The organism is Mycoplasma sp. 125 (assembly GCF_051549845.1).
Lineage (GTDB): Bacteria > Bacillota_I > Bacilli_A > Mycoplasmatales > Metamycoplasmataceae > Metamycoplasma.
In genome coordinates this window covers 634387-749729 of the sequence record NZ_CP196079.1, presented here as the reverse complement: position 1 = coordinate 749729, position 115343 = coordinate 634387, and the positions used below count along the sequence as shown (strand labels likewise).

General features: G+C 27.3%; 79 protein-coding genes (2 of these 79 only partly in view). 24 read left to right on the top strand and 55 right to left on the bottom strand.

The window, feature by feature from the left end:
• From ACSH4Z_RS03050 to uvrB, 3 genes are all read right to left on the bottom strand, one after another.
• Positions 1 to 1516 carry the 5' portion of a ribonuclease J gene (locus tag ACSH4Z_RS03050; protein ID WP_438340519.1) on the bottom strand. The gene continues 140 nt to the left of window position 1, outside the view, so the window shows 1516 of its 1656 coding nt (coding positions 1-1516); its start codon is at positions 1514 to 1516; its stop codon lies beyond the left edge, outside the window.
• A 112-nt stretch (positions 1517 to 1628) separates the two neighbouring features.
• Entirely contained in the window at positions 1629 to 2951 is a 1323-nt protein-coding gene (locus ACSH4Z_RS03045; protein WP_438340518.1) for an MnuA family membrane nuclease, read from the bottom strand.
• A gap of 134 nt (positions 2952 to 3085) precedes the next feature.
• Positions 3086 to 5062: an excinuclease ABC subunit UvrB gene (gene uvrB, locus ACSH4Z_RS03040; protein WP_438340517.1), complete on the bottom strand. Its 1977-nt coding sequence runs from the start codon at positions 5060 to 5062 to the stop codon at positions 3086 to 3088.
• Between the two features lie 78 nt (positions 5063 to 5140).
• Between uvrB and ACSH4Z_RS03035 the strand changes: the two genes are divergently transcribed.
• Positions 5141 to 5986, top strand: coding sequence for a leucine-rich repeat protein (locus tag ACSH4Z_RS03035; protein WP_438340516.1), 846 nt, complete (start codon positions 5141 to 5143; stop codon positions 5984 to 5986).
• Between the two features lie 485 nt (positions 5987 to 6471).
• Here the strand turns inward: ACSH4Z_RS03035 and ACSH4Z_RS03030 are convergent, their stop codons facing one another.
• Complete coding sequence (locus ACSH4Z_RS03030; protein ID WP_438340515.1) at positions 6472 to 8061, bottom strand: MATE family efflux transporter; 1590 nt, start codon at positions 8059 to 8061, stop codon at positions 6472 to 6474.
• A 90-nt stretch (positions 8062 to 8151) separates the two neighbouring features.
• On the opposite strand from ACSH4Z_RS03030, the gene ftsY reads away from it, so the two are divergent.
• The 4 genes from ftsY to ACSH4Z_RS03010 all read left to right on the top strand — a co-directional run bounded on the left by ftsY (position 8152) and on the right by ACSH4Z_RS03010 (position 10804).
• Positions 8152 to 9207 carry a signal recognition particle-docking protein FtsY gene (gene ftsY / locus ACSH4Z_RS03025; RefSeq protein ID WP_438340514.1) on the top strand — a complete coding sequence of 352 codons (1056 nt, stop codon included), beginning with the start codon at positions 8152 to 8154 and terminating at the stop codon, positions 9205 to 9207.
• Complete coding sequence (locus ACSH4Z_RS03020; protein WP_438340513.1) at positions 9207 to 9425, top strand: sigma factor-like helix-turn-helix DNA-binding protein; 219 nt, start codon at positions 9207 to 9209, stop codon at positions 9423 to 9425. Before ftsY ends, ACSH4Z_RS03020 begins: the two co-directional genes overlap by 1 nt.
• A gap of 91 nt (positions 9426 to 9516) precedes the next feature.
• The gene (gene pyrH / locus ACSH4Z_RS03015; RefSeq protein ID WP_438340512.1) at positions 9517 to 10245 is read left to right on the top strand and encodes a UMP kinase; all 729 of its coding nucleotides are present in this window, start codon (positions 9517 to 9519) and stop codon (positions 10243 to 10245) included.
• 7 nt (positions 10246 to 10252) lie between these two features.
• Positions 10253 to 10804, top strand: a complete 552-nt coding sequence (locus tag ACSH4Z_RS03010; protein ID WP_438340511.1) for a ribosome-recycling factor — start codon at positions 10253 to 10255, stop codon at positions 10802 to 10804.
• A 375-nt stretch (positions 10805 to 11179) separates the two neighbouring features.
• On the opposite strand, the gene ACSH4Z_RS03005 is transcribed toward ACSH4Z_RS03010, so the two are convergent.
• From ACSH4Z_RS03005 to dcm, 3 genes are all read right to left on the bottom strand, one after another.
• Positions 11180 to 11416 carry a transposase gene (locus ACSH4Z_RS03005; RefSeq protein WP_438340510.1) on the bottom strand — a complete coding sequence of 79 codons (237 nt, stop codon included), beginning with the start codon at positions 11414 to 11416 and terminating at the stop codon, positions 11180 to 11182.
• Between the two features lie 138 nt (positions 11417 to 11554).
• Complete coding sequence (locus tag ACSH4Z_RS03000) at positions 11555 to 14434, bottom strand: DUF262 domain-containing protein (protein ID WP_438340509.1); 2880 nt, start codon at positions 14432 to 14434, stop codon at positions 11555 to 11557.
• Positions 14427 to 15659 (bottom strand): DNA (cytosine-5-)-methyltransferase, encoded by a 1233-nt coding sequence (gene dcm / locus ACSH4Z_RS02995; protein WP_438340508.1) that lies wholly within the window; start codon positions 15657 to 15659, stop codon positions 14427 to 14429. The genes ACSH4Z_RS03000 and dcm overlap by 8 nt, the downstream gene beginning before the upstream one ends.
• Positions 15660 to 16212: 553 nt before the next feature.
• On the opposite strand from dcm, the gene ACSH4Z_RS02990 reads away from it, so the two are divergent.
• Both ACSH4Z_RS02990 and ACSH4Z_RS02985 read left to right on the top strand, forming a co-directional pair.
• Positions 16213 to 17181: a phosphatidate cytidylyltransferase gene (locus tag ACSH4Z_RS02990; RefSeq protein WP_438340507.1), complete on the top strand. Its 969-nt coding sequence runs from the start codon at positions 16213 to 16215 to the stop codon at positions 17179 to 17181.
• 17 nt (positions 17182 to 17198) lie between these two features.
• Positions 17199 to 21533 carry a PolC-type DNA polymerase III gene (locus ACSH4Z_RS02985; RefSeq protein WP_438340506.1) on the top strand — a complete coding sequence of 1445 codons (4335 nt, stop codon included), beginning with the start codon at positions 17199 to 17201 and terminating at the stop codon, positions 21531 to 21533.
• 64 nt (positions 21534 to 21597) lie between these two features.
• Here the strand turns inward: ACSH4Z_RS02985 and rnc are convergent, their stop codons facing one another.
• The 6 genes from rnc to ACSH4Z_RS02955 all read right to left on the bottom strand — a co-directional run bounded on the left by rnc (position 21598) and on the right by ACSH4Z_RS02955 (position 27140).
• The gene (rnc, locus tag ACSH4Z_RS02980; RefSeq protein WP_438340505.1) at positions 21598 to 22308 is read right to left on the bottom strand and encodes a ribonuclease III; all 711 of its coding nucleotides are present in this window, start codon (positions 22306 to 22308) and stop codon (positions 21598 to 21600) included.
• On the bottom strand, positions 22298 to 23317 hold the full coding sequence (gene plsX, locus ACSH4Z_RS02975; protein WP_438340504.1) for a phosphate acyltransferase PlsX: 1020 nt from the start codon (positions 23315 to 23317) through the stop codon (positions 22298 to 22300). Before plsX ends, rnc begins: the two co-directional genes overlap by 11 nt.
• Positions 23318 to 23327: 10 nt before the next feature.
• Positions 23328 to 24974, bottom strand: a complete 1647-nt coding sequence (locus ACSH4Z_RS02970) for a DAK2 domain-containing protein (protein ID WP_438340503.1) — start codon at positions 24972 to 24974, stop codon at positions 23328 to 23330.
• On the bottom strand, positions 24961 to 25266 hold the full coding sequence (locus ACSH4Z_RS02965; RefSeq protein ID WP_438340502.1) for a hypothetical protein: 306 nt from the start codon (positions 25264 to 25266) through the stop codon (positions 24961 to 24963). The genes ACSH4Z_RS02970 and ACSH4Z_RS02965 overlap by 14 nt, the downstream gene beginning before the upstream one ends.
• A gap of 14 nt (positions 25267 to 25280) precedes the next feature.
• Positions 25281 to 26537: a serine hydroxymethyltransferase gene (glyA, locus tag ACSH4Z_RS02960; protein WP_438340501.1), complete on the bottom strand. Its 1257-nt coding sequence runs from the start codon at positions 26535 to 26537 to the stop codon at positions 25281 to 25283.
• 81 nt (positions 26538 to 26618) lie between these two features.
• Complete coding sequence (locus ACSH4Z_RS02955; RefSeq protein ID WP_438340500.1) at positions 26619 to 27140, bottom strand: hypothetical protein; 522 nt, start codon at positions 27138 to 27140, stop codon at positions 26619 to 26621.
• A gap of 382 nt (positions 27141 to 27522) precedes the next feature.
• Between ACSH4Z_RS02955 and ACSH4Z_RS02950 the strand changes: the two genes are divergently transcribed.
• Positions 27523 to 30450 (top strand): AAA family ATPase, encoded by a 2928-nt coding sequence (locus tag ACSH4Z_RS02950; protein ID WP_438340499.1) that lies wholly within the window; start codon positions 27523 to 27525, stop codon positions 30448 to 30450.
• 202 nt (positions 30451 to 30652) lie between these two features.
• On the opposite strand, the gene ACSH4Z_RS02945 is transcribed toward ACSH4Z_RS02950, so the two are convergent.
• Positions 30653 to 32290, bottom strand: a complete 1638-nt coding sequence (locus tag ACSH4Z_RS02945; RefSeq protein ID WP_438340498.1) for a hypothetical protein — start codon at positions 32288 to 32290, stop codon at positions 30653 to 30655.
• Between the two features lie 422 nt (positions 32291 to 32712).
• Between ACSH4Z_RS02945 and ACSH4Z_RS02940 the strand changes: the two genes are divergently transcribed.
• Entirely contained in the window at positions 32713 to 33009 is a 297-nt protein-coding gene (locus ACSH4Z_RS02940) for a hypothetical protein (protein WP_438340497.1), read from the top strand.
• Positions 33010 to 33042: 33 nt separating this feature from the next.
• Here the strand turns inward: ACSH4Z_RS02940 and rlmD are convergent, their stop codons facing one another.
• Both rlmD and mnmE read right to left on the bottom strand, forming a co-directional pair.
• Positions 33043 to 34410, bottom strand: coding sequence for a 23S rRNA (uracil(1939)-C(5))-methyltransferase RlmD (rlmD, locus tag ACSH4Z_RS02935; protein WP_438340496.1), 1368 nt, complete (start codon positions 34408 to 34410; stop codon positions 33043 to 33045).
• A 13-nt stretch (positions 34411 to 34423) separates the two neighbouring features.
• Positions 34424 to 35770 carry a tRNA uridine-5-carboxymethylaminomethyl(34) synthesis GTPase MnmE gene (gene mnmE / locus ACSH4Z_RS02930; protein ID WP_438340495.1) on the bottom strand — a complete coding sequence of 449 codons (1347 nt, stop codon included), beginning with the start codon at positions 35768 to 35770 and terminating at the stop codon, positions 34424 to 34426.
• A gap of 282 nt (positions 35771 to 36052) precedes the next feature.
• On the opposite strand from mnmE, the gene ACSH4Z_RS02925 reads away from it, so the two are divergent.
• Entirely contained in the window at positions 36053 to 36742 is a 690-nt protein-coding gene (locus ACSH4Z_RS02925; RefSeq protein WP_438340494.1) for a TIGR01906 family membrane protein, read from the top strand.
• 42 nt (positions 36743 to 36784) lie between these two features.
• On the opposite strand, the gene ACSH4Z_RS02920 is transcribed toward ACSH4Z_RS02925, so the two are convergent.
• The 14 genes from ACSH4Z_RS02920 to ACSH4Z_RS02855 all read right to left on the bottom strand — a co-directional run bounded on the left by ACSH4Z_RS02920 (position 36785) and on the right by ACSH4Z_RS02855 (position 55665).
• Positions 36785 to 38695, bottom strand: a complete 1911-nt coding sequence (locus tag ACSH4Z_RS02920) for a M13 family metallopeptidase (RefSeq protein WP_438340493.1) — start codon at positions 38693 to 38695, stop codon at positions 36785 to 36787.
• 22 nt (positions 38696 to 38717) lie between these two features.
• Positions 38718 to 40256, bottom strand: coding sequence for an MHO_4530 family protein (locus tag ACSH4Z_RS02915; protein ID WP_438340492.1), 1539 nt, complete (start codon positions 40254 to 40256; stop codon positions 38718 to 38720).
• 14 nt (positions 40257 to 40270) lie between these two features.
• On the bottom strand, positions 40271 to 42484 hold the full coding sequence (locus ACSH4Z_RS02910) for an ATP-dependent helicase (RefSeq protein ID WP_438340491.1): 2214 nt from the start codon (positions 42482 to 42484) through the stop codon (positions 40271 to 40273).
• Positions 42485 to 42573: 89 nt separating this feature from the next.
• The gene (locus ACSH4Z_RS02905; protein ID WP_438340490.1) at positions 42574 to 43233 is read right to left on the bottom strand and encodes an RDD family protein; all 660 of its coding nucleotides are present in this window, start codon (positions 43231 to 43233) and stop codon (positions 42574 to 42576) included.
• On the bottom strand, positions 43224 to 44228 hold the full coding sequence (locus ACSH4Z_RS02900) for a hypothetical protein (protein WP_438340489.1): 1005 nt from the start codon (positions 44226 to 44228) through the stop codon (positions 43224 to 43226). Before ACSH4Z_RS02900 ends, ACSH4Z_RS02905 begins: the two co-directional genes overlap by 10 nt.
• A gap of 11 nt (positions 44229 to 44239) precedes the next feature.
• A complete protein-coding gene (gene asnS, locus ACSH4Z_RS02895) occupies positions 44240 to 45583 on the bottom strand; it encodes an asparagine--tRNA ligase (protein WP_438340488.1) in 1344 nt (447 codons plus the stop codon).
• Positions 45584 to 45728: 145 nt separating this feature from the next.
• Positions 45729 to 47483 (bottom strand): hypothetical protein, encoded by a 1755-nt coding sequence (locus ACSH4Z_RS02890; RefSeq protein WP_438340487.1) that lies wholly within the window; start codon positions 47481 to 47483, stop codon positions 45729 to 45731.
• Between the two features lies 1 nt (position 47484).
• Positions 47485 to 48348 carry an ABC transporter permease gene (locus ACSH4Z_RS02885; RefSeq protein WP_438340486.1) on the bottom strand — a complete coding sequence of 288 codons (864 nt, stop codon included), beginning with the start codon at positions 48346 to 48348 and terminating at the stop codon, positions 47485 to 47487.
• Entirely contained in the window at positions 48341 to 49204 is an 864-nt protein-coding gene (locus ACSH4Z_RS02880; protein WP_438340485.1) for an ABC transporter permease, read from the bottom strand. The genes ACSH4Z_RS02885 and ACSH4Z_RS02880 overlap by 8 nt, the downstream gene beginning before the upstream one ends.
• Positions 49194 to 50576, bottom strand: coding sequence for an ABC transporter ATP-binding protein (locus tag ACSH4Z_RS02875; protein ID WP_438340484.1), 1383 nt, complete (start codon positions 50574 to 50576; stop codon positions 49194 to 49196). Before ACSH4Z_RS02875 ends, ACSH4Z_RS02880 begins: the two co-directional genes overlap by 11 nt.
• 17 nt (positions 50577 to 50593) lie before the next feature.
• Positions 50594 to 52237, bottom strand: a complete 1644-nt coding sequence (locus tag ACSH4Z_RS02870; protein ID WP_438340483.1) for a hypothetical protein — start codon at positions 52235 to 52237, stop codon at positions 50594 to 50596.
• A 1-nt stretch (position 52238) separates the two neighbouring features.
• A complete protein-coding gene (era, locus tag ACSH4Z_RS02865) occupies positions 52239 to 53126 on the bottom strand; it encodes a GTPase Era (protein ID WP_438340482.1) in 888 nt (295 codons plus the stop codon).
• Between the two features lie 24 nt (positions 53127 to 53150).
• The gene (gene ybeY / locus ACSH4Z_RS02860; protein WP_438340481.1) at positions 53151 to 53603 is read right to left on the bottom strand and encodes an rRNA maturation RNase YbeY; all 453 of its coding nucleotides are present in this window, start codon (positions 53601 to 53603) and stop codon (positions 53151 to 53153) included.
• Positions 53604 to 53649: 46 nt separating this feature from the next.
• A complete protein-coding gene (locus tag ACSH4Z_RS02855; protein ID WP_438340480.1) occupies positions 53650 to 55665 on the bottom strand; it encodes an Mbov_0121 family peptidase domain-containing ABC transporter in 2016 nt (671 codons plus the stop codon).
• 112 nt (positions 55666 to 55777) lie between these two features.
• Between ACSH4Z_RS02855 and ACSH4Z_RS02850 the strand changes: the two genes are divergently transcribed.
• From ACSH4Z_RS02850 to ACSH4Z_RS02840, 3 genes are read left to right on the top strand one after another with little or no spacing between them, the layout of a single operon-like run.
• Complete coding sequence (locus tag ACSH4Z_RS02850) at positions 55778 to 56455, top strand: hypothetical protein (protein WP_438340479.1); 678 nt, start codon at positions 55778 to 55780, stop codon at positions 56453 to 56455.
• A 2-nt stretch (positions 56456 to 56457) separates the two neighbouring features.
• The gene (gene gltX, locus ACSH4Z_RS02845; RefSeq protein ID WP_438340478.1) at positions 56458 to 57849 is read left to right on the top strand and encodes a glutamate--tRNA ligase; all 1392 of its coding nucleotides are present in this window, start codon (positions 56458 to 56460) and stop codon (positions 57847 to 57849) included.
• The gene (locus ACSH4Z_RS02840) at positions 57840 to 58238 is read left to right on the top strand and encodes a hypothetical protein (protein WP_438340477.1); all 399 of its coding nucleotides are present in this window, start codon (positions 57840 to 57842) and stop codon (positions 58236 to 58238) included. The genes gltX and ACSH4Z_RS02840 overlap by 10 nt, the downstream gene beginning before the upstream one ends.
• Before the next feature lie 223 nt (positions 58239 to 58461).
• On the opposite strand, the gene ACSH4Z_RS02835 is transcribed toward ACSH4Z_RS02840, so the two are convergent.
• On the bottom strand, positions 58462 to 60201 hold the full coding sequence (locus tag ACSH4Z_RS02835; protein ID WP_438340476.1) for an MIP family Ig-specific serine endopeptidase: 1740 nt from the start codon (positions 60199 to 60201) through the stop codon (positions 58462 to 58464).
• A gap of 213 nt (positions 60202 to 60414) precedes the next feature.
• On the opposite strand from ACSH4Z_RS02835, the gene ACSH4Z_RS02830 reads away from it, so the two are divergent.
• Positions 60415 to 60930 (top strand): hypothetical protein, encoded by a 516-nt coding sequence (locus ACSH4Z_RS02830; protein WP_438340475.1) that lies wholly within the window; start codon positions 60415 to 60417, stop codon positions 60928 to 60930.
• Positions 60931 to 61023: 93 nt separating this feature from the next.
• Here ACSH4Z_RS02830 and ACSH4Z_RS02825 read toward each other — a convergent pair whose 3' ends face one another.
• From ACSH4Z_RS02825 to ACSH4Z_RS02815, 3 genes are read right to left on the bottom strand one after another with little or no spacing between them, the layout of a single operon-like run.
• Entirely contained in the window at positions 61024 to 61809 is a 786-nt protein-coding gene (locus ACSH4Z_RS02825) for a hypothetical protein (RefSeq protein WP_438340474.1), read from the bottom strand.
• On the bottom strand, positions 61796 to 63613 hold the full coding sequence (locus tag ACSH4Z_RS02820) for an MAG3240 family lipoprotein (RefSeq protein WP_438340473.1): 1818 nt from the start codon (positions 63611 to 63613) through the stop codon (positions 61796 to 61798). Before ACSH4Z_RS02820 ends, ACSH4Z_RS02825 begins: the two co-directional genes overlap by 14 nt.
• 1 nt (position 63614) lies before the next feature.
• The gene (locus ACSH4Z_RS02815) at positions 63615 to 64205 is read right to left on the bottom strand and encodes a hypothetical protein (protein ID WP_438340472.1); all 591 of its coding nucleotides are present in this window, start codon (positions 64203 to 64205) and stop codon (positions 63615 to 63617) included.
• Between the two features lie 393 nt (positions 64206 to 64598).
• On the opposite strand from ACSH4Z_RS02815, the gene ACSH4Z_RS02810 reads away from it, so the two are divergent.
• From ACSH4Z_RS02810 to lon, 5 genes are all read left to right on the top strand, one after another.
• Entirely contained in the window at positions 64599 to 66164 is a 1566-nt protein-coding gene (locus tag ACSH4Z_RS02810; protein ID WP_438340471.1) for a M28 family metallopeptidase, read from the top strand.
• A 130-nt stretch (positions 66165 to 66294) separates the two neighbouring features.
• Positions 66295 to 66972, top strand: a complete 678-nt coding sequence (gene plsY, locus ACSH4Z_RS02805; protein WP_438340470.1) for a glycerol-3-phosphate 1-O-acyltransferase PlsY — start codon at positions 66295 to 66297, stop codon at positions 66970 to 66972.
• Between the two features lie 67 nt (positions 66973 to 67039).
• The gene (hrcA, locus tag ACSH4Z_RS02800) at positions 67040 to 68032 is read left to right on the top strand and encodes a heat-inducible transcriptional repressor HrcA (protein ID WP_438340469.1); all 993 of its coding nucleotides are present in this window, start codon (positions 67040 to 67042) and stop codon (positions 68030 to 68032) included.
• Entirely contained in the window at positions 68032 to 68850 is an 819-nt protein-coding gene (locus ACSH4Z_RS02795) for a nucleotide exchange factor GrpE (RefSeq protein ID WP_438340468.1), read from the top strand. The genes hrcA and ACSH4Z_RS02795 overlap by 1 nt, the downstream gene beginning before the upstream one ends.
• Positions 68851 to 68914: 64 nt before the next feature.
• The gene (gene lon / locus ACSH4Z_RS02790; protein WP_438340467.1) at positions 68915 to 71425 is read left to right on the top strand and encodes an endopeptidase La; all 2511 of its coding nucleotides are present in this window, start codon (positions 68915 to 68917) and stop codon (positions 71423 to 71425) included.
• Between the two features lie 38 nt (positions 71426 to 71463).
• Here lon and gap read toward each other — a convergent pair whose 3' ends face one another.
• A complete protein-coding gene (gene gap / locus ACSH4Z_RS02785; protein WP_438340466.1) occupies positions 71464 to 72465 on the bottom strand; it encodes a type I glyceraldehyde-3-phosphate dehydrogenase in 1002 nt (333 codons plus the stop codon).
• 478 nt (positions 72466 to 72943) lie between these two features.
• Between gap and ACSH4Z_RS02780 the strand changes: the two genes are divergently transcribed.
• From ACSH4Z_RS02780 to ACSH4Z_RS02765, 4 genes are all read left to right on the top strand, one after another.
• Positions 72944 to 73168 carry a hypothetical protein gene (locus tag ACSH4Z_RS02780; protein ID WP_438340465.1) on the top strand — a complete coding sequence of 75 codons (225 nt, stop codon included), beginning with the start codon at positions 72944 to 72946 and terminating at the stop codon, positions 73166 to 73168.
• Between the two features lie 17 nt (positions 73169 to 73185).
• On the top strand, positions 73186 to 74055 hold the full coding sequence (locus tag ACSH4Z_RS02775; RefSeq protein WP_438340464.1) for a hypothetical protein: 870 nt from the start codon (positions 73186 to 73188) through the stop codon (positions 74053 to 74055).
• 282 nt (positions 74056 to 74337) lie between these two features.
• Positions 74338 to 82086 carry a hypothetical protein gene (locus ACSH4Z_RS02770; RefSeq protein ID WP_438340463.1) on the top strand — a complete coding sequence of 2583 codons (7749 nt, stop codon included), beginning with the start codon at positions 74338 to 74340 and terminating at the stop codon, positions 82084 to 82086.
• Complete coding sequence (locus ACSH4Z_RS02765; RefSeq protein WP_438340462.1) at positions 82086 to 88724, top strand: hypothetical protein; 6639 nt, start codon at positions 82086 to 82088, stop codon at positions 88722 to 88724. Before ACSH4Z_RS02770 ends, ACSH4Z_RS02765 begins: the two co-directional genes overlap by 1 nt.
• A 409-nt stretch (positions 88725 to 89133) precedes the next feature.
• Here ACSH4Z_RS02765 and ACSH4Z_RS02760 read toward each other — a convergent pair whose 3' ends face one another.
• The 16 genes from ACSH4Z_RS02760 to ACSH4Z_RS02685 all read right to left on the bottom strand — a co-directional run bounded on the left by ACSH4Z_RS02760 (position 89134) and on the right by ACSH4Z_RS02685 (position 109583).
• Complete coding sequence (locus ACSH4Z_RS02760; RefSeq protein ID WP_438340461.1) at positions 89134 to 89709, bottom strand: UPF0236 family transposase-like protein; 576 nt, start codon at positions 89707 to 89709, stop codon at positions 89134 to 89136.
• A 28-nt stretch (positions 89710 to 89737) separates the two neighbouring features.
• Positions 89738 to 94879: an Mbov_0399 family ICE element protein gene (locus ACSH4Z_RS02755; RefSeq protein ID WP_438340460.1), complete on the bottom strand. Its 5142-nt coding sequence runs from the start codon at positions 94877 to 94879 to the stop codon at positions 89738 to 89740.
• A gap of 15 nt (positions 94880 to 94894) precedes the next feature.
• Positions 94895 to 95563 carry an Mbov_0398 family ICE element protein gene (locus tag ACSH4Z_RS02750; RefSeq protein ID WP_438340459.1) on the bottom strand — a complete coding sequence of 223 codons (669 nt, stop codon included), beginning with the start codon at positions 95561 to 95563 and terminating at the stop codon, positions 94895 to 94897.
• Positions 95564 to 98386, bottom strand: a complete 2823-nt coding sequence (locus ACSH4Z_RS02745) for an Mbov_0397 family ICE element conjugal transfer ATPase (protein WP_438340458.1) — start codon at positions 98384 to 98386, stop codon at positions 95564 to 95566.
• A 21-nt stretch (positions 98387 to 98407) separates the two neighbouring features.
• Entirely contained in the window at positions 98408 to 100045 is a 1638-nt protein-coding gene (locus ACSH4Z_RS02740; RefSeq protein WP_438340457.1) for an Mbov_0396 family ICE element transmembrane protein, read from the bottom strand.
• A gap of 42 nt (positions 100046 to 100087) precedes the next feature.
• Complete coding sequence (locus ACSH4Z_RS02735) at positions 100088 to 100426, bottom strand: Mbov_0395 family pilin-like conjugal transfer protein (protein ID WP_438340456.1); 339 nt, start codon at positions 100424 to 100426, stop codon at positions 100088 to 100090.
• 177 nt (positions 100427 to 100603) lie between these two features.
• Positions 100604 to 101209 (bottom strand): Mbov_0392 family ICE element protein, encoded by a 606-nt coding sequence (locus ACSH4Z_RS02730; protein ID WP_438340455.1) that lies wholly within the window; start codon positions 101207 to 101209, stop codon positions 100604 to 100606.
• Positions 101210 to 101324: 115 nt separating this feature from the next.
• Complete coding sequence (locus ACSH4Z_RS02725) at positions 101325 to 102776, bottom strand: hypothetical protein (protein ID WP_438340454.1); 1452 nt, start codon at positions 102774 to 102776, stop codon at positions 101325 to 101327.
• Positions 102777 to 102849: 73 nt separating this feature from the next.
• Positions 102850 to 103059 (bottom strand): hypothetical protein, encoded by a 210-nt coding sequence (locus ACSH4Z_RS02720; RefSeq protein ID WP_438340453.1) that lies wholly within the window; start codon positions 103057 to 103059, stop codon positions 102850 to 102852.
• A 15-nt stretch (positions 103060 to 103074) separates the two neighbouring features.
• A complete protein-coding gene (locus tag ACSH4Z_RS02715) occupies positions 103075 to 103350 on the bottom strand; it encodes a hypothetical protein (RefSeq protein WP_438340452.1) in 276 nt (91 codons plus the stop codon).
• Between the two features lie 30 nt (positions 103351 to 103380).
• Positions 103381 to 103857: a single-stranded DNA-binding protein gene (locus ACSH4Z_RS02710; protein ID WP_438340451.1), complete on the bottom strand. Its 477-nt coding sequence runs from the start codon at positions 103855 to 103857 to the stop codon at positions 103381 to 103383.
• Positions 103858 to 103891: 34 nt separating this feature from the next.
• The gene (locus tag ACSH4Z_RS02705) at positions 103892 to 104545 is read right to left on the bottom strand and encodes a hypothetical protein (RefSeq protein ID WP_438340450.1); all 654 of its coding nucleotides are present in this window, start codon (positions 104543 to 104545) and stop codon (positions 103892 to 103894) included.
• Between the two features lie 23 nt (positions 104546 to 104568).
• Entirely contained in the window at positions 104569 to 106755 is a 2187-nt protein-coding gene (locus tag ACSH4Z_RS02700) for a type IV secretory system conjugative DNA transfer family protein (protein ID WP_438340449.1), read from the bottom strand.
• Positions 106756 to 106759: 4 nt separating this feature from the next.
• A complete protein-coding gene (gene mobL, locus ACSH4Z_RS02695) occupies positions 106760 to 108058 on the bottom strand; it encodes a relaxase MobL (protein ID WP_438340448.1) in 1299 nt (432 codons plus the stop codon).
• Between the two features lie 11 nt (positions 108059 to 108069).
• Positions 108070 to 108588: a hypothetical protein gene (locus ACSH4Z_RS02690; RefSeq protein WP_438340447.1), complete on the bottom strand. Its 519-nt coding sequence runs from the start codon at positions 108586 to 108588 to the stop codon at positions 108070 to 108072.
• A 272-nt stretch (positions 108589 to 108860) separates the two neighbouring features.
• On the bottom strand, positions 108861 to 109583 hold the full coding sequence (locus ACSH4Z_RS02685; protein ID WP_438340446.1) for a hypothetical protein: 723 nt from the start codon (positions 109581 to 109583) through the stop codon (positions 108861 to 108863).
• Between the two features lie 413 nt (positions 109584 to 109996).
• Between ACSH4Z_RS02685 and ACSH4Z_RS02680 the strand changes: the two genes are divergently transcribed.
• Positions 109997 to 112063: a hypothetical protein gene (locus tag ACSH4Z_RS02680; RefSeq protein ID WP_438340445.1), complete on the top strand. Its 2067-nt coding sequence runs from the start codon at positions 109997 to 109999 to the stop codon at positions 112061 to 112063.
• A 129-nt stretch (positions 112064 to 112192) separates the two neighbouring features.
• Here ACSH4Z_RS02680 and ACSH4Z_RS02675 read toward each other — a convergent pair whose 3' ends face one another.
• The 4 genes in view from ACSH4Z_RS02675 to infB are tightly spaced (at most 10 nt apart) and all read right to left on the bottom strand, a layout consistent with a single transcriptional unit that may run on beyond the window.
• Complete coding sequence (locus ACSH4Z_RS02675; protein ID WP_438340444.1) at positions 112193 to 112624, bottom strand: 23S rRNA (pseudouridine(1915)-N(3))-methyltransferase RlmH; 432 nt, start codon at positions 112622 to 112624, stop codon at positions 112193 to 112195.
• A gap of 9 nt (positions 112625 to 112633) precedes the next feature.
• On the bottom strand, positions 112634 to 114457 hold the full coding sequence (gene mnmG, locus ACSH4Z_RS02670; RefSeq protein ID WP_438340443.1) for a tRNA uridine-5-carboxymethylaminomethyl(34) synthesis enzyme MnmG: 1824 nt from the start codon (positions 114455 to 114457) through the stop codon (positions 112634 to 112636).
• A gap of 10 nt (positions 114458 to 114467) precedes the next feature.
• Entirely contained in the window at positions 114468 to 114797 is a 330-nt protein-coding gene (gene rbfA, locus ACSH4Z_RS02665) for a 30S ribosome-binding factor RbfA (protein WP_438340442.1), read from the bottom strand.
• Between the two features lies 1 nt (position 114798).
• Positions 114799 to 115343, bottom strand: the 3' portion of a protein-coding gene (gene infB, locus ACSH4Z_RS02660) for a translation initiation factor IF-2 (RefSeq protein WP_438340441.1). The gene runs 1261 nt beyond the window's last position; only the last 545 of its 1806 coding nucleotides appear in the window; its start codon lies beyond the right edge, outside the window; the stop codon is at positions 114799 to 114801.

Below are 115343 nucleotides of genomic sequence, written 5' to 3'. Positions count from 1 at the left end.
AAACCATGTCATTAACAATTAAGGTAATAGTTTCTTTATTGTCTTTAGTGATTATACCATAAGAAGAAATATGAAGTTGGCCAATTGGTTGTTTGGTTTTATAATCAACTAAAGTGCTTATTGCAATAACTCCGTCTCTCGAAAGATTTTCGCGTTCATTAATTACTTCCTGAGAAATATCGCCAACGCCAAAACCGTCGATAATTGTATCCCCAACAGATTTAATAGAATGTTTTTGGGATATAAGCTCATTGTTTAAAAATTCTGCCACTTTACCATTTTGCAAAATTATACAATTGCCAAAATTCATTCCTGCATCACGCGCTACATGAGATGCAACCACTAAATAACGATAAAGTCCTTGTATAGGAATAAAATATTTTGGTTTTAATGTTTTGATTATATTGTATATATCTTCTTTAGCAGGATTACATGAATAATACTGATCTGAGCTTAATTCAATTAAATTTGGTGTGTTTCTTGCTATTTCATCTAATGTCAATGCGTAATTAACTTCAAGGCCATTTACAGGAGGCGCAATTATTATTACTGCATCATCAGATCTAAGTTTTAAATAAACGTCATTATTTGATGCGATTCTAATAAATCTTAAATATAACCTTTCAATAGCACCAGTAACAAGAATTACTGCATTCTTTGTTTCATTAGCAACACGATAATCAATGAATTCTGGTAATTGAAGATCTGGATTAATTTTTGATACTAAATTAATAAATTGCGAATAATTTCTTCCATATGTAACAACAGGACGATTATATCTTTTGGCTAGAACTAAAACTTCGTGTGCTGTTATCATATCTTCATCATACAAACCAACTATTATTCTCTTGTTATTAGGGGTTTCCTTGAATTTATATTCAATTTTTTTTGAAATTCAAAGTTTATCTATACTTCTTCCAGGGTAATTCGAATGCCCGGAATCTAAGATTAATAACTGCAATTTCTTTCCATTATTGATAATTTGTCTAATTTTAGGAACATCAGTTTTTCCATAAGGACCCAAGTCTCCATCAACAAAATTTGCCATAAAGAGAATATTTCCATCCTTATATTCAAAGTTAAAACCTATTTGTCCAATCAATCCACCAGCTAGATCAAAAGGAGTAACAACTACATCATTAAATTCAATAGGCATGCTAATTGTTTTTACATCATAACTATGATTATTGATATTGTATTTTGAAATTCTATCCATAATAACAATACGATTAAATGGACTTGTATAAATTTTTAGGTTGGGAATTCTCATTAATAATCAAGGAATAGCAGAAAATGATTCATTTTTAACGTCGGTTATAAACACTCCAACAATATCTTTCTCTCTTTTCACAAGGTAATCATAATTGCAAATTAAAGTATCAATCCCGTTATGCGAATTTATTGGCACCTTAGTTCCTGAATTAATAATAAAAAGTTTTTCATTAATCTCCAAAACATAAGAGTTTTTACCATTTTCATCCAATCCACCTAGTGCAAAAAAATTTATTTTGTTCATATTCCCCCATATCAAAATTATTCATTGAAATCTTATAAGAATTTAATTAAAATAATTTTAGCAACTTTTTTTATTTCTATAAGAAATTAAAAAAAATAAAGCGGTCTACGCTTTATTTAATTAGGAACTCAGCCCACACATAAGTATGATCCGAAAGCACAGAACCATTTCGGATTTTTTCATTTTGACCAATTTCAATTCCCAATTTTGTTAATTCTTCAACAAGTTTGCTATCCTCTTTTGTTTTATAAATATCAAAGATGCCAGATTCTTCAAGTTTATAATCGGTTTTATAAAAAAGTTTATCATATGGTTCTGAGAATCTTTTGGTTGTACCAAGTGATGTGCTGAATTTTTCAGTGTCACCAAACACAGACTTATATTTTTCTTTGAGTGTGCTAAAAACAAATGATTGTTTTCCGTGTTTTATATTAGTGTCTCCGCCAAAGAAAATATTGCTTTGAGGTCCGTCTATTGAATCAAAATAATCTAATACATTAACTAGTTGTTGGCCCTCTCTATATTCGAATGTTCCAACCCCTTTTTTTGTTTTTTCACCGATTGCCCTATTTGATTTAGAAACCCCTGGAGCGTCAAAATGATCGAATACAAAAGTTAGTTTAACATCTGGTTTTAATTTATATTTAAATTTTATACCATAGGGAGGTCTTGCATATTGGGCCTTTTCACTAGAATTAATAGTGAATTCTTGTGTATAACTATAACCAATTTCGCCATTTGAGAATGCTTCTGGTTCCATTTCCTTTGTGTTATATATAACTGCTACATGCTCTGCAACATTAGGTCCAAATTTATCGCCTTTCAATTTTTTTGAAGCTATGTATGCATACATATTTGAACTTGATAATTTATTCATTTCATCAACAATATTTTTGACACCATCGGCATTATCAACCTCAGTTAGGCCCAAAACATCAAAATTTTCTTGTTTTGCTAGATAAGCAATTCTTTTGGTTTTCTTTTCTTGTTTTGTTAAATCACCTGTGAAATTTAAAATATTTCAATGCCCATATTTAACTTTATTGTCGCCACTTGGATCGGGTTGCAAAGGTTCTTTGTCCTTCTTTTCATCATCTTTATTATGCTCAGTTTCACCAGGATTCTTTGGTAGTGGAGTAGATGAAGAATCACTTGATCCATTATTTTGTTCTTTATTATCGTCGCCCTTATCTTGGCCAGAATCCTTTGTATCCTTATTTCCTTCTTCTTTTTTTTCTTTTTCAGGATTTTGTTTTAAGTCCTGGTCATTATTTCCATTATCTTTTTCTTGGCTTTCCTTTTCTTCTGGCTTTTTGCTATGATCAACATCATTATTATTTTTATTACCGCAACTTGCAGCAATCAATGGCAACAACACAAGTGGTGATGCACATAGTGATAATAATATTTTCATCTTTTTGCTTTTATTTTTCATAATATAAATTTTACTACTTTATAAAAAATATCATCTAGGAGATATATAGTTTAGGTTTGCCCTCTTTTAAATTTGCAATATTTACTATAAAATTTTAAAAAAATAAAATTATAAATTTTTGTTTTTAATTTAAGCTATTTTTTATCAAAATCATAACCTAATTCAAATAACAAATCCTTTATTTCCTGAGCTTTTGCAAAATCTCATTTCTTTGAAGCTAGCTGCATCTCTCTAATTAATTCATTAATGTATGACTTTTTAGCCTTTAATTTATAATCATTACCAAATTTAGAATTCAAAATAAGATCAACATTAATTTTGGGAATCGGTTTAATAACCGTTTTTGGAATAATATTGTGTTCTTTGTTAAACTTTATTTGAATTTCTCTCTTTTTTAAATTATCATCTATAGTTTCTTTCATTGCTTCAGAAACTTTATCAGCAAAGAAAACTACTTTTCCATGGTCGTTTCTTGCGGCTCTGCCAACAATTTGAATAAGTGAAGATGTATCTCTTGAAAATCCGTTTAAATCGGCATCCAAAACAATAATTAAACTAACTTCAGGTAAATCAATGCCCTCTTTCAATAAATTAATTCCTATTACAACGTCGAACTTTCCCATGCGAAGTCCCGCTAGAATAGCATTTCTTTCAAAAATTTCTAATTCATGATGAATGTAAGCTGATTTAAATTTTTTTTCTTTTAAAAAATCCGAAAATTCTTCTGCGCTTTCTTTTGTCAAGGTTAATATTAATGTTCTTTCGTTTCTTTGAATCTGTGATTTTAGTAAATCATATATTTTGGCTTGTTGATTCTCTTTAAGCATAATCTCAATTTCTGGATCCAACAGCCCAGTTGGCCTAATAATCTGTGTAATAACCTCACCATTAGCATATTCAATTTCTCTTTTTTTGCTTGGTGTTGCAGACATATAAATGCGAGGAAAATCATACTCAAAAAATTCTTCATATTTTAATGGCCTATTATCAAGAGCAGATGGTAAACGGTAACCATATTCAACAAGAGTATCTTTTCTCGATTTATCACCGAGATACATTCCTTCCAATTGCGGTAATAATAAGTGACTTTCATCGATGTAAATCACAGCATCCTTTGGCAAATAATCAAACATTGTATAAGGTTTTTGACCTGGCAGTCTACGATCAAGATATCTTGAATAATTTTCCATGCCTTTTGTATAACCAAAATCTTCAATAGAAGCAATGTCAGCATTAATACGCTCATTTAGCCTTTCATACTCAAGGAGTTTGTTATTCGATTTGAAAAAATCTAGCTGGCTAGATAATTCATCTTTGATCTCTGCAGATATCATTTGAATTCAATCTTTATTCATGATATAAGTGGTACATGGAAAAATGGTAGTACTGCTAATAATTTCGATAACATCCTTAGTTATAGAATTAATTATTTTAATACTCTCAATTATATTATTCTCATTAACTTCTATTCTTATTTGGCCATTATGCTTATAACCAGGGCATATTGTTAAGACAGAACCATATGCAGAAAATTCACCAAAATCAATATCAGGATAGATCTTTTTATTTTGATAGCCCATTTGTACTAATGAATATTTTATTTCCTTGATGCTTATGCCCATTCCGACATAAATATTTAATAAATATTTCTTGTACTCATGTGGATTAAAAGCGCCATAAATTGCTGCAACAGATGCGACAACAATAGTGTCCCTTCTATTGAGTAATGAATTAAAAGCTGAAATTCTCATTGATTCAATTTCCTTATTAATTGTAGATGACTTTTCAATAAACAAATTATCTTTAGGCAAATAAGATTCAGGACGATAATAATCAAAATATGAAACAAAGTATTCAACTTTATTTTCGGGAAATAGTTCTTTAAGTTCGTTATATAATTGGCTAGCTAAAGTTTTATTATGACTAATCACTAAAGCGGGTCTATTGCTATTTTGAATAACATTGGCCAAGGTGAATGTTTTACCTGACCCCGTAACGCCTAATAAAACTTGATGTTTTTTGCCCTCTTTTAACCCCTGAATTAATTTATCAATTGCTTGGGGTTGGTCGCCAGATGGCTTATAGTCAGAAACAAGTTTAAAATTCTTCATAATTTAAATTATATACTAAGCATATTTATCTATCAGAAACATCCCTTCTATATAAAATTATGATACAATTAGTTAATTATGAAGATAGCAAAAAAAATATTATTAACATTAACAAGTATTTCTGTTCCTTGCATCTCTACTGCCCTAGTTGTTTCGTGTTCGAGAGGCGAATCATTGAATGATTTTGCGAAAGCCTTCGTTTTAGGAACGGCTGGTAGAGAAAACTACAAAAAAGATACTAAAACACTAGATTTAAGCAAAACTAATCTAAAGGTTATTCCAGCTGGAGCCTTCTCAGGAAATTCATTACATGGTTTGTTTTTAAACACTAATGAACAATCGCATGCAGCTCCTGAATTTCTTGCTGCACCAGGAATCTTTGATATTAAAAAAAATGAGATTAATATAGAAAAAATTATCCTTCCTAGCAGTTTAGAAATTATTGAAAAAGGCGCTTTTGCCAATTTAGGATTAAAAGAAATTCAATTTGATATTTCTTCAAATAACCTAACAAAAATTGAAGATGAAGCTTTTGCAAACAACAGATTAACTAAAGTAGAACTACCATCATCAATTGCAGAAATAAATGAAAAAGCATTCTATAACAATCAAATAACTTCAATCAATATCGAAGCCGCGGCAAGACTAAAAAAACTAAGTTTTGGTGTTCTCGCTAAAAATAAATTAACTCAAATAAATTTAAAGAACATTAACACTATTGAAGACTCGGCATTGGCGCTAAATGAATTTACAATGCTTAACTTACCAAAAAATGTTACTCGTGTTTCAGAAAAAATGTTTTTCTTCTTTGGAAAAAATAGTGATGCTCATAGCGTAGAATTAACCATTGAAAATGATACTGTTAAAAAACAACTAACTAACGCGCTTAAAGAAAACAATGATCTTCACTATTCAATCAAATAATTTTTGATCAGCTAATGGCTGATTTTTTATTTATTTTTTGTTTTTTGGATTAAAAACTATTTAATTATTCCGATTTTAAGCTAAAACCTATTATCTAAAATTAATTAGGCATAACTTTATTAAATATTTGATTTATTTAATCATAAGCATTAAAATTTTAATCTTAAAGATTGTTTTATTAAACGATATGATTTCGTAATTAAATATTAAGAAAAAATATAAAAATATCCTTGCTTTATTTGCCTATTAATTCTTAAAAATTATTCATTAATCTTTATTATCTATTTCATAACAAAGAAGGTGGCTTATATTATGCTGCTCCTCAAAAAGGTGAAAAAATATCCACAAAAAATAACATTTGCACATTATATATTTTTAAAAAAATAGTGCATCGCCATTATATTAACGCTTATTTTATACTATGAACATAACATAATAATTCTTTTTTTAAAAAATCAATAATTTAATTTTAGATATTTGCTGCTTTAAAGTTTTTTTGCAAATTTCTTCCAAGCTTCTGTATTTCAGCGTAACAAATATAATAAAGTCCTAAATAGTGGATCAATTATTGCAATAGAACTTAAACTTATTAAAAATATTTCTTGACTTATATTATTGCTTCCAAAAAGAATTAGAATATATACAAAACTAGTTTGTAATCCAATCATTGTGAATATAGAAATTAAATTAGACATTCAAACATCATTGGCTCCCCACAAAGATCTTAATGTTGTTAATGGCCCTACATCCATCAATGATTTAATTGCAAAAACGCTCATTAAAATGTAACAATATTGGTTTATTAATTTTGTCTCTATTGAATATATTTTAAACAAGGGGTAAGTTAAAATAATTCCCAAAATGCCGAATAATAGCTGAACTATAAAACCAGTTTTATAAGCTAAATTACCAATTTTTTTAGCCTTATCAAGTTTATTTTTTCCGATTTGTGTTGCCACAACAGATGAGGTAACATAACTTAATGCTAGCAAATAAGCAGCGAATAAATCATAGATATTATTCAGAGCCCTTCAAAGACCAATAAACCTATCATTTAATTTAGCGTCCGGAATAGCCTTGGATAATAAATATTGCGAAACAAATCAAATCCCTGTTTCTAGTGAGATCGGGAAACCAATTTTAAGAATTTCCTTAATATATTTATTATTCCATGTTTCTTTAAACTTAATTTTATGGTTCTTGACAACATATTTTTTCACTAAGATACTAGATATCACAATATTAATTAATGAACCTATGATAATTTCAAGTGAGGCTAGGAATGCATTTTTTATTACAAATAGAATCATAAAAATTCAAATTGTTCTAACAATTGTTCCAACAATTACGCCAATTATAGCAAGTTTATTTTTCTTTATTGCTTGCAATGAAGAATTCATTATAAAGGCAATGGAAGTTATAAAAATATCAATAGTACCAATTCTTAAAAATTTTATAGCAAAACTATGTTCATTTTTAACTTCTACTTCAACATTAGTTGGAATATAATTGATCCCATCAGCAAATCCACCAACAAATATTTTATGATTTAAATCAAGTTGATAAACCTGCTCTAATTTTAAGTTAGATTTCTTTAAATTACTTATAAAATTGTTATAGTCAACTTCCTTTTTTCAACCAATAATAAAAGTATTTTTAGCGCCTGAAAGTGATAAAAGTTTAGGAGCACTAAAAAATACAATTAAATATATTACGCCATTCAAAATTAGTGATAAATAAAAAGCTGATCAAAGAAGTTTTGCAATTTCTTTTTGCTTTCCTTGACCATAAAGATTGGATGCTACAACTAAAACACCAAGTTGGAATAATAATGGTAAGAAAGTTATTATTTTATATACAACAAATATCTTTGCAAAAGTATAAAAATAATAGCCATTGTAAGACCCATCAGCATGATAAACACGATTATAAAAGCTGACAGCTAATGATCCCGCAATGGTAACTGTGGCGAAAAATAATGTCTGAATAAAAATGGGAAAAGATAACCTTAAAAGATATTTGAAGTTATATTTTTGTTTAAAATACTTGTCGTTTTCAATTGCTTTAATATTCATAGTTTATCTATTAATTTTACTAAAAACATAATTATAATTTTTATAATAAAATATATAGATAAAATCATATCAAAACATATAGGAGAAATTATGGGTTTCTGGTCAAAACTAAAAGATAAACTTTTTGGAACAAAAGAGGAAAGAATTGCAAAAAAACAAGCTAAAATAGAAAGTAAGGAAAAGAAAAATCTTGCAAAAGAATTAAACAAAAAAAATAAATTAGAAAATTACATAGCAGGTTTATCTAAATCAAATTCCTCATTCATTGAAAGCATTAAACAAATACAAAATAGGCATAATAAAATTGATGATAATTTCTTTGATGAACTCGAAGAATTACTTATTATGTCAGACATTTCAATAAAATTAGTTCAAATAATAATTAACGAATGTAAAAAAGAAGTTAAGAACGAAAATATTCAAGACCCTAAATTGATTAATGAAATTATTGCAGACAAATTATTTACTTTCTACGCCTCTAATTCAATTATTGATACAAGTCTTAATGTTCAAGACAACCGAATTAATGTAATTTTGGTTGTCGGTGTTAATGGCTCTGGTAAAACTACTTCAATATCTAAAATCGCTCACAAATTAATTCAAGAACAAAAAAAAGTTTTAATTGCTGCTGCGGATACATTTAGAGCTGCAGCCGTTGAACAGTTGGAGATATGGGCTAATAAAGTTGGCGCAGATATAGTAAAACCGCTTAACAATGAAACAGATCCTGCGGCAGTTGTTTATCGCGCAATTGATAAAGTTAAAAACGATAATTATGATGTTCTGATAATTGATACTGCAGGAAGATTGCAAAACAAAATTAACCTTATGAATGAATTAGCTAAAATTAATAAAGTACTGCAATCCAAAATACCAGGCGCTCCTCATGAAAGTTTATTAGTTTTAGATGCTACAACTGGCCAAAACGGTATTTCACAAGCAAAAGCTTTTGGCGAAGCGACAAATCTAACTGGAATTATTTTGACAAAAATGGACGGAACCTCAAAGGGAGGGATTGTATTAACAATTAAAGATGAAATTAATCTAGCCGTAAAATTCATAGGCTTAGGGGAAGGGATAGATGATTTAGCCGAATTTGATCTTGATTCATATATTTATGGTTTAATGAAAGGTATAAATGAATAATGGAAGATATTGAAGAAAGAGAAAAAATTATTAAATTGTTTGATAAATATGGGCAATTATTACCACAATCACAAAAGCAAGCCCTATATCTCCATTTAATTGAAGATTTATCTTTTGCTGAAATTGCTGATGAGTTAGCAATGTCAAGACCGGGCGCATTTGATGCTGTTAAAAAAGCAAGGCAAAAACTTATATTGCTTGATAAGAAACTGGGTTAAAAGTACTTATTTTGTTGAGTTAAAATAGTTATATTAATTTTAAAAAATATATAATTTTAAAAATAGTAAAACTTTTTAGAGGAGTTATTTAATGTCTTATAAATATAAAAGGGTTTTAATAAAACTTTCAGGAGAAGGATTAGCAAATAAAGAAAAACATTTAGCTATTGACTATGAGCTAGTTGAAAAATTTGCTAAACAACTTAAAGTTATTATTGCCAATAATGTCGAGGTTGCAATTGTTGTTGGCGGCGGTAATTTTTGAAGAGGAACAAGCGCTGCGAAAAATGGTATTCAAAGAGTTAGAGCTGATTACATTGGTATGCTAGCAACGACTATGAATGCACTTGCCTTACAATCGGGTTTCGAACATAACGGATTACAAACTAGAGTATTATCTTCATTAACACTAGATCCCAAGGTTTGCGAGGTTTATATAAATGAAAAGGCTAAAAAATACCTAAAAAGTGGCGAGGTAGTAATTTTTGCTGGCGGAACTGGTAGACCTTTTTTTACAACAGACACCGCTTCAACATTATATGCTTCCGAAATAGAAGCTGATGCAATATTAATGGGTAAAAACAATATTGATGGCGTGTATGATAGTGACCCTAAATTCAATAAAAATGCAATTAAATTCAATACATTAACTTATGATGAATTACTTGAAAAAGACCTTAAGGTTATTGATCAAACCGCTGCATCAATGGCAAAAGAAAATAATATTGATATAATAGTTTTTGATATCAATGAAAATGAAGCATTATTAAGAGCTATTGAAAATAAGATACCAAATACAATCATTGCTAATAAAAAATAGAGGAATTATGGAGTTAAGTTTTTATATAGAAGATTTAAAAAAGAATATTAAAAAAACAATCGACAATTTTGAAGTGCAATCATTAAAAGTTGCTGTCGGAAAAGCAAACCCCGCTTTGATTAATAAAATTAAAATTAATTACTATGAATCGTGAATGAATTTAGATGAATTAGCTTCAATAAGTTCAAATGGACCATTAGAATTATTAGTTAAACCTTATGATATGGCAATTCTAAAAATAGTTGAAAAAACTCTTATAGACCAAAAACTAAATATTACTATTATTAATATGGGACATCAATTAAGATTAATTTATCCGCAAATGACAACAGAAAAACGTATGGAAATGACTAAGTTATTAAATCAAATCGCTGAACAAGCAAAGGTGGGGATAAGACAAATCCGCCAGGATATTAATAAACACATCAAAGCAGATAAAGAACTGTCAGAAGATCTACAAAAGAATTATTTGGACCAAATCCAAAAAGAGATAGACAAATCAATTGAAAACATAAATTCACTAACTAAAATAAAAGAAAAAGATTTAATGACAATTTAATAAAATCAAAATAGTTCATCGGAATTACTGAGAATAAAAAAATAAGTAAATTTATAAGAAGTATACTTGTGCAAAAAGGCAAAACTATAATAAAAGATTAATGCATCTCATTAAAACTAAAAAAGTTTTGTGTAAATCTATTAGACCTTTCTTAAGAAATTTTATTAGGAAGGGTCTTTTAATTATAAAAAATAAAGAAAGAATAATTAAACCTAAATTATTAATAAATTCACAAACGGTTTTTAACAAACTGTCTCTTTTAATAAAAAACCGTTGTGCAAATTCTAAAGGTAGTGTAAAAAAGTGTGTAAGTTAATCTCTAGCTTACTTTTTAGTAAGTGATTTGAGATTAGCAATTACACAAATGTAAATTTATTATACAAAAACAGGGCCTCAGTTAGGAACAACTTTATTTCATTTTTCTAACTGATTTTGGATTGCAAAATAAACTATCTTTTTTAAATAGTCATCAGTAGGAAATGAAGTTTTGTTTCTTGATATTTTTCTAATATTTCTATTTAAATTTTCGATGATAATTGTTATATAAATTAGCTTTCTAATTTCGGATAGAAAATTAAAGAAAGCAATTAGTTCATCGATGTTTTTTGTCAACTTTTAAGCACATAGTGATACTTATAATCTCATTTTTCTTTGAAAATATCTAGGAATCTAGATACTTCATCTTAGGGACTATAGATATTTTTGTTTTGTTTACAATTAATGTTTTATATAGTGTATTTTCTATTAATATTACTTTAATTTATTTGCTTTATCGCTAAACATAATATAAATATAAGCTTCAATAATTTGATTTGTACGTTCATCAATAGATTTTTTTCGATTTTTAAAATCCTCAAGACATTTAATAGGTTCTCCAACTATTGGGCTAAAAGATATTTTAGTAAAATTGCCTTCTTTATCAGGTAGCAAGGACATTATTGGTGTGTTTAATGCAAAATTTGTTTTTGATACCATATTATATTTACTTGGATCTTTAACCATTTCATTACTTAATCTTGAGTTATCCGGCTTAAACATTAAATCACCATTACCAATCTTGTAAACTAGTGTCATATAGTCTGTATTAAAATCAATATTCATATTTTTTAAATCTTTGCGATCTTCTGGTGAAGGTTTTTGCGGCAATATGTGTTCATAACTTAAATTTAAATAGCTTAAATCATTTTGACGTTCATCTTCACTTCTAAACTTTTCATATCAAAATGGCTGTTCGCGCATATTTTTGAAACCACTAAATACACGTGCAATAATTAATTTATACAGTTTATTTGACACTGGTTTAAATGATGAATTCTCATCAGTTATTTCATAATTAAATTTATTATTAAGATGTTCGCGCAATAATTTAATATTTTTATCGTCTTCATCATTTAACGATAGCATCTTAATAAGTTCTTTATAAATTAGATTAACAAATTCAACATCTACGGGTTTATTATCTTTGAATAACAATTTATTTGTTTTATTAATTATTGATGTACCTAGAGATTGTCCTTTAAAATCAAGTTCCCATAATGTGTCAAACTTTTCGATTTTGTATAGTACTTTAGACAAAATAATAAGATTTTCTTCATTTAAATCAACATTTGGAAAAAAGTTTAATTTGCTTAGGATTGATATGATTAAAGGAACATAAATAGATTTAGAACCACCCGATGTTATATTATTGATTTGCAAATTAATAAAATTAATATATTTAATTTTTTTAATAAAGTCATCAACAAAATTTTTAAACTCTACACATTCATGTTTAAACACGGTTAAATTAGATTTTATAATATTTTCTATTTTTTCAACGCACCCAGTAAATGCATATTCGTAATATACAAACTCTTTTCATAATTCATAAATTATGTTTCGCGCATTTGAATTATGAGAGGTGAAAATTTTAAATTTTTCAAATGTTCTAGTTGTAATATCGTAGTAGTTTGAATTTATTTCTTCTATTTTATCTGCTTCACCTTCCTTAACAAGTCAAGCATCAATAAATGTCACTATTTTTTTAATGTCTTCATCATTATCTAATTTATTTGATTTTCTAAAATAAATATTAACTGTCTTATTAAACTCATTAATATTTACGCGGTTTGTTGTGTGCTGAAAAATTAAATTTCTTAATAAGTCTAAAACTCCAAGACGCTTGCTATATTGATTTATATTTTGAAATATTTTAGTTAGGTCTCCTCTATTGTACTCTTGTATAGAAACAATATTAATTTTTACATTATCCAAAAAGTATTTACATATTGATTTGATGTTATCCTTTGTTATTTCTTTATCGAAATTGCGCACTATTTTATTGTAATTTTCATAAAATCTTGTTGAACGGTCGACTTCTTTAACGTTAAAAAATAGATTGTATAGTTGAGTGTAGTGTTCAGGACATTGAGACTTAAAATCTTCTAGCATTTTCTTAATAATTTCAATGTTGTTATGCCCGTTATCAGACAATAAAACTTTCTTAGCTTCTTCCTGATTGAGAGACATAGCTTTTCTCAATAACATTAAATAAATTAGTAATAGCGAAACTATTCTTTGTTGTCCATCAATAATATTGTATTTATAATTAATACTCATTAAAATTATAGTATTCAAAAATGTTGTCTGATCATGTCCTTGACGTGCGTTTTTGGAATCAATTAAAATATTTTGAAAAAGTCCATTAATGATATATTCATCTCATGAGTATGATCTTTGAAATATAGGTATTTGGTATCTTAATGCTATTTGCGATTGAATAATGTCTTTAAAAGACAATATTTCCGAAAGTTCCTTAATGGTTGTTGTTGCATCGTCCAGTTTATCTAAAAATGGATTACTATATTCACTGTTAAGGTTTGGTATCTTAAAATCAACTAAATCATTTATCTCTTGAAGCTCCCACATAATATTTGCAACATTTGTAATATTTGCTATTTTATCAATGATGTTTCTAAACATTTCTAATACTTGATTGCTTTCTTGTGAACCGTCTTCACCCACAATATTAGATACGAACTTATCAAAATCAGCCCCTTTAGGTTCAATGTCTCAACATTTAATAAAATAGCGGCTTAAATAATTTTTATCAACTCTTAGCAAAACGTTAAACCAATATTTAGTTACTTGTAAATCCTCATTTTTTTTGTAATCTGCATCACTATCGGACTGATAGTTCTCAAAAGATTCTAAAGGTTTAATTATATATTCTTCTAAAAGTGAACCAAGATTTTCTCTTATGAATTGATATATTAATCAAGAATTATCTTTACTAGTTTTGCTATTTAAAAATGTAATAAATTGATCGCTCACGTAATAATCATCACTCTTTTTGGAAACTATTCTTGTACTATAAAGAACATCAATAATTTGTCTATATACTGAATGAGCGTATAAATTATCTTTAGATCTATAGAATAAAATGCCTTGTCTTTCCTTACCTAAAAAAGCTTGGTATTTTTTGTTGTTTCTATTAAAAATATATATTTTTTTATTTGTATCATTGATATTTGGAATTCAATTACCAACAGAATTATCAATATATGTTGTAATACTTGTGTCAATTTTTCAATTTATATATCCATTATTACTAAAAAATTTTTTTCACTCTTTCTTACTTATTTTACTCATTTAAATCTCCATTTATTTTTTCTATTTCTTCAACAGCGTTAAACACTGACGTAATTGCTTCAACAACAATAGAGTTTCCTGCTTGTTTAAGTAATGACTCTTTTGTTAATATTCCTTCATCATAAAAAAGTTTTATTTTGTCATAATCTTCTTTTCCAAAGCCCATTAACATAAATGCTTCACGTGGACTTATAAACCTATATTGAAGTTTTGCTTTATTATTGTTTTTGCACTTAATAATTCCAGTGCATGGTATCCTATCTTGTTTAGTAGTCAATGTATTAATGATGTAGTTTTTAGAATCATTAATTATTTTTTGTGTATTAACCATTCTTAGTCGAGAAGGTGTGTTATTAATCAACATATCGATATTTTCTTTTGTGTTGCTTCTAAAATCAAAGATATTCTTAAAACGTTCTTTTCGTTGTTCGAGACTTAATTTTTTTGCTTGATTTATTTTGTTAATAAAATCACGAAACTCAAAATCATTACTAAATGAAGTATATATGTTTTTTAACACACTTAATGCAAACACACGTTCTCTTTTTTGTATCGAACCTGCATCTAAACTATTAATTACTGTTGTGAATGTTTTATAACCCAATTCATCAAGAAACGCAACTCATTTTTGATACTCAGGCATAAATTTTTGAGACAATAAATTCTTAACATTTTCCATTATTAAGTACTTTGGTTTATGATAGGAATTGGACAAAATTCGATAGATTTGCCAAACAAGTGATGAAGTAGATTCATCATTGTTGATTCCTTTTGCTCTACCCATATTTGCAACCGAAAGTCCTTGACAAGGAAAGGAATAAGTAACTAAATCAATATTGTGTTTTTTTAATATATTTGGATCTAACTTACGAATATCTACTTGATTATTACTTAATAGTATTGATGCAACAAGATATTTTTTGAATTTAAGGCTTTTAGATTTAATCTTTGCAGGTGTTTTTGAGTTAAGAGATAAACAAAACTGCTTCAAAAATTCGTTCACTTGTAACTCAGTGGTTAAATTATTATTTGCCAATATTTTTAGATAATTATCATGTAAATTATGATGCATTGTGGCATATGATATGTTGGCACGCGCATCTCAATCAGCGGTGGCCGCTATCTTAAACACATCCTTATTTCTTAATTTGTTTATGTTTGTAATTGCTTTATTTTGTGCTCCTATACCTGAAAAAGTTTCCAAAACGTTTATTGTTTTACTCATCAAAAATACAAAAAAAATTCTTAAATTTCTTTAAGAATGTCAAGGCTTGCTATTAATAATAGGAGAATACTTTAAAAATGGAAACTTCTTAACTATAATATATATATATATATATATTATCTACACAAAATAATTTATTGATAGTTTTTTGTCGCATAGAAAAATTATATCATATAAAAATTCAAATAATCATCCGGTGTAGCGATATATTTTTTAAAGAAGGGGGTTTAATAATTAACATATAATTATTGAAATTTTTATTGATAAGCTACATTGGAATAAAATTATGATATTTACAAAATAATTTATAAAAAATTATCTTTCTTAAAAAGTATAATCCAAATTCTTAAAGTATTTAAAGATAAAGTCTATTTAAATTTTGCTATAGATTTTTTGTATTTCATCTCTCGGACTAAAAAGGTGTGTTTTAATTTTGTAATTAAATATATTTGTAACTTTAGTATCCTCTATTACAAAATCTGCTATAAAAAAATATAAATATAAAACTTTTTTTACATCATTAATAAACTGTTAGTGTCTATAATTATTAAATATGAAAAATATTAAGCTAAGAATAAAGTCAGCAATGATTTTAGCATTAATTTTATTGCCTTTTTTATTTATAACATATTTTGGAAAAATACCAGGAAAAGTTATTGGCTTCTCCTTCTTTGCTATCATTTCTGCATGAGCAACTTATGAGGTTCTTTCTCATAACATTTTAAAAAGATGGGAAAATATTCTTATAGCTATTTTAACAGTATTAGTTTGGGCTTTTCCGTTGGATTGGTTCTCAGCGCAACCAGAACATAGTAATTTTATAGGTCTTGCAAAAACAACTGGTTCAAATATATTGATAGTAACAAAACAAATAAAAAAATCAATTTTTTTTGGATATGATAGTCTATCTAAATTTAGAGCATTACAGCTATTGCTAATAATTCTCTTTATAACTTGCATATTCCTAGTAAATCTTTTCATTACTAAAACCATAAAAAGAGACTTTATTTTTTCTTATTTTATTGCTATTTTTTCAACATGATTTATTCCACTTGCTTTTAAAAGCTTGTTTATATATAACGCTGCAAATTTATATTTTGTCTTCGCCATTATTATAATACCAGTTATCACTGATACGATGGCCTATGTCGGGGGTTCTTTATTTGGAAAAAAATTAATTAAGCGAGGGATGGCTCCTAAAATAAGTCCAAAGAAGTCATGAGAGGGCGCTTTTGTAGGTTTTATATTTGGATCGATTTTTGTATTTATAACAATGTATTTAGGCCATATAACACAAAACAAAACATTTTCTATTTTTACTAATTGAAAACAATTAATAGCTGGCATATTCCTTTTACCATTTATATCTATTCTAGGCGATCTTGTTTTTTCGCTAATCAAAAGATTATATAGAATAAAGGATTTTTCAAATTTAATACCAGGGCATGGTGGTTTTATGGATCGTTTTGATTCAACTTCATTTGTTGTAATCATGACTTCAATAATATTATTTATTAATTAGATTTGGAGGTAATTCATATGATGGATGAATATTTTAAACAACTATGTAAAGAGGTAAAATTTGAGCCATCTAATGAATTTGATGGTGCTAAACTTTTATTAGTACATCCCGCTATTAAAGAGGGATTTGAAAACTGAGTTTTTGATGTACAATTTGATCAACATATTAACATCAATGAATATAAGAAATTTCATAAAGCTGTCGAGTCTCGATTTCCAAAATGCCGCATTAATTTAATTATTCAAAATGTTATTTTAGATAAAAAAAACATTGCTGACTATCTAAAATATGTTATTGATAAAAGTTTTCCTTCATTGAATGACATTTCTGGTTTTATAAATTCGGCTCATATAGAAGTGACTGACAATGAAATAAATTTTCTTATTCCATTAAAAACTGCATATGAAAAATTCAAACAAAATAATAACCTAATTGTTCAAGGACTAGAAAAAATAGGATTTGAATTTCTTAAACCTATTTATAAATTAGCTGATAATTCAAATAATAGCAAGAAAAAAACCATAAACAATTTAATAAACTCCTACTCAATTCAACAAAAAGAGGAATTAAGTTTTTCGCAAAAAAATCCAGATAAAAATATAGCAAATAGTAACGGTCAAAAATATTACACAAAACCTAAGGCTAAATTAGTTGAAATGGATATTGCTACCGCCTTAACAACATTTGAAGAACTAAGAGTTATTGTAAAGGGGGAAATTTATTTTTTAGAATGGAAATCGTTAAAAAATAACAAACGCCTTTTAACATTAAAAATTTCAGATTATAACGAAGCTATTTCTGTCAATTTTATTCAAAACGAATCAGAAGAAAAACCTTCTATCAATGAAGGTGATACTATTTATGTAACGGGTATGCTAACTGATGACAAATTTACACAAGCTAAGGTTATAATGGCATACGGTGCGCAAGCGTTTACCAAAACAGAGCCAATAACTTCATTAGCCGAAGATAATGAGGTTGAAAAAAGAATAGATTTAGCCACAAGAACACACATGAGTGTTCAAGACGGAATTTCTTCCCCAAATGAATATATAAAAGCTGCCATAAAATATGGCCATGAATTTATCGCAATTACGGATTTAGATAATGTGCAAAGTTTCCCATCTTTCTATAATGCCTTAAAAAAAGAAAAAAGAATTAAACCTATATACGGAGCAACACTATCTACAATTTCAAAGAAAAATTTAATTTTTAAAGGATATGAAAAATTTAAGGATTTTGATTTAAAAGAAGCTGAGTACGTTGTTTTTGACCTCGAAACTACAGGGCTATCATGCCGCTTTGACGATATTATTGAGTTTGGAGCTACAATAATTAAAAATGGCATAATAGTAGAAAAAATTCAGTTTTTTATCAAAACAAAAAAGACACTAAGCCAAAAAATCAAAGAACTAACCAAAATAAATGAACAACTTTTAGAAGGGGGGCTATCCCCTGAAGAGGGAATTAAAAAAATCCATTCTATTTTAAACGGGCGCATTGGTGTAGCGCACAATGCTGCGTTTGATATAAATATGTGTATGGAAAAATTTAGACAATTAGGTCTTGATACAAGCAATCTAATTTGTGTTGACTCTTTGTGGGTTTCATATTTTTTAGATAAAAGTGAAGCAAGGCATAAAATGAATTATGTATGTAAGAGACATAATGTTATTTATACATTTAGCGACGCTCATAGGGCTGATTATGATGCTCATGCTTTGGCTCAAGTCTGATTAAAAATGATCACAAGATTAGCCATTGAAAAAAACATCTTTAGTGCATCCGAGCTGTTAAATGTTGATGCTACACAATGATCAAACAGAATAATGTCTTCCGAAATAAGAGTATTAGCAAAAAACCAAAGAGGCCTTAAAGAGTTATTCAATATTCTATCTTCATCACTAACAAAAAATTATAATGACGGTCCAAAGTTTTACATTGAGGATAAAATAAAATACAATAATATTTTGTTTGGTTCAGGGACACATCGCTCAAAATTATGGGACAAAATAATCCTGGGTACAAATGAATCAATAGAAAAAGAAATCGTTAACTTTGATTATATTGAATTGCCACCGATTTCATCTTTTGTGTATTTAGTAGAGGGTGAGGAACTTATCTCATGAGAAAATCTTAAATTCGCATATCATGACTTAATCGAAAAATGCAAAAAGCTTAACAAAATGTGTGTTGCAACATCTGATTCAAGATATGTTTATGATTTTCAAAAAACTATTCATGCCATTTACATTAACGCTCCTTCGCTTGGTGGTGGGGTGCATTGATTAAAAAGAAAAACACAACCAAAGTTGCAATATCTAACAACTAGACAAATGTTAGATGAATTCGCTTTTTTAGGTGATGAAAAATTAATTAAAGATATTGTTATTTATAATCCCAAAAAAATTGCTAATCAAATTGAGAACATACAAGTTATTAAAGATAAATTGTATGTTCCGACCTTTGATGATTCACCAACTAAATTGCGTAATTTAGTATATGAAAATCTTTATAAAAAATATGGAAAAAGTCCTGATCCAATAATCATTGAAAGAATAGAAAAAGAGTTAAACCCTATTATTAAGTATGGTTACTCAGTAATTTATTGAATTAGCCATAAATTAGTTAAACGTTCAAATGAAGATGGTTATCAAGTGGGTAGTCGTGGCTCAGTAGGTTCCTCGATAGTAGCTAACCTATCAGAAATATCAGAAGTAAATCCACTTGAACCACATTATTTATGTTTGGAATGCAAATATTTTGAATGAAATAATGATCCCAATATATATTCAGGGTGGGATCTCCCTAATAAGAATTGTCCAAATTGCAATAAAAAACTCTCAAAAGATGGGCATAATATACCTTTCGAAACCTTTTTAGGTTTTGAAGCTAACAAAGTTCCGGACATTGATTTAAATTTCAGTGGTGATTATCAACCAAAAATTCACAATTTAGTTAAGGAATTATTTGGTGAAAATCATTCATTCAGGGCCGGAACTATATCTAAAATTGCCTTAAAAACCGCATATGGTTTTTGCCGAAAATATATGGAAGAAGTGCGATTAAGTGAAACGCCGTGATCAAGAACTTTTCTTGATTTCTTAGCAAATAAATCGGCCGGGGTTAAAAGAACAACAGGGCAACACCCGGGAGGAATTATTATTATTCCCAAGGAATTTGATGTTGAGGACTTTACACCTGTTAATTATCCCGCAAATGATGTTAATAGTTCATGAAAAACTACACACCTTAATTTTGAATCCATTCATGATAATGTTTTAAAACTTGATTTACTAGGTCACGATGATCCAACAACAATAAAAATGCTTGAAGATTTAACAAAAACAAATGCCAAAGACATACCAAAATCTGATCCAGAAGTTATGAAGTTATTCTATACAACTGAATCGCTAAAAATCGATCCAAAAATGATTGATGGTGAAACTACAGGTGCTTATGGTTTGCCAGAGTTTGGAACGGGTTTTGTTAGAAACATGTTAAGAGAAGCGCAACCACGCACATTTAATGATTTAATCTTATTAAGTGGTCTAAGTCACGGAACTAATGTGTGGGCCGGAAATGCTGAAGAGTTAGTCAAAAAAGGGTTTAAATTAAAAGATTGTGTATGTTGTCGTGATGATATTATGCAAGAATTAATAAGAAAAAATATCGAACCATTAAAAGCCTTTGAAATAATGGAAAAAGTCCGTAAGGGTAAGGGCTTATCCGCAGAGCAAGAGGAACTATTAATAAAAAATAATGTTCCAGACTGATACATTAATTCACTAAAAAAAATTGAATATATGTTTCCTAAGGCTCATGCAACGGCTTATGTTATTATGGCCTGAAGAATTGCTTGGTATAAACTTTATTATCCTCTACAATTTTACGCTTCATATTTTTCAATAAGACCAGATGCAATTGATATTGAAACAATGTCAAAAGGGTATACTAGCGTTGATATAAAACTAATGAATTTAAAAAAGAGAAAGAACGATATAAGTAATGCGCTTTCAACAAAAGAGTCAGCATTAATTACCACATTTGAAATAACAAAGGAAATGTATGCTCGAGGGTTTAAAATTCAAAACGTTTCTTTATCAATATCTCATTCCAAAGATTGAATTGTTGATGAAAAAACCAAATCCTTAATACCGCCATTTATTGTTGTTGATGGACTAGGTGATACCGTTGCAGAACAAATAGTTAATGCTCGAAATCAGCAAGAATTTTTATCTATCGAAGATCTTTGCCAGAGAGGAAAAGTAAATTCTAAGATTTGTTCCGAACTAAAAAAACTAGGTATATTAGATAATTTAAATGATACAAATCAAGTTGAATTATTTTAACAAAATAACCTTAATTATAATTAAAAAACGTCTTGTATGTATTCAACATAAAAGACGTTTTTATTTATTTTCTTCTTAATTTTTTCAGCGCATTAATTGCAGCATTAGTTTCGGCTTCTTTTTTAGATTTACCATAACCCTCGCCATATCTTTGAGATTCATGCAATACAATAGAACCGAATTCATTGTTAGGAAGCATTTCGGTAACATACTCAATTCTAGAATGACTAAATTGTTGTAATAATTCTTGCAACTCGCTTTTAGGATGCACATGGGTTTTGTTACATTGCAAATTAAATGATTCTCATAATGTTAGGTCAGTAATTTTCTTTACCCCCTCAATACCATAAACCAAATATATAGCACCTATAAATGCTTCATAAAGATTAGATTTTGTTTTGATATTAGTTCCATTAGAAAATGCAGAATTACCATATCTTAATCATTTAAATAATGAGTACTTTTCAACAATTTTAGCAAGGTTATTTTTATCTACTATACTACTTCTTAATTTACTTGCTAAACCTGCCTCATATTGCGGAAATTTATTGGCAATTCAACTTGTTACAACAAATTGTAATACACCATCTCCAATGAATTCGAGATATTCATTATGAGGTCTTGTCTTATGTTCATTCGTAAAAGATTTATGTGTAAATGCAGTTATTAAAATAAACAAATGTTCATCACTTAATTCTTTTGTTTTTACTCCCAATTGTTTTAAAAAGGGCAAGACATTATCTAGGATTTTTAAATCACTACCATTAAATTTCATTATTTTCAATATCCCCCAATTGCTTTGAAAGGTTCTTTATAAAATCTTCCTTTTCTAGCAAAAGCTTAATTTGGTTTAATGCGTTTTCAAATGCTAATTCATCAGAACCACCGTGAGCTTTAACAACAATTTTTTCTAAACCAATTATATATGCGCCGCCAATATTTCGGTAGTCAAATTTTTCTTTAAATTTTTTCAAATCATTTTTTAAAAAAAGACCCGCTATCTTTGTTTTTATATTTTTATAAATTATTTTCTTGAGAAGTTTCCCAAAATTAATAAATGAAGATTCAAGAGTTTTTAGAAATATATTTCCTTGTTGTCCTTCAGCTAAAATAATATCAACCTTTCCGGCAATAGCGTCGTTAGGCTCAATAAATCCATAAAAATTAATTTTCTTATTTTCCTTTAATAGCATGTAAGCGTTTTTGATATTTTGGCTACCCTTATATTCTTCAGTGCCAACATTTAACAATCCAATACTTGGGTTAAATTTTTTAAAAATTAATTCAAAATATTTACTAGCTACAATAGCTCAGTTGTTAATATATTGAGCTGGTGTATCAATATTTGCGCCGGCATCTAATAACAGGGAAAAATGGTCAGACATTGTAGGCAATATGGGCATAAAAGCAGGTCTAAAAACGTTTGGTAATCTTTTTGTTTTTAGGGTTGCTAATGAAATAAAAGAACCGCTATCACCGCTGCTCAAGATTGCATCAAAATCATTCTCATTTAAATAATTAAAAGCATCCAACATTGATGATGGCTTTTTTAAAACGTCTCTTATCGAAGAATTGATGGTTGCTAAATTGGGCGAATCAATAATTATAAAATCTTCTTTTTTTATTAAATAAGTATTGTTTTTAATTTCTTTTTCAATAAGTTTTTTATCGCCAACTAAGGCAATTTGATAATCCTTATTTTTACTCATAAAGGCTAATGCGCCTTGGATTGCTTCTTTATAGCCATTATCATTATTCATTACATCGAAAACTATTTTTTTCATTTCAATTCTCCTATTCCGCTGAAATTAAATAAGGATAAATACTTTGACCACCATTGTGTATTTCGATATCTACATCAAAATTTATTTCAATATAATTTTGTAATTCATCTATATCTGACTCAGTAACATCTTGGCCATAAAAAATGTTAACTAATTGCGTTTCGGGAGTAATTAATTCATGAAGCAATTTTATTGCTGCACCATTAAATGTTGGATCTGTATCTTTCAGTTTTCCTTCTTTTATAGCCATAAAATCACCGGCTTTAACCTTAATACCGTTGAGTTTAGTAGTTTTAATTGAAGGAGAAACCTCACCATAATGAATATTTAAAAGAGCATCATTCATTAGTTGTTGATTATCAGAAACACTATTTTCCTCACTATAGTTAAATAAAATGCTTAGTGTTTGGGCTTGCGATTTTGTTGGAATTACTATAATTTCTTTATCTTGCACGATAGTTGAGGCTTGTTGGGCTGAGAGGATAATATTTTTATTATTTGGAAGAATAAAAATAGTTTCAGCTCTTACGGCGTTAATAGCGGATACAATGTCATTTATTGATGGGTTGTTAGTTTGCCCGCCTTCAACAATATACGAGACACCATTTTCTTTCAAAAGATCAATAATGCCAGTTCCAGAATTGCATGAGATTACAGCGGTCTTTTTTATTGGACCGCAATCATGTTGATTATCGTCACAACATTGATCATTACTATTATTATCATTTTTATTTCTTTTACTATCATTAGCCTGTAAGGTCATATTTTCAATCTTAATTTTTATAAATTGTCCCAAGCTGTTGGCAATATTTAAAACATCACCAGGTCTAGTGACATGAATATGAACCTTTAAAAATGAATCATCCTGCACAAGAACCATTGAACTACCATGTTTCTCTAATTTCGAAATTAATAAATCCTTTTTGAATTTTTTCTTATTTTTTAATTCGACAATAAACTCGGTGCAATAACCAAACTCACCATCAAAAACTTCATTATCAGATATAAATTTATTTACCTCAGTTTGTTTTTCTAAAAGCGTAATAGGTTGACCTTGAAAGTATAAATGCATTCCCTCAAGAATAGCATACAAACCTTCACCTCCTGAATCAGTAACCTCAACTTCTTTTAAAACTGGTAATAGATCAGGTGTATGATCGCAACTTATTCTGGCAAGTTCCACGGCAACACGTGAAACGTCAGTAATATCACTATCAATAAGAATTTTTTCTTTTAACCCTTCTGATGTTTGTCTGATAACAGTTAATATTGTCCCCTCAACAGGTTTTAAAACAGCTTTGTAAGCGTATTTATAAGCTTCCTCAAACCCTTTTACCAAATCATAAGAATTTATCTCTTTTTTATCCTTGAAAGCAACTGCGAAACCTTTAAAAATTTGGCTTAAAATTACCCCAGAGTTACCTCTGGCGGAAAATAATAATGATTGACCTATTTGACTGGAAATATCAGAAATATTGCTAAATTCATCTGCCTTAATATTTTCAACTGCAATAATTGTTGATGTCATATTCGACCCTGTATCACCATCAGGCACAGGGAAAACATTCAATGCATTAATAAGATTTTGCTTGTTGCTTAAATTATAAGCACCAGACAAAATAGCGCCCAGCCATTGTTTTCCGTTAATTTTTTTCATTACTTATTCCTTTTATAAAAACACAAAGTTTTGATAATTTTATATTTTCGCTTTTTAGTTTGTAGGTTAAGATTTGGTATATTTCTTCCACTAGGTTTTTTGCATTTAAGTTTATCAAAATTATTAATCCAATAGTTACAGAAATTCCGTTTTTTTGTTTCGGCATCTTTTCCACAACTATTCCAGTATTAGCAAAATTAACCATATTTGTTTCATCCAAAGCCTTAAAATCAACTACACCAGCAATTGAACCAATTCAGTTCTTAATATCTGTTTCTAATTTTTCTAACATTGAAACCTCTAACATTAATTTTTGATGTAACTTCTTTTTATTGGAAACATATTAGTTAGTTTAGCTACTTCTTTTTTAATAACTGTTTTTAAGTTCTCATTATTTGGATCTCTTAACAACTTATCCATTAGGTTAGCTAAAATGATAAATTCATCTTCGCCAAAACCACGAGAAGTCATGGCGGCCGATCCTAATCTAATGCCGCTAGATACTAATGGTGTTTCTGTATCGTTCGGTATTGAATTCTTATTAACGGTGATATTGCATTCTTGTAATACTCTTGATGCTTCTTTGCCAGTTAAACCATATGTACTTTTAACATCAATCATAAAAAGATGATTTGCTGTTAAACCAGAAATAACTTTCGCCCCTTTATTCATAAAAGTTTGACAAAAAACTTTTGAATTAATCAATAACTGTTTTTGATAATCAATAAATTCAGGTTGAAGCGCTTCATAAAAAGAAACAGCCTTACCAGCAATTTGATGAAACAAGGCTCCCCCTTGGCAACCAGGAAAAACTGCCTTATCAATCTTTTTAGCCAATTCTTCATCATTTGTTAGAATAATTGCACCTCTTGTCCCTCTTAGTGTTTTATGAGTTGTTGTCATAATCACATCGGCATAACCTACTGGTGATGGATGTAATTTTGCTATCACTAACCCCGAGATATGCGATATGTCTGCAAATAAATATGCACCTACTTCATCTGCAATATCTCGAAATCTATCAAATTCTACAATTTGCGAATAGGCTGAGTATCCGCATATAATCATCTTAGGTTTAACCTTTTTAGCTATTTTTAAGACTTCATCAAAGTCTATTACTCCATTTTCGTCAACCGAATAAGTATATGATTCATAAAAAATTCCGCTAAAAGAGATTTTGTAACCATGAGTCAAATGACCTCCTGAATCAAGAGAAAGACCTAATACTCTATCGCCCGGTTTTAACAAGGCCATATAAACAGCGGCGTTAGCAACTGATCCTGAATATGGTTGAACATTTGCAAATTTAGTACCAAAGAGTTTTTTTGCCCTTTCCTGTGCTAATGTTTCAATTTGGTCAATAAATTCGCAACCTCCATAGTATCTTTTATTAGGGTATCCTTCACCATATTTATTTGTCAAACACGATCCAACAGCATTTAGTACTTGCTCAGAAACGTAATTTTCTGAGGCAATTAATTCAATATGGTCAGTTTGTCTCTTTGCTTCATTATTGATTATTTCTGCAACTTCTTTATCAATTAGCGAAATTTTTTTATACATATAATCTCCTTGGAAAGTAAATATTTTATTTTGGCTTAATTTAAAACTAATTTAGATATAAAATAAAAAACTAAACTTAATTTAGTCTAGTAATGTTCTTTTTGCTCTTTCTTCTTGTTCAAACTGTAATTTTTGTTTTTCTTTTTTCTTTTTTTCAATATGTTTAAACACAAGCAATATTGGTAACGATAAAAATGCAAGACCAACAGCTGGCATGACTCTGTAAGGCCACTCTTCAACGCCTGATGAAACTAAGAACGAAGCCATAGCAATTGCGAATGGAACTAAAAAAACAAATGAACTACTGCTATAAACCTTAAATTTAAAAACTATTAAAGAAACAACTGCAGTTTGAATAATAACAATACCAATAGCAATAGGCAAGAGCATAGACCATCTTTCCATTTTTTTTGTTATTTCAAATGCCCATCCATCTCGGCCGAGCAAAATAAATAAAATAAATGAAGGAATTGCTACTAGGAATAAACCAGTTAAAGCTATCTTTCAAGAGCTAGATAATGCTTTTCTTTGCTTTTGAACCTCAAGTGTTCTATAGTTATTAATGTTAATTTTTTTATTTTTTCATTTTTTATTATTGGACATATTGGTACCTCAATACTAATAAAGCTTTATTTTTATTAATTTTATCAAAATTAAAAAAATATTTAACTATAAGGCTTTTTACAATAAACTTACACTTCTTTTAAAAAGTTATTTTATATGTTTTAATGATTAATTTTTATTCTTATTTTTACTCTTAAAACTTTAACAAAAATTACTAACAAACTTGTATTGTAAAATGAATAATCGTGCTTAAAATAAAATGAAAACAATTTATTAATTCATTATAAGTTTATTATCAAAAATGGCTTTTATAACAACAACATTGAAAAAAATGTTTTTTGCTAAGCCTTTTTAAAAATAGTTATTATAATAATTAATATTATTATTTTTAAGTCTTCATTGAAAAACGGAAAGGAAAATAATGAAATTAATTCAAGTTGAATCACATGGTTTTAAATCCTTTGCTGATAAGGTTACATTAAAATTCGACGGCGGTGTTGTTGCAATTATTGGACCAAATGGCTCAGGTAAATCAAACATTAATGATGCTATCAGATGAGTTTTAGGTGAAACTAGTTCAAAAGTTTTACGTGGTGATAATATGGAGGACGTAATTTTTGCGGGCTCAAAAACAGAAAAGGAAATGAATCGCGCAGAAGTCATACTTACTTTTGATAATCGTGATCGTGCCGCTAATATTCCCCATGATTTTTTTACAATTTCTCGTGTCTTAAATAGAGGAAAAGGTGCCAATGAGTACTATATAAATGGCGAAGTAGCAAGACAAAAGGACATTAAAGAAATTGCTATGCAAAGTGGCATTTCAAAATCATCATTAGCAATTATAGGGCAAGGAACTATTTCTGATATCGCTGAGGCAACACCAGAAAGAAGAAGAGAAATTTTTGAGGAAGCATCTGGAACATCGATGTATCGCTCAAAAAAACAAGAAGCATTGCGCAAATTAGAAAGAACGCAAGAAGCCTTAGATCAAATAGCAATTGTTGTACAGGAATTAGAAAAACAAATAAAACCATTACAAAAACAGGCTGAGAAAGCAAAGAAATATAAAATAATGAGCGAACAACTTAAAGAAGTTGAAGTCTCATTGTTAGTTCACGATTTTATGGCTCATTCAGAAAAGTTAGATGAACTAAACGCTAATTCAATGATTTATAGTCAAAAAAAAGAGGATCTTGAAATAAAAATCAAACTTTACAATGATATAACAAAGCAAAAAAACGATCTTATGATCGAACTCGATGCTGCGATTATTAATCTAACTTCTCGCATTGATGAAATAAGTAGAGAAATTAATGATTTAGAAATAAGATCTGCTAGGGAATCAAAACAACGTGAAATGCTTATTAGTGGAAGTATTGAAGCAAACGTAGAGCAAAAAAGAGAAGCCCTAAAAGACGAATTAAGTAGCCTAAATACAAAAATTTCACTTTCTAAAAATTTTATTAAACAACAAAAAGAAAAAATCAACACCATTAATCAATCTATCTTAAATATTTCAGCTCAAAAAAATGACCTTAAAAGAGAACTGGATAACGACAAAGAAAAGCTACAAAAAATAAATTCAAAATTAGATTATATTCATGAAGTAAAGCAAAGCAAAAGCAATTTACAAAAAGGGACAAAAAATATTGTTGAAAACTCACATTTATTTAAAGGATATAAGGCTCTAGTTTCAGAAATTATAAGCGTTGATGCTAAATTTGGCCTTGCTATTGAAACAATTCTAGCAGGAGCCTTACAACATATAGTTGTTGATAATTCTGAAACAGCTGTTAAGGCTATTGAATTCCTAAAAGAAAATAATGGTGGTAGAGCAACTTTCATTCCATTAGCGTCCATAAATCCTAAATACGTTTCAGAACACCATATTGTTGTAGCCCAAACTCAAAAAGGATTTTTAGGTATTGCATCAGAGTTGGTTTATACTGAACGTGAGTTTGATATTTTAAGAAAATTTTTATTAGGTAATATCTTGATTGCAGATAATATTGAAAATGCTAATAGATTATCACAGCTACTTGAAAAACGCTATATGGTTGTCACTCTCGAAGGAGACATAATTAGAGTTGGTGGTGTTTTAAGTGGAGGGCAAAAAAGCGACAACATATCAGCATTTGGCCTTGATGAGCAAATAAAAAAGATTGAATCACTGAAACCAGAACTGTTAAAAATAATTTCTGAACGACAAACAAAATTAAATGATCTAGAACAAGAAATTCAAAAATTACTTAGTTTATTCTCAAACTTAAGCCTTAATCTATCAAAACAAGAACTTATACAAAACGATGATTTGGCAAAATTTGATGAATTAAGAATTCAATATGAAAATATATCAAAAGAAAAAATAAAAGAGTTAGAGACTGTTAACATTGCATATGAAATTCAAAAACTAGTACTTGAAAGAAGCCATCTTTTAACAAACAAAACTTCTCAAAATGAATTATTACAAGTTGCTAAAAAAGAGTTTGCAGAAGCAAACGCAAAACAAAGCGCGGCTAATAATGATTTAAATAAACTCATTAGTGAAAATGCTATCCAAATAGCAGAAAAAGCAAAATCAGAAGCAGCTATTAATTATGCAAAACAAAGACTTTCAGAACAATATAATATGCTTTTTGAGACAGCAAAAGAGTTTTATATAGCAGATTTAGATTTCGAAATAGCAAGAAAAATTGTTTCTGATTTAAAAAATGATATAAAAGATCTTGGCCATGTAAGTTTAGACTCAATCGAACAACTCAAAGAAACAGAGGATAGATACGATGAAGTCAAAAAGCAAGAAAAAGATATTGTTGAAGCAAAAACAACAATTGAAGAAGTTATTAGCGAAATGGATAAGATAATAATTGAAAGAATAACCAACACCGTTGATCTTGCGAATAAGGAAATAAAGTTTGTTTTCTCAAAAATGTTCGGTGGTGGAATGGCAGAAATTAGATACACAGATCCAGAGAATCTTCTAGATAGTGGAATTGATGTTGTGGCACAGCCACCTGGCAAATCTATCAAAAATTTAAAACTTTTTTCTGGCGGTGAGAAAGCACTTATTGCAATTTCTCTATTGTTCTCGCTATTAAAAGCAAAGCCATTGCCATTATGTATATTAGATGAAGTAGAAGCTGCACTTGATGAAGCAAATGTAATCCGTTTTGCAGAATTCTTACAAAATCTTAAAGAAAAAACACAATTTATCGTTATCACCCATCGTCAAGGCACAATGGAAAGGGTGGATAAACTTTATGGTGCAACAATGCAAAAAAGAGGTGTTACAACTTTCTTTAGCGTAAACTTAGCTGAAGCATCAAGATTAATTGAAAAGAATTAAATTAAAGCAATTAAAAAGATGCAATATAGATTTGTTATGTACAAAAATAGCAAGATAAAAAAGTAGACATTCCTCCTATGAGGTGTCTACTTTTTTTAGGCACTATAAATAATTAAAATAAATTTAGATTTGTGTAATTTCTATTCTCAAATCTCTTACTCAAAAAGTAAGCAAGAGATAAATTTACACAAAATTTACTACACTACCGGTTTGCTTTAAGTGCTGGCGTTGATTCTTTAAAATGAAGGTGATCTGAATTTTTTCTTCAACGGAATGTATATTTAATCAAAAATTCATCTGTTTCTTTATTATCAAAAACCAATCTAGTCAAAAGATATATTTTCTCAGATTTTTCCTCTTTTTTATAATGATGTGTCTGTGCTTTATATTCTAAAACGTAATTTTGATTTTTGTCTCATCTTGTTTCTTTTTCACCTGCGTTAAAAATGTTTGTAAAAATTTTATCCATATATTGTGCATAAAATGCATTTTCTGTTTTCTTTTTAGTTTCAGGATTTTTTAACATTGCAATAACTTCGGCTTGAGTATGCAAGGCAGGGTCTAATTTTTCTTTATCTATTTTTATTAAATTTGAACCTCTATTTAATTCTGCGATAAGCGTTCACAATTGTGTTAGTGCAATATTGTAATTGTGCATTTTATGAATTTTTGGGTTTCTTAATAAAGTGTAATATTCATCATTTTTATTTTTTAATCAAGTTTTATAGGTAATTTTTTCACTTAATTCTCGAATTGCATCTTTACGATATTGAATTAATTTATTAAAATCTCCGTGGGTAATTTTTTTGCGCTTTATTTCTTCTTGGGTAATAAATTTATTTTGGTTAAATAATACAAACTTATCTCCAAATTCTTTTAAATCTACAAACCCACCCAACAAAGGTTGTAGCATATTGAAATATCTATCAACGTCTGCTTTGTCTTGCAATAGTTGTTTAATAGTTCTCATTGCAGGATCAGCTGCTTTGTAATATTCACTTATGCTGTTTTTAAAAGTTTCAACACTAAGATTGTTAGAAGTAAATAATGTTTCATCATAAACAAAAGATCTTGTTATACCATTTCATTTATTTTTAATATGTTCTTCAAAGGTATTTAAAATTTCTTCTTGTTGTTCTTTTTCAAATAAAGATAATGTTATACTGTTATTATTACCATTTAAAGAGGCTTGTGTGTTATTTTTTAAATCGGAAACAATGATTTTGGATAATTGTTTTAAATATTCTTGTTGTTTTTGCTTTTGTTTTTTACCATCGATAATGATGTCTTTATTAAAAATAATCTTATCAGTATTTAATGGATTTTTATTTTCTTCTTCTAATAAAAAAGAAAATCTAATTCCTTTTCCCTCTTTTGAGGGGTCGTATTTTTGATATAGATATTGATTATAATAATTATTAACTATCTTTTGAATTTGTTCATTTGAAGGCTCATTATAATCAAAAATAATATCTGGAGCAATGTTTTTGAAAGCATTCTCGTCTAACTTTATAGATGGTTTATGAGGTTTTTTATCATCTGTTGAAGGATTCGTTTGTTTTTGTGAATTTTGTTTTCCTATTTGTCTATTAAAATCCTCTTCTGTAATCGATTTATCGATAGAAGGTTTATTCAATTCTTCTTTATCAAAACCTAACAGTTCAATTGATGAAGGTGTTTGGGGTGTCTTTTTTGGTTTTTGAGAATCTTGCGGATTAACTGGATTTGATGGGTTATTTGGTTTATTTGGTTCTTTTTTTGTAGCACAAGATATTGTCATAATAGGAACTAATAATGCAGATGAAGTTCCTAAAAGAAAAAGTTTAGATTTTTTTGTCATCTTATTACTCCTTAATATAAAAAATATTTATTGTAATATTATATATATATATATATATGTTGCATTTTTATGCAATTTTGATACGTAAGACATAACAAATAAAAACAATTCATTTTTTAAAAAGATTTTAAAGTCAATAATCAATTATTAAAAATATATTCTTATCTATATTTTTGTAACAAAAACCAATATTTATTGAAGCTATTTCTATGATTTACTTTGCGTTAATATTTTTTTAAAAATTAATAAAAATAAAAAAGACTTGAATTCAATAAAACTTTCAAGTCTTTTGTTTCATCAGGTTTTTTAATTTTCTTATTAATTTTTAAATTTAATAAGAAGTAACTACTTTTTTAAGGGTATATTTTTAAGGGTAATGGTGGTATAATTAAATATATATTTTTTACATTATAGAGGTATATATGTACGGTCTTGTTTTTTATCTAAAAAAAGAATTATTAATTAGAGAATATGGAGTCGGCGAGGAAAATTATAAACAAGCATATGAAGAAATAAGGGATATTTTAAGACACTATGGTTTTCACTGATTGTCAAACAGCTTTTATTTCTCGCGTTCAATAAATAATTTATTACAAATTACAAAAGCCTTACAACATATAAAAACTATTCCTTGATTTAAAAAATCACTAGTTTCGCTTCATGTTTTTAAAATGGAAGACTTATCAAACTTTACTGAATATATAATTGATGAAAAGTAAGTTTTTGACTTACTTTTTTAAATTTAAATTTTATTAAGATTTCTTTTCTAGTAAAACTAGAGTTTCAATATGTTGAGTTTGTGGAAACATATCGTAAGGCTGTACCTCTATTAATTCATATCCGAAACTTGTTATATTCTGTAGATCACGAACTAATGTTTTAGGCTCACAACTTAAATATATTATTTTCTTAATATCAGAATCCTTAATTGATTTAATAGTTTCTGAATCTAAACCTTCTCGAGGCGGATCAAAAATCACTAGATCAATTTTTTCTTTATTTAAAATAAGCCACTTATTTGCATCATCATTTATTACTTCGATATTAGAAATTTTATTTTCCTTAATATTTTCCATAGCCATTAATGATGATTTTTTGTTTATCTCAACCGAATAAACCTTATGACATTTATGCGCAATAAAGCAAGCGATTGTGCCAACTCCACCAAAAGCATCCAAAACATTCAATTCATTACTAGGTATTCAATCACTTATCTTTTTATATATATTATTCATAACCGTTTCGTTTATTTGATAAAAAGTATCATTAACAACATTAAACACTAATTTTCCAAGTTCATATTTTATGCCATTATGATTTAGCAAATTAATCCACTTATTAGAAGTTGTATTAAAGAAAGTTACTTTATAGCTTAGATTGTCCTTTAATAAGGCTTCAAATAATTTTATATTTTCAGGACTTAAATCTTCCTTAATATGAAGAATTATTTCAATACAACAAAATGAGCTTTTTGGCGATCTTAAAGTAATTTTAAATGGTTTAACCTGAAATATAAGATTTTTAAAATCTTTTTCAAAATCTGTTTTTGGACTAATTAGCACTTTTTTATAAAATTCCCTAATTGCAACAACCGCAAGTTCCATTTCTGTTTGCTCAACTAGATCATGGCTATATTTTTTAAAAAAACCTATTTTTGGACCTTTTTCATCATATTTTATTTGCAACGAAATTTTATTGCGGTAAAACCATTGGCAATTTGATTCAAGTATAGGTAAAACTTTTGTGTAATTTAAATTTCTTTCAAATAAATTCTTAATAATATATTGCTTAAATTTTAACTGGTTTTCATAATTAATCCCAGCTAGTGGAGTAGAACCTGTTTCATACAATAAAACTCTTGAAGGTTCCATTTTTTCTCTCAATAATGAACAAGTTCTATATTTTTTTACTTTTGCAAAACAACATTTTTTAGAGCAATATGTTATTTCGATATCGACTTCTTCATCAGGCAGTAAATTATAAACAAATATAGGAATTTTAAAATCTCTTATTATCCCTAAACCTTCATATGAAAGACCTAAATAAAAGGGTTTTGATTCATTTTTAACCCATTTTAATATTTGTCCTTCTTTTAGTTCGACTTTTCTACTATAACCCATTTTTCACCTTTTTTTACTTTCCTAAACAAAATTTATTAAACATATTATCCAATAGAGATTCGTTATCATGCTCTTTGTTTAAAATTTCTCTAAGTAGTGACCATGCTTTATTAATATCAAGTATTACAATCTCAGGGCCGAAACCTTTATTCATACTTAAAATCGCATTATTTAATTCAATATAGCACTGCTTTAACAAACCTAATCTTCTAGTATTATAAATTAATTCCTTGTCATTATAATCAAGATTTAAATAGTTTTTTACCAAACTATTCTTTAACTCTCAAATATTTTTATTTTTTGCTGATGTTAATATATAATCAGATGAAACTTTATCATTTAATAAATCACTTTTATTCAATACTGGAATATATATTTTTCCTTTTGACATTTCTTTTATTAATTCATCTTCTTTGTTTTCTTTTTGACCTGGGTTAAATAAATGGACAATAATTTTTGCTTCTTTAATTGCATTTAATGAACGATCTATTCCGATTGATTCTATTTTATCTTGAGTTTTTCTAATTCCTGCAGTATCTATTATTTTAAAAGGAATTCCATTTATTTCATAATCGCCTTCAATAATATCTCTTGTTGTTCCTTCGATATCTGTAACAATTGCTTTTTCTTTATTTAATAATAAATTTAAAATTGAAGATTTTCCGGTATTAGGTCTTCCGACGATAGCCACTTTTATTCCATTATATACATCAGTTGCAAATTCTGATTTTTTTATTATTATTTCAATATATTGTTTTAAATTTGTTATTAACTTTAAAAGTTTTGTTTTATCCATTTGCTCAATATCATTATATTCTGAGTAGTCAATGTTTATTTCTATAATTGAAATAATATTAATTAGTTGCTCTTCTAATTTATTAATTAATTCATTATCTTTATCTTCAAATTGATTAATAGCAATTTCTGCTTGTATATTAGTTTTTGCATGTATAAGAGAATTTATAGCTTCTGCTTTTTCAAGACTAATTTTGCCATTTATGAATGCTCGTCTTGTAAACTCACCGCGAGTTGCTAATCTTGCTCCATTTGAGATTATTAAATTTAAAATTTTATTCGTAACAATTATTCCACCATGAGCATTTATTTCGATTGTATCTTCTCCTACATAATTTTTATTACCGATAAAAAAACTAACTAATACTTCATCTATTTTTTTGTTAGTCATTGGATCTATTATAAATCCATAAGTTATTGTTTTATCTTTCCCGATTTTTCCTGTATAAATTTTTTTAATTATACTTATTGCCTCAGGTCCTGATATTCTTATAATTGATATCGCTTGATTAATATTGCCAGAAGAAATAGCTGCTATAGTATCATTGTAATAATTAATATTCATAGAATTTTAATTATATTAAAATTATTAGAAAATAATTTAAAATAAAAAAGAAAAATATATGTTTATTCTTTTGTTTAATTAATAATAAAGATAATAAATGTCGATAAGTCGAAAAAAATAAAAAAACCTTAATTTTAAAAGAAAAAAAGTTTTTTTAGTGTCAATTGTTTTGTTTTTTATTTGCTATTTAATAACATTTCTATTCTTTGTTACTTTATTGCTAAAAACAGAATTATTTTTTTAAAAAGCATTTTGTTAATTAATGCTATACTAATATAAGCAATGTGGAAAAAATGTAAATATTTTTTGTATGTTTTTTTGATAATAAGTATTATGCTATTTATCTTAAGTTTTTCGATTATGTTGCCAATAATTATTAAACCTTTTTACTATTATCATTTATCTAATCTGGATTACAAAAATATCAAATTTAATAATGGTGAACTAAATTATGATCAACTTAAATTAGCATATAACGAACTTTTTGATTATTTAGTTTTATTTAAGAAATTTGGAACTGGGAAATTAGATTATTCATCTTTAGGGATGGCGCATTTCGCAGATGTGAAAAGACTGATTTTAATAGATTTTATTATTTTGGGTTTTTCTTTATTTACAATTCTTTTAGTTTTTTTAATATCAAAATTTACAAAAATAAGAATAAAAATTATTAAATCTTGTTTTATTGCTTCGACAATTTTACTAGGGGTGCTGATTATTGTTATAGGGTTGGTAATTAGTAATTATGATGTTGCTTTCCGTAAGTTTCATGAATTATTTTTTGCTGGTAAAACAAATTGAATATTTGAACCTTCAAAAGATGAAATTATTAAAATTTTACCTTCTACTTTTTTTAAGAACAGTGCTATTTTTATAGCATCAGTAATTATTTTTTGAATTTCTCTTTTTATTTTTTTACAATTAATTTTATTTTTAAAACGAAAGAGAAAACAATCTGTTTTGTTACATTAAAAAAACCTCCTTCTTTTTTAAAATACAAGAAGGGGGGGTTAATTATCAAATTTTTACTCTTTTTTTCGGGCTTAGGAACATTTGGTCAGACTCTGATATTTTAAAAGTCTTATAAAAATCGTCAGAGTTTTGTACCTGAATGTTTGTTCTCAATATAGCAGGAGCATGAACATCAGAAGCTAATAGTAATTTTTGAAGTTCAGGTCTTTGTTTAGATCTTCAGGTGATAGCATAGTTTATGTAAAAATGTTTTGGGTTGTAATCTTTTTCGCTTTTTGCTGCTTCAAGGGCACATGATAACCCACCTGCATCTGCGATGTTTTCGGATACTGTTAGTTTTCCGTCACATTTACCAACTTCTGTTTTTTTATTATCAAATAATTTAACCATTTTTTCAGCTCTTTTGTTAAATTCTTTTTTATCATCTTCGGTTCACCAATTTACCATATTACCCACTTCATCAAAGTTAGCCCCATTATTATCAAAGGCATGTGATATTTCATGAGCTATAACTGCCCCTATACCACCGTAGTTTGAAGAAGAGGATTGTTTTGAACTATAAAATGGAGATTGTAAAATGCCTGCTGGGAAAACTATTTTATTACTTGAAGGGTTATAATAAGCATTAATTATAGCCGGAGACATTGACCAAAGATTAATATCTTTCTTTTTACCATATTCAGCAAATTTTGCTTTTTGAACAGCCATTGTGAAATTAAGGGCATTTGTTATTAGATCATCATAGCCATTATACTTTTGAACAATAAATTCCTTATAAAAATCTTCAATAATTTCTGGGTATCCTACATAAACGCCGATTTTAGAAAGTTTTAATATAGCTTTGTCTTTTGTTTGTTTTGATAGTCAGGTGTTTTCTTTTAGGCGGTCCTCGTATATTTTGACCATTTTATGAATCATTTGCTCGACATTCTTTTTGTTTTGAGGACCAAAATATGTTTCACCGTAATATTTACCAAAAGGCATAGAAAAAACGTTATCAACAACAAATTTTACGGCTATTTTTTTCTTGCTAAAAGGTTTTCTTTGACCACTTAAAGCTCTTGAAAATTCCCCGGAAATTACTAAGCTTTCATAATCTAATAAGCGAGATAATTCAATTAATGATGAAATGTATAGAAAAGCTTTATAAAGTTCAAAATTTTCTTTTGTTAATAATTTCGAATAATTGTCAACTAAATCTTTCGAAACGCAAATAACTTCACTAATGCTATCATTGATTAATGAATTCAAAATATTAGATAAATTTATTTCTTTTATTTTTTTATTGAAATCATCAACTTTTCTAGGGTGATAAATGTTAGTTATAATTGCTCATTCTTGTGCTGAAAGAATATATTTTGATGCCTCGTTATCTCATAGGAGAGCTTTGTTAACTAAATCATTTGCTCATTTTTCATCATTATTTACTTTTAACAGCATTTTTTTAACCATATTAACTCAAATTCTATAAAATGAGTTCTTTTTTTCTTCATCATTATAATAACTTTTTTCTGGAAGGATAACAGAAGGGGTCGAAACAAAAAGGGTTTGTTTTTCGTGGTTTTTAAAATCTGTGTGTATAAAAAAAGGAATAGGAACTTCAAAATTTCTTAAGCATAAGCTAGTGTAGTTATTTTCAATATCATTTCATGATTGATATGACTCTATTTCTTTTAGTATTGGAATAATAGGCTTTATTGAGTGTTTTTTTCTATCGTTTCAATTATTAACTAAATTATAAAATTTAACCATTTCTAGAAGAATTTTATTTTCAGTTATTTCAGATGAGTCGATTGATCATTTTGTTATAAGTTTAGTTTTTAATCTTGTTAAACTTTCATCTAATCTTTCAAACGTGCCGACTGAGGTTTTGTTATCAGCAATTTTATGCTTATTTAATCATTCTCCATTAATTGCCTCAAAAAAATTTTCTTTAATCTTAGCTTTATTCATAATTTACCTTTCAAATTTAATGTTATTTTTTTCTTTCGCTTGAGTAAAACATTTTAATTTTTTTGTTAAATAAAACTTTTTTATAGTTTTTGAAATCTAAATTCTCAAAAACAATTGAGATTTTTAAATGCTCTGCCTTTTTGAGTATAAGACCAATATATAACATTGTTTCTGGGTTATTAAGCATTTTGGTAAGCGACTTATCAAATCATATAATTCCCACTCATTTACCAATTAGTGAAATAATATCATTATTGATTTCGGTTAATTTTATTCCTATAGCCGCCTTTGGATAGTTTTCTTTAATTTGTTCTATTTTTTTCTTAACTCTTAACATACTTTTTTTTGAATTAATTGAAACTAATTGGACAAAGGAACGATCAATTTTAATAGAATTTTCAATACTTTTATTATCAATATAATTAAAAATAAAATCTTGTATATTTAAAACTTTTCCATGAATATCTTGTGATTTGATGTTTTCATATATTTGCATAAAAAAATTTTTATAAATGTCTAAGGAAGCTATGATATTCTCATCTTTTATATTTAAAATTTCAAATTTTCTTTTAATTAATAATAAATTGAGTTTAGTATTTTCATCGCCAAAATTATTTATAGACACAGTTTTAAAATCAATATTATTACTTTGTTTTATTTCATCAAGTGTATATTCATATTTTTCTTTAAAAATTTTAAAATCTTTGTTATCTTCTATGTTATTCGGAATTCAATAATCAACCATAGGTGTAAGTGTTTTGACAAAGTCAAAGACCGTTTCATAATACAATTGATTTTTGTTGGTTAAAAGCTCATTGTTAAATGAAAAAAAGGTAGAGTAAAGATTTTTGTAAAGAGTAGCAGTGTTTGCAAAGATTTTAGTTGCATAGTAAGAATGGCCGCTTTGAAATCTATCAGAGGGAAAGACGAAAAAAATCTTATTTCAATCAAGAAAAACCTTGACGCCTTTTATTTGATTATAAACGCAACTATCTTGGAAAAGTTTTATAAAGTTATTAATACTATTAATATTTTTTATATTTAAAATAAAACCACATGCTATATATTTGCTGCTTGGCGAAAAAAGGTAAGAAATGTTGGTGTTTAAAGCTTCGAAAACTTCATTTTTAATAGTATCGTTTCTGTTTCAATTAACTGTCATAAAAGCTTTTTGATCATTTATAAAATTTATTTCAAAACTAACCTTTGTTTTGAATGTTGAATGTTTGTTATGTGTTGTTTCAAAACTAATAATCGTATTCTCTTTATTTTTTAAAGCACTTAAAAAAAGAAGTTTATATTTTTTTTCTAAAATCTCACATAAGTCATCTAATTTCCTTCATTTATTATTTAGAAGGTTTAATTTTTTTATAAATGTGGGTTCATTTGAAATGTTAGGAATACCATTCAGATGTTTAATTCTATTTTGTTTCAAATCAATTTCTAAACAGAGGAAACCACTTTCGTTTTTAATATTGTTTTGTGTTCTTATTAAAAATAAAATAAATCAAAAAGAAAAAATGAATATTATGGAAGAGAATGCAATAATTCAGATTAGCAAATTAAATTAACTCCTTAGTCATTAAGGTCACCATCTCATTTTTTAATTGAGTGATGCGATTTTTCAAATTGTTTTGTGGTTTTTTGTTGTGGAAAGGTTACAGTAATTATTGAGTCAACCATATCAATAATTTCACCGCGTCCATAGATTTTATGCATTATATAATCTCCGACAACTAAATGGCTATTGTTTTGGTGATTTTCTTCAGCAATAGAAAAATCATTTGCAAGTGTTACAGAACCATTTTGTTCTTTTATACCTGCCTCTGATAAAAACCTGCTACGTTTAGTAAAACCAGATCTATTAATTGCAAATGAAAGGAAAAGCTTTTTCTTAGCTCTTGTAATTGCAACGTATGCAAGCCGTCTTTCTTCTTCAAGACCTTCAATATTTTCTTCATGTGTATTTGAATTAGTTAAAAATGTAAAATCTTTACTTGGTGAAATAGAAATTGCTCTTTTTAGAGGGAATAAACCTTCAGCAAGCCCACAAATAAAAACATAATCAAATTCTAATCCCTTAGCATTGTGCACTGTCATCAATGAAACAAAACTTGTTGCATCGTTTTCGACGTCTCTATCTGTTATTAGTGTAATTTCTTGTAGATATTCATCTATAGTACCGTGGGAATTGTTTTTTTCCCATAACTCAATAGCATTTATTAAACTTTGAAAATTTTCTTGTTTTGATTCATAATCTTCTTCGGAAATTTTAAATGTATCAAAATAGTTTATTTTTTTATACATAAACTCTTTGAGCGTGCTGCTTATTGAATTAGTTTTTAAGGCTGCTCTTGCTCACCGAATATCATTAATTAGTGAAGCTAATTTTTGAAGTGTAGTTGTTGAAATACTTAAAGTTTCTTGCAGTTCATCAATATGCGCTTCAATTGCATTGAATAATGTTGTACCTTTATTTCTTGCAAATTCAATTAACTTATCAACGGTTACCTCTCCAATTTTTCTTGAAGGTTTATTTATGATACGTAGAAGCATAATTTCACTACCATCATGAATAACTCTTAAGTATGCTAAAGCATCTTTAATTTCTTCACGTTGATAAAATTTGATTGAGCCAAAAAGCTTGTATATTGTACTTTCTCTAATCAAAGCTTCTTCAATTGCTCTTGAGTAGCTATTGGTTCTAAATAAAATAGCAATATTTTTTAATTGCACTCTCGAACGTTTTAATTCTGAAATTTTTCGTGCTATTCACCGGGCTTCAGCTTCTTCGCTATGACCACAGTAAAATTCAACATCTTCTCCTTCTTCATTTTCTGTGTATAAGTTTTTTTCTAGTCTTAATTTATTTTTAATGATTAATTTATTTGCGTGATAAAGAATTTTTTTAGTTGATCGATAATTTTCTTCAAGTTTAATTGTGATAGCATCTGGATAATCCTTGTGAAAATTAATAATTATATTGATATCAGCATTTCTTCAACTATAGATTGTTTGGTCGGGATCTCCTACAATTGTTAATTTATTTGTTGAACAAAGTTTTTGTAGTATTTTGTATTGAATAATGCTTGTGTCTTGAAATTCATCAATTAATAAATAGTCATATCGTTTAGCCCATTTGTTGGCTATATGCTCATATTTTGGATCATAAAAAAGTTTGTAAACAAAAACTAGTAAGTCATCAAAATCAAGCGCTTTTGATCGTTGCAATCTTTCTTGATAATGCTTGTAAATCAATTCCTTTGTTTCGATAGCTTTTCTTTCTTGTAGAGATAAAGATGTATCAATATTTTCGTTTTCAATATTTAAAAATTCAAATAATGAATTCTTTTTGTTTTGAATGAATGAAATGATTGAACTATAACTGAATTCATTATTAGATATTTCCAATTCATTATAGACTGATTTAAGGATTGCTTTTTGGTCTATTTCGTCAATAATTTGGAAATCGTTCTCATAACCTAGCAAATGAATTTCATATCTTAATATTTTTGCACAAATAGCATGGAAAGTACTTATGACAGGAAGTTGTTCAGGATTATTAACCATTGTGATAACGCGCTGTTTCATTTCATTTGCTGCTTTGTTTGAAAAAGTTAGAGCTAAAACGCGTGAAGGTTTTATTCCCAATTCATCAATTAAATAAGATATTTTATATGTTAAAACTCTTGTTTTTCCTGAACCAGCACCAGCAATTATACGAAGTGGTCCGTCATTGTATTCTACTGCTTCTCGTTGTTGTTTATTTAGTTTTTCTAGTTCTATCATCTTCACCCCTTATAATTAAATATACTTTATAATTATAACCTAATTAAACCTATTAATATTTAGTAATAAAAAATAGCCTTAATTTTTGGCTATTTTGTGATATTGATTTTAGGAAGTTCACGTTTTTTTGGTTTAATTTTAAACGTTAAATTTTCATCTTCAATAATATCTTCATATCTATTTTTTCAAACGGTTTTTGTTCGCGATAATTTATCATTTCAACTTAGTCTTGTTGATGAAATACCAGAAATAATTAGCAGTATTTGAAGATTTATAGAAATCGTAGCTAGTGCTGTTGGTAATATAACAACAAGCTTTTCAACATTATTTAATTTTCCACCGCGAGCAGCTTTTAAAAATGCATCAGTAGACATTAACATGAAACTCATAAAAACAAAAATTCATAAGAATGCAAATAGTCTTTGCCGATCAAAAATAAATTTGGAAGTTCTTCTTTTTTCTTCATCGGAAAGAATTTTGATTTTACATATTAACATTCCAATTGTTTGGCCTTTTAGTATTGTTGGAATAACAATGTATTCAAATATACATAAAAAAATCATCAATAATAACCAAAGGCGAAAGTATATTTCTTTTAGTGTGGTACTTTGTGTGCGAAATTCAGCTTTTTTGTAATTGAATATTATAAAAGAAGTTGCTACAATTAAAACTATGAAAATAAGAAGATCAATTAATGTAGCTAATAATCTTATTCAAAAATTAGCCTTAACATTTTGCTTTATGGTCATATAAATTTTTTAATAATGTGGTCTCATTTTTTACTAAAACCAGACGTTAAATCATAAAGTTTTTGAATATTAAATTCTTTAAAAAAATGATTTGCTTGGAGTTGCTCTACTCAAAAAGGTCTTAGTATTGAAATTTCTTGAATAAGAGAGTTTTTAATGCTAATTAGTGTTTTTTCATCTAATGGATTCTTATTATGTTTTAATGAGCCGACAATTGCAGCAATATAATAGCAATAATTTAGACATTTAGCCAATTCAAGAGCATTTTTAGTTTCAATATCTATTGTATTAAAGGAATTGAATATATTATTTCAATTGCGAGTCAAGGATTTAGGGTTAAAAATTAATGGATTATCATTATTATTAATGATTCATGTGTCTTCAAAAAAAGCATATGTTTTTGAATAAAGAAGGCTTTGAAAAACAGGATTGGGTGAATATTCTAGATTGAGATCCTTTGTTTTAGGTAAGAAAAAAACTTTCTTTAAAATATTTGTCTTAACAATTGAATTGAACATAAAAGGGCTAGTTAATATAAAAGGTAGTTTATTGGTTTCTAAATTGACTAAACCTAACATTGATAAGTGGGCTGACTTGAATAATAATTTGTTTATTACTTGGTTATATCCGGGAACTTGTATGAAATCTGCTTTTTTGGGCGAAGATTTAATAAAATTATCAAATCTTTGAATAAACTCATTTTTTAAATTGGCATATGAGTAAAGAATGAACGTATAAGGGGTTTCAATAAGATCTAAAGCTTGTTTTATTACAACATCGAAATGTTGATGACCCGAATTAAAGATAATTTTTAACCTTTCGCCTAGTTTTGATTGTAGTTTATCAATTTCTATATAATCCTTTTCTTTTGGTCTATCAAAGGTCAAAATGATATTAAAATTTTGTGATTTTTGTTTATAGATATTGTAAAAAATTTCATTTAGAGGTATTTTTACGTTGTAAATAGGAATAATTATAGTTAGATTTTTTTTCATTAATATCCTTGTTACATTTTAATTTGTCCAGCAACTCTTGGGAAGGGGATGACATCCTTAATGTTAGCAATACCTGTCACATACATCACTAGTCTTTCAAAACCAATCCCAAAACCACTTGATGGTGCATATCCAAATCTACGCAAGTCTATGTATCATTGCAAGGGTTCTTGTGAAATTTTTAAGTCATGCATTCTTTGAACAAGTTTGCTATATCTTGATTCTCTTTGACTACCGCCAATTAATTCCCCTATCCCTGGAACTAATAAATCAAAAGCTGCAACAGTTTTGTTGTCATCATTTTGGTACATATAAAAAGCTTTAATATCTTTTGGATAATTTGTAACAGCGACTGGCCCATTTACAATTTTTTCAGAAAGGAATTTTTCATGTTCTGAAGCTAGATCCATACCAAAAAAAATGTTTTTTTCTTCAAATTGGTCGCTAAAAGGTTTAAGTTTTTCAACCACATCTTTATAATCAATAACCGTTAGTTTGTTATCAAGAAATCTATTTAATGTTTCCAGTAGATCAGGATTGTAAGATTGCAATACCTTCATTTCATCTAAATGTTTGCTTATGGTGTTTTTAATGACAGTTTTTAATAAATCATCTGCAAGGTTAATAATATCCTTTAATTCATAAAAAGCAACCTCAGGTTCAATCATTCAAAACTCAGCTAAATGGCGTGATGTGTGCGAATTTTCGGCTCGAAATGTAGGCCCAAAGGTATAGACCTTCTTAAAACTAGCCGCATATGCTTCAGCATGAAGTTGCCCCGTAACTCCTAGGAATGCTTTTTGCTTGAAAAAGTACTCTTTTGTTTCATCATCAACCAACAAAGTTTCGCCAGCTCCTTCACCATCATTTGAAGTGATAATTGGTGATGCCATGTAAAGAAATTCGTGTTCTTGAAAATATTTGTGGATTTCAAAAGAAAGAGTATTTCTTATTAACATTATACTTTTAAATAAGCTTGTTCTATTTCTTAAGTGAGGAATTTCTCTTAAAAAATCAAGTGAAGTTTCTTTTTTTTGTATAGGAAAATCGTTGTCAACTTGATTGATAACAATTAATGTTTCTAAAATAAGTTCAAGCGGTTGTTGGGCATCTGGTGTGAGGTGAATAATTCCTCTAGCAATTAATGAGGTTCCTAGTGAAATTTGCGCGACATTGAGTTTTTGAATCATTTCCCCTTTAACTACTATTTGTAATGTTGCAACAGTACTCCCATCATTAACAGTTAAGAATCTAATTTTTTCATTTCCTCTATTAGAAACTAATCAACCTTTAACCTCAAACTTTTCATTTTCTCTTATTGTTTCAATGTTTTGTAATAACTTTTTAATTGTCATAACATTGCTCCTAACCAATTCTTTTAATCTAATTTATAATTTATAATTATACTTAAATTTTGTTACTATTTAATTTTTGATAACATTATTAAATGTTTAAATGTTTTTATTCTTAAATTTAAAAGAAAAAATAGGATTAACCTATTTATGATTTTGTTGCTTCGAAATAGTAGGCTGCAATCTTTGTTCGCAGGTTGTTTTCGATAATTGGATATGTGAATAAATGATAATTCTCATTTGTCGAGGGTTGCTTGAAAATAGATTTGGCAATTTCATCATTTCCAAAATACCATTCATCTAAAAATTTATATGTTAAAAGATCTGTTGGTGTATATGAAATATATTCAAAGTTTATTAGTTCACCTAAGTCGCTTTTAGTAAAAACTTCTTCAAAACTATCTGAAAAAATATCTGTTCCCTTATCAGAATTATTTCTTATAATTCGTAAAAATTCAATATTATCCTCAGTAATTTCACTTCTAAAACTTCTTAAGAATTTTTTTCAATTTTCTAGATTGTTTCAATCAATGCTTTTTAATTTTTGTGATTTTGAAAGAAGTTTGATAATTTCTTGTCTGCTATCACTGTTGAAAATTAACGTTAAAGTATCGATGGAGCTATTTAGGTCTTCATTGGTCAGGAATTTTTTTAATGTTTCAAAGAAACGCTTTTCTAGTAATTTCAATCTTTTTTCAATGCTCTCGGCCGATCTGATAATAACGTTGTTGTTATTATATATCAAAGAGCTAATGCTATCTAAAAATTTGGAAGTGTCTTCATCACTTAGTTTATGGGATATAATTCAACCATCAACAAGGTAATAATTGTTTTTAGGGCGCACAAATCTAATTGTTCCTTCTTCAACTGAAGCAAAATTATCTTCTGAATAATAAGCGTCTAAGGCATCGCCATTATAAATAACTGATGAATCTGAGCGTCCTTGTTTTGGTTCAATAAGGTAGTTAAGCAATTCTAATCCATCGCCACTTAGGTGATTATATGCTGTGTTTTTAATATCATAACCAGAAGAATTTTTGACAAATTCTACGAAAGAATCAATTGCTAGCTTGTAATTATTCTCGTTAAAGTCAAAGAGTTTTCCTTCTCCATTGAAGGTGAATAATTGTTTTCAATTTTTGTTGTCTCGTGATTTATAATTAATGGCCCCAATCATTAAGTTATCAACAAATGCATTAGTTCAACCAATATGTTGATATTTATTTTCCTTTAGGGTATCAAAAATTTGATTTCAATCGAGTTGCATTGATTTGTTTTCTAATTCTTGAATTGAGGAATTGTTTAGTGTTAAATTAGGTCTACTATTTTTATTAACATTATATGCAACTCCTTTGTCTTGCGCATAATACGGTATAAAGAAGTCATAAAAATGTTCTCATTGGGCGCTAGTATTACTTTTTCAAAGTTTTTTATTTTTGTCTAAAATAAAACCTTTTGAATCTAATTCTCGTTTAGGCAGGTTTACTAGCTTATTGTATATTAGATTATCAAAGTTTTCAAGGTGTTTTCTAACATTTTCTGTGTAAAAAAACTTTCTAACATTTCAGTCATTGGCATCACTTTTTCCGTATAATCTAGCAAAATCAACTTTTCTGACTTTTTTTTCTATAATGAGTTGTGCTGTTTGAAAATCACTTCCAACACCAGCGATCGCTTTGTCTTGGGTTAATGCTTGGGTAAATTCGTTGATTTCCTTGAATTCTTTATAGTTGTAGTCTTTTTTTAGTTTTTCTTTTATAGAAGGCGCTAAATAAGATTCGTAATTATAAATACTTGGCCGGTACTTATTTGAAAGTTTAATTGAGATTGCAAAAATAAAAATTATGGTTATAACAAAAAAGGAAAGTATAAATATTAAGACCTTAAAAATTCTTTTGTTCAATTTATAAGACCTCCTTATAAAAATCCTTTTGTGCTTGTTTTTTACTTAAAACTAGGGATTTTTTAGCTAATTTATTTTGTGTTCCTTTAAAAATAATATATAGTGTATTTATAAATATTACTATTAGAAGCGATATTGCACCAATAGCCAGCGATCATGCCTGAAATTGACCTTCATACAATTGTGTTCCTAACGTTTCCGTATTAGAAACAATTCTTGTAATAATAAAATCATCAAATGACAAAGTCATAGTCATAACAAATGTAAAGATTATAGATCCTAGCATATAAATAAAATATGTTTTAAATCATGTTCTGAATTTTGAATATCCCAAATCCTGACTTGCTTCAAAAATATTTTTGGAAAATTTATCACTTTTAGGTAGCATTATTAAAATTCCATATGGAAGACACATAACAGTATGTCCAATAATAGATCTAAAAAAACCTTCACTCGTTGCTTTTAGGGTTCCAAAAAATAAGAAGTTTAGAACAATAGCAAGTGTCAATCCTGTAATAACGTCAGGATTTATCATAGGCACATTTGAGGTTGCTTGCACAAAAGATCTTGCCCCTTTATTCTTGTGTCTTCATAGAGCAAAAACAGTTAGTAAGGAGATACTAATAACAAGGACAGAAGTTGCGATCCCAAGAAGAAATGAGTTAACAAATGCTAGACTATGTGATTTAGAAAACAGTTCCTTGTATGCATCAAAAGAAGTTCTATTTCAAGTTGTTACTGAAAAAATTCCTTTATCTGAAGGAGAATTAAAACTGTAAATCGTTCCAAAAATTATTGGTATATAAAGAAAAGCAAGAATCACAAAAACATATGAATATTTTAAAAAGTTTTTAAATTTAGTCATAATTTCCTCCTTGTCTTTTTTTTCTAATTAAGAATGGTATTCCATAAATGATTGCATATATTGATAATAGAACTGCAAGAGTGATAATAACTAATGTTGAAGAATTTGCTAAATCAAACGGGTTGGCTGTGTTGGCAAACTGGTTTATTAGGTTACCAATTAGTTGTTTTTGACTGCCATTTGGTAGGAGTTTGTCTGAAATAATAATAGAGGTTGCAGATATCATTAAAACAATTCCGAAACCACTTAATATTGCTTTGGATGTGTAAGGAATTATAACTTTAAAAACTGTTTTAAATTTTGAATACCCTAAATCCTCCGAGGCTTCCAAAATGTTATTTGGCATATCTTTAATAACCTGGTACAATGGTAGAACCATGAATGGTAGATAAAGATAAACCATACCAAAAACAATAAAGAAATTGTTATTTAGCTGATTTTCATCAAAAATTGCCGAGAATAAACCTCTAACTGCTAAAGCTTTTGATATTGTAAAAATAGCTAAGGGACTAAGAATTAGAGTTAAACCCAATATTTTAATAATCTTATATTTAGATCTTGAAACAATATATGCATACGGGAAACCGATTATTAGCGATACAGCTGCAGCAAATAATCCAGTCAGCAGAGACCTTCCTATTATTACCCATGTTGAAGGTTTTAGAGCAATTTCTCAATTTTCTAGTTTTGTTTGTCCTTCTAACGGTTTAAATGCATAAATGCATACAAACACCATAGGTAGGATAATAAATAAAACCGCAAAAACAACATATGGAACTATAAATGTAAATTGCAATTTTGACATCGGTGAAGAAAGTTTTTTGATTTTTTTTACTTTTCTTGTACTAGACTTCATTTGTTTGACCTAATTCATTTTCTAATAATTCAAGTTTTTTATCTTTCTTCATTAGGTGGATAGCATCAATATCCCAATCTAAAAATACCTCTTTGCCGACAGCGTATTTTGAAGAAGTTTCTACATAAATAATTTTATCCTTACATTGAACCTCATAATTATAGTAGCTGCCTCCATAGGTTGATTTTATAATTTCTCCCGTTAGCTTAGCTTTTGATTTTACTCTTGTTATAATAATATCTTCTGGTCTTATTAGGGCATCCAAACTTTCCCCGGGCTCAAATTCGTCATGAATAGTGTCAAAAGTCCTTGACATAAATTTTACCTTGTTTGCTTTTATGAAAGTAGCGTTAAAAAAGTTTGAATCTCCAATAAAGTTTGCTACTCATTTATTAACTGGAAAATCATAAAGTTCCTTCGGAGTGGTAAATTGTTCTACTTTTCCATCACGAATAACAGCAATTCTATCGCTCAGTTGCAGTGCTTCATTTTGGTCATGAGTTACAAAAATAAAAGTAAGTTTCAGCTTTTGTTGAATGTCCCTTAAAAGAGTTTGCATTTTTTCTCTTATTTTAGCATCAAGAGCACTTAATGGTTCGTCTAATAAGAGAATTTCGGGTTCAATAACTAGTGATCTTGCGAGTGCTACTCTTTGTTTCATACCACCTGATAAAAAGTTAACGTTTTTCTTTTCGTTGCCGCTTAAGCCAACTAGATCCATAATTTGTTTAACTTCTTTGTCCATTTCTTCATTAGTAATTTTTCTAGTTAGGTATCTTTTTTCAAATGCCTCAGTTTTTAAGTCAACATAGTTTTCTCAATATGAATATTTAAAATCCATATCATCAATTCATTGCTGGTATTTTTGTTTCTTTCTTTTTGAAAGCGATGAATTATTATTTAATTCTCTTTCATATAATTCGAATTCTTTGTCGAGATTTTTCATTTTTTGATCGGCAAATTTTCTTCATTTTCTTCTTTGCAGTGTTAATTTATTATGAAATGATTTTGGAAGATTTTCTTTGTTAATTCTCTTAAGTCTTAGACCATATTTAATATTGTTTTCAACATTTAAGTGCGGAAATAGGGCATAGTCTTGGAATATAGTAGAAACATCCCTTTTATGTGGAGAAAGATCCTTAATATCCTTGCCATGAAGTTTAACTTCTCCACGAGTAACCCATTCAAAACCACCAATAATTCTTAAAATAGTAGTTTTGCCAGATCCAGAAGGTCCTAAAAGAGTAATAAATTCACCTTTTTCGATACTAAGATTGACATTGTCTAAAACTAGTTTGTCTTCAAACTCTTTAACAACATCAACAAGTTCAATGATTGCTGAGTTTGTCTTTTTAACTTTCTTTTTTTCCATAATTATTCCTTTCACCATTATGATTTGGTTATTTGATAATAGTAATCAATCATTTTTGTTCTCAATTCAGGATTGAGCGGCTGATATGGTCTAAAATTTATGTCTTTGTTTTCTTTTATATCAAAAATAGAAATTGCTTTTTGATCTTGATTTTTATTGCTATCAATGAAATAAGTTTCTAATAAAAAGAACTTTATAGTCTTAAAACTAGGTGTGTAATTTATTACATCAAAGTTTGCAACATTTTGTAAATTTTCGTTTGAAAAGGCATTTCTAAAAAATCTATAGTATTTTTTATAAAATGATAAATCAATGTCTTTTAATGATTTGGCAATTTTATTTTTATCTTTTTTGTTAAAAAGATTTTTTTCTATTTCTTCTTCTGAAATCCCACTATTTTTAATTTCTTTATAAACATTATTTATGTATTTATTATATATTTGTTGGTAGCTTAAACTAACATCCCCAAAAACAAGGTTTTTTAGTGTTTCTAGAAGAGCGTCTGATTCTTTATCATCTGTGTCTTGTGAAATGATTCATGCATCAATATTTTTATATGTATTTTTAGGCCGAACAAACGATATATTATTACTTTGATTTAAATTTGCAAAGTTATCCTTTCCATAATAAGCATCAAGTGCATCGCCATTATACATTATTGCAACATCAGCTTTTCCACGTGCTGGCTCAATTATGCCCGATACAATTTCCTGTCCATCAGTTATAAGTTTATTTCTTTTTGTGTCTTTTATATTGTTGCCAGTTGAAACATTGACAAATTTTGCAAAGTGATCAATAATATTTTTGTAGTTCTCTTTGTTTAAATCCTTTCATTTTCCGAATGAGTTTTTTTGGCTTCCATTGTCAATTAGATTTTTATAAAATTGACCAATCATGGCATTGTCAAGAAATCAATCAGTTCAGTAAAATTTTGGATTTTTATATTTTTTTGATAATGAATTTATTAGATCAAATCAATTTTTTCCGTCTTTAATATCACTAAAATCAGCATTTTCCTTAATATTATTTCTTGTAGATTTTGAAATTTCTGAATTTTCAGGATTATAGGCTATACCTTTGTCAAGAGTAAAATAAGGAATTAAAAATTCATAAAAATGGTCCATACCTTCTTTATTATCTGCTTCAAAGCCAATAACTTCCTTATCTTTATAATAAAGAAAAGGTTTAAAGTTTAACTTGTCAATTTTATTATTTGGATTAATTCTCTTTATTTCCTGTATTATTCAACTATCAAAAAAATCAAATTGTTTTTTTACGTCATTAGTATAAAGATTTAATATGATCTCTTTTTTATTTTTTGCATCATAATTAACATCAAAAACTTTTTTAAAATTAATCTTTTTTAATTTGTTTTCAACGATAAGTTGAGCTATTTGATAATCAGAATTTACCCCTGCTACAGCTTTTTTATTTTTTATTGCTCTTGTAAATTCATCAAGATTCTTAAATGTATGATATGAATAGTTTTTTTTGATCTTGTTAATAGTATTTTTATTAAGGTATGATTCATAGTTATAAATACTTATTTTATAAGGGTTGCTTATTTTTAAAAAAAGTATAATAATAAAAACTACAAAAATAATGCTGATTAAAATAAAGAGGAGTGAAAGCTTTAATTTATGAGTTATTTGAATTTTCATTTTAATATCCAGCTTTCTTAATTTTTTCCTCTTTATCCACTCAATCCTCATCAACTTTAACTCTTAAAAACAAATTAATAGGATGTTTTAAAACACTGGCGATTTTTTCTCTTGAGGACATTGAAATTGTTTTTATTTTTTGTGCCCCTTTACCAATTACAATACCTTTTTGTGATTCGCTTTTTACATAAATAGTAGCTGAAATTGTATACGGAATTGTTTTGCTATCATTTTCTTTAAATTCATCAATTAGCACAGCGATTGAATGCGGCACTTCATGATATAAATTTTTAATTGCATATTCTCTAATAATTTCTTTAGCTATAAATCTAAGAGAGACATCGCTTAATTGGTCTTCCTCAAAAGGCAAATCATCTTCATAAGAATATTTTTTAATTTCATCAATTAAATCAATATAGGATTGTTTATAATCTTTGCCAATACCCAAAACGGTATTAATTCCTAAACTTTTTAATTCATGAGCTTTTTCATCTAATTTTATTTTGTTATCAATTAAATCAATTTTAGTTATTATTGCTATTATTTCGCTATCTGTTGTTTCCTTAATTTTGTTAATAATAAATTTATCGCCTTTTCCTATTTCTTCATTAGCTGGCGTTAAAAATAAGACAATATCAACAGCCTTCATTGTTTCATAACTTTTTTGATTTAGTTTTTCCGATAATAAGAATTCTGCCTTGTGGACTCCAGGGGTATCAATAAAAATTATTTGGACTTCATCATCATTGTATATACCTTTAATATTATCTCTTGTTGTTTGGGCAACATTGGAAACTATTGCTAACTCAAAATCTAAAATGTTATTTATTAGCGTACTTTTTCCTACATTTGGTCTTCCTACTAAACCAACATAACAAATTTTTTTCATTTATAAACCTCATAAAAATTTTTATTAATATCTAGTGATGTTTAAACGTTTCATAATGTTTTCTACATGTGTATTCATAACTAAAGTTTCTGCTTCTGTTTGGTGGTCAAAACCAAAAAGGTGTGCAACTCCATGGGCAAAAATATAGCAATATTCTCTTTTTAAACTATGATTAAATTTTTTTGCTTGTTTTTTTATTTTTCATGGCGAAATAATTATTTGACCAAGCTCTAAATTTTCAAGAAAATCTAACTCATTAGCTGCTTCTAGTGGGAAGCTTAAAATATCAGTTGTATAGTTTTTGTTTCTATGCAAATTATTAAGTTTTTTCATTTTGAATCTATTAACAAAAAGAAGGTCAACAGACAAATCTTTTGTACTATTAAACTCTACCTTTGCTTCATTGAGTATATTGCAAAAATCTTTCTCAAATTTAAACGTGCTAAAACTGTTATTTTTAATGGTTAATTTATTCATAAAAATAATTATAAATTAACACAAAAAAAATGAAAAAAATTGAATTTTATTTTTTTAGAAAAATAGTTGGGGAATTTTTTAGTAAAAATCTTTTATTATGGCTTGTTTCAATAATAATAGAATTTTCTTGTTTTTTACATATTAATCTAGATATAAGTTCAAACATTTGCTGTGATAAAAATTCAAAACTTTCATCAAGCAAAACCAATTGATATTTTTTTATTAATAGAGGCAATAATTTTATAATTTGTTTTTGTCCCATAGAAAACTTATTTGAGTTTAAAAGTAGATTAGAAAATATATTTATATTTAGCGAATTTATAACACTGATGAAATCTGTATCTTTTAATATTTTTTCTTTTTCCTTATTATTAACATCTGAAAATAAATATGTATATAAATCTATGTTTGGCATATTAAATTCATTGCCTGAAAAATAAATTTTTTCCTTAAATCAAGACTTATTTATCTCTTTGATTTCAATATTATTAAAAATAATTGACCCTTTGTAATTTAAATAAAAACCACTTAATAATTTAAACAAAGTACTTTTTCCGGAACCGTTTGGGCCTTGCAATTTCGCACCTTTATCAATAATAAAATTCAAATCATTTATTATATTGTGACGTTCAAATCCAAAGCAAAGCCCTTTGAATTTAATTGTTTTTAAATCTATTATATTATTAATAGAATTTCTTAATCTTGATTGTGGAATATTGATTATAAAATTTAATCTAGTTGAACCGTTCTTAAAAATTTTTCATCCTATAAAAAATTCTTGAAGATTATTGCTTGGTTCAGAAATAATTGTTTGTATTTGCAAAATAAAAAATAATTGGCCTAGGTTAGATGTTTTTTGTAATAAAAAAAAGCAATAAATTATTATTGTGGTTATCAAATTTAAAAACCTTAAAATTAAATTTTTTATTGAACTTAATTTATTAATATTAAGATCAACATTTCTATAACTTTTTATATTGCTTAAAAAACTTTGTTTTTCAAAATTTTCTCACAGCATTAGTCCATAAGAATCTTCATTTTTTACTATAAACGAAAGTTTATTTATTTCTTCAACGCTTTTTTGTGTTAGCTTTTTTGATAAATGGCTAATTTTATTGTTTATAAAATAGCTAATCAAGGTCTTAATTATATTAACAAGTATTACTATTAATATGAATTTTATTTTTATAAAAAATAATAAAGGTATAACTAAGATAATAGAAAATAAAAAGGAAGAGATAAAAGAAATCATAAACGATAAAAAACCGGCTATTGATTCAATTGATAGATATCTTAAGAGAATTTCATTCTTGCTAATTTTTAAAATTTGTTTGTATTCCGCTCCTTCAACGCTATTTATAAATTGTTCTTTTATTGTTGTTGATATTAAATTTTTTAATTTTGTTAATAAAAAATTATTTAATAAGGAAACAACAAGCAAAACCATTGAAATTCAAAAGAAAAACATTATTGTTTTTTGTCCTTCTGATATTTTTATTTGTTGAATACTTGCAAATATATTTTTATTAATAAATGAAAGTAAAAAATTTAAAAAGATAGTAATGAAACTAAATAGGACGCCAATGACTAATGACTTTAAATTAAGTTTAAATTTAAAAGAAAAAAACTTTTCATAAATATTTTTTTGATTACATTCTTGCTGTTTTTTAACTATTATAATTAGGCCAGTAAATTGTTTTTTAAATTGCTTAATCTCTATTTTTCTTTTTCCTTTTGTTGAATCTAAAGTAAATACAAAATTATCACTTATGTTTTCAATAATTACATAATGTAGAAAATTGTCTATCTTTGAAATAGCAATTAATGGAAAAGAAGTTTTGAGTTTTAATATTTCTTCTCATTCAATTTTAAATGCTTCTGTATGGAGGCCAATTTTACTAGCCAACAAACAAAGGTTGGTAATATTAATCCCATCCTCAGAATAGGTTGATTCATATTTTAAAAAATTTATATCAACTCATTTTTTTCAATAAAATTTGTGTAATGATTGTAATACATAAAGTCCACAATCTTTAATATCTTCTTGGAACCGAATTTTCATATATTCAATTGTTTCATTATTTAATTTTAACTATGTCTAAATAAAGAAAAAAAAGAGAAATTCTAATTACTTAACAACATTAAAATTTTAAATTTTAGTAAAATTAATAATTATGAAAAAATCTAAAATTAAAAGAAAAATGTTAATTTTTTCTTTATTAGGATCATTGGGCGCGATCTTAGCTCCCTCTGTTTTATCAGCGGCTTGCACGTTTGATTTACCGGTTATATCAATTGTTGATGATCCAAATTTTGTTAGCATAAATGAAAAAGGAGAAAAAATAATTAAAAAACGTAGTGCTAGTTCATTTTACGAATTAAATTCAAAACGTTTATTCAATCCAATTAGCCAGTTTGATGATAAATATAGGCTATTCACAAATGATAGGAAATTAAATAATACACATGATACATCTCATGTTTATAAGATTAAACCTGATTTTCAGTTTTTAAAATTTGCTAATTTATCCGGTCAATATGATTATCGCCTTTTTTCATTTAGATATGATGAATTAGTCGCAAACATTCCTGGCGCTGCTATTCCCAAATATTCTCAATATAAACATAACCCTAAGGCAGTTTTTATTATGTTATATTGAATTAGAAAAAATGTTGAAGCAGCACCTAATTTTATTAATGATGTTATTAGTCCATCAAAATCTCGATTTCCAGAATCTCGCCCTGAAATTGAAGAAGCACCATGAGCTTTTGTTAGAAATACTTCACCTTCGTTAAAAGGTTTTTGACAAGATGTTACTGAACCATTAGTTTTACTTTTTGAAGAGGAATAATTATGAAAACAATAAGAACAAGATACGCCCCAAGTCCAACAGGTTATTTACATATTGGCGGTGCTAGAACCGCTCTATTTAATTATTTATTTGCAAAACATTTTAATGGAACTTTTATTTTTAGATTAGAAGATACTGATGTTGCCAGAAATGTCGAGGGTGGGGAAGAGAGTCAGCTTGAAAACCTTGCTTGACTGGGTATAATACCAGATGAAAGCCCGCTAAAACCTAATAAAAAATACGGCAACTATCGACAATCTGAAAAATTAGCAATTTATAGAGACATTGCTAATAAGTTAATTGCCAAAGGTTTCGCGTATAAGGCATATGATAATTCACAGGAATTAGAGCAACAGCATAAAGAACAAGAGGAAGCTAAAATTGCTTCATTTAGATATGACCCTAATTGATTGAAAATTTCTGATGAAGAAAAGAAACGCAGGGATGAGAATAATGAATATTCAATAAGGCTAAGATTGAAAAAAAATACTATTTATGGATGAAACGATTTAGTTAGGGGTTGAATAGAAGTTAATAGCGATGATATTGGTGATTTTGTTATTATCAAGAGCGATGGTTATCCGACATACAACTTTGCCGTTGTCGTCGATGATCACCAAATGGAAATTAGCCATGTTCTAAGAGGCGAAGAACATATAACAAATACGCCTAAGCAATTAGCAATATATGAGTCTTTAAATTGAACTCCTCCTGTATTCGGACATTTAACCATTATTACTAATATGGAAGGTAAAAAACTTTCAAAAAGAGATAAAACTTTGAAGCAATTTATTGAAGATTACAAGAATGAGGGATATAACAGCCATGCAATTTTTAACTTTTTATCTTTATTAGGTTGAACTTCAAAAGATAGCCAAGAAATAATGAGTCATGAGGAATTAATTGAAAAATTTGATCCAGAAAGGTTATCTAAATCACCTTCTAAATTTGATATAGTTAAGATGGATTGATTTTCAAAACAATATATGAAAAAAGTGGAAAACCAAGAAATTATAAAATTAATTAATTCACCATTTTCTGACGAATGAAACAATTTATTTGTTGAAACTTACAAGCAATCAGCGTCAACAATCAATGAGATCAAAAATAATTTAAAAATATATACCAAGCCAAAAGATAATACTACATTGGTGATATCCAATATAGATGTTGTAAAAACATTTAGTAAATTATTGCATCAAAATGATTTTGATATTCAAAACATTCAAATGTGTATTGAACACACAAAGCAGGAATTAAATGTAAAAGGTAAGGATTTATTTATGCCTATTAGAATTGCTGCAACATATGAGGAGCATGGACCAGAATTAGCTAAGGCTATCTATCTTTTTGGCAAAGACATTGTATTTGAAAGACTAAAAAAATGAAGCTAAAATATATTTTAATTTCAGAACAAGAAGGCGAAATATTAAGCAAAGTGGAGACTGATTTTGTCGATTTTAAAGAAAGTAATAGCACTGAATTTACACATATTGAATTTACTGATGAAAAAGTTATGGACTGTATTTTAGATATTAAAAATGATGAAGTAAGAATCTCATATGCCGGTCAATATTTAGAAATGAAGCAGAATGAATTTGTGCCCAATAAACTTATTGTTTCATTTGATCCAAAGAATAAGACAAACAACATTCAGCAAATTCATATTGATATATATTTAATTGAAACAAAAATATCTAATAAAGAAATATCATTTATGTATGATATTTTACAATCAAAAAAAATTCTTGTAAGAAACACTGTTAAACTAGTCTTTGAATAAACAAAAAATCTAATCGATAATTCCGATTAGATTTTTATTTTTTTATACTTAAAGTGGGAAACACAGGAATAAATTAAATGTGATTCCTAATAATTAGGGTTAATTTTAGAAATTCTACAATACCTTAAGAATGTGAAAATTAAAAACCTTGATTTTGAAGATAGTTTTAAAAAGTTTATAAGAGGGATTTTGTATTTTTTGATAATCCTTGTGTAAAAAGAAACTATACACCGTTTTCAAATAAAACTGTTTTATTAAAGCCTTTAAAGAAATCATCTTGTTTAGATAAAATTTTAAGATTTTGTCTGAAAGATTTTTCTTGGTTTGGATATAACTCTTTATTACTTCCATCTATTAAATTATGTTTTGGTCCATAGAATAAATCATTGGAATTTTGAACTAAGAAAGTAAAGGCGCCTCATTTTGTTGTATCTTTAATGTTGGGGGTTAGTGCTGAAAGAGATGAATATATTCCAACAGGCATTCCAAATTCATTTACAGCAAGAGAACCACTTGCCCCATAATATAAACTGCTATTTAGAACTTGTGCCTGCACACCGATGCCATATGATATGGTTTTTTCAGATAATAGATTTTCGACTGGCGCACTACTTAAGAAGCTTTTATTTGTGAAAGTGTAATCTTCGATTTTTATGTTCTTAGGATAGTTTTTTCAGAAGTATTGATTATTTCCACTATCATTATCAGAAGGGAAACCTGCTATATATATTCTTTTTGCATTTGGACTTAAAATTTCATTTTCGCTATCAAGGTTTTTATATTGTTCCTTGTGAAGATAGGCTGAGTAGTAGTCATATGTAATATAGGGAACTTTTGATTTATCATGGTTAGGATATTGCTTTGATGAAAATAATGTTACATCATTATTAATACTGTTGATGCCTTTATTAATATGTTCTAGTAATTTCTTTAAATCTTGATTTGTTTCGGCTTGTTTTTTAAGTTCGTTGAATTTAATTTTTATAGCAAATACAGCAAAGTCTTTTCCAATTCTTTGAGTTTTATTGATATTAGGTTGATAGTTTGGATGCTTCTTTAATATTTCTTCATTTGTTTTCTTATCAAAGAAGTCCGTTGCGACAAAAACAGTTTTTGGATTTGAAAAAATTTGATCTCCAACAAGTTTTACATCTCTTACATCTTTTTTATATTTTTGATCATTTGAATTTATAAAATAGCTAACAATATTTTCATTGCCTTCGTGTTTTCCTGACTCGATAGGTTCTAAATTAGCATCACCCAAAGGTATGCCAATACCAAATGAAACAACTCTAGCATCTTTTTGCTCTTCGCTAGTAAAATATTCCGGAAACGTTTCTTTTAATTTATTGTCTAATGCATTGTATGCATATTGATATACATGAGCATTTGTTGCTATATATAACATTAGTTCTTCAGAATTTTCAACTCCATTTTTTCAAGCATAATCAAGTATTCAACCAGTTCCAGTTGATAAGAAAGGAATTTCATCTTTATCTCTTTTTCCATCATCAAGACTTTGTGTAATGGTATTAAATGAAATAGCAAAAGATCTGTCTAATATTTTTCTATATGCTTCAGTTTGTTTTATCCCTAACTCCGGTTTATTAATTGCTGGTTTTGGTTTTTGCAATCCTGGGAAGTTTGGCGGTATTATAGGGAATTGAGGCAATTGCGGGGTGCTATTGTCTTTTTTACTATGCGGATTTAATGGATTTTCCGGCGAAGATTGCTCTTTAGAAATTTCGGGTTGCTTAGGTGTTGGCAACGGTAACGGAATTGGCTCTTGGTTTTCTGATTTTTTGTTTGAATTTATAGAATCAGTATTTGTATTATCATTATTTTCTTTTTTGTTATCATCTTCAGACTTCGATTCATGGTTTGGTTGTTTAGTTTCGATACATGAAGTGGTTAACAGTGCTAATGTAGGAATTCAACTAAGTAATAATAATTTCTTTTTCATATTGCTCCTATTTTTACTTATTATTTTTTACAATAATTTTATATTATTTTTTCTAATAAAATAATTTAGGTTTCCTTAATTTGGCCAATCTTGTTTTTTACACAATAATTAATAAAAATATTTTAGTATTTAAAAAATATTTAAATAAAAACATAAGTATGCTCTTTTTTAAAAAAATAAAACATAATTTTTTGTTGTATTAAAATATGTGTTATGAAATCAATAATAAGAAAATCTTTATTTAATAAAAAATTAAGTTTTTTATCGATCGGGTTATGCATAGCAATTAGTCCTGTTTTGATATCATGTGCTAATTCTAATAAAATAGATGATAGTCAGCGACAAAAACCTATGTTACTTAATGCTTCGCAACTATCAAGCATTAGAAATGAATTTGTTTTTAGGTTATCTGATGAAGCACAAAAAGAATATAATGCCGAGCAAGATAATGCAATGGCGAGATTTATTCAAGTAATAGAAAAGCTTAATAAAAAATACAATAATAAGAAACATGATGATGGTGATAAGATTGCTAATGATGTTGAATTTAAAAAGTATTTTTTTCTTCATAAACCCGATATAACAAAAGTTAGCAAATCTCATCGGATTGATATTAGATTTAAGGTTGATACTATTACGAGACAGATCGATTTATTTTATGATGTAATTTGTTTTGATTTACGTGTTAACGAGGAAGTTAATGCAAAAATCCCAATGGAAATTGATTAAGTTTTTTCTCTTAAGTTTTTTATTTATTTTAATAGCTTGCAGTCAATTGGACTACAAGCTATATTTAATATTTTTTTAGACCTATAGTAAAAGTTAAAAGAATTCTTGTTGGTTGTTTTCTTCAAGATTAGAAATTATTAAATCAATATTAACGTCAAGATTTACATGGTTGATATTGTCATAAATGAAAATTTTTGCCTTGTGATATTCATTTAGGAAGTTTTTAAGTTCTTGTTTCTTTATCATGGTTGATATTTGCGCTAGTTTTTCTTTTAAGGCAATCATTAAATTTTTAATTGGTATTTTTTTAGCTGCGTAGATGTTATCAGCAAAATCCTTGTTATAGATATATTGTTTAAAATCATCATCTAGTTTGCTAGTATATTGGTCTTTTGTCAGTTTTTTTAGGTTATCATTATCAAATTTGAATTGTTCTAAATAAAAATTAAGATTTGATAGAGATTTAATAGCTGAATTAAAAAGATTGTAAAAATCATCAAGCAGTCTTGAAAAATCATTGAGTAATTCAGGTTTTTTGTTATGTCAAAAAGAATTGTAATATTTTGTTAGCCCATCCTTATTTTGACTTATACTTTGCTCTTCAATTAATTCTTTTAGTTTATCCTTGACTATATCATAGTTTTCAAAAAAGGTATAGTAAGCATAATTAAAAGTCCGCATTGTTTTTTTTATTTCTAAAGCGGTTTTTGTTATTTTTTTATCAAATTGCATTTCTAAGGGATTGAGATCTTCATTTGCCTTAAAACCTTGTACATTTTTTGACGATTTTATTTCGATGCCGCTTGTTGTGTTGCATGAGATAGTTAGTAACCCGATTGAAGGAATTAATAGGGAAGCTAAAATATTATATTTTTTCATTATAGTGTCCTTTAGAAACAATTGTAAAAACTGGTGTTTCGTTACTAAACTCAAATAAATTTTTTACTTTTATATCTATATAGTAAAAAGGTTTCTCGCCCTTGTTTTTGTAAAGAAAATCTTTTTCTGAGTTAAATTTGTAAAAATAAAATTTTAAAGTAGTTTCATCTCCAACGGTTTCATTTTTGGCTAATTCTATCTTTTTGATTCCGCTATTAAGATTTGAATTTTGAATTTCGAGAGCATATGCAAGAAGGTAATTGTTTAAATAAGCAGTTAAGAGTTTTAATTGATCCTGTGTATTGCTATTCGGATTAACAATGTGTTTTTTTCAATTTATTAAGGCATAATTTATTAGCGAATTAAATAAGGGGTTATTAACAAAATCATCTAGTTTTATGCCGTTGAAGGTTGGTTTTTTTTCTTTTCTATATATTGCATAGTCGCTACTTTCTAATTTATCAACAGCTGCCAGCTTAGTTGATATAGCCTTTAAAAAGTGTCCATGGTCGTCAAAGTTTGAACTTAATAGTACGTAGTCTTTTGTTGTTTTATCTTTTTTAAAAACCCTAATAATCATTTTGATTAATTGGCTAGTTTCATAGTAATTTGTAAATTGAATATCTATTACTTTATATTTTTCATCAATATTTTTATATATGTCTGGAATATCGAATTCTAGGTAATCTTTAAAATTAGAAAATAAATATACCAAACCTCTTGAGTTTCAATAATCGATGCTATTATAGCCTTTGATAAATGAATTTATATCCTTTCCTAGGTTTATGTTTTCATTTTGTTTTATGATTAAAAATGGATTTTTTACATAATCATTAAATAAAGGTAGTGTTTCGCTAAGACCATTATTGCCAACACCGAACTTTTGTTCAGTGGCATAATTTCTAAAACCATTAATATAAAAGGTTTTATTTTTAATTGCATTATTTACAATGCTTTTATCATCAAAATCAATAATGTCTTCAATTTGAAAACTAATAAAACTTTGGTTTGAAAAATCATTTTCCTGAACTCTTGCCTTTGTTCAATCTATGTTAATTTTTTTAATATTAAGGTCAAATTTATTTAAATATAAAATAAGAAAATTAATAAATGTATTTCTAAAAATTTCATTTTCAGGCCTTAATCAAGAACTAGCTTGAATGAATTCATTGTTAAAAATATTACGCGTAATAAAGGCTTCACCTGCTTTATTTAAAAGGGAATTTTTATTCATTAATCCACTGTTTGTTTTTATATCGTTAACAAGACGAAATATTACTGTTTGAAAATCAAAAAAATATGGATCATAAACGCGATAATAATCTGTATCTTTGTTTTTGTTAGCAAGGAAATAAAATCAAAGGTTAGAATATCCTCCTGCTTTTCTTATTTCCTTAAAGTCATATTGAGTAAATAAGTCATCAAAATTTTTAAAAGTAGAGTTATTTGTCCGTTCTATTTTGTAATTATCATATTTGGTTCTTATTTGTTTTCACGATTTTTGCAATTTGAATTCTGGTTTAAATTTGAGAGTGGGGTTAAATTCTAATTCATTGTTATTTGTAACCTTTTTAACTTGACCCAAATATTTTAAATAAGTTTTGCTAGATTGGTTTTGATTAATAAAAATGGGTTCAAAATTGTGCAGTGATGCTAGTTGTTGAGCGTTTAGTTTTGATAAGTATTTAGTGTTAATTTTTGATTCATCAATTAGAATTTTTTGTTGTCTTGCGCATGATATAGAAATAATTGGAAGCGCTAAACTTCCAATTATTCCAGCAAGTATTAATTTACTTGTTTTCATATTATTTATCAATAGGTAGTGTTAAATCTACAAAACCATGCCCTTCAGTTTGCTTTCCATCCAAACATTTAATTTTAAAGAAGTAAAAAATATTTCTTTTTTCGCTATTATAACCGAAGTAGCATTTTACATTATGGTTTCCAGCAAAATATTCTAAATTAGGAATATAAACTTTTATGTATTCATTAAAATCTGCATTGCGTAAGTCTTCAGGTGTAAAAAAGAATTTATCTTTATCATCTGAATCTTGATTTTTAGAGAATCATTTTATAATTTTTTCTCATAAACCATTAATATATTCATCTCTTGCAATATCGTCAGTAAGGCTGCTATACTCATCCCTAGCTTTGTCAGTCATAGTGAAGTTAGCGTTAGCAATTGTATCATTTACTTTAGCTCGCAATTCTTCCCCAATTAAAGAACCATCGCGATTAATAGAAGCATCAATGCTATTGTTTTGTTGAACACCGCTATCTTTTTCTTGTTTATTTGTAGTTTGACTACAACTAGTTAGCAAAATAGCTCCTGTAATAACAGGCGTTGCAGATAAAAAAAGTTTCAATATAGTCTTCTTCTTTTTAAATGTTTTCATAATCTAATACCTCTTTTAACATAATTATAAACTTTTTAGAAAAGATATATAAAAAAATAAAACACTGAAATTTTGGAAAATATGCATTATTTATTAAAGCACAACTAGATTATATTTGTCAAACTGTTAATATTTTTATTATGTAAATCTTATATTGGAAAACGAATATTGCTTAATTTAATTAAGAAGTTTGCATCATGTTTTTTTAAAAGATATCTTAATTTTAATTGAAAAATCGTTATTATTAATATATTTATTATAAATATTTTTTTGTTTAATCTGGTCGATTTTTGTGTATAAAAAAATAATATAGTTTAAAATATATTTATATTTTACAAATTGCTGAATGTTATTTTGTACAAATATAAAACAAATTAAGAAAGGAAATAGTTTATGAAACGTTCAATTAAGGGACTAATTGACATGGGGGGGGCGCTAACTGGCATTGCACTACCAATAATGGCAATCTCATGTTCAAATCCAAATAATCCAAAATCCACTGATGAAGTAGGGCTAAGAAATACATTTACAAATTTCTTGACTACTGTTCATGGTAGAAAAGCAGGAGATGATAATAACTTTAAAAAAGCATCATTAGCAACGACAACTCTTAAGTACAACCCTAAAAAACTTTTGAATGATGGAATAAAGTTAGAAAAAGATAAAAGATTAACAACAGAAATAGTTGAAAAGAATTTACTATACAAATTTGGCGAAAAAGTAGATCAAAAAGTTAATAATTATGGTAGCTATTATGCATATAAATATTTAGTTAAAGAAATCGCAGATATGGGTTATACTAATTACACTCCAAATGGAATCACATATCCTAAATATGAACATAAAAGAACTGTGCAATATGATGAAACCAAAGATAAAGCAATAGTTGATTCAATGAAGCAAAATTTAAAGAATGATGGCTTCTTTACACAAGGTTTTTTATTTGCATTTAGTGGTGGAGGATACAATAATGTGGGTAATAATATTGTGGTAACAATTAACCCAAGTGCTAAATTAACTGATAATGGTAAAAGAAAAATTAAAGATTTTTACATTGTTTCTCACTACGACTCAATGAATAATGTAGGACCAAAAGGTGTTTCATGAGGTGCAACTGATAATGCTACCGGTGTTACTGTTAATTTAAATTTATTAAAGTATTTCTCAGATCCTAAAAATAGAGATAATCTAAGTGTTAGATTACATTTAATTTTTGTTGATGGTGAAGAGCTTGGAAAACTAGGTTCAGAAGCATTCGTAAAACAATTCTTAACTGGCAAAAAAAATGAATTACGTGATAATTCTTTAGGAATGATTAATATGGATACAGTTGCAGGCGGTGATTATATGTATATTCACTCTCCTAATACTGTTGATGATTTGAATGACGTTGGCAAGGTTAAAAAGGATGAATGAAATTTATCTCCATTACTACGTAACCACATCAACATGCTTTCAAAAGAAAGAGCTAACAAAATAAAGGATGCTGATCAAGAATTAAAAATTCATCCGCAATTTGTTAAAACCGAATATAAAGAAGGTGAAACTGGAGACTGATCAGACCATGCTCCATTCTATCAAATCGCTAAATTACCAGTGGCTTATGTTGAATCAACAAACTTTGCAATTAAGGCAAAATCAGGTTTATATGATGGCTATGCTCAAACTATTAATCCTAAGGCTTGGGTATTAAAAGACGGTAAAACAATAGAAAAATTAAAAGAAAGAAAATTAGAAAATGGCCAAATTGTTCATGATTGACCTGATGGATTAAAGAAAGAAGATTTTGCGATCCTTGGAGATATTTGACACAGTGATTTAGATACTCTAAAATGGGTTAATGATAACATTGGTCCAAAATTTTATAAACAACTAGATACTGTATTTCAAACTTTAAAGGCAACAGTAACATCATTACATAAAATTGATGGCGATAACTTTAGTTACATTAAGCTATAAGCTAAAAATCCTTGTTTTCAAAAAACATTACCTAATTACTAAGCAGGTAATGTTTTTTGTTTAATTTTTTTGATGTATACTTGTCTTAATTTTGAATAATGATTTACTAAAATAATGTATTATTTTATTTATGTTCAATTGAAAATACGTGTGAGTTAATTTAATAATTTTAATACTAGGTTACTTAATTGGCTCGATTAATATTAGCATAATTATTTCAAAAAGAAAAAATCGTGATATTAGAAATTTTGGTTCAAAAAATGCAGGTGCGACAAATGCTTTAAGAGTCTTTGGTTTTAAATTTGCATTACTTGTTTTTTGCTTTGATATTTTTAAGTCCTTTATTCCCACAATCATTGTTTTTGCTATCAAAAAAGGAGTAAATAGTAATTTTATAATTCCTTTATTTGCAGGTTTGGGAGCATTAATTGGACATATTTTTCCTTGTTACTTTAATTTTAAAGGTGGCAAAGGTGTTGCTTCATTTTTTGGAATGATTTTGGCATTTGATTTTCCAACATTTTTATTGCTTGTATTGGTTTATATAACCTTAGTTTTAATCATAAGATATATTTCAATTTCATCCGTGGTTATATCAATTATTTTTGCTTTTTATTCATTTATTCCTTATTTTTATACATCTTGAATTCTTTCGTTTATAAACCATAATATTCCACTATGATCACATAGTTACATTTTAGTTTTTGCTTCTATATTAATTTTGTTGAAACACATTCCAAATTACATTAGATTATCAAATAAAGAAGAAAAGAAACTTAACTTATTTAGTAGTAAAATTAGCAATTAACTTTATAAAGTGCTAAAATAGTGCTAAAATATATATTATTAAATTTTAAGGAGGTGTTTTTTGTTTTATGGAATTAAAGGCACGCCACATAGAAATTTTTAAGATGATTGTTGAAAAATTTTTTGAGACAGGAGAACCTGTTGGATCTAAAAAATTAGTTGAATCAAAACACTTGACTTCTTCATCTGCAACTATTAGAAATATTATGTCTGATCTTGAAAAGATTGGTTTTCTAGAAAAACCGCATGTATCTGGTGGGAGAATACCTTCAACTAAAGGCCTTGAATACTATACGAAATATATTGCATATAATCCAAAGAAGTTTTTTAATAAAAGTTTGAGTGATATTCTTGTAAAGAAAAGATTGAGTGTAGATTCTACATTAGATGAAGCTGCTAATTTGATTAGTAAAATGGCACATTTTACTGTTGTTGCAACCTCCAATAATAAAGATGAAAAATTAAAAAGTATTCAATTGACACCTCTTGATACGTCTTCAGCAGTTATTGTTATTGTTACCAGTAGTGGTAATGTGCAAAATAAAATTTTTGATTTTAGCGATGATATTGCTTTAAATGATTTGAGAATTGCCGTGCGACTATTTAAAGAAAGACTAATTGATACGCCTTTAATTGAATTGGCTGAAAGAGCTAAGGCTTTGTTACCTTTATTTAAAGAAAGAATAGGCAATTATGAAAAAATATTAGAAAAGTTTGTAAAAACTATTTTCGTTTTTGAAGAAAAGATTCAAAATAAAACCTATAACAAAAACGCAATGATTTTATCAAAAGATATATCTCGTGAAGAATTGGTTGACTTATTAGATCTCATCGAAAAACATTCGGTATGATCAATGATTGAAAATAATTTGGATGAAGACAATAAAATTAAGCTTGATTTTTCAAGAGAAAATTTAAATATTATTAGTAAAAAAATTGACTTTGAGAACGATAAAAATATTAAGGAAATCTCAATTATGGGTCCTAAAAATATTGATATTGATGAATCATTAGAAACGTTAGACATATTGGCAAAAATAGTGCAAAAAGGAGATAAATAATGTGAGATTTTAAAAAATACGAAAAAGTAAATTTTGAGCTATGTGAGAAAGAAAATCACAAAGAAAAAATAACACACTTTTCATACGTTTGAGATTATGATGATGTTGATCCTATTATTAATGAAATATTAAACAAAGGTAAGAGTGAAGCTGACGATTTACTTAGTTATAGGATTAAGAAAAAAAGTTATGTTCTTAAATTGGTTTCAGTCGTTGGCCTAGATGATTGAACAAAAAAATTAATTGAAAAAAATATCATTCTTACAAATGAACTTTCAGAAAAAAAAGATAGAATTAAATCTTTGGAGGAAACTATCGAAAAAATTAACAACGAAAAAGAGGAGTTAAGAGTTAAATCAATAATCGAAGCTAATAAATTTAAGGATGAGGTTATTGCAATTCAAAAGAAGGCCCAAGACTTAATTAGTGATCATAAACAAAAAAATAATGATCATCAAGAAAAACAAATTGCTGAAGCAAAGAAATATGCGCTTCAATCTTTTATGGAAAATATAATTCAACCTATAAATAATTTTGAAAAAGCAATTCTTGCTGCTAAAAAAATTGATAATGATACATTGAAAAATTTTATTGTCGGATTTCATATGTTATATAATCAGGTTGAAAATATTCTGTTTGATTTTGGATTGAATAAAATTATTCCAAATGTTGGTGATAAGTTTGATTCTAATATTCATCAAGTTTATGAATTGGTTGCATCAGATTTAGAAAAAGATACAATTTTAGAAGTAAAAAATATTGGTTATAAACTAAATGATAGAACTATTAAACCGGCATTAGTTATTGTTTCAAAATAATTCGCTATTTTTTCCTAAATTAGCAAATAAAAATAATAACGTAAATAGAATTTAATAAAATGAAATGAGGAAAAAAATGCAATTACCTTTTATACCAGTTAAGAAGCAGATAATACTGCCACAATCAATGGATGAAATAAGAGTGGGAAAGAAAAATTCGGTTCTTGCCTTACAAAGTGCATTGGATAGTAAGGAATCTAATAATAAGATATTAATAACTTTTATTAAGGAACAATATATAAATGCCGAAGTAATTACCTCTTCGTCAATGCTAGAAGATTATGGCATTGTAGCTCTTATCAAAGAATCATCGGAAAATAAAGGTGTTTATAAAATAAGCCTTGATGCAGATAAAATTGTTAAAATTAATGAAATTCATTCGTCTGATACCAACCCGGAAGCACCGCTAATATATGCTTCATTTGAATACAAAAACGAAAAAGGGCAAAAGGTCGATATTGAAAAAATAAAAAATTCTATTGAATACTTAAATAATTTTGTTTTAAAACTTGAACCGCAAACAGATAAAAATTTTTCGTCAATTTCTAAACAGGTATTTAACTTTGAAAAAGTCAAAGATTTTGCAATGCAAATGAATTCACTGGTTAAATATAACAAGGAAGAAAAAATCGATGAATTGATATGAAAAAATTTTGCAATTATTAGAGAAGCCTTTACTCGAGATGAACTATTAGGTTTTTTGTCTTTAGATATTTACGATCTTATTAAAAATATCGCCGATAGATTAGCTTGAAAAAAAGAGTCAACAAATATTGACATAGAAATAACTAAGAAATTAAATGAAGAAATGGAAAGCTCACAAAGAGATTTTCTTCTTCGTGAAAAGATGAAGCAGTTAAGACAAATGCTTAATGATGAATCACAAAATAATGCCGAAAATATGGAAAAAGACCCAGAAACTAGCCGCAAGTTTCCTAAATATGTAATCGAAGCATTGAAGACTGAACAAGCTCGCTTGGCTGCCATGATGGCTTCGAGCCCAGAGGCAAATATCTCTAAAACATACATTGATTTAATTTTGGCATTACCATGAAGAAAAGTAAGTAAAGAATTAATTGATATAAATCATGTTAGAGAAGTTTTAAATAAACACCATTTTGGACTTGAAAAACCAAAAAAGAGAATTTTAGAATTTATTTCAGTTCTTACTCACAAACAAAATCAAAAAGAAACTGGTGATTATTTGCCTATTAAAAATGATTCTGACCATTTTATTGATACAAAATTATTCGTTCATAAAACTGGTGATACCTTGAATAATCCAGTTAATAATATCCCTATTTTAACCTTGATCGGTCCTCCAGGAACAGGGAAAACCACATTAGCAAAATCCATTGCAGAAGCTTTAAAAAGAAAATTTATCAAGGTATCGCTTGGTGGTGTAAAAGATGAAAGCGAAATTAGAGGGCATAGAAAAACCTATGTTGGGGCAATGCCTGGGAAAATTATCTCCGCTATTAAAAAGGCAGGTGTTTCTAACCCAGTTATTCTTCTTGATGAAATAGATAAAATGTCTTCTGATTTTAGAGGCGACCCAACTAGTGCTATGTTGGAGGTTCTTGACCCTGAACAAAATGCTAATTTTCAAGATCATTATCTTGACCTTGAATATGATTTATCAAAGGTTTTATTCATAGCTACTGCCAACTATTTTGATTCGATCCCACCTGCATTAGTTGATCGTGTTGAATTACTAGAATTGTCAACATATACCACTGCCGAAAAATTAGAAATAGCTAAAGCACACTTAATGCCCAAAGTTTTAGAACAGAATTCGCTTAAGGAATCGCAAATCCAAATTGATGATGAGATTATAAAATTTATAATTCTTTCATATACAAGAGAAAGTGGTGTCCGTGAGCTTAAACGTTTATTAGATAATATAGCTCGTAAAATAGTTGTGAAAATATTAGATAATGAAATTAAGGATGAATTTAGAGTTTCTAAAGATGTTGTTGTTGATTTCTTGGGCCCAATTAGATTCGAAGATGATGAAAACGAAAATAGAGATCAAATCGGTGTTGTTAATGGCCTTGCATACACAAGCTTTGGTGGTTCTACACTAGCCATTGAGGTTACTACATTTCCGGGCAAAGACGGGATAAAATTAACCGGTCATTTAAAGGAAGTTATGAAGGAATCTGCACAAATTGCCTTAGGTTATGTGAGAGCAAATGCTGAAAAATTCGGAATTAATTTTGATTTTGATAATAAGGCAATTCACATCCACGTACCAGCGGGCGCTATTCCAAAAGATGGACCATCAGCCGGTGTTACATTTACTACTTCTATAATTAGTGCGCTAACTAGAAAACCAGTTCCCGCAAATATTGGTATGACTGGCGAGATAACGTTGAGAGGTAAAGTATTACCAATTGGTGGACTGAAAGAGAAATCATTAGCTGCATGTCAATTTGGAATTAAAAAAATATTTATTCCATATGACAATATTAAAAATTTAGTTGATGTACCAGAGGAAGTTAAAAAAGAAGTTACTTTTGTACCTGTGAAGTATTATGAAGAAATATTTGATGATATCTTTAAGACAAAATAATTAGAAAAAAACCTGCTTTAAAGCAGGTTTTTTATTGTTTATTTTATGTTAACTAGATACTTTAATGTTCTTATATATTGATTAACAAACGACGATTCGTTATCATATCATGCATAAACTTTGTATAATTTTTTGCCATCAACTTCTAATGCTTGAGTTAATTGAGCATCAAATATTGAACCAGCGGTTGAACCAATAATATCACTAGAAACAATAGGATCTTCAGTATAGAAAAAAGATTCTGAACTTGCATTTTTCATTGCCTTATTAATTTCCTCGACAGTTGTATCTCTTTTAAGCTCAACAGTAACATCAATAATTGACCCTGTAATAGTTGGAACTCTTAAAGCAATACCATTCATTTTACCCTTTAGCGATGGGATAACCTTACCTATCGATTTAGCCGCACCTGTTGTGGTTGGAATCATATTTGAGGAAGCAGCTCTCGCTCTTCTTAAATCTGAATGAGGTGCATCTTGTAATCTTTGGTCCGCAGTGAATGAGTGTACAGTGGTCATGAAGCCTTTTTCAATACCGAATTCATTTTCTAAAACATTTAGAACAGGTGCTAGACAGTTTGTTGTACATGATGCTCCAGAAACAACAACATCGTCTTTTGTTAAAATATTTTCATTAACTGAATAAACTATAGTTTTTACATCCGCACTTTTTGAAGGGGCCGTAATTAAAACTTTTTTTGCTCCAGCATTAATATGCAGTTGGGCTAGTTCAGTTGTTAAGAATCTACCTGTACCTTCAACAACCACATCGACTGCCAATTGTTTTCAAGGGAGTTGAGCCGGATCTTTTTCACTAAATATTGGAAACTCTTTACCCTCCACAATTATTGATTTTTCAGTGTTTGAAACACTAAATGGAAACACGCCATGAGCTGTATCGTATTTTAATAAGTGTGCTAATGTTTTTGCATCAGTTAGGTCGTTGATTCCAACAATTTCAACATCTGCATCATTTCATATTTTTCTAAAGATTAAACGGCCTATTCTACCAAAGCCGTTAATTGCTATTTTTGCCTTCATTTTATTTATACTCCATAAATAATAAAATAATTAATTTAATATTAATAATTATAATTCTAAAATAACTTAAAAAAACAAAATATTAGGGATTTTATAATATAGATAATTCCTTAAATTGTGTTATATTCTTAAATATTAAAATTTAACAAAATTAGCAATTTTGTCTTAAAAATTATAAATTCTATATTTTAAAAGAAAAAAATATTTTGTTTTTTGTTATTAAGTATTTTATTATTACAAATAATTATTTTTCAACTTAAATTAAGCTCTAAAAAAAAAAAAAAAAAACATTTTTTAACCCAAAAATGAATTATTTTTTTAAAAAAAGCGCTTAAAATAAGCAAAAAATGCGAACTTAAATAAGTATTTATTTAAAAAATATGTTTTTTAGTTTAAACTATTAAATGAATTTACAAAAATTTTATTGTATTCAATAACAGTTAAATTTTCAATTTAAATAATGGAGGAGGGCAAAATTATGGACAATGTAAAGCCTGTTCATTTAGCAAGCGAAAAAGCCATAAATCGAAAAATAAAGGTATCAATAATCATTGGAACAATTTTTATTCTTTTATTTCTTGCTTTGTTAAGTGTAGCAATAGCATATTTAGCAGATTACTTGGTTTACATGAATACAGATAGTGATGGGCTATTATGAACCGTAGCACAACGCAGTAAAGGTTTATTTAACTTGTTTGGTTAAATAATAAAGGAGGAAACATGAATGAAAGAAATTTAGATTTAGAAAAGAAGCATAGAAAAGTAAAAAAAGGTGTTATTGTAACTTCTTTATTAACTGCAATACCGGCTATTACCTTAGCTGCTATTGTTCCTTTTCTTCATAATACTGAATATAAGTCAATAGATACAAAAGCTCATGATGACTTGGTTCAAGAGCAAAAGAAGGCTAGAATATTTTTAAATAAGTATGATGAAATGCTTTCGGAGCAATCAAAAAATAAATTACAAACAGCAATTAACTATGCAAATCAATTAATCGCAAATAAAATTAGCAATCAAACAGCTGATGCTGTCTCGGCCATTAGAAATATGCTTGATCAAAGAAATATTTTAAAAAGAATGGTAAGCAGTTTAATGCTTGTTGATTCAAACAGTACAAAAGTAGCGCGTGATGCTATAGAACAACTAGGCAATTTAGTTAAGTCACCAGATTTAAAAAATGAGTTTAATAAACAACTAGACATCTATAATGCTAGTCAGCAAACTTATGATGATAAACAAAAATTTGCTGATGAGGTTGAAAAAATAATTGCTAAGCAAGACAAGATAGCATTTGATCTAGAATTAAAAATGAATGTTTTTGTCCTAAAGAATATTCAAAAAACAGATAGACTTAATATCAGTATTAAGAATGTTAAGGTTCTAAAATTAATTGATTTTATCAACGGCAAACTTGAACAAAATGTTTTATCTAGGGATAGTGTTGTTGATGTCTTGGATACATTGTTTACAACACAAAGTAATGATTTATTTAAAGATGAATCAATTAATAATGAAGCTGAAATTCAAAAAATTTATTCACAAATTGTTGAGGCAAAAAATCAAGTTGCAACAATGGATTTAGACTAGACAATAAAACAAATCATTTATGATGAACTAGATGCTATTAAGAAGTTTGTAATAGAAAATAAAGGAAATCTATCATTTGAAGTTATAGGACTGCAAGATTCAAAAAAAATAACGGCTTCACAAGTTATAAGTGACTATATATCAACAATAATCAACAAAACATCAGACTATTTTGGCAGTGATGAAACTACCTTAAACAAGGTAAAAGACTTAATTGCACAAGCAGATAAAATTAAACAACAGGTTGATAGCAAGTTTATTGGTGCTATTGATTTTGCTATTATGCAAGCAAATAATAAGGTTAAAGATACAGACCCTTCAACCAACAAATTAAAAACTCCAGCATATAAAATTCATTCCGATTTATATAGGGCGTTAAATGAAATAGCTATTGCGAATAAATTACTTAATGATGCGAAGGAAGAAATTAATAAAATTCAAGATGCAAATTTTAAGCAAGCACTTATTGACAAAATTGAAAATCAAGAATTCAAAAGTAGTGCCGGTTTCTTTGAATATGTTTCAACTATAAATCAGATATTAAGTGATATTGACACTAATAATACCCTTAAAAATTTCTATAAAGAACAATTCAACATATTATCTAAACAGTTGAAATTTACATCCGGAAAAAATAGATACAACAAAACTTTTGTAAATGATGATTCTACGCTTTTAAATGTGCAACAAGCACTTTTGGCTATTAATGAAATTGACTTTGAGAATACTTCTCTTGCCGATTTAAGTAGTAAATTTGAGGAATATAGCGAATATGAAAGAATTGCCAACAAGAAGGAAATTGAAACTATTATTGAAGGAATCGAAGGCGAAGTTTCAAAAATCGTTAATATAAATAAATATTATCCAACCATTAAAAAGACATGAGAGGAATTAAAGTCTAAATTATTAAGTTTAGCTGCCATAAATTCAACAGCAACTCGTAAAGAAATGTCTGTTTTTGAAGATGAAAAAGCCATTTTACCTAATGGTCAAAAAGCGATAGCGGGTGGTTTAATCAAGGAAGCTCTTGATTTCTTTGATGTTTCTAAACTTTCACATCAATCAAGCCCAATTTTTGAAGATAATAATAAATTATTAGATGATATAAAAAATGAATGAAAGGATAATCCTGATTCTCCTGTTGCAAAGGATCTTGCTTTTAAAACGGCCCGCATTTCTGCCGATATTAAGCTAGTGATGGAAGATGATAAGCTAACATTAGAACAAAAAGAAGCAGAAATTGCTAAATTAAAGAAGTTACAAGATGAATATGCGAAGAAGGTTGTAAGTGCAAAAAAATTGGAAAATACCAAAGATGAAACTGCCCAAATTTTAGCAATTGTGAAAAATAAGGAAAAGGTTAAAACTTATCTTGGTAAGGAATTAAATGAAATTCAAAAACTTAAAAGATTATCTGATGAAGCACTAAAAAATCCGACAGAATATGATTTGGATGATATTCAAACCAAATTATCAATAGCATTAAAAGATTTTGAAAATAAGCGTTCAATTTTAGAATCATCAACACAATCCTCAATTATTGCACAGTTAATTGATGACACATTTTCATCTCGTCGCGAAGAAGGCAAAACAACTCCTGTTGAAGCTAAATTTTTAGCTAAATTAGCTGATTTGCAAGCCGAGGTAGATGCTATTAAAAACGAAAAGAATTTATCGGAAAAAGAAAAGAGCGATAAACGTCAACTTTTAGCTAATAAGTTTGATGTTTTGCGTGAATCAATTGAAGTTGCGGCAACATTTGAGCTAGCTATTAAACAACTTGAAATTGAAAATAAAGAATCTAAGAAAGTTTATCAATCTTTAAAAGTCGATTCAACTAATGATAACTTGTTTAAAACTATAGAGGCTAGAGATCAAATTAGAACCATTGTTGCTAAACTTGGGGTTTTAAATACGGAAACTGATGGATTAATTGAAAAATATCACAATATTGTTGATAAGGAATTATACAATCCAGAAATACATAATAAGACATGATTAGCGAAACAAAATATAGATATCGCTGGTCGCACGCAAAAGATTAAATTAGAAGTTGCTAAGGATAAATTAATTAAAGAAAAAATATTATTAGCAAATAATAAACTTGCAGACACAGAATTATTTAATAATTTAAAAATTAATAATGATCCATTTGCATTAATAAATGGTGATATTGAAATATTTGAAAAAGCTAGTCAAGATGGGCTTAATAACATTGATAAGGTTCAAAAAAGTATTGATGAAATGAGTGCAAGCATTACATCTATTCAAGATGAACTTAAAGTATTGTATAGTGATTTGATTAAAGAATCAGATGAAGAAAAAGTTAAAGATATTAGAAGCAAAATTGAATCAAAAAATTTCCAAATTGAAGGTATTTCGCAACGCATTACCTTTGCTTATCAAAATATTATTAACGATACAAATCGAACGGTTGCAAAAATTGCTTCACAACATGATTTACACGAAAAAACTAAATCATCAGCAATTGAATTATCAAAAGTTGATAAAAACAAATATTTGGAACTATATACAGCTTTTACACAAGTTATCAATGTTAATAGAGGTTCGCTAAATGATACATTAGCAGAAATTAATGATAAGATTATTGCCTTAAATGAGATAAATGCAAAAATAGAAATTTCTAAAGAAGTTAAAGATGCTATTGTTCGCCTGCAAGCCGTAAGAGATAATCAATATAAAAATGAAGCAAATGATAAGTCACAAAGATATATTTTTGAAAAAATAGATAAAGAAATTGAAGAGGAAATTATTCAATTTAGTACCTATATTTCTAATTATCGAACCACCAAAGCAGATCTATCCAATCAAAAACAAAGAATTGAATATTTAATTAATCAACATACTGTTAAGAAACAAGAAATTCATAGTCAATTTGAAGATGCTAAGGCTCGTTTAGAAAGACAAATCAATAAGTTCCTAAATGATGAACAAACTGAAAAATTTTCAGTTTTGGTTTCAAATCCTAGCCTAAATAGTGGTTCAGAAATTCAAAAGTTAAAATTGAAATTTGATGAATTAGTTAATAAAACAAAACCTATCCCATCAGATCAAACAAGTAAATCTAATTATGATAAAGCCAAATTTGATGACTTAAAAGCATTATCTTCGAAAGTAGATATTAGTTTTAGAAAAGATGAATTTAAACATACTAAATCATTGGTAGATAGCAAACTAGATAATTTAAAAAATAAGATGAATGAATCGCCAACTATAACTCTACAAAATAACATAACTATTGAGAATTTTATTTCAAATATTAATGAAACTATTCTTCATGCTGATAATGAGGTAACACCGAGAGTTAATGCTATCGATGTGAATGATGTCTTATCTGAAACTCGTAGAATTGAAACCTTAGGAAACTTGATTGATGAACAATTAGCTGTTTCAAAAAGATTATTAGAACTAAAAAATAATAGAAGCACTGATGCATACAATCGTTTAGTAAGTGCTCTTGTTAAGTCAATCCCTGGACAAAGTGCCTCGACAGCACTAATTGAGGATAAAATAACAGAATTGCGGAATGCTTTTGTTGAGTCCGTACCTTTTGAACAATTAAAACAAAATCAAAAGGAAAGATTTGATGCATTTAAAAAGGAAGTAGAAAGCAAGGTTAATACACAAATTCACGATGCTAAAGTAAAAGAATCATTAGTTGGGACTGATGGTTTAATTTCGGAATATGTTAAAGAACTTGAAGCAATTACATACGTAGATGATAAGGCTAAATATATTGGAGAAGTTAATGAAGTTAATAAAAAACTGCAAATTGTAAGAACTAATTTTAAAGCAATTTTATCATTAGCTGAATCCGTAAAAGAAAATGAAGATAAGGTAGCAAAATTAACGGTAGCAGATGGTCCAATTAAGGACGTATTTGATAACCTAAAAGAACAGTTTAAGAAGCAAATTGATGATGCCAAAGCTTCATATAATGATCCTACAAAATATTCAATTTTAAGCCAAAAGAAAGCCGATATATCTTCATTGGTTGTAAGACTAGAAAAGGTTATTGAATTAAATAATAATATTAAAACCTTAAAAACAGAATCAACTCAAATGGCCTATAGAGAAGGTAGAAATACTAATGGTGCTGCGGCTGCTAAGGAAAAGCTAACTAGATATGTAGGAAAATTAGAATCATATGCAAAAGATGCAAAGGTAAATAGTGATTTAAACCAAATGCAAATTTTGGATGAAATAGTTACTAAATTCAAGAGATTAATTACAAAACAAAAAGACATTTTATCAAAATATGATTCACTTGGTGAATGAAATTTTGACAGTCAAAAATATGGCTATGATATTGATCAAAAGAATCTAGGTCAAATTGTAATTGAATCAATTCCAGAAATACCACAAGATACATTTGCTCCAATAACTATAACTTCAAAAATTGATAATGCAACCAAAGTACTTGAAAGCCAACACCTTGCCTATCAATCACTTTACAATACAAGAAAATCTGCATATGAAGAAATTAAAAAGGCTTTTGATAATGAAAATAATATGCTAACAACTTCTGATAAGTATAAAAATCAAGATCAGAAAATATTTGATGAACTTAAAAAAGATAGGACGCAAAGATTTAAAGAAAGATTATTAACCATTTCCCAAATAATGAATGCCACTGATATTAATGCAATTGATAATATAAAATCAGAGGTTTTATCATCACACTCTTTATTTGATAAATATGCTGATTTAGCTGTTGTTGTTGCACAAGCTAAAAAACAAGTAGAAACTGGAAGAAATGCCACAAATAAATCTGATGCTTTAAATAAGGCAATTCAAGTATTGGAAAATGAGTTTAATATTGTGGAAAAAACATCAGCTACGCAATCAAAGGATAATTTTTACTTTGGCGTTTTAATTGCATTAGAAATTGAGGCAAAGCACAAATTAATTGAAAGTAATGCTAAAAAGATAGATATTTTAATTTCTTATTCTGATAAATTGAGTAAATTGAATAGCACAAGTGAAATTAGTGAGGAAGCTAAAAAACCGCTAAAGAAAATTCTAGATGATTTGTTAGTTGAATTAGGTAACCGGGACGCTATTGATGTACGTGGTTTAGAAGCATTAAAAGAAACATATTTAGATGTTGGAAAAAATAGCTTTGAAATTAGTTTAAAAAATAGTATCGAACTAAAAAAAGCTATCACCGCTGCTGAAGCATTTATTCCTACAAACGGTGATAATGATTATAAAACTAAGGAATCGCAAGCGATGCGTAATTTATATCAAGCATTGCAACAAGCTGTTGATGAAGCTAAAAGTAATATAAAAGTTGAACATCATAATGAAGAAAATAAATTAGCTTCTATATTTAAACTTACTAATCAAACGGAAAGTGTAATTCAAAAACTTAAAGATCAAAAACGTGAAGAATTACGAGAATTAAAGGCACAAATAGATGAAGCAAATAATTTTATAACATCATCATATTCTAATGCGGGTAGCGATAAAACAAAAACTCCTTTACAAGATACATTTACAAATGATGCTGTTTCATTATCGGTCGATACTACTTTAGATACACTAGACAATATTAAAGGTGCTAATGAAAAATTATTAAAGGCCAAAAAAGCTCTTGAAGATCAAATTAAGGCAATTGTTAAATATGAAAAAAATCATCTAACTCTTGTTAAAGATAGATTAGATTTATATGTTAAATTATTTAAGTCACAACAAGTTTCGATAGATAATTCAAATAATAAGCAATTAACCCAAGAGCAATCAAAAAAACTTAGTGTTCTATTTAATCTTGATAAACTAATTGATAGCTTTGAACGTAATGTTCAAAAAGCCGGCCAAATTCTAAGCAAGGATACTTCAAACTATAAACTAATTTCACAAGAATTAAGAAATACAACTAATACCCTCGAAAATGATTATCAAACAATTAAGACTTTAACCAAAAGTGCATCCGAACAATTAAAAACGCAAATTAACTCATTTAATGAGGAAATGAAGCAAAATAGTTCAAGTACGAATAATGTTTTTGGAATTGTTAAATTATTAGATGAAAAATTAAATACCTCAAGTAGTGATAATATTAATGGCATTAATGAAATAAAACAAAATATTCAAAAAGTCGAAGAAGCAAATAGCGCACTTCCTGCTAACTTTAATGATCTTGCAGTTCAACAATTGAACATTAATTTTAATAATGATATTAATAGTTCGAATAATGCAACAATAAAAGATGATTTTAAAAAATACTATGAGGCTATTGAAAAATTAATCAAGGCATTAGAAGCTATTGATACATTGATTTATGGTTCAAGTGATTTAAATACAGCCAAGCGTTCACAAGGTAATTTAATTAACTTTTACACAGAAGTGGTATCAAAATCAGATTTTCAAAATATGTTAAGTTTAATTGCTGGAGATCATTTTAAACAGAATAATTCATCAAATACTGTATTTGCCAATATTATTAATTTATACAATACTATTCATAATTCCGCTAAGACACAAATGCAAATTACTGATACTGCTTTAACCAATAAAAATGCCTCTATATCCTCAAAACAAGAAGCATTAAAAGGTATTTTTGCTAATTTGAATAATTTAAATACGTGAATAAATGATCAAGGAAATAATATTTTCTTATTTGATTATATCAATCGCAATGGTGAAGAAAAAATTAGAGAAGTAGAACCTAAATCTACAACATTATATGAAGATTTTATTGAACAAATTAATAAAATCAGTAATCATTCTAGTGCCATGGAACTTGATATAACACAAAATAATGGCCTATTAGATTTATTTGATAAATTTGGAATTTTAAAAAATATCGGCAATTTACCTTACAATACAACTAACGTTAGAGTATATATTACCAGAGCCGCCGCATCAAACCCATGGGCTCCTGAATTCTTGCAAACCGACACTTCAACAAAAAAGACAAAAATCAATTTAAAAGTTGTATATAAAAAACCAACATCACATTCAACGCAGAACTTCTTTAATGATGTAGCAGATAGAACGCTTACATATAATGATGTTTGAATTACATTTAAGACACTATCTTTATTTAGAGTTACTAAAAACGATTTGGGAAGTGAATCTAATACAAAAGAACAAAACAAACAATTTATTAATAGCCATAAAATATTCGAGGCCAAAAAAGCTGGATGAAATAATAGAAATATGAATGTTAACTTAATGAATGCTATTGCAGAGGGAGCAAATAAGCACTTGATTAATCACGATATTAAGTATATTCGTGAGGATGTCACTTTTACTGGTAAACAATGAGATGATTCATTATTTAACAAAGTACAAAAACCAGAAAATCTAGATTTATATAAACTTTCATTAGAAGATGCTATGAAACAAGAATATGCAAATTTCGATCTTTCGAATTCGCATCCTAACTTAAAATATAAAGTACGACTTAAAGAAGAAGGATTATTATTTGATAAAAACGGCGCCGGAAGGAAATATAAACATGCTAAGTTGCCAAACGGGAAAATGTTTTCGTATTGAACACAAACAGGTGCTGACCTTGATTTTACATCCAATTATTTTAGAAATTGGATACCATTTGGTTATACAATACCGGTTGTCTTCGAAGAAAACAATCGACAAGATTTTGGGGTATTGCATATTTGATATGAACTAAAAATTGATAATAATATAAATCAGAATAATGCGTCATTTAAATTTACTGTTTCAGGAAAAGCAGAGTGACATTTCTTTCCTCCGAAAGATGAAGCTGAGAACAATCAAATTAATATGAATCAGTTGGTTATGGAAAACCCTGATAATATCAATATTAAAGCCTATGTTTTTGCTGAAATGTTTGCAGCAAAATGAACTGATAAAACTAAACAAGCAAATAATTCTAATAATAAAGGATATCCAGTTTATAGCAATAATAATCCTAACGGTAGACGTGGTGGTACTGAATGAAATGAGCCACAAATTATTAAAGCATATGATCATTTTGATTTCATGGTAAGGATTCATGAGGATAAAGAAGGGGATAAATAATGAATAGAAGAACAAAAAAAAGAACAACCGCCGTTGTTATGGCTACAATTGCCACTGCATCGACATTAGCTGCGGTATTTTTAACCAAGCATCATAATGATTTTGTGGCCTCAGAAACCAATAATAGATTATTGAAAGAATTTGAAAAAAGTAATTCACTTTTTGAAAAAGTTGTCAAAAAACTTTCTCCAAGTCCAAAACAAATTAAGGAACTTGACAAATTAATTGATGCGGTAAAATTAACATTATCTAACCCCAACTCAACTGCTGTTGAAAAATTTATTTCCCTAGATGACATAAAAAATGTGCAAAAAGATTACATCATTAAGTATGTTAAGAGACTAATAAGTAATAATGAAATCAATAAATATAGTATAAAAGAAATTGAGGAATTATTAAAGGATCAGGCATCAAGAATTAGAGAAATAGACATTAAAAATCAATTTGATTCTATTGATCTTACTGATTTAAAAATCGGTCTTTCTTCTTTTGCAAAATTAAACAAAGAACAACAATTTAATTGAATTAATAGATACAGTGAAACATTAACAATTAAAATTGAATTACAAAGAAGTTTAATCGAAAAATATCTTTTAATACCAAGCAATAGCTTTGATGAAAATATTGTTGAATTAAAAAAGATGCTTCCTACAAAAGCATTACGTGGTGATATTGAACAGGTTATTAATCAAATTGAAAATGACTTGTTATTTAATGATTTTAGAATTAATGATATAGCTATTAATAAACAATTAGTTGAAAATAAAATAATGGATACAAGAAGTACAACTAAGCATGGAGAATTCAATGATTTTTATCAAAAAACAATTAAAGATATTGAAAAAAGTATTGATGCAAACATTTTATTTATAACTTCTGAAATTCTTAAAAAATCTATTAATAGACAAACTGACAAAGATTTATCTGAGCAGTTAGAGCTATTAAGTAACAAAATACTGTTAACTAATTCTGTTTTGCAAAATAAAAATGTTTTTGATCAAATGATTACATTTGTTATAAAAAATAAAATGATTTTGCAAGAAGAATTAAATGAAATACTTAATTATCAAGTAACCAAAAATTATATTAACTTGGTTGAATATTACAACAATATAGTTGCAATCAAAATTGATAGTTCATTAACCATAGCTGATTTGCGATTAGCAAAAGCTAATTTTGATATTTATGAAAAAGCCTTAAATGATCAACAATTATCATCGGAACAAATTATTAATGAATTTAAGCTTTTTGTTGAATATGTAAAAAATGTAAATATCAATAATCTAGCCAATCATTTTGGAGCAATTCTGAATGAAAAGGACTATAAGGTTTTAGTTAATACAAATAACTTTGAAAAAAATAATAAACAAGAAATTATTAATAAAGTTATTGATTTCATGAATCGAATTAATCATATTCAATATTTGGATAGTTACATCACAAATATTATTAATGAATATTCACAAGTACATAAAAACAATCCTAGATTATTAAATGAACAAGAATTAAATATTGTTTTAAATCAATTAGCAGAGGTAGATAATGCTAATATTAATGATGTCCAAGATAAAATATCAGATATTAACGATTCGGTTTCTACATTAGTTGAAACTAGATTAGAACTTGCAAATATCGCCAAAGAAATTGATGATACTATTATTAATATCAACGGATTTAATAGTAAGAATAAAGAAAAATATTTAAGCAAAGATGTATTGCAAAAAGCAACAGATTTAAAAAATCAGATATTAAGCGAAAATATTATTGCTAATTTAACAACACAACAAATTATTGAAAAAAAATATAGTATAAGAGAACAACTAAGAACCCTACAAAAGGCTCAGTTAGATTATTTACAAAAAGCGACATCACTTGAAATTGCAAGATTAAAGGATTATGATTTATTAAGTATTACACAGTTAACTAGTGATAAACTGAATCAAGTAAAATCGCAAAAAGTTGACATTACCTTACTTGCTAAAATATTTGATAAATTAAACATTGAATCTAAAAAAATTACATCAATTAATTACAATCCAATAATTTCAAAAGATATCCTTAATCAAATTCAAAAATATAAATTAATTGCTATCCTCGAAACGACGTATCTGCAAAATAATGCCGCTCAATCACGTATGGACGTTGAAGATTATACATTATTAACATTTAACCCAACTAATGAGCACCCACATATTTATACTGATTATGAACAAACACAACTAGATAAATTAAGCAAAACTAAACAGGATCTTACTGATCGAGCTACAGAAATTAATAATTTATTAAAAGAACTATCAAACGGTAATAGTGTCGATACACAAAAAATAAACTCATTTAGTAATACTAAATCAGTTGAAGATGTTATTGAAATAACAAGTAATATTCAAGAAAGTGCCAAAATAATCAGAAAAGTTAATTCCACTCTCAATGATCTTGATAAGCTTATTGATGAAATTAATGGTGATGATGATATTAAACATCAATTTGTGCAGGATTTTGCAGAAATCGAACAAATTAAAGCAGATATTAAAAAAGCGCTATCTGCTACACCAGTTGATTTTGCTTTGGTTAATAGATTAAGCCAGGAAGCTGATAAAAAACTTGTAAACCTAAGAGACAAGTGAAAAGATAGTAGTCTTGAATCGCAAATTAAAAGTATTGAAAAATTAATTAATAAAAATTATCCACACCAGGATGCATCGGAGCCTGTTTCCGAGGGAGAATCATCGCTACGTTATGCCTATAATGAACTGTTAAATCAGTCGCGTCAACAAGGTTTAACAAAATCGGAAAAAGATGAGATTCTAGATAAGGCTAATAAAATTAAGGCAATGATTCCTTATGTAAAGGATATTGAAAATAATATTGCAAGATATGAAAAAATATCAGATGAATATAATGCCCATATTGATAAACGATCACGTGTTCCTCAAACAATCGCTTCCGCAGAAGGAACCAAAAATGAAATTGATTTGGTAATTAGACAAATTGCTAACATTAATAATTTACCTGATGTTGCAAAAGTAGCTGATTCGGCAAGACTATCAAAATCTATTAATGATGACCTCGATCTCGCTTTTCATAAAGATCAAATTCGTGCACGAAACGAAGCTATTCAAGCCAAAACATATCCGATATCTGCTAATTTAAAACCAATTGAAACAAAAATAAATGATGCTATTAAACAATTGGATGCATATGCTAAAAGCAAGGAAACTACAACATCAGATGTCACTGCACTTGATGCTGTAAAAGTCTTAACAGGACAATCTGAACTTGTTGATATTACTAAACGTGCTATTTTAGAAGCTGATAAAATCAAAAATTCACCTTCATTAGTGGAAACAGAATCAGCTAAGGATGCAAATGCTTTATTAGATGAAATTGAAAAAAATTTACCTGATCATTCTGACACAATTGAATTAATCGGAAAGAAAAAGAAAGCTATTGAGGATGCTATTGTTATTGCACAATCAAAACACGAATTACGTAAGATTGTAATTAATGATTTAGTTAATGTTTTAAGTGAAGATCAACAAAAGTATAGAATCCTTGAAGTTGTTAAGAATAAAGTTAATGCTGCTAAGGAAATATATGAAAAAATTCTTTCTGTCAATTCTTCATCAGGGGGTGAAGCTTATACTCCCGAAAGTCTTGCGTTGAAAGTTGAAGAACTAAATGAATTAGTTAAGAAACTTGCTATCGAACGTGATGATCTCATTAATAAATATAAGGAAGAAAAAGCAAGAATTGAACTCGAGGTTATTCAGTATGATAAAAAGTCATATCATAATCTAGCTAAGCCCGATGCCTTAACAACCTTTGATAATTATGAAAAAGCCCGTCAAAAATATGTAATGGATATTAATGATCCTATTAACTCAACCATTGAATCAATTAGAGAAAATGAAAGAATGATGGCTGCGGGTTATCATAAGGATATAGTTTTAATCACTCTGGAAAAATATAAAAATTTTGTAAAAACAAATGTCGACGCCCTTCATTCTTCATCGGAAAAGAATTTTATTAAAACTTATTCTGATAGATTTTTAGCAAGAATAAATAATCAAATATCAATTGATATCGATTTTCCTATAGCTCAAAATTTAATTGTCAATATTAATGAGATGCTAAAATTCCATGTGTTGCAAATTGGCGTAGCGACAGAATTAGATTTATACCAAAAGGATTTAGATTCAGATGTCAAAACACGCGCCATTGCTGAACTTAAGGCATTATTAAGCGATGAACACGCACCATTAGAAACATTAAAAATTAAGCAACAAAATGAATATGTTCTTAAGGAATTGACTCGTATTAAAGAAGAAGCTGGTCTGAGAGCAAGAAACAAACAAAAGGCAATTGGTTTATTGCAACACTTTGAAAACTTCCGTGCCCTTCCTGGATTGAATAATGGCCAAAATCAAAATCGTGTTTTAGTTAATGAAATTGCTAAGCAAATTTTTGGCACTAAAATAATTGAACTGGGAGATCTAGCTGATAATAGCCTAGCAACAAATTCTAAGGAAGCTATTGATCAAATACTATCATCAAACTTGCAATCAACGACTAAGGCTCAACTTTTACAAGTTAAAAATCGAATTGAAACTATTGAAAAAATCAAGGAATATTATGACATACTCGCTTTAATTATTGGTTCTGCCGAAACAATAATTAGCGCTGCAGGTTCTGCAATTAATGATACTGTTAATTCATATATAACGCAAGATTTAAATCCTTTATTATCACAAGCGAGAGATTTATTTAAAACAGTAAGTACAGATAATACAAAAACATCAGATGAATTGGCTGAAATAAATAAACAAAAATTTGTTGATTTAATTAAAAAAATTCAAGTATCAAAAGAACGTATTTTAGATGTTATCGAAGTCACAGAAAAGATTATCGGTAAGATTAAAGATATTAATAGTGATCTTACATTTTATGATCTTGAATCAATCAGTGGAACAAGAAATAATGACAAAATTGACAGTTGATTGAACTCATTATTAGCCGAAGCTGCTAACAATCTATCTGAAACAACGGATTTACAAAAGTCTCAAAGAATTCAAAAGGTTAAATCAAAAAGTGAAGAGACATTAAAATTAGTTCAATTGTTAAAACAAGTATCTCAAACAGTGGGAATATGAAGACTTGAACGCCAAGGTTCATCAAATTACGATGCAACGCAATTTGATGAAAATAAATTAATCCAATTTATGTGAAATGCCTTGCCTAATATTGGACAAAATCCTGAAAAAGAACAGATTACTAAATATATTAATGAATTAACTACTAAGGTTAATGAACAAACGAAAATACGTCAAACTCGTAAAGACTTATTTGATGCTATTAATAACATTAAGGGTTCTGCAGTATATCAAAACGCTAAACAATATCTGCCCCTAATAACATCATTAAATAATCAAATAGATGATATTATCGATGCATCAACTAATAAAGAGGAAACAAATAGCGTAGAAAAGTTAAATGAAAATCTAAATAAGGTTAATAACCTAAAAGCATTTTTATCTAAGTTAGTCGAACTCGCCTCAAAAGCAACGGAAATTGAACAGTTTGTTAGTGCTTTCGTTCCTTTGGATGTTACTGTGAATACAAATAAGGCTGAGTTAGAAAATGAATTAGCTACTGTTAAAACATTATATGAAGCCAATATTTCATCAGCAGACCAAACTGAGGAAGCATCAAATAAAATTGATAAGAAAATCAAGAAACTTGAACTTCTTAAAGCACGTTTAGAAGTTTATCAACAGCTAGCAAGTGTTAAGTTAAAAATTAAAAATGATACTGTTATTATAGCGAACGAAAAAGCAGTAATTAATAAAAAAATTACAGAATTTGAAAATGAATTAAAACAAGTCCAATTAGATGAAAATACTGATCCTAATACATTTGCAAACTTAGCACAAAAGTGATTGAATGGAACTGGTAATGATTCAATTGAATATGTTTTTGCCAACGCTAAAACATTAGCATACAAATACCAAGACGCCCAAAATATTCTTTCTTATAAACAAACAGGATTAAATGAATTACTTGATTCTGAGGCTGTTAAGGAAGCTTATAATCAGTTGCAGACATTAATTACGGAATCAAAGCAGTTAAACTCTAATACTAATAATGATGAATTAGCTAAATTAGCTCAGATAAAGAAGATTCAAGATAAAATTGATGGTATTGTTAATGAAAAAGTTAACTCAGCAAGATCTCTTCGTACTAAAACTAGCGAGCTTCATACTAAATTATCAAAACCAGGCCAAAATGATGTGCTATTACCAACATTTGAAGCAAATGCTGTTAATTCATTAAACATTAATAATGTGAAAACCAAAGATAATACTTATTCTGAGGCAGTAGAAGCAATTAATAAAACTAATACCGCTTTGAGAAAAGCACTTGATGAATATAAGAAGCAAATTGTTGCTACTTTTGATACCCAACAAACACTTTTAAATACCGAGTTTCAGAAGCTTGTTGATTTCAATGCAAATATAATTAATGATACATTATGGACACAAGGCGCTAAAGATAAACTAATAAATCTAGTTCTTGTAAATTTAAAGGTGCATATTAGCGCCAGCTATAATTATTTTACTATATTTTCAATTAGTTTTTAAAAAATTAAAATTTTGACATTAACATTTTTTTCTTTTACGTGTGAAATTAAATGCGTGTGAATCGCGAGCGCGCACACATACTTTAAAGTACAGGGGGAGAGGCGCACAAAAAACCTTAAACAGGTGTGCTTTTCTTCCCCTTGCATTAATAAATATATTAATGCACTGTTATTTTTTATAGAAAAAAATTGTTTAAAAAAATATATTTTTTATTAATTTTTGTTAAAAATTATTTACAAACAACTATTTTTTAAGTAATTATTATATATATTTGCATATATATAATTTTCAAACACTATAAACTGGATAACAAAAAGGACTAAAAAATAAATATTAAATTATGGTGCATTTATAACCAATTTTAAAGTTATTTAAATTATTCAAAATTTTTAGTAAACATACATCAAAACTATATATTGTTTCATACGTTTTTAATTGGCTTTTTTATTAAATGTGATATAAAAGCTTCTGCATTGTTATTAATAAAAAAGTCAATATTTTTATCATCAATTTCTGTTAGCCCATAAAAATTATTATTTATATATTTGCACAAAGAAAATAACAAGTTGGAACGATTTAAACCTAAATATTTTTTGATTATACTCTTATTGCTATAAATAAAATTAATTAGTTCATCATATTTTTTATTGTGCATAAAATTATTAAAAATAAGTTTTAAATCTAGATTTTCTTTAGACTTTAATTGTTCTAAACCATACTTTAATTCAGCAGAATTATTAAAAATTGCATTAATTTTTTGAAATAGATGAAATCTACATAATATGTATTTAGCCTTTATTTTCTTTGCTAAATTTGAAATTCATTTTGCTCCATCACCAAGCAGAATTAGCTTGCAATTTTTATCATAATATTTTTTAATAACTATATTTATTTGCTCGATTAAATATGCAAAACTTATCTGTTTTTTGGTTGTTGAAAAGATAAAAAAATGATTCTTATTTATTATTATAAAATATAAAAACAAGGGTTAAACCTTGTTTTTTTATGTTAAATTATTTTATTTTTTTCTTGCCATATCTTACATAAATTGCTCAACCAGCAAATACTAACAACCCAATAAGAACCAATGATAACGGAATAATTCAAGCTAATCAAATTTTTTTAAATCTAAGCGAAGGAACCTTAAGTTTATCGAGGGGTTTAAGAGTATTTTCACCACTTTTTTTAATTAAAATCTCACCCTTTTCATTAATAATAATTTCATCCTTTGGATTTAAAATGATATTATCACTTGGATTATTTTTATTTCCATTTCTTGGTCTTAAAATGATATCTTTATCAGGCTTGTTTGTACCATTATCTTTTGGTACAACTATAATTTCCTTATCAGGTCCAATAAGGATTTTATCTTTTGGATTTAATATTGTTTCATCATCCTTATTTTTGGGGTCGCTATTTTTTGGTTTTTTAATAATGTCTTTATCAGGACTGATAATAATTTTATCTTTTGGTCCAATAATTTCTTCACCCGCCAAATTTTTTCCATAAATTTTAAAACCTGTTTTACTATTTTGCGCAATTTCTGATTTATTGCCTTTTTTTGCAATAAGTAAAATTTCTATATCATTTATTGTTGAAATAGTATTTCCATCTTTAACTTTTTCATTATAAATAAAACTTTTTAGTATTCACTCATTCTTGCTATCTTCATAATCATAAATTTGATTTTTAAGTCCGCCGTTTATATACACATTCATACTAATAATATAATCTTCTTTATTTTTTAAATTTAAAGCTTTAACTTGTTCATTATTATTAATATGATTATTAATTACTTCTTTAATTTTTGCAATTTTTTGGACTTCGCTTAGTTTTTTGTTGCGATAAATAGCTAAATCACTTATTTTAATTTTGCTTAATGGAAAAGGTTTATTGGCACTTGGATGTATGTTTTTTATTTGTATATTAAACGAACCATCTAAATCAAGATTATTAGCATTAATTATTAAATTTAGTGGTCTTTTATAAAATAAGATTTCCAATATGGCTTCACTCAATTGTGGTTCAACTAAAAAGTCGCCAAGTTCGATACTATAATTAGTACTTTTTAAATTTGTTCTAATTTGATTATTTAAATTAGCGATTATTTCCGCTTTTATTTTATCTAATATTTTTTTCTTATCATAATAAGAATTAATGTTATCTACATCAACATTAATTGTAAAGTTAGTTCATCTATACTCATTTAGATTATATAGCGCTTTTTTAATAGCTTTAAAGGCTTTTTTATTAGTTATTCGATAATTTTGCCCCACTACTTCGACGTTAAGCAATTTTTGGGCATTTTTAGCCCTAAATGCACTAAAAATTTTATCAGGGGCAATATTATTAATAACATAATCTTTAGCATATTGCAAATTATTTATAAATGATAATTGACTTTTTACATAATCTATAATTTCTTCTCTAATTACATCTGGTTTTGAAGCATTTAGTTTTAAATCAGCAATATTCAATTTACTTATATCAAAAGGTTTATCAGCACTCTTATTTATATTCTTAACAATCAAGGTTGACTCTCCCTTTGCTATCGCTAAGTATTTGGCGCTTGGTCTTATTTTGACAACTAATTCATTTCGACTAAATAACAATTTTAATTGGTCATTTTCAATACCACTAATAAATAATCTTTGGTCTTCTCTATTATTGGTATAGTAAAAAATTTCCTTTGTGCTAGCCCTAAATGTTTTATTAATTTGTTCAATTATTTTTTTCTTAAATTCTTCTAATAATTTGTTTTCTTTTTCAGGTGTCAAATTATCAACATCATAATCAATCTCCATTTTCTTAAATTTAATATCATCAAAGTTAAATTTTGAAAGATTAATAACTGGAAATAAAATTTTTGTATAAGAATGATATGGCAATCTTGGTCTTACAATAACTTTATAAGGAAAATATGTGCTACTTTCATCATATGTTTTATTATGAGCTAAATCCCTTGCAAGTTCTTTGAGATTTTCTATTTCATAATGAGTTCCTAGTACTAATTTTGCATTATATTTTGCAATTTGTTGCTTAATCATTTCTGTAATTTTTTCTTCAATAACGGCTTCTTTTTCTTCATTATATAAATAAATTTTTTGCGCATTAAAACCAGCAAAAATTTCAAACTCGTCATTATAACCAAATTTAAATGTTCCCACAAATTCAGGGTTATTTATGTAATATTTATTTTTATATTTATCTTTTAATTTAACACTTATTTTTAAAGTTCCATTATTATAAAATAATAATGGAGTGCCTAGTTCTAAATAGCTATATTGTTTTGGATTATTAACAATATTTTTAAAGCCATTTGTTTTTATTTCGTTATCTACTTTTTGTATAAATTCTGTTCCACTATGTGATTCTGCTGCTAAGATTTTAAGTTTAATCGTGTTTCAATCTAAAACGATTAAATCCTTATTATTAATTCCATTATCTTTTTGTATTTGGCCTTGACTATTATCTTGTGAGTTTTTAGAAGAATCCTTAAATTTAAATTCATAATTTCAAATTTGATTATTTAAATTAAATCTACTATCAGCAACCGACTTAAATAAGCGTAATTTTATACCTTGTGTTGCTTCATCAAATTCATAATTAATCAAGCCAACATAATTAGAAAGCTCAAAATTGCCTAACTCCTTAATTATATTTTGTATATTTGACTTATATTTTTCTTTAAATGCTTTTTTTAGTTCTTCAAAATTAGCATACTTATAATCTCAAATTGAAAAATCAAATCTAGGTTTTATATCAATTGTTGGCTCTTGATTTGTAGCTAAAAAAGTTATATAAGTTTTTCAATATTCAACAATTTCTTCATAACTTAAAGTTTTAGCACTATCTTTATCAACCTTGTGATTTTTAGTTATATAGTTTAAGAAAAATAAACCCTGCGTTGTATTTCATAATTTATTTACAAAAGTTAAGTCCCCTTTTATTTCACTAAACAATTTATTATTGACACTTTCGTCATCTCTACCATCTATTAAAATTAGTTTATACGAGCTAACTTGTTGCTTTGCTGCAGAAGTAAATAGATATAATCCAGGCGTAGAAAAATAAGAAAATCCAGAAGTTTTAGTATCCAAAAAATTTGGTATTCATTTCTTTTGCGAATCATCCAATTTATAAACGATATATTGAGTAGTTTCTCCCAATAATTCTTTAATAGCTCCCTTGGAAACAACCGAAGCTTCGGCAATTGTTCCTTTATCATATGAAGCAATCACACCATTTGTTGTATGTAACAAATTTTGTGTTAATGGTGGTAGCATTGTATTTTGATAATAATTTCACATCTTATCTTTTGGATAATCTGCTTCATTTATCTGATATTTTTGTTTAAAATCTTTATATAAATAATTATCAAAATAATCTTTGGTTATATTAAAACCAAGTTTTGAAAAATCAATTCATACCAACTCTTTTTTTGTACCAGTTTTTTTATCTATCAGGGGATCATATTTTGGATTTGGAATATAATTGCCGTTTTTATCTAATTTTTTATTTCCATCTTTATCTTCAAGATATTGCGTAATACGATCTTTTTGGCTTCTTATCTTGTCTGGATTTCAAGCATATCATTTATAATCCTGACTTTGTGCTTTCGAATCAATAATAATTTTATAAATATAAGTATTTTTTGGCTCCTTATCAATATTTATATTATTAAAAACTTTGACCTTGATAATATACTCATTCTTTTTTAATTCTTCTTTTTCTTTAGCGCCACCTTCATTAATGTCAATGGTTGAATTATCATTGGCATTAGCTCTTTGGTCATAGAGTGTATATTTGAATTTTTGTTCTAAAACATCAATCTTAATGTTATTAATTTCTAGTGCTTCATTTTCCTTTTTAAGAGCATTAAAACTAACATCAACTGGGGCATGATAAATTCAGGTTCCTAGATTAATTGTTTTTTTATCTTTTGATATGCCTTTTTTACCATCGTTAACTAATACACCTTGATCTGTAATTAAACCTGAGGGATTATTTGGACTTTGTGCACTAAAACTAACATACTTACTTGGAATTATTTCTAATCTTTTTGGCAACTCTAGCAATTGTGCTTTGTCTGAATTATTTCAACTAATCTCAATGTTTTTATATAAATATTGCTCTTGCTTTGTAGTGTTGTTTTCAATCAAAATATTAAAAGCCTTAGAATTATTTTTTGATATTTCTCAACGAATAGAAAACCCGTCATATAAGTTTGGATTAAATGTCTTACTAAATCACTCATTTAATATTTCTTGGTTTGTTTTAAAATTTTGCAACTTTTGCGATGGTATAGCATTTATTGCTTCTGCATTATAATCTTTTTTTAAAATTAATTTATTATCACTAGTTTTTTTGACTTTTAAAAGCATCCATAAATTTTTGTTTAAAATAATTGTATGCTTTATCATTACTATCTTCATAATCATAAACAATAGTAGCAGTAATAGTACCTTTTTAGCAATTCAATACATTTCCTTTGATTTTATGTTTTCATTAATTCTTTTGTAATATATTTCATCAATTGTTTCAGAAACGCTAAAACCACTAATTCTTATTTCTTTTATATAAAATTTTTTCACATCGTGAAACTGTTTATTTAGTGTATATCTCAGATATGCATCTATCCAATCATGAAATCAACGCTCATTATTATATAAATTTGTTAGATGCCCAATTGCCCTAAATTTATCAGGATTTTTTTTAAAATTTCTATTAGTTATTTTATGGTCTTCGTGATGGCCACGTGAAACAATTTCTTGTTCAATTCAATCACTGTCATATACTAATTTTGCTTTTATTGCGTTTCATAGCTCCTCAGGGCTGGTGTTGTTTTGATTTGCTATTTGCTTTACTATATCAAAAAAATTAGAATGTTCTCTATCTGGCAAAAAAGGCACATCGTTTATAACGATATTGCCTTTTGTTTTTGTCTCTATTTTTGACAATTCTAATGGCACTTCTTCGAAATCGATGGTACTTAATTTGGCTAATATTTTCATCTTTTGAAATTCTTTTCAATTAATCAAAGAATTAGATTCCTTATTTTTAATTACATCTTTAATAGCTTGAATTCCTCAACCTACAAATCCTATTCCTAGTAAAGCACTAAAAGTTATTAAGAATTTATGTCTTTTTTTCATTCTTTCTCCTTTAAATTATTGTTTAGATTTGAAAAATATATCTTCAATATATTCTTCGTTATTCTCTTCAATTTTTTCTTGGCTTTCCTTTAATTTCAAAACATTTGCATCAATTTTGGCACTAAAATCATTTTTAATTAGGGCAAATAATTTTGGTTCTAACTCAATTTCTTCAGTTGTAAGGCTTTTGTATATATCTCTATCTTGTGCTAATAAGACTTTTCCAAGCAACACATTTAAAAGTAAATTGACTTTATATTCAATAATGTTAAGTTTACTTTCTTGGATTAATGCACGTTTTTCTAACTTATTATAAAAAGGGCTAAGCGAGGCAAAGATCGCTTTGGAAAATGCATACCTTATTTCATTTCTAAAATTTTTTATTGATTTAATTGCTTCTGATTCTAAAATGCCCTTACGCACTAAATTATTAATTTCTTTTTTGTTTAGCTTTCCCGAATATCTAAATCATTTTCTCATTTTTTTAAAATTTAAAATATCTTCTAAATTTGTAAATCGAAAATAACCCCTTACTTCTCCATTTTTATTAGTTTTTGGTCTGCCCCCTTTTTTATTGCGTAAATCCGTGCTTAAATAGTCATAATCAATTAAATTATTTCAATCATTATCTGCATTTTTATAAAAATCTATTAATTTTGCTACTTGTTCTTTATTTTTTGGCATCTACTCTTCACTCCATCTTTTACCATCTCCTTTTTTAAATATTTGCATTGCTTCAAAATCATTGTAGTAAGTTTCCAAAATAAATCTTGTTGCATTATCAACATTAAAAATCAATTCCCCAATTCCGGCTGTGGCTAAAAACATTTTTTCGTTTTTAGTTAAACCACCCCGCAAACGATACATCTCATCTACTAAGTCAATATCTTTTTGGTTAAGTTTAAAAATCCCTGTATAAGCAAGGTTATCAAATAGCGCTTGCGATAAACCACTTACATTTAAGTTTTGTCTAAAATCACTTAAATTTTGTGTTGTTAAAATTAATGAACCGTTGTATTTTCTTATAGTTTTTACAGTATCAAATAAAAATCTCAGTGAGGCCATATTTTGTGGGTCAATAAATTTATGAGCTTCATCAACGACTAAAACAATCTTTTTTATTTTTGTCTTTATTAAAGAAATAATTGTTAGTAATTCGATTCTGAAACAAAAACTCAAAATTAAATAAAGTGCTGCTTGCGTTGAGCTTGTTTGGTTCTTAACATCTAAGTTATAAGTATCAAGAATATTTAAGTCATTATTTAAATTAATGTTAGTGTGGCCATTATATAATGATTCATATAAACCATTATTCATAAAGTCATATAAAATTAGTAATTTAAGTTCATTAAGTTTATCTCTTAGCAAACTTTCTTCCAAGATATTAGCAAATTTAAAACCTTCAATAAATTCACAAAATTCAGTCATTGTTGGATAATCACTATTTTTTAGTTTTGATAAATCATTTTGTGTTTCATAAAAGCCTCTTTGTTTATAAAACGCGCTTAATACAATAGTTAACACTCGCAAATGTTGTTCGCCTAAATCACGATATAATAACGTAAAGAATTCTTTGATCTTTTTAATATTTTGATTAATAATAATCGTATTTTTTAATTCTAGTGCTACATCATCAACAAACATCATATCTAGTTGTAAAGGATTAATTTTTGTTTTATCCCCACGACCTAGTTCAATAATGTTTCCATTTAATTTATGAGCTAAATCGCCATATTCCCGCTGCGGGTCAAAAACAATTACTTCGTTATTATTCATAACTTGGTTCCAAATAAATTTTTCTGTTAGTGCTGATTTGCCTACCCCTGATAGTCCTAATAACGCCATTGAAAAAACTGGTTCTATCTTTTGTTTTTTAAAAATATCAAAGATAACAGGGCTACCGGAATTGATATTAAATCCTAATAAAAAGTCATTTTTATCATTTAAATCATTATTAATCCACATTCAGCCAGGAGCAATATTGCTTGAAATAATTTCTAAGTTGTTTTTTAGATAATCATTTCTAATAAAAATTAGTTGAAGCGTAAGCTTCTTTTGAATAAATAAATTTGGATTAATATTAGCACTTGTGGCATTAAAGTTTTGTTTATTAATTTGTTGTTGCTCTTTTAAATCACCCAAATCATTGGCCTTATTAATTAATGTTATTGACATATTAAAGACATTCATATGTTGGACATTTATTTGCTCGATTAAATTATTAATAACTTCTAGTGTTGCATTCTTTTTAGATTGTTTAAATTTAGATTTTTCACTTGATGAGTTTGCTTCAATAATTAATGAAGTTTTATCTAATAATTTTTGTTTTTGAGTTTCATTAAGGGGGTCTAAATTCATCACAAACGTCGCTTGGCTATCAGCCATTAGTTTAGTTCAGCCTTCACTTAATACTAAACTATTAAACTCATTAAAGCTTTGGAATGATAAATAGTAGTCATCTATCTTTACATAACTTTTTTTAAACTCAATTTGTTTTGGCTTTAACAAATTAGCTAAATTATTTTGTGTTGGTGCTAATAAATTATCACTATTGTTTTGTTTTTTAAATAACAAAAACTTTATCGTATCTTTAAATTGCTTTCATTTTGATAATTTTTTAGTTCGAATTTCATTATCATTAATTTTATGTAACATTTTGTTTTTTTCGTTTTTATCTAAAAAGCTAATGTAATCTGCTTCATCAATATTTTTTCCAGTTGAAATTGTTAATAAGTTTAATAATTCAAAATTTTTAAGTAAGGAAATTTTTAACTTTGTATTATAAAACATATTTATAATATCTTTTTGTCTATCTACTAATGTTTTTTTATCATTAGCATAAATAACCAAATAATAATAATCTGTATTTTTTACGTTGTTTAAATCTAAAAAATCATTTAGATTATGACTATAATATCCCTTAATTGTTTTATTATTTTCAATGCTTTTAGAATTTAGTATATTTTGCTTTATTAATTCAATATTTTTATCTAACAACATTGGTTCTGTTTTTTTAATAAAAGTAATTTTAAAATCAATATTATTTAAAATATGTGTTATTTGACTAAAATATGTTTCCCTATCTTCAATATCATCAGTAAAAATATCATAGCCCCTTATTTTAAAAGCTGATATATAAGTGCTTACTAATGAACCCTTAACTCTTACAATATCTTCACTTTCTAATGCTTCATAAGGAATTAAATAGCTAGTATCAGCATTCTTAGTATCTGACTTGTATTTTTTGACTTGTATTTTATATTTTAAGATTCTAATTAATAAAAAGTAATAGCGACAATTATGCTGCGCACTTTTAAACATAATTCAGAAAGTTGATAAGAAACAGCAAATTGTAATTAGTAGCCTATAACCAACATTTAATTTATTAGTAGCAAATCCAAGAGCAAAACAAAAACCTAAAATTAGAAAAAAAATCCCTAAATCTAGTAAAGTAAAATTCTTAAATATAGTTAGCTTATTTGTGCTTAATTTTTTATTTTGTAGCATTTTTTTCTCCTATATTTATTTCTATTTAGTATGTCTTGCTAAAAAATCAATAGTATCTCATTCAAGACTTTTAGCTATTTTCTTAGCTTCGACAACGTATTTGTGTCTATCATTTTCTAAATTGTTTAGTTCTTTCATTTTTACTTTAATTTGCTCATTAATCATTGCGTCATTTTTATTAGCACTGCTTAATTGTTCTATTTCTGCTCTTTTATCGCTTATTGCTTTATTCATTGTTTCCACTCTTGCATTGGTTGCTTTTCTATAATTATCTGGACTAGATGTTGCATACTCCATTCAACTTTTGTTGTTGTTTAGTTTGGTCCCCTTCAAAACTTGCTTGTTTTTTAAGCGCTTTAAGGTTTTGATTTTGTGCTTGAGCATTTCCTTTATTTTCCCAGCATTAGCAAAATTATTTGCTGCTTCTGTACTCATTCCACTTTTGCGGGCACGCATTTTATTAATACCTTGTCCAGCTTTGTTTATTCCAGCTCTACCTAATCCTTTTGCTAGACCACTGATGCCACCTTTGGCTGCCCCACCTAATATTGTTTTGGCTGCCCCACCAGCAAGACCACCTACGGCCACACCGGCCCCAAATTTGACTAAACCATTAGCAAATTTAAATCCATTTTTTAAGGCACCAAAAGCATCTTTAGCATCTCCATCTTCAACAGTTTCGCCAACAAATCCAATAATAATTTTAGATAATGATTTTATTGCAGCTGCTGCCCCTAAATAAACTATTAGTTGAAGTAATATTTTCGTCCCAAAATCAACATTATTAAGCCCTGTTTTAAAATATTTTCCAATTGCAATGATAAATATTAAATAAAATTGTAAGGACGCAATTTGTGTTAGCATTCCCAAATTCTTTTTGAATATAAATCTCTTTCCATTTATGAATATTTTTTCCCCGTCAGCGATTGAATGCGCTGCCACAAAAGGACTAATGATAAATAAAAATAATAAATGGAATGACTTAACAACAACGCTAATTGCTATTCCTCCAATAATAAATAGTGAGCCTCAACCTACGATCATATTAACTACAAACTTAACACCTAATTCAATCGGGCTAGAAACTGCTCAGTTAAATCATTCCCCAAAATTTGGACCATAGAAGTTTCCATTACTTTCTAAATGACCTTTAATTGAAGGAAATTCAGCATTAAGCTCTTCGTACATCTTTTGAATAACACTTAAATTATTTTTACTATCATCTAATGTCAGTGCTCTATTGATTAAATCAAAACCAACTGTCATTAATAAATTAAAGAAAAATAAAATAAGTGGTATGAGTACAATTATTGCTATTGCAGGCAAGACAGCTCGTACGGAACTTTTAATAGATATTTGTCCTTCTTTGCTTTCTTTCCCGCTAAATTGATATTTAATTATTACAATTAAAAAAGCTATTACTAACAAGGCAATGCTTATGATTACTGCCCCTAAAAATGCTGCAGGTACAGCATTAACTCCTAATTTAGTTGGGTCCGACGTTCCAAAGGCTATTATTTGAAAGAATTCAAATCCAAAAAATTTAATTGCATTAAAAATGCCATTCAAGATTAAAAAAGGTAAGGAAATAAATACAGCTCATAAAGCTGAAAATATTAGATATAAAATCGGCGAAAATAAGGCGACTGCAAAAGCCATTTATTCCTCCTTTTATTTTTTTTATAAAAGCTTATTTTTTTCCTAACTTCATCCAATAACGGCTGCTGCAATTCCTAAACCAATTCCAAAGACTGCAAAGATTGCTATTGCGATACCACAACCGATTCATCCCCATCTAATTTTTGTTCTTGCTTTTTTAATTTCTTCTTCATCTTTTACATTCTGTAATTTAATTCCTTGATAAATAGTATTAACTAGTGCTCCAATAAAAGCGATAAATAATAAAATTCCACAAACTACCGAGCCCCAAGTTCCTACTAATTGCATTAAATCTTTTCCCTTGGTTTTAATAGTTTCTAAAACTCTGCCGCTTTCATCTATATCTCTAATAGCTGTTGCTATTTTGCTTAATTTATTCATTGTGTATTCTCCTTTTATTTATAATGTTTTTATTTGCACATATAAATGCTTTTTTAGTTGTTTTTTACTTTTTGTTTAGCTTTTTTAGTTTGAGCTCTTTCTACATTTCCAATTCTTGCTCATCTTCGAGCTCTTCTTCTTGTTCTTTTGACTCTATTTCATTACTATAGCCTTGCCTTAATTCATTATCTTTTTTAAATCTAATAATTCTTCTAACTTAAATTCTTCAAGATGTTCACGATATAAACTTAATACATCATTATAATCTAAAACGTTAGCTTCTCCATATACATCAATTTGCACATAATCATAATTATTTTTGGATTTTATTGCTAATAAATATTCAGCAACATCATAAATATAAGGACTATTAATTCCATTATGCATTAAGCTCTCGTTTAATATTTCTTTAAAAGCAGAAATTTCCATAATGTTTTCATCTGCTTCAAATTCCTCAAGACTGTATCCTAAACTATCTGATTGTTGTCCTAATAACTCTTTATTATTAAGTAGTGTTAATAGTTTCTTATACTCATTTAAGTTATCTAAATTTCTCTCACCATTAATCAATCTTTGAAAAATTTGGCTATTAAATTGATTGTCATTATCCATTAGTTCATTAATTTCACTTATTACTTTTTTATAAGCTTCTTTTTCTTTGCTGTTGCTAAAACTATTTAAGTAGCTATTAAAAATTTTTATGATTTTTTTATCTTCACGATATTCTCCATTAATATCGCTTTCATTAGCAATAATTAAACCTAAATCATCATATTTAAACATATTTTTTATCTTTCTTTCGTTGTGTGTTTAAAAATACAAAAATAGATGTCTCTATTTTGAGGCATCCTTTTTTGTATTTGTGGATAGTTTTTAGTTAAATAAGTTTTATTGCATTTTATTCTTGCTTAGCTTCTTTATCTTTTTTACTCTCAATAAGGCCGTCATATTTTAAATCTAAGCCATAGTTATTATGCGCTAATCATTTTTCTAAGCGACCATAAGCTTCTTGTTGTGTTGCTGGTTTATACAATTCCCCAATTTGTATTTGGCCTGCATCATCTCACTTATTAAATAAATATTTTGAATAAATGTGTCTGTGTCGTCAACGAATTAAATCATCTTCATCTTCTCAATAAGGTATTTTTTCTTCATATTGCATTCAGCGCAGCGGAAAAACAAATTCATTTATTAATTTAAGAACTTTATTAAAAACTCAAGCCGGGTCGTAATGTCTATCGCCATCTGGTTGATCAAAAAATCAATTTTTAGTCTTTCCATTTTCATCTAGTTCTAAAAATCAGTAATTATATGGTGAAATAAATTCTATTGTTTGTGCATATAAAAAAGAGATTTTTTGTTGAGTTTCAGCACTAAGCTGTTGCTTAAAACTTTCATCAGGGTTTTTAACATCTTGTTTTAGCGCTGCTAATAGTTCTAAATATACTCTTAGAAATCTTAAGGTTGTTTCTGCTAATTCTTTGCGTTTATTAATTGGATTTAAAATTTTATTTCAACCTCAAATTTTTTCATTTAATTTTTCTATTGCTTTTTTAGTGTCTTCACTTAAATTTTTAAAATCTTTATCATTATTTTTAATTCTACTTTTGCTAAATAAACGATAATTAGTATTATATCCTCATCAGGATATATTATTTTTTCATTTTGCCTCTCTAAAAGCAATTTCTGGCATTGTTTGACCATTTATTTCTGTTCCATATAAATTTTCTTGACTTTCCTTTGTTTGCTTTGCTAAATCAGAATTATGGTAAGTATCATAAATCTCTGCTCCAATAAAAACTCTTTCTAAATCACGATGAAATGTTGTTATCGCATTTTCGTATGCTTTTTCTACTTCGTCCCTTAAGCTTTTTAAGCGCGTATCAAATTCATCAGATGTTATTTTTTGGCCGTTATCATTAGTTAGTGATGCTAAATTCATCGCATAAGCAAATAACTCATCTGGACTATTACCTTCTGATAAACGTGTTGAGTATTCCATCGCGTTTTGTTTTTCTCATTGTGCCCGTCTTGCTTCATCAGCAATATTCATTTGTTTCTCAATTTTTTCAATATCTTGCGTCAGTGTATTGCTATTACCTTGTTGTTCTTCTGTTTTTGGTAGTGGCAATGGTTTTATATTTAATCCATTAGTATTTGGAGCTGGTTTTGTTTCTCCTGGATTATTTGGTTTTGGTTTTGGACCTAAACCTGGTGTTGGTTTGTTTGGTCTTGGCATTTTATTAATATCTTCAAATGCCCAACAGCTAATTGATAATATTGGTAATGGTGCAATTAATGTTGTTCCTAGACCTAATAAACTAAATTTTAAGGCTTTAGATTTTTTCATTTTAACATCTCCAAAATTGTTTAAAAAAATATTAAAATATTTTTTTTATTATAAATATAATTATAACATGTCTCTAAAAAACCTTTAATCATTTTAGTTGTATTAGCACACAAAACTCGTTACTTTTCACTTCATGAAATAAATTTTGCGTGTTTATTTCTTCTAGTGCATCCTTGTAATATTTAAAAGTTTTTATAATTTCTAATGGTTCATCATTTTCTTTTACTTTTACCAACGCAAAATTCTTATCTTTAAAATTTGTTTTTATTCTTGTATTAGACATAATGCTTATTTTTCCTTAATTTATTCATTTCATAATAATTTCATCATTATCTGTTTCAAAATAATCTAACTTCTTAGTGTAAATGCGCTCTAAATACTTCAAAACTAAATAAAGAAACTTTCTAACTGCATAAAGTGAAATTCCTAATAAATGTCCAATTGCCTTGTCTTTGGTTTTATAAATTTGCGCCCCTAACTTTATTGCTATATAAAATAATTTTTCTATTGTTGATTGATATTTACTATTTATTTCATTAGTTGCAATAAATTCTTTAATTAAATCATTATTCATCTAGATAGCAACCTTTTTAACATTTTAGTTTTATAAATCTCATTCTAAGGAATTATCATCTTCTTGTTCTTCTTGCGGTGGCGTTGGTCTACTAAAACTATATTTAGACACATATTCGTTATTATCTTCTATTTTTGTTTGTGCTTCATTTTCGGGTTTAATTAATATGCCTTTTTCAATTAGTTTTCTTGGTTCTAAGCATTTAATTTTTTCAACCTTTATTACATTAGCATTTTCTTTAATGCCCTCTTTATTAGTTTTTTTATAGCTATGATATTCACCTTCAATTAGTACCATAATACCTTTATTTAAATATTTATTAACATATTCTGCCTTTTTATCTCAGGCCATACAAGGCACATAGTCAACTTGTGCTTGTTGATTATTAGTTTTGGAATGAACTAATCTTGGAATTGCGATTGTAAATGCACTAAATTCGTGTCCTTCCTTTGTTTGGTTTTGTTGTGGTTTATTTGTTATTCTTCCAGCAATCATTACTCTATTCATAAAAACATCTCCTTAATTTTTTGTTTTCTTTTTCTTATTTAATTAATGTATTAAATTCAAATAACTTATCGTAATTTATTAAATTATCTACAACTCTATCTAGCGCATTCCCAATTAAACATTTTTCATTATTTATAAATCAAGGGTCATATAGTTTACTTTCTATCTGAAATGTTTCTTTTAAAAGTGCAAAAGCATTTAGCTCGTCTTCTATTCCTAGCATTCGTTCTAAAAAGTAACAATTTAAAATTGCAACAAAATAAATTGGTCTTTTCTTATTTGCTAAAAAATCTATATAACTTTGTACTCTTATTAATGCTCTTAGATTAGTTAAATTATCGTTTGTTTCATTGAGTGCAAATGAAATTTTTTTATTAAGGTTATATTTATTAATTGTAATATTCACAATTTTTTTAGTATTTCTTAAATACTGCTTATAAATACTGATATTTTGATTATTATCTTTGATTATTTTAAACATTTGATTTAGTATTAGTTTTAAATAACCATTATCTTTATGTTTAAATTTTGTTAAACAAAACATTTTTTCAAATTGTGCATCAATTATGGTCATTCGTCCCTTAATATAATCATAAATTTTATTTATATAATATTTTTTAAAGTCTTCAATTTCACTAATACGCTTTAAGCTAAATTTTGATAAATAGCTTATAAGGCTTTTTTTCACTTCGTATTCTCCTTTTTTAATAATTATTCATTTGAAATATCATTACTATTTTCGCTATATGTTTTAATGCTAAAATAAAAGGGTTTAATTTTGGTTATTAAAAATTCCTTTAATTGTTTTTGTTCTATTAAAGTTAATGGGATTCCCATTTCAATTTTTTTTGAAAAATGCTTAAACATTCTCTGCTCAGTTAAATCTACAAACTTTCTAACAGACATTCAGTTGAATTCACAAAACTTAATTAAATCATTTATGCTAATAGAAATATTTTCTTGCTTAGCAAAATCATTTATAGCATCATCCCTTTCTTTTTCTAGTGCTTTAATGTCAGCTTCAAGTTTCATTGTTTCTTTAATTAGATCATCAACATTATCAGGGGCAATATTATTATTTAAATCAAATTTATTAAAATCAATACACTTAATTTCTACTTCTTTTAAATGGTTTAGTAAATGGTCAGTACCCTTATTAAGACTATATTTTAAATATTTATATGCAAATTCAATTTCTAATAGTAAAGCCTTCTCTTGCTTTTGCAAAATTAGCACTTGGTTTTTTGGAAGCCTTTGCAACTCTGCGGTATCAATTCCAAATTTTTCCTGGCTTGAAATAGTCTTAGATGTATTATTTTGACTTGTTGTAGTTGAAGTCTTATTAATTTCTTCTTTGCCGACAAGGTAACTTATTTCTTCTAATGTTTGTTTATTATTAATTCCTCCTAAAAAAATTCAAGAATTAAATACGTCCTTAATTGTTTTGGCTGCATTCTCGTATTTATTTTCTAGTTGATTTATTGATTGAAGCACACACGCAAAAAAAATTCCTCTACCTCGTGATGCAGATAATTTAGTTTGTATAGCAGGAATTGGCGGTAAATTACCAAATTCATCTAATAAAAACAATAAATCTCTATCTAATTTTTTGCTATCTTTACTTTCTGCAAAATGTATCGCCTCTTGATACAACTGTGAAATAAAACTTAAAATAACATTATTTCTTGTTTCATCTTGTTCTGGTATTTTAATTAATACACAAAATGGTTTATTTTTATGTTGTGTAAATAACTCATTAATTCTTATCTCATTAGTTGAAATTAAATCGTTAAGTTTAGATTCTTTGATATAAGGGCTAATAGCTTGCACAGCAAATCCCATATAACCCGCTAATTGCTTTGAAGGGGTTTCGATATAGAAACTAAGCGAAGCCTTAACGTTGCGAGCTGGCTTTATTAAATTTCCCCTGTTAAATAGTTTATTAAATCAAGCCCCTTTAACAAAAGTATTTTGATTTAATAATAAAAAAAGATTATTAAGATTAAAGTCCGCACTTGTAAAATTTTCTTTAAAGTAATATCCCATTAAAAGCAAGGCGCATAACAAGTTGTATAAAATTTCAACTCCGCCTATTTGTCAGCTTCCATCCGGACCACTTAAATTTCATTTATATAAGTTGTAAACTAATAAATCTATTTCTTTAAAAGCACTATCAAAATCGGGAATATTTGGATCTCTAAAACAAATGTCTCATATTGAGCCCAAAATATTAAAACCCATTGAATTCTTAATATTAATTAAGTCTAAAACTTTGACATCGTAGCCATGATTTTCTAATGGTTTAGCAAAAATTTGTGTTAATTCTCCTTTTAGATCAGTAATAACCATATTTGGCTTTTTGTCTTTATTTAACGACATATTGTAATAAATGCTTGGAATAATAATTTTTTGTGATTTACCAGCACCAGTTCCGCCAAGAATAAGTGTTTGGTTTTCTGTTAAAATGTAACCTTTTTTTAAATTAGCTTTAATAATTCAACCCGGTTTATCATTATGTCCCTCTTCAAAGGGTTTGTTAACTACATAATTTTTTAAATCATGTTTATCCCCAAGATTTTTTGGTTCATTATACATTCAGATATTAGTATTTTTGTTAACTCGTAATCTAAATTTACGTCTCAATAATGGCAAGAATATAAAAATACATAATCACAATAAATTAAGACCAACATAACAGCAAATAGTAATTCATCAATGCGATTTAAAAGCCTTTCACATAAAAACTAAAACATTGTTCTTAAAAGCAAAACCTAAATTTTTATAATTATCATATAAAAAATAAGCAATAAATAGTCCTAGAAATAAACCTGCGTTAAGAAATATAAAACTAGTAATTGCAATCTTTTTATTTATACGCTTGATTTGTTTATTAGTCATTTAATTACTTTTCCATTTCTTGGTCTAAATCCATATGCAGATATTTATAATAAATTTTTAATCCTTCTATTTTTCTACTAAATTCTCTCTTTGCATCTTCAAATTTTTGCTTAGCAATTTCTCATTTAGAATTGTAATTATAAAAATTTTGTTCTTGCGTCCGCTTGAAAAAATTGATATTTGGAATATTTGGTAAATACAAAACTTTTTGTGTTTTAGCTTCAACTAAATTTTTAATTCGTGAAAGAACTATATTAGCTAGATTAACTTTTAATTCTCTTTGTTCCTTTTGAATTAAATTACTAACTTGCTTTGTTTCCGTTTGTTTGTTAAAAGTTTGCTCTAAAAATAAAGAATGATTATTAAACTTAGAATATTCATTCGATAATGATTTATCATTCTTAATTATTTCCATTACTAAATTATCTAGTTTTTGCTTAGTTGTAGCATCCAAGCGACCATAGTTCCATACATTTGCACTTTTGCTTTGAAGAATATCATTAACTAATTTATCTGTTTTATCAATTTTTATCTCAGGGTTTTTAAAACTAGTTCTTAAATTCATTTTTAAGGAACGTATTTCCCCACGGTTTCATAATATTTTTTTATAGCGTTCTTTTTCATTAATTTTATTAGTTAATATTGAACTAAATAGCATATACTCACTCAATGGTATCAAACCTTTTTGCTTATAAACTAGTTCGTTAGAATATTTATTTTTAAATTGAGGTTCTCTTTCTCAAAACGCTAAATGTATATGTGGATTTTTTGTATTAGCGTGCATAGCATAAATAACATTTAAATTTTTTATATTTAAATTATTTCTAATAAAAAAGCTATTTAAATTTTCTTCTAACAATTCGCTAATTTCGTTTATATCAAATAGTCTTTTTTCTATGCCCAATTGCCCAAATGATAATTGTGTATCCCAAATGTATTGCTTATCATTTAATTCTGCTAACATTTTTTTGCCAAATTTTAAATCAATATTTTTAAATTTTAAATCATTAGAATCTAAAGAATATAAACCGCTATTTGTTTCTTTAATTTCATTTAATTTATTTCATTCTTTAGTATGTTTATTAAATCAAAAAATTGCTTCTTGGTTAGTTTCAAATTTTGGAATTTCACCAATAAAGTTATAACAAGCTTGAGCTCTAGTTATATAGTCGATATATTTACCACTTTTAAAATAATTGATGGCTTTTTTACCAAAAGCTCGCACTTTTTCATTTTTAGAATTTATGTCTATACCACGAACAAAACCAGATTTATTATTTTGTTTAAAAATTATTTTTTTCATTTTTTAATTATTTAAATAGTTTCATTAAGAAAATCATTAAACATTGTTTTATCTTCAACAGTTTCTATTTTATTTTTTGTTTCATTTAATTCATTTTTTAAATAATTTGGAACATTAAGAGTATTTAATTCATTTTTAATATCTAATGTCTCAATTTCTTCATATTTTAATTTTGTTGCCTCTTCTGATAAACATTCTTTTTCATTATTAACGAAGTTTTTATCATAAGTATATTTTTTGTTTGCGCTTAAAAAAACATTAGAAACAATAATATCAAAGTGATATGTAATTCTTTTTTCATCATCTTCGAATTTTTCATTGCGTTTAGAAATTTTTCCTATTACCAAAAGGTTTGGTTTATTTTTTATGTCTAAAGCATTTATGAAATCAGCATTTTCTTCAAATGCAAAGAGTTCAAAAAACTCACCATTTACTAATAGTGTAAAAATCAAAAAATTAACTTTTTGCGCTGTTGTTTTATTCAAATTTGTTTTTGAAATTAAAATACCCCTTAGTTTTACTTCATTCATTTTTCTGTTTTTCCTTTTTATATTTTTTAGCATTTTTTCAAATATTTATTTATTTATTTATTTATTTATTTGAATATATATTTAATAATTCCCTTTACTATTTCTTTATGGCATATTTTTGCCCTATTATTATTACAACCTTAAATTTATATGTTTAAGTAACCTAATTTTTAAAAAAAACATCATAATTTTTGCATTTTATAATAACGAAAATAAGCTTGTTTCAAGTTAAACTATTTAATAATTCCCTATTAATCAAAAAAGCTTATTTTTTATATCTTAAAATATCTAGTTGTTACAAAACTGCTTTTTTCTTTTAAATACATTTTTTTTATTTTTATAGCTTCATAAAAATATAATTTTAAATATTTGCATATCAAAAATAAAGCCTTTTTAATTTTAGCCTTTGTCAAATTTAAAAAATTATTAGTTATAACAAATTCTTTTTGGTATTTTTTTTTATTAGTAAGATTCTTTATTTTTTTAGCAGCGATTAAGGCGCTAAAATTACCAGCAAAAAACAGCATTCAATCAGCTTCTGTTTCTATCTTATAAAAAACTTCAACATTTTTTTTATTCGAACTTATTAAAGCATTTTGATTTAATGAATAAAACTTTCCTTTCAAATAAATTAAGTTTAATTTTTTTAATTCTTTTAGTGCGTGTCTAAGCCGCTCTTCTGTAATTCCATATCCCCTCAAATCGCTTAATTTAAAACTGCTAATTTTTTTTCTTTTTTTTAATAATAAAATTAATATATAAACTAAACTTGCATTTTGTTTTTTTTGTAAGATTTGCATAGTTGATAATTTAATGCTTAATTTTATTTTTCTCGTCAAATCTAAAAAAGCTGAAAAACTGAGTTTTAAATATTTTTTACTATTACAAATATTTTCGAAAACAAATCTTCTATTATCGTTTTCTATTTCCTTTTTAGTTCAATTTCCTTGAATTTTTTCCTGTTCATTTAATAAATAATTTGAAATTCTGCTCATATATACCTTCTATCTTTTATTAATTAACTTTTTTAAAATAGTGATATAATTATGAAAGAGTATTGATTCGTCCTTAGTGGACGATTTTTATTTAACTTTTCTATCCACTACAAAAAAGTAGCCATTTAGCTGGCTACTAATTTTTAGATTTTAAATTTTGGGGATTTGTTAAAAATATTTTTAAGGCACCTTAAAGTTTATAACAACTAAATCTAAGAAATCTAAAAACCTCTATTGAAACGTTTATTAATCAAAATAAAAACTTCAAAAACACAGTTGATAGTAAATATATTTCCATCGGTTCAAAAAATTCTTTTATAAATGATTTTATAAATTTAAACCTTGAAAATATCAAACTAGCAAAAGAAGCAAAGCAAAATCTAACACAAAAAATAAAAGATGATATTTCTCAAATGATTGAAGATGGCACTGGTATTATTTCAAAGCTAACTACTACTTTTGATAAATATAATTCTCAATTTTCTAATAATGTTTCAACTAAATTGTTTGAAAAAGCAGGGTTTGAAAATTCTAATAAATTATTTGATGAATTAAAGCCAAAATTTGAATTATTAAAACAAAAAATTTCAACAATAAAAACTACTGAATCGGCTCCTGATTTACAAACTTATGCATTTGATACAAAACAATTGATAAATGGATATGATGAATTAATTAATGAATTTAAGTCAGAATTCAGTAGCCTTTTAAATAAACGTAGAGATTTAACAGAAATTTATCAATTGTTATTCAAAACATCAGTTAAGTGAAAAAATAATAACAACAAACTTACTGCTCTTGAAACTAAATATTCACAGGATTATGAATCATTAAATAGTGAAAAAGATAATTTAGTTAAGGAAAAAAGTGAAGATATTATTAATGACTTATTCTTAGTTGAAAAAACTAATACCGCATTAAACAATATTGAATCTAAGCTAAAAGTTTTATTAGATTGAACTAATACAAATAGCAAACTATTTTATGAAACTATTTTAGGTGAAACTAATTCAAACGATCAAAATGCTAATAAAACTAAACCATATTACCAAATTTCTGCTAAACCAGGAATTACTAGGGAAGAATTTGATAAGAAACTTGAAATAATATTACCTAATGATTCATCAAATGAACTTGATATTACAAATCTTGATGGATTTCTTGAATTATTTGATACATTTGCATTTACCAAAATTGATAGTAATTCAATCTATAATCCCTTAAACTTTAAGGTTAAATTAGTCAAGGATTCATCAACTAGCAAATTTATTAAACCCGGTAGTTCAAGCATTACCGAGAAAACCAATAATCTTAAATTACGTTATGAATTTAAACCAACAAATTTAGAAGTATTTAAGGAATTTTCAGGATTTTCTGTTGAAAAAGATGTAGATATTACATTTAAGACGAAGCAAGATTTACAACTTCAAGCGGGAACCTCAGGATTATTCTTTAAAGATTATAATAAATCTAATCTAGGTAAAAATACTAAACAAGTTATTGGTAAAGCTGATGAATTAGGTTGAATGCAAACAACTGCTGAAGAAGTTAAAAAACAAACTATTAAAACATTTAAAGAAGCATTGGGCCTTAAAAATTCTAATGATGCTGTAATTATTAATTACAAAACTAAGGAAATATTTGATTATAAGAATGCCAATAGTGCAGCTAGTGCCACCGTTACTAAGCGTGATGGTTGAATAGATAAAGCTAACTTTAATATTAAGTTTCAATTCCCTGAATTTGATGTTTATCAACAATCTACATCAGTAACATGAGAATCGGAAAACCAAGTTTTAAGAATAAGAGTTATTAATGATAAATTAATTCAAGTGGAAGCGATATTACCTGGAAAAATATTAGTTGGACCACAAAATTATACTCAAAACCAACATACCATCGTGGACACACAAGGAAATAAAATTACAAATGCAAGTAATCAAACCTACGATCCTTCGAAAACGATGCCTGTTGCTGCGATATATACATTAAGATTAGATGTAGATTATGATCAAAATAGTAAGGATGTTTCATTATTTATTAATCGTTATGAAAGTTTTAATGTTGCCAAAAATAAAGCATTACAAGATAGTTCAATAACACCACTTTCTACATTTACAACTAATTTTAATAATAATAAAATGGAATCTACCATGGCATATGTTTGATCAAATTATGACTTTGCTAAATGGCTGTCTACTCATCCTACAAGTTGGCAAACACTAGATAATGCTGATAGTAGTAATAAATCGCCACTTGATTACCCTAATGACGGATTTAGAAAAAGTGGTGGCTCAAATAAAGAATGAGATCAAATGTTAGGCAATGACCTTTGAGTAAAAAATACAAGATCATCAGGGACTTATATATGAACAAATAATGATCAACAACAAATAATTCAAGATAGCGAAATTGAAAAACTCGCAGTAGTTTATAACTCTGGTATTATTAATTTTGAATTTAAAGATTTAAAGAAATAATGCTTAATTTTAAATCAAAACCTATAAGCTGTAAAGGTTTTGGTTTTTTTGTTTTAACTTTGTCAATAGATCCCTAAATGTCTAAAGAAAAAAAATCAAATAATAAAATTACACCAAAATTTGGTGTAATTATTTATGATATTTAATATTTTTCTTAATGGCTAACCCACGATAAATTTGTTCAATTAACATGATTCTAAATAACTGATGTGGGAAGGTCATTTTTGAAAAACAAATTTTATTTTTAAATTTTGTTTCATCTACGCCATTTGACCCGCCAATAATAAAAGTTAGATTATCTTCAATAAGTATATTAGAAAATTCCTCACTATTCATTTGTTTTCCTTGTAATGAAAGATAAAAAACTTTTGAATTTTTTGGTATTTTTGCTAATATTGCTTCAGTTTCCTTTGCAATTTTAATATCAATATTATCATTAATAATTTCTTTAATTTCAATTAAATTAATTGTTGCTAAAAAGTTTATTTTTTTTAAATATGAATCATAAATTTTCTTAATATCTGAATTTAAAGAACCAACTGCAATTAAGTTTATTTTCATTTTTATTTTTTATTTTTTGCGGTTATTTAGATAGAACATTAGCATTTGTATGTCAGAAGGGTTAATTCCACTAATTCTTGTTGCTTGTCCAATAGTTGAGGGTCTAATTTTTTCAAGTTTTTGTCTTGCTTCTGTAGCAAGATTATCTACCAAGGAATAATTTATATTTTCAGGGATTTTTAGATTTTCCAGGCGAATCATTTTTTCAGCAGCTGTTTCTTGTTTTTTAAGATATCCAAATAGTCTTACTTGAATTGTTAATTCTTCAATGAAGGGAAAATCATTTCCTAAGATATCTATTGGGTCTGTCTCAGGATTGGCAAGTAACTTAAGGTAAGATTGGCCATTGATAACGTTATATTTAATGCCTAATTCACTCTTTGAAGACACATATTTATTTTTAAGTTCTTCAATTGTTGTTTGAATAAGATTATATTTATTAACAATTTTTTGATATTCTTCTTCTTTTATCATTTTATTGTCATAAGCATATTGGCATAATCTTTCATCAACATTGTCATTTCTTAATAATAATCGATATTCTGAACGACTTGTTAACATACGATATGGCTCTGTGGTACCTTTGGTAACGATATCATCAATTAAGACACCGATATAGGCATCGCTTCTTTTGATTTCCATAGAAGGCATATTTTGAATCTTATTTGCCGCATTAATTCCGGCTATTAAGCCTTGGGCCGCCGCTTCTTCGTAACCACTTGTCCCATTAGGTTGTCCGGCCGAAAAAAAGTTTTCTAATATTTTAGATTCTAGCGATTTATATAAATTAAGTGGATTAATAGCATCATATTCAATGGCGTATCCATATTTTTGAATTCTGCAATTTTCTAATCCAGGTACTGATCTAATCATTTCATCTTGGACATCGACAGGCATTGAAGTAGATAAGCCGTTAATGTACATAATGTCACCTTTTTTAGTTTCTGGTTCAAAAAATATGTGGTGTGTTTCCTTGTCTTGAAATCTAACAATTTTGTCTTCAATGCTAGGGCAATATCTTGGTCCGATACCAATAATTATTCCAGAATATAATGAACTTTTATCAAGGTTTTTTAGTACTATTTCTTTGGTTTTGGCTGTTGTATGGGTTAGAAAACAAGAAGTTTGTTCATCTAATTTTATATTACTTCGCTTGGAAAAACAAAGTTCAGTTTTATCTAGAATTTCTCTTTCTACTTTTGTAAAATCAATACTATCAGTATAAATACGACAAGGAGTTCCGGTTTTTAATCTTTGGATTTCAAAACCATATTTAGCTAAATTTTTGGATAGAGTTGAACTATTTTTTTCGCCGTCAGGACCATCGTTTTTAATATCAGTGCCTCGTAGGATGCGTGAGTTCATATAGACACCGGTTGTCATAATTGTGACTTGTGAGTGTATATCGCCGTGTTTTAAAGTTTTAACACCAACACATTTTTTGTCAACTATGATTAGATCAGAAACTTCATCTTCAATTAAAACAATATTATTTTCTTTTTTTACAGCATTTAGAATTATTTGTGAATATTTATCTTTGTCTATTTGGGCCCTAAGCGATCAAACAGCTGGACCTTTTGAAGTATTTAACATTTTAATTTGGATCATGGATAGGTCGGCAAAAAAGCCCTGAACTCCTCCTAGGGCATCGATTTCACGAGTAATAATTCCTTTTGCCGATCCACCAATCGATGGATTACAAGGTAGCATTGCTAAGCGGTTAGTATTTAGAGTTATTAAGGCTACTTTTAGATTTCTTTTTGCTAGTGCAAAAGTTGCTTCGATTCCGGCATGACCACCACCTATTATGATAGCATCATACTGATTGTTCATTTATTAAGTACTATTCTTTAATATCTTTAAGTATTTTTTCAATTCTTGCAGCTTCAGGCTCAACTTTATCAATTAAAAATACTAGTTCTGGTAATTTTTTATATTTTCAACTTTTAGCTACAACTGAACGAATAAATGGCGCCATTGAAGTCACTTTGTCAAAGTATCTTTCCTTGTCTTTAAATAAGGTTATATATACTTTAGCATGTGATCCATCGTTTGATAAAATTACGTCGTTAATTGAGATGTTTGTTACATCAAAATCTTTTAATTCAAAAAAACTATTTCCAATTAATTCTAATAATAATTGAGTTTTTCTTTCATGCATAATTGCGTTCATATTATACTAATACATCCTCATAAAATTTTAATTCATCATCTATATCTATTTTATCAAAATCTTTAATATGGGTACCAAAATCAAAGCCTTTTTCGACAACTTTAACATCATTTTTTTCTCTTTTTAAGGAGCTTATTGAGCCCTTAAATATACTTTTGCCTTTTCTAATTACTTCAACTTTGCAAAGTTCTTTCGCTTGTCCTTCAAGCATCATGCAACCTGCAATTGTTCCTACTTTCGAGTAGAAAAAAAGTTTTATAACAACAGCCTGTCCAATTAATTTTTCTTCATAAACTGGTTCTTTTAAGGTATTGATAATTGCTTCTATTTCCTCAACAATTTTATAAATAATGTTATGAGAAACAATTTTTATTTTTTTAGTTTCAGCTAGTTTTTTAATTTCACTTGATGTGCTAATGTTAAATAGATAAATTCTTGAATTAGATGCTTCAGCTAAGAGTAAGTCTGCTTTAGTTAGTTCTCCCGCTGTTGCTCTAATAACATTAACAGAGATTTCATCATTTTTTAATTTAGATAGCGTTTGTT